This window comes from Microbacterium sp. SS28, assembly GCF_022761035.1.
Taxonomy (GTDB): Bacteria; Actinomycetota; Actinomycetes; order Actinomycetales; family Microbacteriaceae; genus Microbacterium.
On the sequence record NZ_JAKWJP010000006.1, the window covers coordinates 227153 to 342495 of the forward strand.

The 115343-nt window shown below is 69.4% G+C and carries 96 protein-coding genes (2 of these 96 running past the window's edge); 35 read left to right on the plus strand and 61 right to left on the minus strand.

Annotation, left to right across the window (positions count from 1 at the left end; all coding sequences use genetic code 11):
* A protein-coding gene (locus MJ607_RS17595; protein ID WP_243076911.1) for a hemolysin family protein crosses the window boundary here: on the minus strand, positions 1-657 show its 5' end (the start). Its footprint begins 669 nt before the window's first position; the window shows 657 of its 1326 coding nt (coding positions 1-657); it begins with the start codon at positions 655-657; the stop codon falls past the left edge of the window.
* A 231-nt stretch (positions 658-888) separates the two neighbouring features.
* Here MJ607_RS17595 and MJ607_RS17600 point away from each other — a divergent pair, with 231 nt between their 5' ends.
* On the plus strand, positions 889-2946 hold the full coding sequence (locus tag MJ607_RS17600; protein WP_243076912.1) for a M1 family metallopeptidase: 2058 nt from the start codon (positions 889-891) through the stop codon (positions 2944-2946).
* A 108-nt stretch (positions 2947-3054) separates the two neighbouring features.
* Here the strand turns inward: MJ607_RS17600 and MJ607_RS17605 are convergent, their stop codons facing one another.
* Positions 3055-4518, minus strand: coding sequence for a GuaB1 family IMP dehydrogenase-related protein (locus MJ607_RS17605; protein ID WP_243076913.1), 1464 nt, complete (start codon positions 4516-4518; stop codon positions 3055-3057).
* Between the two features lie 176 nt (positions 4519-4694).
* Between MJ607_RS17605 and MJ607_RS17610 the strand changes: the two genes are divergently transcribed.
* Entirely contained in the window at positions 4695-8411 is a 3717-nt protein-coding gene (locus MJ607_RS17610) for a multifunctional oxoglutarate decarboxylase/oxoglutarate dehydrogenase thiamine pyrophosphate-binding subunit/dihydrolipoyllysine-residue succinyltransferase subunit (protein WP_243076914.1), read from the plus strand.
* Here MJ607_RS17610 and MJ607_RS17615 read toward each other — a convergent pair.
* The 3 genes from MJ607_RS17615 to MJ607_RS17625 all read right to left on the minus strand — a co-directional run bounded on the left by MJ607_RS17615 (position 8386) and on the right by MJ607_RS17625 (position 11992).
* Positions 8386-9741 carry an APC family permease gene (locus MJ607_RS17615; RefSeq protein ID WP_243076915.1) on the minus strand — a complete coding sequence of 452 codons (1356 nt, stop codon included), beginning with the start codon at positions 9739-9741 and terminating at the stop codon, positions 8386-8388. The genes MJ607_RS17610 and MJ607_RS17615 overlap by 26 nt on opposite strands.
* 98 nt (positions 9742-9839) lie before the next feature.
* On the minus strand, positions 9840-11396 hold the full coding sequence (locus MJ607_RS17620) for a glycerol-3-phosphate dehydrogenase/oxidase (RefSeq protein ID WP_243076916.1): 1557 nt from the start codon (positions 11394-11396) through the stop codon (positions 9840-9842).
* Entirely contained in the window at positions 11393-11992 is a 600-nt protein-coding gene (locus tag MJ607_RS17625; RefSeq protein WP_243076917.1) for a TetR/AcrR family transcriptional regulator, read from the minus strand. The genes MJ607_RS17620 and MJ607_RS17625 overlap by 4 nt, the downstream gene beginning before the upstream one ends.
* A gap of 35 nt (positions 11993-12027) precedes the next feature.
* On the opposite strand from MJ607_RS17625, the gene MJ607_RS17630 reads away from it, so the two are divergent.
* Together MJ607_RS17630 and MJ607_RS17635 are read left to right on the plus strand one after the other, a co-directional pair.
* Positions 12028-13662 (plus strand): FAD-binding oxidoreductase, encoded by a 1635-nt coding sequence (locus MJ607_RS17630; RefSeq protein ID WP_243076918.1) that lies wholly within the window; start codon positions 12028-12030, stop codon positions 13660-13662.
* A complete protein-coding gene (locus MJ607_RS17635; protein ID WP_243076919.1) occupies positions 13659-14564 on the plus strand; it encodes a diacylglycerol kinase in 906 nt (301 codons plus the stop codon). Before MJ607_RS17630 ends, MJ607_RS17635 begins: the two co-directional genes overlap by 4 nt.
* 56 nt (positions 14565-14620) lie before the next feature.
* Here MJ607_RS17635 and MJ607_RS17640 read toward each other — a convergent pair whose 3' ends face one another.
* Together MJ607_RS17640 and MJ607_RS17645 are read right to left on the minus strand one after the other, a co-directional pair.
* A complete protein-coding gene (locus MJ607_RS17640) occupies positions 14621-14863 on the minus strand; it encodes an alpha-ketoglutarate decarboxylase (protein WP_243076920.1) in 243 nt (80 codons plus the stop codon).
* Positions 14860-15567 carry a sigma-70 family RNA polymerase sigma factor gene (locus tag MJ607_RS17645; RefSeq protein WP_279234815.1) on the minus strand — a complete coding sequence of 236 codons (708 nt, stop codon included), beginning with the start codon at positions 15565-15567 and terminating at the stop codon, positions 14860-14862. The genes MJ607_RS17640 and MJ607_RS17645 overlap by 4 nt, the downstream gene beginning before the upstream one ends.
* Positions 15568-15616: 49 nt before the next feature.
* On the opposite strand from MJ607_RS17645, the gene aroA reads away from it, so the two are divergent.
* The 3 genes from aroA to bcp all read left to right on the plus strand — a co-directional run bounded on the left by aroA (position 15617) and on the right by bcp (position 18684).
* Positions 15617-16993, plus strand: coding sequence for a 3-phosphoshikimate 1-carboxyvinyltransferase (aroA, locus tag MJ607_RS17650; protein WP_243076922.1), 1377 nt, complete (start codon positions 15617-15619; stop codon positions 16991-16993).
* Positions 16990-18033, plus strand: a complete 1044-nt coding sequence (gene rsgA / locus MJ607_RS17655) for a ribosome small subunit-dependent GTPase A (protein ID WP_243076923.1) — start codon at positions 16990-16992, stop codon at positions 18031-18033. The genes aroA and rsgA overlap by 4 nt, the downstream gene beginning before the upstream one ends.
* Before the next feature lie 177 nt (positions 18034-18210).
* The gene (gene bcp, locus MJ607_RS17660; RefSeq protein WP_243076924.1) at positions 18211-18684 is read left to right on the plus strand and encodes a thioredoxin-dependent thiol peroxidase; all 474 of its coding nucleotides are present in this window, start codon (positions 18211-18213) and stop codon (positions 18682-18684) included.
* Between the two features lie 138 nt (positions 18685-18822).
* Here bcp and MJ607_RS17665 read toward each other — a convergent pair whose 3' ends face one another.
* Positions 18823-21213, minus strand: coding sequence for a chromosome segregation ATPase (locus MJ607_RS17665; RefSeq protein ID WP_243076925.1), 2391 nt, complete (start codon positions 21211-21213; stop codon positions 18823-18825).
* A gap of 433 nt (positions 21214-21646) precedes the next feature.
* Positions 21647-22048, minus strand: a complete 402-nt coding sequence (locus tag MJ607_RS17670) for a histidine kinase (RefSeq protein WP_243076926.1) — start codon at positions 22046-22048, stop codon at positions 21647-21649.
* 254 nt (positions 22049-22302) lie between these two features.
* Between MJ607_RS17670 and MJ607_RS17675 the strand changes: the two genes are divergently transcribed.
* Positions 22303-22551 carry a WhiB family transcriptional regulator gene (locus MJ607_RS17675; protein ID WP_243076927.1) on the plus strand — a complete coding sequence of 83 codons (249 nt, stop codon included), beginning with the start codon at positions 22303-22305 and terminating at the stop codon, positions 22549-22551.
* 123 nt (positions 22552-22674) lie between these two features.
* On the opposite strand, the gene MJ607_RS17680 is transcribed toward MJ607_RS17675, so the two are convergent.
* The 3 genes from MJ607_RS17680 to MJ607_RS17690 form a co-directional block, all read right to left on the minus strand.
* Positions 22675-24159 (minus strand): sensor histidine kinase, encoded by a 1485-nt coding sequence (locus MJ607_RS17680; protein ID WP_243076928.1) that lies wholly within the window; start codon positions 24157-24159, stop codon positions 22675-22677.
* Positions 24160-24238: 79 nt separating this feature from the next.
* Positions 24239-25507 (minus strand): hypothetical protein, encoded by a 1269-nt coding sequence (locus MJ607_RS17685; RefSeq protein WP_243076929.1) that lies wholly within the window; start codon positions 25505-25507, stop codon positions 24239-24241.
* Positions 25504-26133 carry an SAF domain-containing protein gene (locus MJ607_RS17690; RefSeq protein ID WP_243076930.1) on the minus strand — a complete coding sequence of 210 codons (630 nt, stop codon included), beginning with the start codon at positions 26131-26133 and terminating at the stop codon, positions 25504-25506. The genes MJ607_RS17685 and MJ607_RS17690 overlap by 4 nt, the downstream gene beginning before the upstream one ends.
* Before the next feature lie 99 nt (positions 26134-26232).
* Between MJ607_RS17690 and MJ607_RS17695 the strand changes: the two genes are divergently transcribed.
* On the plus strand, positions 26233-26514 hold the full coding sequence (locus MJ607_RS17695) for a helix-turn-helix domain-containing protein (protein WP_243076931.1): 282 nt from the start codon (positions 26233-26235) through the stop codon (positions 26512-26514).
* Positions 26515-26575: 61 nt separating this feature from the next.
* Here the strand turns inward: MJ607_RS17695 and MJ607_RS17700 are convergent, their stop codons facing one another.
* Positions 26576-27178, minus strand: coding sequence for a hypothetical protein (locus MJ607_RS17700; protein ID WP_243076932.1), 603 nt, complete (start codon positions 27176-27178; stop codon positions 26576-26578).
* Between the two features lie 127 nt (positions 27179-27305).
* Between MJ607_RS17700 and MJ607_RS17705 the strand changes: the two genes are divergently transcribed.
* Positions 27306-27734, plus strand: a complete 429-nt coding sequence (locus tag MJ607_RS17705) for an Rv3235 family protein (RefSeq protein ID WP_243076933.1) — start codon at positions 27306-27308, stop codon at positions 27732-27734.
* Between the two features lie 44 nt (positions 27735-27778).
* Here MJ607_RS17705 and MJ607_RS17710 read toward each other — a convergent pair whose 3' ends face one another.
* From MJ607_RS17710 to secA, 3 genes are all read right to left on the minus strand, one after another.
* Entirely contained in the window at positions 27779-28129 is a 351-nt protein-coding gene (locus MJ607_RS17710; RefSeq protein ID WP_243076934.1) for a hypothetical protein, read from the minus strand.
* A gap of 100 nt (positions 28130-28229) precedes the next feature.
* Entirely contained in the window at positions 28230-29465 is a 1236-nt protein-coding gene (locus tag MJ607_RS17715) for a pyridoxal phosphate-dependent aminotransferase (RefSeq protein WP_243076935.1), read from the minus strand.
* A gap of 292 nt (positions 29466-29757) precedes the next feature.
* Positions 29758-32565 carry a preprotein translocase subunit SecA gene (gene secA, locus MJ607_RS17720; RefSeq protein WP_243076936.1) on the minus strand — a complete coding sequence of 936 codons (2808 nt, stop codon included), beginning with the start codon at positions 32563-32565 and terminating at the stop codon, positions 29758-29760.
* Between the two features lie 276 nt (positions 32566-32841).
* On the opposite strand from secA, the gene MJ607_RS17725 reads away from it, so the two are divergent.
* The 4 genes from MJ607_RS17725 to MJ607_RS17740 all read left to right on the plus strand — a co-directional run bounded on the left by MJ607_RS17725 (position 32842) and on the right by MJ607_RS17740 (position 36436).
* On the plus strand, positions 32842-33771 hold the full coding sequence (locus MJ607_RS17725) for an efflux RND transporter periplasmic adaptor subunit (RefSeq protein ID WP_243076937.1): 930 nt from the start codon (positions 32842-32844) through the stop codon (positions 33769-33771).
* A complete protein-coding gene (locus MJ607_RS17730) occupies positions 33768-34535 on the plus strand; it encodes an ABC transporter ATP-binding protein (RefSeq protein ID WP_243076938.1) in 768 nt (255 codons plus the stop codon). The genes MJ607_RS17725 and MJ607_RS17730 overlap by 4 nt, the downstream gene beginning before the upstream one ends.
* On the plus strand, positions 34532-35737 hold the full coding sequence (locus MJ607_RS17735) for an ABC transporter permease (RefSeq protein WP_243076939.1): 1206 nt from the start codon (positions 34532-34534) through the stop codon (positions 35735-35737). The genes MJ607_RS17730 and MJ607_RS17735 overlap by 4 nt, the downstream gene beginning before the upstream one ends.
* Positions 35738-35839: 102 nt before the next feature.
* Positions 35840-36436 (plus strand): PadR family transcriptional regulator, encoded by a 597-nt coding sequence (locus tag MJ607_RS17740; RefSeq protein WP_243076940.1) that lies wholly within the window; start codon positions 35840-35842, stop codon positions 36434-36436.
* Between the two features lie 29 nt (positions 36437-36465).
* On the opposite strand, the gene MJ607_RS17745 is transcribed toward MJ607_RS17740, so the two are convergent.
* Positions 36466-38151: a SulP family inorganic anion transporter gene (locus MJ607_RS17745; RefSeq protein ID WP_243076941.1), complete on the minus strand. Its 1686-nt coding sequence runs from the start codon at positions 38149-38151 to the stop codon at positions 36466-36468.
* 223 nt (positions 38152-38374) lie between these two features.
* On the opposite strand from MJ607_RS17745, the gene MJ607_RS17750 reads away from it, so the two are divergent.
* On the plus strand, positions 38375-39748 hold the full coding sequence (locus tag MJ607_RS17750; protein ID WP_243076942.1) for a hypothetical protein: 1374 nt from the start codon (positions 38375-38377) through the stop codon (positions 39746-39748).
* A gap of 78 nt (positions 39749-39826) precedes the next feature.
* Here the strand turns inward: MJ607_RS17750 and hpf are convergent, their stop codons facing one another.
* The 5 genes from hpf to mtrA all read right to left on the minus strand — a co-directional run bounded on the left by hpf (position 39827) and on the right by mtrA (position 45442).
* Positions 39827-40486, minus strand: coding sequence for a ribosome hibernation-promoting factor, HPF/YfiA family (gene hpf, locus MJ607_RS17755; protein ID WP_243076943.1), 660 nt, complete (start codon positions 40484-40486; stop codon positions 39827-39829).
* A gap of 107 nt (positions 40487-40593) precedes the next feature.
* Positions 40594-41250, minus strand: coding sequence for a ComF family protein (locus MJ607_RS17760; protein ID WP_243076944.1), 657 nt, complete (start codon positions 41248-41250; stop codon positions 40594-40596).
* Positions 41251-41392: 142 nt separating this feature from the next.
* Entirely contained in the window at positions 41393-43066 is a 1674-nt protein-coding gene (locus MJ607_RS20275) for a GerMN domain-containing protein (protein ID WP_243076945.1), read from the minus strand.
* A complete protein-coding gene (mtrB, locus tag MJ607_RS17770) occupies positions 43063-44754 on the minus strand; it encodes an MtrAB system histidine kinase MtrB (RefSeq protein ID WP_243076946.1) in 1692 nt (563 codons plus the stop codon). The genes MJ607_RS20275 and mtrB overlap by 4 nt, the downstream gene beginning before the upstream one ends.
* A gap of 7 nt (positions 44755-44761) precedes the next feature.
* A complete protein-coding gene (gene mtrA / locus MJ607_RS17775) occupies positions 44762-45442 on the minus strand; it encodes an MtrAB system response regulator MtrA (RefSeq protein ID WP_243076947.1) in 681 nt (226 codons plus the stop codon).
* 213 nt (positions 45443-45655) lie between these two features.
* On the opposite strand from mtrA, the gene MJ607_RS17780 reads away from it, so the two are divergent.
* From MJ607_RS17780 to aqpZ, 6 genes are all read left to right on the plus strand, one after another.
* A complete protein-coding gene (locus MJ607_RS17780; RefSeq protein ID WP_243076948.1) occupies positions 45656-47176 on the plus strand; it encodes a glycerophosphoryl diester phosphodiesterase membrane domain-containing protein in 1521 nt (506 codons plus the stop codon).
* Entirely contained in the window at positions 47167-47844 is a 678-nt protein-coding gene (locus MJ607_RS17785) for a DUF4129 domain-containing protein (RefSeq protein WP_243076949.1), read from the plus strand. Before MJ607_RS17780 ends, MJ607_RS17785 begins: the two co-directional genes overlap by 10 nt.
* Positions 47841-49034: a DUF4350 domain-containing protein gene (locus tag MJ607_RS17790; protein ID WP_243076950.1), complete on the plus strand. Its 1194-nt coding sequence runs from the start codon at positions 47841-47843 to the stop codon at positions 49032-49034. Before MJ607_RS17785 ends, MJ607_RS17790 begins: the two co-directional genes overlap by 4 nt.
* Entirely contained in the window at positions 49031-50062 is a 1032-nt protein-coding gene (locus tag MJ607_RS17795) for an AAA family ATPase (protein WP_374238074.1), read from the plus strand. Before MJ607_RS17790 ends, MJ607_RS17795 begins: the two co-directional genes overlap by 4 nt.
* 117 nt (positions 50063-50179) lie before the next feature.
* Positions 50180-51541, plus strand: coding sequence for a DUF58 domain-containing protein (locus MJ607_RS17800; protein ID WP_243076951.1), 1362 nt, complete (start codon positions 50180-50182; stop codon positions 51539-51541).
* Positions 51542-51680: 139 nt separating this feature from the next.
* A complete protein-coding gene (gene aqpZ, locus MJ607_RS17805; protein WP_243076952.1) occupies positions 51681-52478 on the plus strand; it encodes an aquaporin Z in 798 nt (265 codons plus the stop codon).
* A 196-nt stretch (positions 52479-52674) separates the two neighbouring features.
* On the opposite strand, the gene MJ607_RS17810 is transcribed toward aqpZ, so the two are convergent.
* Complete coding sequence (locus MJ607_RS17810) at positions 52675-53670, minus strand: stage II sporulation protein M (protein ID WP_243076953.1); 996 nt, start codon at positions 53668-53670, stop codon at positions 52675-52677.
* A gap of 16 nt (positions 53671-53686) precedes the next feature.
* Between MJ607_RS17810 and MJ607_RS17815 the strand changes: the two genes are divergently transcribed.
* Positions 53687-54535: an RDD family protein gene (locus MJ607_RS17815; RefSeq protein WP_243076954.1), complete on the plus strand. Its 849-nt coding sequence runs from the start codon at positions 53687-53689 to the stop codon at positions 54533-54535.
* A gap of 182 nt (positions 54536-54717) precedes the next feature.
* Here MJ607_RS17815 and ahcY read toward each other — a convergent pair whose 3' ends face one another.
* Positions 54718-56208, minus strand: a complete 1491-nt coding sequence (gene ahcY, locus MJ607_RS17820) for an adenosylhomocysteinase (protein WP_243076955.1) — start codon at positions 56206-56208, stop codon at positions 54718-54720.
* Between the two features lie 38 nt (positions 56209-56246).
* Entirely contained in the window at positions 56247-56453 is a 207-nt protein-coding gene (locus MJ607_RS17825; protein ID WP_243076956.1) for a DUF3499 family protein, read from the minus strand.
* 276 nt (positions 56454-56729) lie between these two features.
* Here MJ607_RS17825 and MJ607_RS17830 point away from each other — a divergent pair, with 276 nt between their 5' ends.
* Positions 56730-57170, plus strand: coding sequence for a metallopeptidase family protein (locus tag MJ607_RS17830; protein WP_243076957.1), 441 nt, complete (start codon positions 56730-56732; stop codon positions 57168-57170).
* A gap of 108 nt (positions 57171-57278) precedes the next feature.
* Here MJ607_RS17830 and MJ607_RS17835 read toward each other — a convergent pair whose 3' ends face one another.
* The 4 genes from MJ607_RS17835 to manA all read right to left on the minus strand — a co-directional run bounded on the left by MJ607_RS17835 (position 57279) and on the right by manA (position 63314).
* Complete coding sequence (locus MJ607_RS17835; RefSeq protein WP_243076958.1) at positions 57279-58682, minus strand: DUF5719 family protein; 1404 nt, start codon at positions 58680-58682, stop codon at positions 57279-57281.
* Entirely contained in the window at positions 58679-61522 is a 2844-nt protein-coding gene (locus MJ607_RS17840) for a glycosyltransferase (protein WP_243076959.1), read from the minus strand. The genes MJ607_RS17835 and MJ607_RS17840 overlap by 4 nt, the downstream gene beginning before the upstream one ends.
* Positions 61523-61602: 80 nt before the next feature.
* On the minus strand, positions 61603-61929 hold the full coding sequence (locus tag MJ607_RS20095; RefSeq protein WP_279234817.1) for a WhiB family transcriptional regulator: 327 nt from the start codon (positions 61927-61929) through the stop codon (positions 61603-61605).
* Between the two features lie 224 nt (positions 61930-62153).
* A complete protein-coding gene (manA, locus tag MJ607_RS17850; protein ID WP_243076960.1) occupies positions 62154-63314 on the minus strand; it encodes a mannose-6-phosphate isomerase, class I in 1161 nt (386 codons plus the stop codon).
* Positions 63315-63388: 74 nt separating this feature from the next.
* Between manA and MJ607_RS17855 the strand changes: the two genes are divergently transcribed.
* The 3 genes from MJ607_RS17855 to MJ607_RS17865 all read left to right on the plus strand — a co-directional run bounded on the left by MJ607_RS17855 (position 63389) and on the right by MJ607_RS17865 (position 67132).
* A complete protein-coding gene (locus MJ607_RS17855) occupies positions 63389-64792 on the plus strand; it encodes an O-antigen ligase (RefSeq protein ID WP_243076961.1) in 1404 nt (467 codons plus the stop codon).
* The gene (locus tag MJ607_RS17860; RefSeq protein ID WP_243076962.1) at positions 64789-66102 is read left to right on the plus strand and encodes an O-antigen ligase; all 1314 of its coding nucleotides are present in this window, start codon (positions 64789-64791) and stop codon (positions 66100-66102) included. The genes MJ607_RS17855 and MJ607_RS17860 overlap by 4 nt, the downstream gene beginning before the upstream one ends.
* Before the next feature lie 70 nt (positions 66103-66172).
* Positions 66173-67132 (plus strand): glycosyltransferase, encoded by a 960-nt coding sequence (locus tag MJ607_RS17865; protein WP_243076963.1) that lies wholly within the window; start codon positions 66173-66175, stop codon positions 67130-67132.
* Positions 67133-67178: 46 nt separating this feature from the next.
* On the opposite strand, the gene MJ607_RS17870 is transcribed toward MJ607_RS17865, so the two are convergent.
* Both MJ607_RS17870 and MJ607_RS17875 read right to left on the minus strand, forming a co-directional pair.
* Positions 67179-67928 (minus strand): ABC transporter ATP-binding protein, encoded by a 750-nt coding sequence (locus MJ607_RS17870; RefSeq protein WP_243076964.1) that lies wholly within the window; start codon positions 67926-67928, stop codon positions 67179-67181.
* Positions 67928-68719 (minus strand): ABC transporter permease, encoded by a 792-nt coding sequence (locus MJ607_RS17875; RefSeq protein WP_243076965.1) that lies wholly within the window; start codon positions 68717-68719, stop codon positions 67928-67930. The genes MJ607_RS17870 and MJ607_RS17875 overlap by 1 nt, the downstream gene beginning before the upstream one ends.
* A 355-nt stretch (positions 68720-69074) precedes the next feature.
* Here MJ607_RS17875 and MJ607_RS17880 point away from each other — a divergent pair, with 355 nt between their 5' ends.
* Positions 69075-69839: a hypothetical protein gene (locus MJ607_RS17880; RefSeq protein ID WP_243076966.1), complete on the plus strand. Its 765-nt coding sequence runs from the start codon at positions 69075-69077 to the stop codon at positions 69837-69839.
* Here the strand turns inward: MJ607_RS17880 and MJ607_RS17885 are convergent.
* From MJ607_RS17885 to MJ607_RS17940, 12 genes are all read right to left on the minus strand, one after another.
* A complete protein-coding gene (locus MJ607_RS17885; RefSeq protein ID WP_243076967.1) occupies positions 69836-70804 on the minus strand; it encodes a glycosyltransferase domain-containing protein in 969 nt (322 codons plus the stop codon). The two genes, MJ607_RS17880 and MJ607_RS17885, sit on opposite strands and share 4 nt — an antisense overlap.
* Complete coding sequence (locus tag MJ607_RS17890) at positions 70801-72042, minus strand: ABC transporter ATP-binding protein (RefSeq protein WP_243076968.1); 1242 nt, start codon at positions 72040-72042, stop codon at positions 70801-70803. The genes MJ607_RS17885 and MJ607_RS17890 overlap by 4 nt, the downstream gene beginning before the upstream one ends.
* Position 72043: 1 nt before the next feature.
* Positions 72044-72958: an ABC transporter permease gene (locus tag MJ607_RS17895; protein ID WP_243076969.1), complete on the minus strand. Its 915-nt coding sequence runs from the start codon at positions 72956-72958 to the stop codon at positions 72044-72046.
* A 106-nt stretch (positions 72959-73064) separates the two neighbouring features.
* Complete coding sequence (gene glf, locus MJ607_RS17900) at positions 73065-74201, minus strand: UDP-galactopyranose mutase (RefSeq protein WP_243076970.1); 1137 nt, start codon at positions 74199-74201, stop codon at positions 73065-73067.
* Between the two features lie 14 nt (positions 74202-74215).
* Positions 74216-75235 (minus strand): GDP-mannose 4,6-dehydratase, encoded by a 1020-nt coding sequence (locus MJ607_RS17905; protein ID WP_308193857.1) that lies wholly within the window; start codon positions 75233-75235, stop codon positions 74216-74218.
* The gene (locus MJ607_RS17910) at positions 75184-76230 is read right to left on the minus strand and encodes a glycosyltransferase family 1 protein (protein WP_243076971.1); all 1047 of its coding nucleotides are present in this window, start codon (positions 76228-76230) and stop codon (positions 75184-75186) included. Before MJ607_RS17910 ends, MJ607_RS17905 begins: the two co-directional genes overlap by 52 nt.
* Positions 76231-76261: 31 nt before the next feature.
* Complete coding sequence (gene gmd / locus MJ607_RS17915) at positions 76262-77290, minus strand: GDP-mannose 4,6-dehydratase (protein WP_243076972.1); 1029 nt, start codon at positions 77288-77290, stop codon at positions 76262-76264.
* A gap of 112 nt (positions 77291-77402) precedes the next feature.
* On the minus strand, positions 77403-78260 hold the full coding sequence (locus MJ607_RS17920; protein ID WP_308193858.1) for a glycosyltransferase: 858 nt from the start codon (positions 78258-78260) through the stop codon (positions 77403-77405).
* The gene (locus MJ607_RS17925) at positions 78241-79215 is read right to left on the minus strand and encodes a GDP-L-fucose synthase (protein ID WP_243076974.1); all 975 of its coding nucleotides are present in this window, start codon (positions 79213-79215) and stop codon (positions 78241-78243) included. Before MJ607_RS17925 ends, MJ607_RS17920 begins: the two co-directional genes overlap by 20 nt.
* 78 nt (positions 79216-79293) lie before the next feature.
* Positions 79294-80535, minus strand: a complete 1242-nt coding sequence (locus MJ607_RS17930) for a hypothetical protein (protein WP_243076975.1) — start codon at positions 80533-80535, stop codon at positions 79294-79296.
* The gene (locus MJ607_RS17935) at positions 80519-80956 is read right to left on the minus strand and encodes a DUF2304 domain-containing protein (protein ID WP_243076976.1); all 438 of its coding nucleotides are present in this window, start codon (positions 80954-80956) and stop codon (positions 80519-80521) included. The genes MJ607_RS17930 and MJ607_RS17935 overlap by 17 nt, the downstream gene beginning before the upstream one ends.
* The gene (locus MJ607_RS17940; RefSeq protein WP_243076977.1) at positions 80953-81681 is read right to left on the minus strand and encodes a glycosyltransferase family 2 protein; all 729 of its coding nucleotides are present in this window, start codon (positions 81679-81681) and stop codon (positions 80953-80955) included. The genes MJ607_RS17935 and MJ607_RS17940 overlap by 4 nt, the downstream gene beginning before the upstream one ends.
* Positions 81682-81782: 101 nt before the next feature.
* Between MJ607_RS17940 and MJ607_RS17945 the strand changes: the two genes are divergently transcribed.
* Positions 81783-83831, plus strand: a complete 2049-nt coding sequence (locus MJ607_RS17945; protein WP_243076978.1) for a hypothetical protein — start codon at positions 81783-81785, stop codon at positions 83829-83831.
* Between the two features lie 36 nt (positions 83832-83867).
* Here the strand turns inward: MJ607_RS17945 and MJ607_RS17950 are convergent, their stop codons facing one another.
* The 4 genes from MJ607_RS17950 to MJ607_RS17965 are packed head-to-tail and all read right to left on the minus strand — an operon-like array spanning position 83868 to position 89217.
* Positions 83868-84719 carry a glycosyltransferase family 2 protein gene (locus MJ607_RS17950; protein WP_243076979.1) on the minus strand — a complete coding sequence of 284 codons (852 nt, stop codon included), beginning with the start codon at positions 84717-84719 and terminating at the stop codon, positions 83868-83870.
* Between the two features lie 4 nt (positions 84720-84723).
* The gene (locus MJ607_RS17955; RefSeq protein WP_243076980.1) at positions 84724-86652 is read right to left on the minus strand and encodes a rhamnan synthesis F family protein; all 1929 of its coding nucleotides are present in this window, start codon (positions 86650-86652) and stop codon (positions 84724-84726) included.
* 3 nt (positions 86653-86655) lie between these two features.
* Positions 86656-87528 carry a glucose-1-phosphate thymidylyltransferase RfbA gene (rfbA, locus tag MJ607_RS17960; protein WP_243076981.1) on the minus strand — a complete coding sequence of 291 codons (873 nt, stop codon included), beginning with the start codon at positions 87526-87528 and terminating at the stop codon, positions 86656-86658.
* A 51-nt stretch (positions 87529-87579) separates the two neighbouring features.
* Positions 87580-89217: a glycosyltransferase family 2 protein gene (locus tag MJ607_RS17965; RefSeq protein WP_243076982.1), complete on the minus strand. Its 1638-nt coding sequence runs from the start codon at positions 89215-89217 to the stop codon at positions 87580-87582.
* A gap of 279 nt (positions 89218-89496) precedes the next feature.
* On the opposite strand from MJ607_RS17965, the gene MJ607_RS17970 reads away from it, so the two are divergent.
* Positions 89497-90795 carry a glycosyltransferase gene (locus tag MJ607_RS17970; RefSeq protein WP_243076983.1) on the plus strand — a complete coding sequence of 433 codons (1299 nt, stop codon included), beginning with the start codon at positions 89497-89499 and terminating at the stop codon, positions 90793-90795.
* Here the strand turns inward: MJ607_RS17970 and MJ607_RS17975 are convergent.
* A complete protein-coding gene (locus MJ607_RS17975; protein ID WP_243076984.1) occupies positions 90745-92775 on the minus strand; it encodes a glycosyltransferase in 2031 nt (676 codons plus the stop codon). The two genes, MJ607_RS17970 and MJ607_RS17975, sit on opposite strands and share 51 nt — an antisense overlap.
* 79 nt (positions 92776-92854) lie before the next feature.
* Between MJ607_RS17975 and rfbB the strand changes: the two genes are divergently transcribed.
* Together rfbB and MJ607_RS17985 are read left to right on the plus strand one after the other, a co-directional pair.
* On the plus strand, positions 92855-93853 hold the full coding sequence (rfbB, locus tag MJ607_RS17980) for a dTDP-glucose 4,6-dehydratase (protein WP_243076985.1): 999 nt from the start codon (positions 92855-92857) through the stop codon (positions 93851-93853).
* Positions 93854-93868: 15 nt separating this feature from the next.
* Entirely contained in the window at positions 93869-95278 is a 1410-nt protein-coding gene (locus tag MJ607_RS17985) for a bifunctional dTDP-4-dehydrorhamnose 3,5-epimerase family protein/NAD(P)-dependent oxidoreductase (protein ID WP_243076986.1), read from the plus strand.
* 92 nt (positions 95279-95370) lie between these two features.
* Here the strand turns inward: MJ607_RS17985 and MJ607_RS17990 are convergent, their stop codons facing one another.
* From MJ607_RS17990 to MJ607_RS18025, 8 genes are all read right to left on the minus strand, one after another.
* Positions 95371-97338: a cell wall-binding repeat-containing protein gene (locus MJ607_RS17990; protein ID WP_243076987.1), complete on the minus strand. Its 1968-nt coding sequence runs from the start codon at positions 97336-97338 to the stop codon at positions 95371-95373.
* A gap of 102 nt (positions 97339-97440) precedes the next feature.
* Complete coding sequence (locus tag MJ607_RS17995) at positions 97441-98565, minus strand: glycosyltransferase (protein WP_243076988.1); 1125 nt, start codon at positions 98563-98565, stop codon at positions 97441-97443.
* 3 nt (positions 98566-98568) lie between these two features.
* Positions 98569-100011 carry an LCP family protein gene (locus MJ607_RS18000; protein WP_243076989.1) on the minus strand — a complete coding sequence of 481 codons (1443 nt, stop codon included), beginning with the start codon at positions 100009-100011 and terminating at the stop codon, positions 98569-98571.
* A complete protein-coding gene (gene purE, locus MJ607_RS18005; protein WP_243077072.1) occupies positions 100008-100475 on the minus strand; it encodes a 5-(carboxyamino)imidazole ribonucleotide mutase in 468 nt (155 codons plus the stop codon). Before purE ends, MJ607_RS18000 begins: the two co-directional genes overlap by 4 nt.
* Before the next feature lie 133 nt (positions 100476-100608).
* Complete coding sequence (locus tag MJ607_RS18010; RefSeq protein ID WP_243076990.1) at positions 100609-101745, minus strand: 5-(carboxyamino)imidazole ribonucleotide synthase; 1137 nt, start codon at positions 101743-101745, stop codon at positions 100609-100611.
* A gap of 56 nt (positions 101746-101801) precedes the next feature.
* A complete protein-coding gene (locus MJ607_RS18015; RefSeq protein ID WP_243076991.1) occupies positions 101802-102389 on the minus strand; it encodes a PH domain-containing protein in 588 nt (195 codons plus the stop codon).
* A gap of 75 nt (positions 102390-102464) precedes the next feature.
* Positions 102465-103259: a biotin--[acetyl-CoA-carboxylase] ligase gene (locus MJ607_RS18020; protein WP_243076992.1), complete on the minus strand. Its 795-nt coding sequence runs from the start codon at positions 103257-103259 to the stop codon at positions 102465-102467.
* A gap of 62 nt (positions 103260-103321) precedes the next feature.
* Positions 103322-105574, minus strand: coding sequence for a cell wall-binding repeat-containing protein (locus MJ607_RS18025; protein WP_243076993.1), 2253 nt, complete (start codon positions 105572-105574; stop codon positions 103322-103324).
* A 57-nt stretch (positions 105575-105631) separates the two neighbouring features.
* Between MJ607_RS18025 and MJ607_RS18030 the strand changes: the two genes are divergently transcribed.
* Positions 105632-107221 (plus strand): acyl-CoA carboxylase subunit beta, encoded by a 1590-nt coding sequence (locus MJ607_RS18030; protein ID WP_374238075.1) that lies wholly within the window; start codon positions 105632-105634, stop codon positions 107219-107221.
* Entirely contained in the window at positions 107218-107451 is a 234-nt protein-coding gene (locus MJ607_RS18035) for an acyl-CoA carboxylase subunit epsilon (RefSeq protein ID WP_243076995.1), read from the plus strand. The genes MJ607_RS18030 and MJ607_RS18035 overlap by 4 nt, the downstream gene beginning before the upstream one ends.
* A gap of 367 nt (positions 107452-107818) precedes the next feature.
* Here the strand turns inward: MJ607_RS18035 and MJ607_RS18040 are convergent, their stop codons facing one another.
* The 4 genes from MJ607_RS18040 to MJ607_RS18055 are packed head-to-tail and all read right to left on the minus strand — an operon-like array spanning position 107819 to position 112129.
* On the minus strand, positions 107819-108865 hold the full coding sequence (locus MJ607_RS18040) for a hypothetical protein (protein ID WP_243076996.1): 1047 nt from the start codon (positions 108863-108865) through the stop codon (positions 107819-107821).
* Complete coding sequence (locus MJ607_RS18045; protein ID WP_243076997.1) at positions 108862-110115, minus strand: sensor histidine kinase; 1254 nt, start codon at positions 110113-110115, stop codon at positions 108862-108864. Before MJ607_RS18045 ends, MJ607_RS18040 begins: the two co-directional genes overlap by 4 nt.
* Positions 110105-110773 (minus strand): response regulator transcription factor, encoded by a 669-nt coding sequence (locus tag MJ607_RS18050; RefSeq protein WP_243076998.1) that lies wholly within the window; start codon positions 110771-110773, stop codon positions 110105-110107. Before MJ607_RS18050 ends, MJ607_RS18045 begins: the two co-directional genes overlap by 11 nt.
* A gap of 9 nt (positions 110774-110782) precedes the next feature.
* Entirely contained in the window at positions 110783-112129 is a 1347-nt protein-coding gene (locus MJ607_RS18055) for a class I SAM-dependent RNA methyltransferase (protein ID WP_243076999.1), read from the minus strand.
* Positions 112130-112160: 31 nt separating this feature from the next.
* Between MJ607_RS18055 and MJ607_RS18060 the strand changes: the two genes are divergently transcribed.
* Together MJ607_RS18060 and MJ607_RS18065 are read left to right on the plus strand one after the other, a co-directional pair.
* Positions 112161-112808 carry a nucleoside triphosphate pyrophosphatase gene (locus MJ607_RS18060; protein ID WP_243077000.1) on the plus strand — a complete coding sequence of 216 codons (648 nt, stop codon included), beginning with the start codon at positions 112161-112163 and terminating at the stop codon, positions 112806-112808.
* Positions 112809-112885: 77 nt separating this feature from the next.
* Positions 112886-114652: a biotin carboxylase N-terminal domain-containing protein gene (locus MJ607_RS18065; protein ID WP_243077001.1), complete on the plus strand. Its 1767-nt coding sequence runs from the start codon at positions 112886-112888 to the stop codon at positions 114650-114652.
* Between the two features lie 174 nt (positions 114653-114826).
* Here MJ607_RS18065 and MJ607_RS18070 read toward each other — a convergent pair whose 3' ends face one another.
* Positions 114827-115343: the end of an NAD(P)H-quinone dehydrogenase gene (locus tag MJ607_RS18070; RefSeq protein WP_243077002.1), read on the minus strand. Its footprint extends 932 nt past the window's final position; the window shows 517 of its 1449 coding nt (coding positions 933-1449); its start codon lies beyond the right edge, outside the window; it ends in the stop codon at positions 114827-114829.

Sequence of the window (115343 nt, forward strand, 5' to 3'; positions counted from 1 at the left end):
GACGTCGTCGGCTGTGAGCCGGGCGAAGGTGAGGCTGCGGTCGAGGAGCGACGCGGTGTCCTCCTCGAGGACGCCGGCGCTCGCACTGCGCCGCACGAGGCTCGAGAGCTCCTCAGCCGTGCGGGCGCCCGACAGCTCTTCCTTCGGCTCGATGCCGATCGAGCGCAGCACGCCGTTCGCGCTCCCGTTGAGCACGACGATCGCGGGTCGGAAGACGGCCGTGAAGCCGACCTGGAAGGGCATGACGATCTTCGCCGTCTGCCGCGGCAGCGCGAGGGCGAAGTTCTTGGGCACGAGCTCGCCGAGGATCATCGAGAGGATCGTGGCGATCGAGACGCCCACGAAGACGGCGATCGGCGAGACGAGCCCGGAAGGCACGCCCCACGCCGTGAGCACCGGTGCGAGCAGGCTCGAGATCGCCGGCTCCATCGTGTAGCCCGTGAGCAGGGTCGTGAGCGTGATGCCCAGCTGCGCGCTCGAGAGATGCGTCGAGGTGATCTTGAGCGCGCTGATCGTGAGTGACAAGCGGGATTCGCCGCGGTCCCGGCGCGCTTCGAGGTCGGCGCGATCGAGGTTGACCAGCGCGAACTCGCTGGCGACGAAGAGGCCGGTTCCGATTGTGAGCAGAAGCCCCACGCCCAGCATGACGTATTCCATCAGGCATCACCCCCCATCGTGGTGGGTGCGGGTCGGTGGGGCGAGCGTCTATGACTAGGAGGGTCGTCCATCGTGCCGATCATTCTACGGCAGGCGGCGAAGACGCCGCAGATCCGGGATGCCGCTGCCCCGGTGCGGCGGAGGTCCCTTGACGCGTCGCACGCCGCACGGGACGATGAGCGCGATCGGGTGTGCAATGGCGCACGCCCCGCGTGGAAATTGGGGTCCACCATGGTCCGTCGACTCGCATCGTCCGGAATCGGAACGGCAATCGCGTGCGGGGTCGTCCTCGCGCTCGCGGTTGCGGGTGGAGCGGCGGGCGCCCCACCCTCCAAGGACGGGATCGGCGATCCGTACTTCCCGACCGACGGAAACCCCGGCTACGACGTGAGTCACTACGACCTCGACGTCTCGTACGACCCGTCGACGGACCTCCTCTCGGGCACTGCCATCGTGACGGCCACGGCGGCCAAGAACCTGTCGAACTTCACCCTCGACCTCGACGGGCTCGTCGTCTCGTCGGTGAAGGTCGGTGGAGCATCCGCCGCCTCCTCCCGCTCCGACGGCGAGTTCACGGTCACGCCCGCGGCGAAGATCAAGAAGGGCGCGACCTTCGTCACGACCGTGGCGTACTCGGGCGTCCCCGTCTCGCTCGAGGGCGCGGGCTTCCTGCACACCGACGACGGCGCACTCGTGGCCGGACAGCCCCACGTCGCGTCATCCTGGTTCCCCGTCAACGACCACCCGGCCGACAAGGCGACCTACTCGATCAGGGTCACCGTTCCCGCCGGGCTCCAAGCCGTCTCGAACGGCCGGCTCGTGTTGCAGACCGACCAGGGCGGCTCTTCGGTGTGGCAGTGGGAGGTCGACGCGCCGATGGCGAGCTATCTCGCGACGATCGACATCGGCGAGTTCGACATCCACTCCTATGAGGCGGGGGGCGTCCGGTATCTGGATGCCGTCGATCCCGACCTCACGACCCCGTACGCCGCCCACTCCGGGGACGCCTTCGCGTACTCAGGGGCGTTCGACAACGCGTACGAGCGGCTCGCGCGCACCATCACGGTAGATCCCGGGTCACCCGAACTGTCGTTCTGGACGAACCGGGGGGTCGAGCGCGGCTACGACTTCGTCATCGTCGAACTCGCGCCGACGGGCACGGACGACTGGACGACGCTCCCCGATCTGGGCGGGGTCCTCGGGCAGGATGCCGGCTTCGCGGCGTGCTCCGACCTCCTCGGCCAGCATCCCTTCCTCGAGCACTACCTCACCCCGGCTGATGACGGCTCGTGCGCTCCCACCGGCACGACGGGCGAGTGGTGGGCGGCCACGGGAGCCTCGGACGGATGGGAGCAGTGGGTCTTCGACCTGTCCGCCTACGCCGGCGACGAGGTGGACGTCGCCGTGACGTACGTGAGCGACTACGCCGTCCCTGCCGACGGCGTCTCCGTCGACGACGTCGTGACGCCGGGAGGAGTCGGATCGACCTCGTTCGAGAACGACGGCGACGTCTACGACGGGTGGACGCAGGACTGGGCGACGGCGACCGCCGGGCCAGCGCCGATCGGGGACAAGATCGAGGCATCCCTCGCGCGGCAGCCCGAGATCATCGCGGCCCTCTCCGGCTGGTTCGGCCACTACCCCTTCGCAGACGCGGGAGCGATCGTCGACGACTACTCGGGGCTCGGATTCGCCCTCGAGACGCAGACCCGGCCCGTGTACGCGAAGGAGTTCTGGTCGGACGGCCAGAACGACGGCGTCGTGGTGCACGAGCTCGCGCACCAGTGGTTCGGCGACAGCGTCGCCGTCGACCGATGGGCCGACATCTGGCTCAACGAAGGCTTCGCGACGTACGCCGAATGGCTGTGGCTCGAGCACGACGGCATCGCGACGACGCAGGAGGCCTTCGACTTCTACTACAACGCGATCTGGCCCGAGGACGACCCGTTCTGGACCGTCGTGATCGGCGATCCGGGCCCAGACGCGATCTTCGACAACGCCGTGTACTACCGCGGTGCGATGACCCTCCACGAGCTGCGCCGGGCGATCGGCGACGACGCGTTCTTCTCACTCCTGCAGCAGTGGGTCGACACGCACCGAGACGGGAACGCGTCGATCGATGAGTTCATCGACCTCGCCGAGGAGGTGTCGGGCCAGAAGCTCGGCAAGCTCTTCACGGCATGGCTCTACACGCCGAGCAGGCCGGACGTCGCCGAACCGGGCCTGCGGCTCTTCAGCGTCGAGCGCGCGCCGAAGCTCACGGTGCCGCAGGACGCGCCGCGCCATTGAGGCGCTGACACAGGGGGGATCCGGGAGGCGCCCCATGCGTTCTCCACGCATCGCTTCGCGCCGCGCGGAGCCTCGTGCGCGTGGGGCCGGCAGGCGGCATCCCGGATCTCACCAGCTGACCGGCAGAGCCTTGCCCTCTTCGTAGCCCGCGGCGGACTGCAGGCCGACGCGCGCCCGCTCGTGGAAGTCGGGCACCGTCGCGGCGCCCGCGTACGTGAACGACGAGCGCACGCCCGACGTGATCATGTCGAGCAGGTCCTCGAGGCCGGGGCGCAGCGGGTCGAGGTAGATCTTCGACGACGAGATGCCCTCGGCGAAAAGCTCCTTGCGCGCGAGCTCGTACGGGTCGAGGCGGCCGAACCGCTCGTGCACGGCCTTGGTCGACGCCATGCCCCACGACTCCTTGTAGGCGCGCCCCTGGCCGTCGAGCTGCAGCTCACCGGGCGCCTCGATCGTTCCCGCGAACCAGGATCCGATCATGACGGATGCCGCTCCCGCGGCGAGCGCCAGGGCCACGTCGCGCGGATAGCGCACTCCCCCGTCGGCCCAGACGTGGGCGCCCATGAGGCGGGCGGCCTCGGCCGTCTCGAGGACCGCCGAGAACTGCGGGCGGCCGACGGCCGTCATCATGCGCGTCGTGCACATGGCGCCGGGGCCCACGCCGACCTTGAGGATGTCGGCGCCCGCGGCGACGAGATCGTGCACGCCCTCGGCCGTCACGATGTTGCCCGCCGCGATCGGGATGCCGAGGTCGAGCGCGGCGACGGTGCGCAGCGCCGCGAGCATGCCCTCCTGGTGGCCGTGCGCCGTGTCGACGACGAGGACGTCGACGCCCGCGGCGGCGAGCGCCTGCGCCTTGCTCGCGACGTCGCCGTTGATGCCGACGGCGGCCGCGACGCTCAAGCGGCCGTCGAGGTCGACGGCGGGGCGGTAGATGTTGGAGCGCAGGGCGCTGCGGCGCGACAGCGTGCCGACGAGGAAGCCGTGGTGCAGGACGCACACCGTCTCGGCCTCGGCGCCGACGATGAGGTCGAACGCGTGACGCGGGCTCGTGACGTCGTCGGCGTCGATCGATGTGATGCCGCCGCGCGCGAGGTCGCCCAGGCGCGCGTCCGGCAGCGCCGTGCCGAGGCGGGTCGCGGGGACGATGCCGAGGATCTCGTCGATGCGCAGGCCCTCGGGGCTCGCGGGCGACGGTGCCACGACGATGCCGTGGCCGTCCGTCGCAGGCAGCAGCCGCGCGGCCTCGGCGACGGTGGACTCGGGCGGGAGCACGACGGGCGTGTCCCACACGACGGGCTGGTCCTTGACCCAGCGGATCGCGGCATCCAGCCCTTGAAGCGGCATGTCCTGCGGGAGGACGCCGAGTCCGCCGCGCCGGGCGAGGGTCGCGGCGAGCCGCGCCCCCGTCACCGAGTTCATGTTCGCCGACACGATCGGCAGCGTCGCGGGGGTGCCGTCACCCGGGGCGAGGTCGACGTCGAGTCGACTCGTCACCCCTGACCTGCGCGGCACGAGGAAGACGTCCGAGTAGGTCAGATCGACGTCGGGCCGCTCACCGTAGAACTCCACGCATCAAGGTTAGTGATTCTTACCTGTGCGAATAATGATGCCGTTTCATGCGCCGTGCGGCCTTCTGCACCAGGAAAGGTCACGGAAGACTGGGTTAGGCTTAACAGTCGTGCATGCGGGTGCCCTCCTGCCTCGCGTGTCCAGCACACTTCACCGATGAAAGCAGGCGATCCAGCGTGTCGAGCCAGGTGACGGGTCTCGGGGTTTCGAACGAAGGCGAGTTCGGAGCCAACGAATGGCTTGTCGAGGAACTGTACGAGCAGTTCACAATCGACCGGAACTCCGTCGACAAGGCGTGGTGGCCCATCCTCGAGGCCTACCACCCCGCGAACGGGACGCCGGCACCGGCCGCCCCCGCCGCACCAGCGACGCCCGTCTCGGAGGCCGCCTCCCCCGGCGCGACCACCGTCTCGGAGCCGCGGCCTGTCACGGCTCCGATCCCCGTGATCGGCGCGCAGCCCGTCGCGCGGACGACGGCCAAGCCCGCGGCGACCCAGCCGATCCCGGCGCAGGCGCCCGCGGTCGTGCCGTCCACGGGTGAGGCGTCGAGCGAAGAGGACCAGGTCACCGTCCTGCGCGGCATGACCAAGACGCTCGCCGCCAACATGGACGAGTCGCTCACGGTCCCCACCGCGACGAGCGTGCGCACGGTCCCCGCGAAGCTCATGATCGACAACCGGATCGTGATCAACAACCACATGGCCCGCACCCGCGGCGGCAAGGTGAGCTTCACGCACCTCATCGGGTGGGCGATCATCCGGGCGCTCAAGGAGTTCCCGAGCCAGAACGTGTTCTACGCCGAGGTCGACGGCAAGCCGTCGGTCGTCGCGCCCGCGCACATCAACCTCGGCATCGCGATCGACCTCCCCAAGCCCGACGGCACGCGCGCCCTCATGGTGCCGAGCATCAAGCGCGCCGACACCCTCACGTTCGGCGAGTTCCTCGCCTCGTATGAGGACCTCATCACGCGCGCCCGCGGCGGCAAGCTGACCGGTGCGGACTTCCAGGGGACGACGATCTCGCTCACCAACCCGGGCGGCATCGGCACGGTGCACTCCGTCCCCCGCCTCATGAAGGGTCAGGGATGCATCGTCGGCGCCGGCGCGCTGGAGTATCCCGCCGAGTTCCAGGGGTCGAGCGAGAAGACCCTCGTCGAGCTCGGCATCGGCAAGACGATCACGCTCACGAGCACCTACGACCACCGCGTCATCCAGGGTGCAGGCTCGGGCGAGTTCCTCAAGAAGGTGCACGAGCTGCTCATCGGCCAGCGCCGCTTCTACGAGGACATCTTCGCGGCGCTGCGCATCCCGTACGCGCCGATCCACTGGGCGAGCGACATCAACGTCGACCTCGCCGAGCGCGTCGACAAGACGGCCCGTGTGCAGGAGCTCATCAACTCGTTCCGCGTGCGCGGCCACCTCATGGCCGACATCGACCCGCTCGAGTACGTGCAGCGGACGCACCCCGACCTCGAGATCGAGCAGCACGGCCTGACCTTCTGGGACCTCGACCGCGAATTCGTCACGGGCGGCTTCGGCGGCAAGCGCATCATGAAGCTGCGCGACATCCTCGGCGTCCTCCGCGACTCGTACTGCCGCACAGCGGGCATCGAGTACATGCACATCCAGGACCCCGGGCAGCGCGCGTGGTTCCAGGAGCACGTCGAGGTCAAGTACCAGAAGCCCGGCCACGACGAGCAGCTCCGCATCCTGTCGAAGCTCAACCAGGCCGAGGCGTTCGAGACCTTCCTGCAGACGAAGTACGTCGGCCAGAAGCGCTTCAGCCTCGAGGGCGGAGAGTCCCTCATCCCGCTGCTCGACGAGATCCTCCAGGGCGCGGCGCAGGCGGGCCTCGACGGCGCCGCGATCGGGATGGCGCACCGCGGCCGGCTCAACGTGCTGACGAACATCGCGGGCAAGACGTACGGCCAGGTGTTCCGCGAGTTCGAGGGCGCCGTCGCCGTCGGCAGCAAGAGCGGGTCGGGCGACGTCAAGTACCACCTCGGCACCGAGGGCACCTTCGTCGATGACCGCGGCGAAGAGCTCCCCGTCCTGCTCGCGGCGAACCCGTCGCACCTCGAGACCGTCGACGGCGTGCTCGAGGGCATCGTCCGCGCCAAGCAGGACCGCAAGCCGATCGGCACGTTCACCTGGCTGCCCATCCTCGTCCACGGCGACGCGGCCTTCGCGGGCCAGGGCGTCGTCGTCGAGACGCTTCAGATGTCGCAGCTGCGCGGCTACCGCACGGGCGGCACGATCCACGTCGTCGTCAACAACCAGGTCGGCTTCACGACGATCCCCGTCGACAGCCGCACGTCGATCTACGCGACCGACGTCGCCAAGACGATCCAGGCGCCGATCTTCCACGTGAACGGCGACGACCCCGAAGCCGTCGTCCGCGTCGCGCAGCTGGCCTTCGCGTACCGCGAGGAGTTCCACCGCGACGTCGTGATCGACGTCGTCTGCTACCGCCGCCGCGGGCACAACGAGGGCGACGACCCCTCGATGACGCAGCCGCTCATGACGAACCTCATCGAGGCCAAGCGCTCCGTGCGCCGCCTGTACGTCGAAGCCCTCGTCGGCCGCGGCGACATCACGGAAGAGGAGTACGAGAAGGCGAAGCTCGACTTCCAGAACGGACTCGAGATCGCGTTCGCCGAGACGCACGCGGCCGAGACCGGCACGAACCCCGTCATCTCCGCCGCGCAGGCCGACGAGCCCGTGCACGGAACGCCCGAGACCACCGGCGTGCCCGCCGAGGTCGTCCGCCTCATCGGCGACGCGTTCGTCAACAAGCCCGACGGCTTCACGGTGCACGCGAAGCTGCAGCAGCTGCTCGACAAGCGCCTCGACATGAGCCGCAACGGCGGGATCGACTGGGCGTTCGGCGAGCTGCTCGCATTCGGGTCGCTGCTCCTCGAGGGCACGAACGTGCGACTCGCGGGCCAGGACTCGCGACGCGGCACTTTCGTGCAGCGTCACTCGGTGCTGCACGACCGCGCGAACGGTCAGGAGTGGATCCCGCTCTCGAACCTCGCCGAGAGCCAGGCGCGATTCTGGGTCTACGACTCGCTGCTCAGCGAGTACGCCGCGATGGCGTTCGAGTACGGCTACTCGGTCGAGCGGCCCGACTCGCTCGTGCTGTGGGAGGCGCAGTTCGGCGACTTCGCGAACGGCGCGCAGTCGGTCATCGACGAGTACATCTCGGCCGCCGATCAGAAGTGGGGCCAGCAGTCGAGCGTCGTGCTGCTGCTCCCCCACGGCTACGAGGGCCAGGGCCCCGACCACTCGTCGGCGCGCATCGAGCGCTATCTGCAGATGTGCGCACAGGACAACATGACGGTCGCCCGGCCTTCGACGCCCGCGTCGTACTTCCACCTCCTCCGCCGCCAGGCCTACGCGCGTCCGCGCCGCCCGCTCGTCGTCTTCACGCCGAAGGCGATGCTCCGGCTGCGCGGCGCGACGAGCAAGGTCGAGGACTTCGTGAACGGCACCTTCCAGCCCGTGCTGGACGACGACCGCGCCCTCGACAAGTCGGCCGTCAAGCGCGTGCTGCTGCACGCGGGCAAGATCCACTGGGATCTGCGCGCCGAGCTCGAGAAGAACCCGAACCCCGAGATCGCGCTGGTCCGCCTCGAGCAGTACTACCCGGCGCCCATCGCCGAGCTCAACGCGGTCATCGACAGCTACCCGAACGCCCAGCTCTACTGGGTGCAGGACGAGCCCGAGAACCAGGGTGCGTGGCCGTTCATCGCGCTTGAGGTCGTCAAGCACCTGCACGGCCGGACGATCCGCCGCATCTCGCGCAGCGCCGCGGCATCGCCCGCGACCGGCTCGCCCAAGGTGCACGCCGTCGAGCACGCGAAGCTCATGCAGAAGGCGCTGACTCTGTAGTCCGCTCCTGCGTCGTCGCGGGCCGCGTCCGGTTCTTCGGGCGCGGCCCGCGGCGTTGTGCCGCGCGTCCTCGAGCGCGGCGCACGAGGGTCACGACGACGGCGGCCGCGGCGAGCAGTGCCGCGGGCAGCAGCGAGCCGATCGCGAGGACGAGCATGCCCGCGCACAGCACCGCCGCGACGACGGCGAGCCACCAGCCGAGTGTCCCGCGCTCGAGCAGGCGCACGGCGGCGATCATGCCGAGGGTGTAGATCGCGACCATGCTGCTCGTGTGCACGAGGATGAACGGCGTCAGGTCGAGCCCCGACGCGACCATGAGCGCGAAGTAGCCGAGCGCGACGACGCCTGTCAGGGCGAGGGCGCGCCGGGCGACGCCGCCCGCCTCGACGCCCTTCGCGAACCACCGCGGCAGGTCGCGATTGGCGGCGAGGGATGCCCCGAGCTTGGCGAACGCAGCGAGATACGCGTTCATCACCCCGAGCGCGACGATCGCGGCGATGATCCCGACGGCGGGAGCGCCGAGGTCGGGCGAGCCGAGGCGCGCGAGCTCGAGGAGCGGAACCTGCCCCTCGCCCGCCGCGGATCCGAGCGCGCCGACCGTCACGATCTGCAGGACGAGGTAGCACGCACCCGTCACGACGAGCGCGATGGCGGTCGCGAGCGGGATCGCGCGCCGCGGGTCGCGGAACTCGCCCGAGATGTGAGTGCCGACCTCCCACCCCGCGAAGGCCCACACGAAGAGGCTGATCGCCGTGCCGACGCCCGCCCAGCCGTGGGGCAGGAAGGGCGTGAAGCTCGGGGCCTCGACGGCGGGCGCGGCGAGCGCGACGACCGCCACGACGACGGCGAGCAGGAGCGCCGTGAGGACGAATTGGATGCCGCCCGCGACCCGCACCCCGAAGGCGTTGACGAGGAACGGGGGCACGAAGATCGCGGCCGCGATGACGGGGACCATCGCGTGATCGATGCCCGCGACGGCCGCGACGTACTCGGCCCCGAGCACCGCCACGACGGGGGCGCCCGCGCACACGCCGAACATGAACCAGTACCCGGCCATCCGCGCCGCCGTGTCGCCGAGTGCGCGTCGCACGTAGCTCGCGACACCACCGGGATCGGGATATCGCGCCGCGAGCACCGCGAATGTGCCGGCGAGCGGCACCGAGAGGACGAGCACCGCGAGGACCGCGACGATGCTCGCGGGCCCCGCGACCTCGGCGGCGAGCCCCGGGAGCACGAGCAGGCCCGTCCCGAGCACCGACGCGATATACAGGGCCGTGCCCTGGACGAGTCCGAGCCTGCCGTGGCTCGTGACAGGCGAGGAGGATGTCACCGGTCCATTCTGATGTGGGCCTCCGACGCCCACGAGCTGGCGGTCAGCCGCCGCACCGCGGAATCCTGCCAACGTCGCCGCGCCTGCGCGCGCGAGGGTCAGGCGGGCTCGACGCCCGCCCGCGCGAAGGCGGCGGCCGCGGCATCCGTCGACTGCTCCCGATCGGAGGCGACGAGGCCGAGCCGCGTGCGGCGGTCGAGCAGGTCGTCCACCGTGAGGGCGCCCTCGACGGCGACGCCCCAGTGCAGCTCCTGCGCCGTGACGCCGCGCGCCGCGGGCGGACCGTCGGGCAGCGCGGCCGTGAAGGGCGCCTCTGCACCGAAGCGCCGGACGAGCCGTCCGGGCGCCGCGATCTCGTGCAGCCGGTGCCGCGGCCACGCCCCCACGAGGGGGAGGCTCCGCGTGACGGAGGGCCGGGCGGTCGGCAGGGCGCGGCGGCGCACGGCTTCGTCGATACCGTCCTGCGCCATGCGCCGGTAGGTCGTGAGCTTGCCTCCGACGACGCTCAGCACGCCGTCGGGCGACTCGAGGATCGCGTGCCGGCGCGACAGGTCGCTCGTCTCGTCGGCATCGTCGGCGGAGGTGAGCAGGGGCCGCAGCCCCGCGTAGGCGCCGAGCACGTCGTCGCGCGTGAGCGGCGCCGTCAGCACCGACCCCACGACCTCGAGGAGCATGTCGATCTCGGCCTCGGTCGGCTGCGGCACGTCGGGGATGGGCCCGTCGGCAGGGACGTCGGTGAGCCCGATGTAGGTGCGTCCATGCTGCGCCGGCAGGGTGAAGACGAAGCGGCTGCGCGAGCCGGGAACCGGCACCGTGAGCGAGACGTCCGATCCGCCCAGCCGTGCCGTGTCGACGACGAGGTGCGTGCCGCGGCTCGGACGCAGCCGCACGTCGGGGGCGAGCGCGCCCGCCCACACGCCCGTCGCGCTTACGACGGCCCGCGCCTGCACCGTGATCTCGTCACCCGTGAGCGTGTCGCGCAGGACCGCCGACTCGCCCGTCGCCTGCAACGCCTCGACGCGGGTGAGGACGGATGCCCCGTACCCCGCCGCCGTCCGGGCGACGGCGACAACGAGCCGGGCGTCGTCGATGAGCTGACCGTCCCAGCCGCGCATCGCACCGCGCAGATCGTCGTGGCGGACGGCTGGAGCGAGCCGGAGGGTCGCGGCCGGGCCGATCGGGCCGGGCGAGCGGAGGACGGCGTCGGGCGTGCCCACGAAGCGGCGCAGCGCGTCGCCCATCCCGTAGCCCGCGCCGATGAGGGCGCCGTGCGACACATGGCCCGGCGCGTAGAGGGGCAGCACCTGGGCGACAGCCCGCGTCAGGTGCGGTGCGAGCCGGGTCATGAGCAGGTGCCGCTCCGCCGCGCTCTCGTGCGCGATGCCGATCTGGCCCGACGCGAGGTAGCGCAGCCCGCCGTGCACGAGTTTCGAGCTCCAGCGGCTCGTGCCGTGCGCGAGATCGTGCCGCTCGACGAGCACCGTGCGCAGGCCGCGGCTCGCGGCATCCAGTGCGAGTCCCGCCCCCGTGATGCCGCCGCCGATGACGAGCACGTCGACGACGGGATCGTCGGCGAGACTCTCGAGCTCGCGCGTGCGCCGCGCGGCGCTGAGCGCCGACGACGACGGGGTCCGTCCCACGATGCGCGAGGTCATCTCGACTCCCCCAGATACCCGGCGAGCGCTGCGCGCAGTTCGCCGCTCCACGCGTCGCCGGCGAGCCACTCCGCGACGAGGGGCGCCGACTGGACGGCGGACTGCATGATGAGCAGCACCATCGCCGCGAGTGCCGCGGGCGCGCCCGCCCGCACGAAGCCGCGCTCCTGTCCGCGCGCGATCCGCGTCTCGAGCTCGGCATGCATCGCGCGCTGGCTCGTCCCCACCCGCGTCAGGATGTAGCGGCCGAAGAGCTCGGGGTCGGTCGTGCGCAGGCGATCGAGCAGGGGCATGCGCCGCATCCCGTCCGCCGTAGCGACGAGCAGCCCGACGAGCCCCTCGAGATCGTCCGGATCGTCGGTCCGCGGCGGCAGCGCCCCGACCAGCTCGCGCGTGATGAGGGCCGCGAAGACGGCGTGCGCGTCGGGCCAGTACCGGTACAGCGTCTGCCGCGAGACGCCCGCGCGGCGCGCGATGTCGGATGCCGTCGTCCGGCGGATGCCGTGGGCGAGCAGTTCCGCGAGCGCGGCGTCGAGCAGCACCGCCTCGGTCTCGGGAGTCCGCGAGGGTCGGGTGTCGATCGGCTTCACCGCCATGTGACAACCATACATAATGTGTCATACTGTCGCCCATGTCATCGCCGACTCCGACGCCGATCGCGATCGCCCTCCCGCCGCCTGCCGGCCGGTCCGATTGGGACGCCTGGGGCGACGAGCCTGCACGCCTCCCCGCCGGGGCACGGGCGATCGTCTCGACGCTCCTGCCGGGCAAGCCGCATCCCGTCCCACGCCGTAAGCGCCCCACGCTCACGGCCTCGCGCATCGCCGCCGACGACCTCTCCGCCCTCACGGACGCCGCAGGGCGCGCGACCGCCGACGACGACGTGCGGGTGCTGCACCTCGGCGGCAAGAGCACGCCCGACCTGCTCGCCCGCCGCACGGGCGAGCAGCAGGCCGCGCCCGACGCCGTCGTGTCGCCCGGCTCGCACGACGAGGTGCTCGCGGTGCTGCGGCTGTGCGCGGAGCGCGGCATCGCCGTCGTCCCCTTCGGCGGCGGCACGAGCGTCGTCGGCGGAGTCGACCCCGTGCGCGGGTCCCACGCGGCCATCATCGCGCTCGACCTGTCGCGCACGGCGGCGCTCATCACGCTCGACGAGGTCTCGCTGCTCGCGACCCTCGGCGCGGGGACGACGGGCCCGCAGGCCGAGGAGCTGCTCGGCGAGCGCGGTTTCACCCTCGGACACTTCCCGCAGAGCTTCCGGTACGCCTCGATCGGCGGATTCGCCGCGACCCGCTCGAGCGGGCAGGCCTCGCGCGGCTACGGCCGCTTCGACGACCTCGTGCACGCGCTGCGCGTCGCGACGCCCGCGGGCGAGCTGCGGCTCGGGCGCGCTCCCGCGAGCGCCGCAGGACCCGACCTCCGGCAGCTCTTCCTCGGCTCGGAGGGCGCCTTCGGGGTGCTCACCGAGGTCACGGTGCGCATCCGCCCCGTCCCCGCCGCGACGGCGTACGGCGCGTGGACCTTCCCTGACTTCACGTCGGGCGCCGCGGCCCTCCGGTCGGCGACGCAGCGCGGCATCCGTCCCACTGTCCTGCGGCTCAGTGACGAGACGGAGACGCGCGTCAACGCCGCCCTCGGCGGCCACCTCACACGCATGCGCGGAGTCCTGGCCGTCGCGACCTTCGAGGGCGAGTCGACCGCCGCGGCGGCTGAGACGCGCGCGACGCTGCACGACGTGTTCCGCAGCCACGGCGCCCGCTCGCGCGGCGAGGAGCCGGCCCGATCCTGGGAGCGCGGACGCTTCGCCTCGCCGGCACTGCGCGACACGCTGCTCGACATCGGGGTCCTCGCCGAGACGCTCGAGACCGCCACGACATGGGCGCAGCTGCCCGAGCTCAAGCGGTCGGTCACGGCGGCCCTCACCGACCGCCTCACGGCCGAGGGCACCAAGCCGCTCGTCCTGTGTCACATCTCGCACGTCTACCCCGCGGGCGCCTCGCTGTACTTCACCGTCGTGGCCGCGCTCACCGCCGATCCCGCGGCGCAATGGCAGGGGGCGAAGGACGCCGCGTCCCGCGCCATCGGCGAAGCGGGCGGCACGATCACCCACCATCACGCCGTCGGCCGCGACCACCTCCCGTACCTCGAGGACGAGATCGGACCGCTCGGGATCGCGGTGCTCCGCGCCGTCAAGGACACCCTCGACCCGACCGGGATCATGAACCCCGGCGTGCTCGTCGAGGCGCCCGGCCCGGTGGCCGGGTGAGTGTCACCCTGCTCCTCAACCCCGCGGCGCGCACGGGCGCGCACACGGGCGCCGCGACGCGCGCCGCCGAGCGGCTGCGCGAGCACGGCCTCCGGACGACGATCGTGAGCGGGGGAAGCGCCGCCGAGTCCGCCGCGCTCCTGCGCACTGCGATAGAGCTCGGCACGGACGCCGTCGTCGTCGCGGGCGGCGACGGCACGGTCGGCCTCGCGGTGCAGGAGCTCGCGGGGACCGGCGTCCCGCTCGGCATCGTGCCCTCGGGGACGGGCAACGACTTCGCGGGGGCGCTCGGCCTGCGCGAGCTCGACGCCGACGCGGCCGCCGACCTCGTGATCGGCGGTGAGACGCGCACCGTCGACCTCGCCCGAATCACGCGAGAGGACGGCTCGACCCGCCACTTCGCGTCGGTGCTCGCGAGCGGCTTCGACTCGAAGGTCAACGACCGTGCGAACGCCATGACGTGGCCTCGGGGCGGCTCGCGCTACACGATCGCGATCCTCCTGGAGTTCCTGCGGCTGCGCGGCATCCCGTTCCAGCTCGAGCTGACGCTCGCGGACGGCACGCTCGAGCGCATCGACGGCGACCTCGTGATGGCGACCGTCGGCAATACGAGCATGTACGGCGGCGGCATCCCGATCTGCCCCGACGCCGACCCCTCGGACGGCCTGCTCGATGTGACGCTCGTGCGCCCCGCGGGGCGCCTGCGGCTCGCCCGTCTGCTCCCCCGCGCCTACCGCGGGACGCACACGGTCCTCGACGAGGTGGTGACGCGGCGCGTCACGCGCATCAGGATCGCCTCGCCCGGCGTGACGGCGTACGCGGACGGCGATCCCGTCGGTGCGCTGCCGCTCACGATCGACGTCGTGCCGGGCGCGCTCTCGGTCTTCGCGAAGAAGGTCTGAGAGGGCGACCGCTCAGCGCCAGGTGGATCGGCGCTCGAGACGGACCGCCGTCCGCGTCAGTGCGACGCCTGCACCTCGCGGATGCGGGCGAGCACGACGTCACGCAGCTCCTCGGGAGCTGCTTCCTTGCAGGCCCGCGCGACGACATCCGTCAGCGTCCGTGCGACGAGGGCCTCGTCGCTGCACTCCGCGCAGTTCTCCAGGTGCTCGGCGATGTCGGAGTGCTGCGTCTTGCACACTTCGTGCCGCAGGTACTCCTCGAGGTCGCGCCGCGCCTTCTCGCAGCCGCAATCGGTCATCTCGTGCTCCTCGGTGCGGCCTTCGCGCCGCGCTCTTTTGCGGACGCGGTGTCGATGCCGCGCTCCTTCGCGTAGTCGGCGAGCAGTTCACGAAGCATCCGTCTGCCGCGATGCAGACGGCTCATGACCGTGCCGATGGGGGTCTTCATGATGTCGGCGATCTCCTGGTAGGCGAAGCCCTCGACGTCCGCGAGGTACACCGCCAGCCGGAAGTCCTCCGGGATGGCCTGCAGGGCGTCTTTCACGACGGATGCCGGCATCCGATCGATCGCCTCGGCCTCCGCGGATCGGCTGCTCGTGGCCGTGGTCGACTCGGCGCCGCCGAGCTGCCAGTCCTCGAGCTCGTCGATCGTGCCCTGATAGGGCTCGCGCTGCTTCTTGCGGTACGTGTTGATGTACGCATTCGTGAGGATGCGGTACAGCCACGCCTTGAGGTTCGTGCCCTGCGTGAAGGTCTTCCACGAGGCGAACGCCTTGACGAAGGTCTCCTGCACGAGGTCTGCCGCGTCGGCGGGATTGCGCGTCATGCGCATCGCCGCGGCGTAGAGCTGGTCCATGTAGGGCAGCGCCTGCTCCTCGAACTGCGTACGAGGATCCGTCTCGGCCTGGGCCTGGGCCTGATCGTTCATCACGCGCCAGTCTATGCCGGGGGCGTCCCAGGCCTCTGGCGCACCGATATCGACGCGATCGAGTGTGGCGATCATGGGCTCCTCTGAGGGGGTTTGCGCGAGGCGTTCAGTAGGGTAGAAACCGATGACCGGCGACGTGTATTCCCCCGTTCCTCCGCGCGGTGTGCGCGGCCACTGGCACGCGCCTGTCGCGAGCGGCCCGCTGAGCGCCTCCGTGACGGTGCCAGGCTCGAAATCGCTCACCAATCGGGAGCTCATCCTCGCGTCGCTCGCCGACGGTCCGAGCCGTCTCTGCTCGCCCCTGCACTCCGAGGATTCGCAGCGCATGATCGAGGCGCTGCAGTCGCTCGGCGTCACGATCACGCCCGAGGAGGGCGCCGGTCCGTTCGGTCCCGACCTCCTCGTGACCCCGCGCTGGCCCCTGCGCGGCGGCGGCGTCGTGGACTGCGGCCAGGCCGGCACCGTCATGCGGTTCGTCGCGGGTCTCGCGGGCTTCGCCGACGGCGAGGTCACGATCACGGCGCACGAGACTGCGCTGCACCGCCCCATGGGCGCCATGATCAAGGCGCTCCGCGACGTCGGCGTCGACATCGACGACGGCGGCCACTGGGCCCTCCCCTTCTCGGTGCGCGGCCACGGACATGTCCGCGGCGGCGAGGTCGTGATCGACGCGAGCGCCTCGAGCCAGTTCGTGTCGGGACTGCTGCTCGCGGCTCCGCGCTTCGACGTCGGGCTGCACCTCATCCACCGCGGCGAGCGGCTGCCGAGCATGCCGCACATCGACATGACGGTCGAGGCGCTGTCGCACCGCGGCGTGCACGTCGAGCGGCCGACGGCGGGCGAATGGGTCGTCCCGGCGGGTCCCCTGCGCGGCAAGGACATCGCGATCGAGCCCGACCTGTCCAACGCCGCACCGTTCCTCGCGGCGGCGATGGTCGTCGGCGGCTCCGTCTCGGTGCCGGGCTGGCCCGCGCACTCGACGCAGCCGGGTGCGATGCTCGGCGACATCCTCTCCCTCATGGGCGCCCGCGTCGCCAGGCGCGGCGGCGCGCTCACGGTGACGGGCGGCGCGAACGGCATCCAGGGCGTCGACCTCGACCTCTCGGCCGCCGGCGAGCTCACTCCGACGATCGTGGGCCTCGCGGCCTTCGCCGACAGCCCGACGACGCTCTACGGCATCGGGCACATCCGCGGCCACGAGACCGACCGCATCGCGGCTCTCGTGAGCGAGCTGCGCGCCCTCGGCGGCCACGCGGAAGAGCTGCCCGACGGCATCCGCATCTTCCCCCGCCCGCTCCAGGGCGGCCGCTGGCGCGCACACCACGACCACCGCCTCGCGACGACGGGCGCCCTCGTGGGCCTCGCCGTCCCGGGCGTCGAGATCGACGACATCGGCACGACCGCCAAGACGATGCCCGAGTTCCCGCAGCTGTGGCAGCGCATGCTCGAGGGCGGATCCGACGGCGCGACCCCGCGCCCGGAGGCCCTGCAGGCATCGTGAGCTGGCTGGACGACTCCGACGACGACGACGACGAGTTCGACGAAGCCGACGTCCGGGTCCGTCCCAACCCCAAGGCCAACCGCCCCCGCACCAAGAGGCGTCCGGCCCACTCCGACGCCGAGATCGCGCGCGTCCTGGGCGTCGACCGAGGCCGCTACGCGGTCCTCGTCGCGGAGGACACGGATGCCGAGCACGAGGCCGTCGCGATGCGCGCGCGCGAGCTGCGCAAGCAGCCCATCGTGACGGGAGATCTCGCACGGGTCGTGGGCGACTCCTCGGGCGACGAGGGCACGCTCGGACGCATCGTCGGGATCGAGCCGCGGTCCTCTCTCCTGCGCCGCAGCGCGGACGACACCGACCAGGTGGAGCGCGTCGTGGTCGCCAACGCCGACCAGATGCTCGTCGTCGTCGCGGCGGCCGACCCCGAGCCGCGGCCGCGGCTCGTGGACCGGTACCTCGTCGCGGCGCTCGATGCCGGCATCCGTCCCCTCCTGGTCGTGACCAAGACCGACCTCACCGACCCCGCCTCCTTCCTCGCGCACTTCGACGGCCTCGATCTCGAGGTCTTCACGAGCGCACGCGAGGAGATGCCGATCGAGCGCATCGGCGCGGCCCTCGTCGGGCACTCGACGGTGTTCGTGGGGCATTCGGGCGTCGGCAAGTCGACGCTCGTGAACGCCCTCGTCCCGACGGCGCAGCGCGCGACAGGACACGTCAATGTCGTGACGGGGCGCGGGCGGCACACCTCGAGCTCGACGGTCTCGCTGCGCTACCGCGGCGAAGGCGGCGGCGGGTGGGTCATCGACACGCCGGGCGTCCGGTCATTCGGCCTCGGCCACGTCGACCCGGCCAACATCCTGCGCGCCTTCACCGAGCTCGCCGAGATCGCCGAGGAGTGCCCGCGCGGCTGCACGCATCTGCCCGACGCCCCCGACTGCGCCATCATCGAGGCCCGCGACGAGGGCCGCCTCGGCCCGCGCGGCGCAGCCCGGCTGGACTCGCTGCAGCGGCTGCTGCTGACCTTCGCCGACAAGGCGTGACCTGATCGCCCTCGCGCCCGACTTACGCCCCACCCGCTCCCCCGCTCCCCCGCTCCCGCTCTCCAGCCCCGCCCTATTCGGATCGTTCTACGGGATTCGGATGCTTCGACCCACGGCATCCGAATCTCGTAGAACCGTCCGATCTCGGTACTGTCGCGGCGACCCTAGGCTGGAGGGATGACCTCCGCGCGCCTCGAACCCGGCCGCCTGGCCCCGGCCTTCACGCTCCTCGACCAGGACGAGCAGCCCGTGACGCTCCGAGACCTGCGCGGCGGGCCCGTGATCCTCTTCTTCTATCCCGAGGCCATGACGCCCGGGTGCACGAAGGAGGCGTGCGACTTCCGCGACAGCCTCGCGCCGCTGCAGGCCGCCGGCTACACGATCCTGGGCATCTCACGCGACGCGCCCGAGAAGCTCGCGCGCTTCCGCGAACGCGACGGCCTGACCTACGACCTCCTGAGCGACCCCGATCACAAGGTGCACGCGAAGTACGGCACGTGGGGCGACAAGATGAACTACGGCAAGGTCATCAAGGGCGTCATCCGCTCGACGTTCGTCTTGAACGAGAAGGGCCGCATCGAGCACGCCCTGTACAACGTGCGCGCAACCGGGCATGTCGCCCGGCTGCGCGCACTGTTGAAGGTCGGCTAGCAGCTGATCACTTGCTTCGTGGCGCGTCGGTGTCGAAAGCCACCCTCGGAATGCGAGGAGGCCCCAGGCTCTTGAGCCTGGGGCCTCCTCCGCGCGGATGGCGTTGTGTGGTCGGTCGTGATGGACCGATCCGAAGAGTCAGACCACGCAACCGCCCAGAGCGATCGTGCCGTCGATCGCCTTGATCTGGGTCTGGATGCTGCCGAGCTTGTCCTGCAGGACCTTCACGGTCGCCGCCTGGGCTGCGATCGCGTCCTTATTCGTCTTCTTCTGCGCCTGAAGGTCGCGGAGCACCCCCTGGGCGGCGGTGACCTGACTGTCGAGCGACGTCAGCTGGCCCTGCAATGCGGCCAGCTGAGCCTCACTCTCGGAGACCTCGGCGTTGAGCTTGTTCAGCTGTGCCAGCAGCGGAGCGACCCGGTTCTGCAGGTCGAGGACGGCAGCCTCGGCGGCCGTGATCTTGGTGTTGAGGTCGGTGAGCTGGGCGACCAGCGTGTTGATCTGGCCGTCGAGCTTGGCGATCTCGACCTCCTTGGCGCTCACGGCCGTGTTGGCGGCGTCCACCGCCGCCTGCAGGGCGGGCAGCTGGCCCCGAAGGGAGGTGATCTCCTCCTCCTGGGCGTGGACGGCCTGGGTGGCCGTGGCGAGCGCGTTCTGTGCCTTCACCAGGTCCGCCTTGCGGTCCGCGAGCACCGCCTGCTGGTCGGCGATCGCCTGCTTCGCGGCCTCGACACCCTCGGACAGTCCGGGGAGCGCGGCCTCGAGGTCGGCGACGACCTTCTCCTGATCGGTGACCTTGCTGTCCGCGAGGCTGACCGCGTCCTGCAGTGCCGGGAGCTGACCACTCAGCGCGTCGATCTCGCCCTGCTTGGTAGTGACCGCCCGGTTCGCGGTGGTCACCGCCGCCTGGAGGGCGGGGAGCTGGCCCTGCAGGGTCGCGATGCCATCCTGCTTCGCACCGACCGCGGCCTTGGCAGCGTCGAGAGTCGCCTGGAGCGGGGCGGCTTGCTTCTGCAAGTCGCTGCTCTGGGTCTGCTTGGCAAGCAGCTGGGCGTTCAGGTCGTTGACCTTGTTCTGCAGAGTCGCCAGGTCACCGGAGAGCCCTGCGATCAGCGTGGTCTGGTCGGTGATCTGGGCATCCACCGTCGCCAGCTGGGCTTGCTTGGCGGTGCGCTGCGCAATCAGCTCGCGTTTCTTGGACGAGTTTGACGTCTCGGGGAATTCCGCGATCTGAGCGGTGAGCGACGCGATGTCCGTCTCGAGACCCGTCTTCGTGGTCTGCAGGGCAGCCAGTTGGCCCTGCGCCTGGGTGAGCGCGGCCTGCTTGGTGGCGATCTGCGAGTCGACCTCAGCGATCTGGCCCTGCAGGCCAGCGATCTCGGTGTCGAGCTTGGCGATGGCGGCCTGGTTCGCGGCGAGCGCAGTGGAGGCGGTCTTCTCGGCCGTCTGCAGCGTGGCGAGCTCGCCCTGCGCCTGGGTGATCTCCGTGTTCTTGGCGGCCACCGCGGCGTCAGCGCCCTTCGCGGCGTCCTGCAGCGTGACCAGCTCGCCCTGCGCCTGGGTGATAGCCGCCTGCTTGGTGGTCACGGCGGCGGCTGCAACCTTGGCTGCCGCCTGCAGGGATGCGAGGGTGTCCTGGGCGTCCGACACCTTTTCCAGCTGGGCATCCAGCTCGGCCTGAGCCGCGGCACCGCTGTTCTTCAGCTCCTCCAGCTTCGACTCCGCGTCGGTGACCGCGGTCGTGGCGGTGTCGACAGCGGTGGATGCGTTCTCGGCATTCGCCTTAAGGCTGACCAGCTCGCCCTGCGCTGCGGTGATCTCGGCGTTCTTGGTTGCGAAGGCCGCGTCAGCTGACGCGGCGGCCCCCTTCAGCGTGGTCAACTGGCCGTTCGCCATGGCGATGTCGGCGTTCTTCGCGTCGATCTGGCCCCTCAGGGCGTCTGCCTGCTTGCCCAGGTCCGCGGACTCGGCGCGCGCGCCGGCGAGCTGTTCCTGGAGCTCGCCGATCTGGGACTGAACGCCGCCCCGCTGCGACTTGAGGTCGGCGAGCGCCTTCTCGGTGTTGGAGATCTTGACGGCGACGACGGCCTGTTCGTCCGTAACGGAGGCCAGTTCGTCCTGGGTGGTCTTGAGGTCCGCGTCGAGCTTGGCGCTTTCCGCCTCGAGGACTGCGAGCTGCTGGTTGATCTGGTCGATCTGCAACTTGAGGTCGGCGCTCTGTGCCTGCAGGGCGGTGCGCTGCGCCGTCAGGGACGCGATCACGTCCGCGTTCTTCTTCGCCGCGGCCTTGAGCAGGTTCTCCTGCACCGCGCCGCGGTGGGCGAGCTGGTTCACGACTCCGTTGCAGATGCCTTTGGTGTCCGCGGGGTTGGTTCCCGCGAAGGCCGGGCTGCCGGCGAAGAGCATGCCGGCGAGGGTCGCCGGGAGCAGGATCGCCGCGGCGGCGCGACGACCGGGTGACGTCCACGGGGTGGCGGCTGCGGGGGCGACTGCGGCGTCCTTGCACGCAGTCTTGTTGATGCGGCGCATCGGGTGGTTCCTATCTTCTCTGTCGGGGTGGTTCGATGCCCGGCTGACCGTCGCATCGAATGCGGGGACTCTAACACTCTTCTAATTAAAAGTTAACGGCCTTTTCCCGAGCTGTTTTGGAGGCGCTATCAAGTAGCTAATGAGTGGATAAGGCCAAATAGAGTGGCCGCAAAAGTCCACGCGCACAGCCGCTTGGCCCTCACCGGACTGGGTGACTGGCGGACGCCGACGGTTACACGGCTTAGCAGCGAGCCCGCCCGGGCGATGACGGCACCGCTGTGAGCCCAGCAAGCAGGCGCGACGAACGCGCTTTCCCCATGGAATGCATTCCACTCCCCAGTGCATGCGCCGGTGGGGACGGCATTGTCCGCGACAGCCGGCACGCGATCCTAACTGGGGAATGACTCAGATGAGAAACCTCTCATCGAGCTGGCTACGGGTTCTCCGAATCGGCGTCCGCGGCATCCTTCCGCGCGTCCCGCGCAGCGAGCACGAGCAGCACGAGCACGAGGATCGCCGGGCCCGCGAGGGCGAGTGCCGTCAGGGGATGCGCGTACTCCCCCGTCGCCGCGCCGAGCGCGACGGCGACGATGAGCAGCTGGGCGACGATCCCGCCCGAACGGCCCCAGGACCGTCCCCGCCGCACGGCGACCCCGAACGCCACGAGGGCCGCAGCGCCCACGAACGTCAGCACGAGCAGCGCGATCGCACTCTCGACCGACCCCGTGTCGCCCGCCGTGAGCGCGGCGATCTGCCACGCCGCGATCCCCACGAGTGCGACGCCCTCGAGGATGAGAAGGACGGCGGCCGCGCGGGCCGGGGTTCTTGTTCGCATACTTCGACGGTTCCTCGGTCGTGGGACGGACGGCTTGTGCGGTTCCTCCATGCCGTGGAGGGAATGCCCAGCCAGTTCAACAGAATCGGGGGGCCTCAGGCCTTGATCGGGCACGGCTCGTCATGGGATCATAGGTGAAGCCGTGTGCTCCCACAGCGACGTGGGGCGAGCATCGCTCGCATCTCCCACAGGGTATCGGACCCGAATCCGGGCTCTGGAACACCCGACACTCTTCTGTCACAAGGAGCACAACCATGGATTGGCGCGACAAAGCCGCCTGCCTCACCGTCGACCCCGAACTGTTCTTCCCCGTGGGGAACACAGGGCCTGCCGTCGACCAGATCGAGAAGGCCAAGAGCGTCTGTGCCCGGTGCACGGTCACGGAGATCTGCTTGCAGTACGCGCTCGAGGCCGGTCAGGACTCCGGCGTGTGGGGCGGCCTCTCCGAGGACGAGCGCCGCGCCCTCAAGCGCCGCGCCGCGCGCGCCCGCCGCGCCAGCTGATCCACGCGATACGGGTCGGCGCCGTTCGACGGCGTCGACCCGAAGCATGTCAGAACACCTGCGCCGCGCACATCGACACGACCTGGTGGTTCCGGGATGCTTCGCCGAAGCATCCCGGATCCCTCACTTGACGCGCTCGATGTAGCGGAGCGGGATCTCGATCGTGACCTCGGTCCCGCTGCCCATGATCGTGTGCCAGTCGATCGTGCCGCCGAGCTCGCCCTGGATGAGGGTGCGCACGATCTGCGTACCCAGACCCCGGCCGACCTGACCCTCGGGCAGGCCTGAGCCGGTGTCGCGCACGCGCACCTCGAGGCTGTCGTCGGTGCGCTCGGCGATCACTTCGACATCGCCCTCCTGCCCCGCGAGTCCGTGCTCGACGGCGTTCGTGACGAGTTCGGTCAGCGCGAGTGCGAGCGGCGTCGCGTACTCGCTCGGAAGGATGCCGAAGCGGCCCGTCGTGCGCGTCCGCGCGCGCGTGTTCGGCGCTGCCGCGACCTCGGCGACGAGTTTGACGGCCCGGGTGAAGACGTCGTCGAAGTCGACGTTCTGAGCGAGGCCCTCCGAGAGCGTGTCGTGCACGACCGCGATCGCCGAGACGCGGCGCATCGCCTGCGTCAGCGCCTCGCGCGCCTCGTCGGTGTGCGAGCGCCGCGCCTGGATGCGCAGGAGGGACGCGACGGTCTGCAGGTTGTTCTTGACGCGGTGGTGGATCTCGCGGATCGTCGCGTCCTTGGTGATGAGCTCCTGCTCCTGGTGACGGATCTCGGTCACGTCGCGGCACAGCACGACGGCGCCGGTGCGGTTGCCGTGGTCGCGCAGCGGGATCGTCCGCAGGCTCACCGTCACGCCGCGGGACTCAAGGTCGGCACGCCAGGGTGCGCGCCCTGTCAGGACGACGGGAAGCGACTCGTCGAACTGGCGCTTCGCGGGCAGGATGCTCGTGACGACCTCCACGAGCGACTCGCCCTCGAGTTCGTCGTCGAAGCCCAGGCGGTTGAACGCCGAGAGCGCGTTGGGGCTCGCGAAGGTCGTGATGCCGTCGACATCGAGCCGGATGAGGCCGTCCGAGGCGCGTGGCGCACCGCGTCGCGGAGAGGTCGGAGCCGTGAGATCGGGGAATTCGCCCGAGGCGATCATGCCGAACAGCTCGTCGGCGCAGTCGTTGAACGTGATCTGCTGGCGCGACGGCGTGCGGGCCTCGCCGAGGTTCGTGTGGCGCGTCAGGACGCCGACCGCGTGCGGCTCCTCGCCCCTCCCGGTGCGCACGATGGGCACGGCGCGCACGCGCGTGGGAGTCTCTTCGAACCAGTCCGGCGACGCGGAGTCGATGATGCGCCCCGTCTGGAAGGCGTCCCGCACCTGCGTCCGCCACTGCGGCCGCACGCGATCCGAGACGATGTCGCGGTAGAAGAGCGTCGCCGCGCCGCTCGGGCGGGTGTGCGCGACGGCGATGAAGGAGTCGTCAGCCGTCGGCACCCAGATCACGATGTCGGCGAAGGCGAGGTCGGCGAGCAGCTGGCCGTCGCCGGCCAGCCGGTGCAGCCACTCCACGTCCGCTTCGCTGGATCGGCCTTGGGCATACACGAGATCGCTGAGGGTCGACACCTGTTCACTCTAGAGCCGCGGGGCTGTGCGTCCCCGCTGTGCGACGGCCACGCCGTGCGTGTGCTGCGGCGGGATCTGCTCAGGCCGCTGCGCGTGACGGACGGCGGATGCCGCGCCGCGGCGTCCGTGCCGCGAGGCCCGGCGCCTGGGCGATCGCCTCGCCGACGAAGCGGCGCACGGCGAGCGTGAGCGGCGACTTCGGCGCGACCTCGGCGATCGGACGGGACGCGAGGATCGCGGCATCCGTCGACCGGGCGTCCGTCGGCAGGAACCAGACGTCGCGGATCCCGCCGAACCGCTCGAGCGTGCGGCGGACCTGGCCGCGCGCGTCGACGCCGAGCGTGCCGGGGCGCAGCCGGTTCGCGACCACCGCGACGGGGGTCGCGCCCACGAGGGCCCGCAGCTCGGCGTGCGCGCGGAGGAACCGGGAGATGCCGACGGGGTCGGCGGCCGCGACCGCGACGATGAGGTCAGCGCTCTCGAGGGCGGCGATGGTCGCGGCGTTGCGCCGCGGCCCGTCGAGGTCGCTCACGATCTCCTCGTCGCGCTCGAGCGGCGCCGCGACGTCGACGACCGTGTAGTCGCACCACTCGCGGCACGTCTCGAGCGCGCCCGCGACACGGGAGGCCGACAGCTCGGGCCAGCGCGACGGCCGGTTGAGGCCCGTCAGCACATCCACGCCCGTGCGGCCGAGCGGCGAAGCGATCCGGGCGAGCTCGCGCGCGTCGAGTCCGCCGAGCTGCGCGGCGCGGCAGGCCGCCGCGAACCCCGGTCCCTCGTCGGCGAGCCCCAGCTGCAGGGCGATCGACGGAGCGTGCGTGTCGGCGTCGACGAGCGCGGCCCTGCGTCCGCCGCGTGCGAGCTCGACGGCGAGCTCGATCGCGACGGTCGTGCGTCCCGGAGCCCCTGCGGGACCCCACACGGCGACGACCCGCGGACGCCGGGGCGAGTCGGGCTCGGTCGCCGCGACGGGAGCGGGCGGGGCTGCGAGCACGTCGGCGAGCCGCCACGGCTCGATGTCGAGCGGCCACGGCCCCGTGAGTCCGAAGGCCGAGACGAGCGCGCCGTCGCCGTCGCCCGCGACGAGGGGCACGATGCGCACGCCGGCGCGGTCGCACATGCTGACCGCGCCCGCCGTGAGGCTCGTGCGGTCCGCCTGCAGCACGACGGTCTCGGCGGCGGCGAGCGCGTGCAGCGTCCGCTCCGCCTCGATTCCGCGCGCTTCGTCGGCCGCGACGGCGGCGAGCGCCGAGGCCGCGATCGTCGTGACGACCGCGATCCCCTCGCGCTCGAGTCCCGCCTCGAGGACGCGCGCGTGCGGCTCGTCGACGGCGAGGACGATCGTCATCGCGCGAAGCCCGCCGCCGGGACGATCGACAGTGCCGACTCGTCGGAGGTCGCGGCCAGCACCGCGGCGACGTCGGCGCGCGGGATGACGAGCTCGAGCGAGGCCGCGCCGCCGCCGATGACGGACTCGTCGCGGGTCACCGAGACGACAGTCGCGTCGGGCACGAGGATCCTCGGCGCGTCGTAGCTCCCACGTTCGATGAGCGGGGCCTCCCACACCTCGACGACCGTGCCGGCCTTCACCGAGGCGGGCACCTCCACGGCACTGCGCAGCACGACGGTCGTCGTGGCGGCGGCCGAGGCGGCTCCGACGGCGCTCTGCGGGACGAGCTCGCCCTCCGTCACGGTGCGCGTCGCCACGAGGCCCTCTTCGAGCGCATCCGCCGTGAGATAGGAGTCTTCGAGACGCCCGAGCGCGACATCCACGAGGCGGACGTCGTCGGCGGCGACCGCTTCGCCCGGGACGATCGTGCGCGTCGCCGCAAAGACTGGCACGGTCTGCCGCGAGGCCGAGACGACGAGCCACACGCCGGCGACGGATGCCGCCACGAGCAGGATGCCGAGGAAGAACCGTGCGTCGCCCCAGAAGGCGCGCGGACGTGGGCGTGCGGGCTCGAGTGCCGTCATGCCGTCCATCGTCGCCCAGACGCCGGAATGCCCTACAGGATTATCCACAGGCGTGTCAGCCCCTGCCGCCGCACCCGGTCCCGCCGCCATAATTGGGGCATGCCCGACAGCCCGGCTTCCGCCATGCGCCAGCTTGCTCCGGCCGAAGCGGCCGAGCTGCTCGGCGTGTCGGTCGACGAGGTCATGGAGCTCGTCCACACGGCTCAGTTGCGCGGCATCCGGGTCGGGTCCCCCGCGCGCTGGCGCATCGACGCCGACTCGCTCACGCACTACCTAGACGATCGCGCCGAAGAGGCGCGTCGCATGGCGCTGTGGCGCCAGTCGAACGAGGCGAGCTTCCCCGAGCTGTGGAGCTCGGGCCGCATCCGCCACGGCGACTAGAAGCCCTGCTCCCGCTTCGCCGAAGCGAGCGGAGCAGCCGCGCGACCGCGAACGGAACGACTCAGAGCGGCCGCGCGCCCGCCTCGAGCCGGATCCACAGCACGGCGTCGAAGGGCACCATGCGGTGCCCGCTGACGTCTCCCGTCCGGCGGGGCGTGCCGGGCTCGTGCAGCGCGAGATCGAGGTGGTCGGCGCCCGCGCGGTCGATGGTCCCGGCGAGCGCGCGGCCGCCGACGAGGTGCAGCGTCACGCCGACGCGCCGGCGGACGAGGTCGCGCAGCGCGAACCCCAGCGTCATGCGGTCGCGCACGGCGGAGGGGGCGACGGCCCGCGCGCTGCGCAGCAGCTCGGCGTGCGGCATCCCGATGCTTGCGATCGCCGATATGGGGACGAGTGCGGCACCCGCGCGTCCCTCCGCCGGCTCGAGCGCGACCCAATCCGCCCCCGCGCCTCCCACTCGGGCGACGAGGACGGTGCCGTCGCGCAGCTCGAAGGAGCTCGGCGGCGACGCGGCCTCCTGCTCGGCGAGCACCGTCAGTCGGTCGCGCAGCGGCACCCGTGAGAGGCGCAGCCGCTCGGCCTCGCTGTCGAGCGCGGCACGCTCCGCCTCCCACTCGGAGGCGAGCTGCTCCTCGAGGTCGTCGAAGAACCGGTCCCAGCGCACCCAGTGAGGCTAGGGCACCGGTCCGACACGGCCGGCGAGTTATCCACAACCCCTTTCCTGACTTTTTGCTGTGAGTCACGGATGTGATGTAATCGCCAGATCGTTCCCCCGACGAGATAGGCCCCTGATGGCGATGATGCCTGCGGTCCACCCACGCCGCTTTGCCGACGATGCGTACGAGGATTACTTCGCTCCGCAGCGCACTCCCTCTGCCGACCTGCCCGATCCGGAGCCGTTCCTGCGCAACCTCACGATCGGCGTCTTCGAGACGCTGTCGGGCGTTCGCGAGGTCGAGCAGCTCGCGCGCTGGGTCACCGAAGAGGCCTTCCGGGCCCTCGTGGTGCGCTCCAACCTCACTGCCCGCGCACGGAGTGCCCGCGGCGTGCCGGCGAGGCGTCCCGTCCACTCGATCCTGTCGATCCGCCACTCCGCCCCCGCAGACGGCGTCGTCGAAGCCGTCGTGATCGTCGCGAGCCCCGCGCGCACGCGCGCCGTCGCGATGCGCCTCGAGGGCATGGACGGGCGCTGGCGCGCGACATCCCTCGCCGTGCTCTGACACCCCTGCGACGCCCGCGGGTGCGCGGTTTCGCGGTCCGCGGGTCAGGAGTCGGCGTCGATGAGCTCGAGAAGCGCCTTGAGCGCGTCCCTGATCTCCACATGGTCGTACTGACCTGCCCGGCTCTCCCCCGCGATGACCCCGCCGCGATGCACGCGACGGAAATCGCCGAACGGGAACGAGTAGGCGCCCTTCGTCTCGCGGTCCGCGCTCTTGTCGATGCCGAGATGCCAGTGGGAGTACTCGGTCCAGCCGTCGCGCTCGATGAAGGAGTTCTCCTCGTCGGCGGTGGGCGCCGCCTCGGACCAGTCGTCCCGCTCGTCGCGCACGACCTTGCCCTCGCGCACGAGCGAGCGCGCGTGGCGCAGCGCCGGTTGGTTCAGTTCGATGGACATGCGCGCCACGGTAGGCGTGCGCCGCACGCTCCGGCGAGGGGGTTGACGGATGCCGCGCATCGGCCCGGCGGCACTGCGCCCGCTCCGGCCGGGGCCGGACCTACTGCCGGTACGACGAGAGGAAGTTGCCGAGCCGCTCGATCGCCTCGGTCAGGACGCGCGCCTCGGGCAGCGTCACGATGCGCAGATGATCCGGCGTCGGCCAGTTGAAGCCCGTCCCCGGCACGAGCAGCACGTGCTCGGCCATGAGGAAGTCGAGTACGAGCTTCTGGTCGTCCCGGATCTCGTAGACGTTCGGATCGAGGCGGGGGAAGGCATAGAGCGCACCCTGCGGCTTCGCGCACGAGACACCGGGGATCGCCTCGAGGCCCTGCCACGCGGCATCCCGCTGCTCGTGCAGTCGTCCCGTCGGCGCGATGAGCGCGTCGATCGACTGGACGCCCGACAGCGCGGCCTGCACGGCGTGCTGCGCCGGGACGTTGGGGCACAGCCGCGTCGAGGCGAGGAGCATGATGCCTTCGAGCAGTCCCGCGGCGTGCTTCTTGGGGCCCGTGATGGCGAGCCAGCCCGAGCGGTAGCCCGCGACGCGATACGTCTTGGAGAGCCCGTTGAACGTGAAGCATAGGAGGTCGGGCGCGATGGCCGCGGTGGGGATGTGCTCGGAGTCGTCGAAGAGGATGCGGTCGTAGATCTCGTCCGACAGCAGCAGGAGCGAGTGCTCCCGTGCGATGTCGGCGATGCCCTCGAGCACCTCGCGCGTGTAGACGGCGCCCGTCGGGTTGTTCGGGTTGATGACGACGATCGCCTTCGTCCGGGGCGTGACCTTCGCGCGGATGTCGTCGAGGTCGGGCTGCCAGCCGTTCTCGCTGTCGCACACGTAGTGCACGGGCGTGCCGCCGCCGAGGCTCGTCATCGCCGTCCACAGCGGATAGTCGGGCGCCGGGATGAGGACTTCGTCGCCCTCGTCGAGGAGGGCCTGCATCGTCATCGTGATGAGCTCGGAGACCCCGTTGCCGAGGAACACGTCATCGGGGTCGACCTTGGGGAAGCCGGGGACCTCTTCGTAGCGGTAGACGACGGCACGGCGCGCCGACGCGATGCCGCGGCTGTCGCTGTAGCCGTGCGCGTACGGCATCGCCTCGATCATGTCGCGCACGATCTGGAACGGCGCCTCGAAGCCGAACGTCGCGGGGTTGCCCGTGTTGAGCTTGAGGACCGTGTGGCCCTCGGCCTCGAGCCGATCGGCCTCGACGAGGGCCTGCCCCCGGATCTCGTAGAGGACGTTCTTCAGCTTGCTCGACTGATCGAGCGTTCGGAGGTTGGCGGTCGGGCTCATCGGATCAGAATAGCCGTGGGCGCATCGGGCCAACGCACGACGGGTGGCCCGGACCCGCCGCATGCGGGCACGGCGGCACTCCGGCCCTCCACGGGCTCGGGATGCTCAGCGGGTCGACGCCGCGGGCGCGGCGTCGACCCGCGCAAGGTTTCGATACGCGCCGCTTCGCGGGGCTACTCAACCTGACCCGACCCGCGTCAACGCGTGCTTCGCTCGACGAGCCCCCGGCGCGAGGGGCCCCGCGCGTCGCGAAGCGACGTGTGGGGTAGCGCCGGGGATGACCCCGGTCGCGTCATTTCTTCTCGGCGGCCCGGCGCTGGGCGCGGTTCTGCGGCGCGGCGGCGGGGGCCGCGGCATCCGTCTTCTGCCCGAACGCCCCACGCGGAGCCTCCGCCTGCTGCGCAGGCGCGGCGGGAGCGGCGGATGCTGCGGCGGCGGCCTGTCGCAGGCGGTTGGTCGCCGACTGCTGCACCTGGCCGCGCTCGTTGCGAACCTCGACCTCGCCGGCGTCGTTCGCCGCGGAGTACTGCAGACGCTGGCCCTCGATCGGCGTCGCGCCGAGCCCCTTGGCGTCGACCTCTGCGGCCTCGCCGTCGGCACGACGCACCTCGACCTCGAGGTTGTAGAGGTAGCCGACCGACTCCTCCTTGATCTGCCCCATCATGGCCTGGAACATCTGGTAGCCCTCGCGCTGATACTCGATCAGCGGGTCGCGCTGGGCCATGGCACGCAGGCCGATGCCGTCCTTGAGGTAGTCCATCTCATAGAGGTGGTCGCGCCAGCGGCGGTCGAGCACCTGCAGGACGACGCGGCGCTCGAGCTCGCGCGTCGCGGCGCCGCCCAGGCCCTCCTCACGCGCGCTGTAGGCGATGCGCGCGTCCGAGATGAGCTCGCGCTTGAGCACCTCGGGCGTGATGCGGCCCTTGTTGCCGGCCTCGGCGACGACCTCGTCGATCGTCACCGAGACGGGGTAGAGCGTCTTGAGCTCGGTCCAGAGGGCGTCGAAGTCCCAACTCTCGGTGTGACCCGTCGAGGTGTGGTCCTCGACGACGGCCTCGATGGCGTCCTCGATGAAGTGCTGCACGCGGTCGGCGATGTCGTCGCCCTGCAGCATGTGCCGGCGGTCGGAGTAGATCGCCTCGCGCTGGCGGTTGAGGACGTCGTCGTACTTGAGGACGTTCTTGCGGATCTCGGCGTTGCGCGCCTCGACCTGCGACTGCGCGCTCTTGATGGCCCGCGAGACCATCGACGACTCGATCGCGACGTCGTCGGGGAAGTTCGTGCGCGCGAGGATCGCCTCGGCCGCACCGGACTGGAACAGGCGCATGAGGTCGTCGGTCAGCGACAGGTAGAAGCGGCTCTCGCCGGGGTCTCCCTGACGGCCCGAGCGACCGCGCAGCTGGTTGTCGATGCGGCGCGATTCGTGGCGCTCCGTGCCGAGCACGTAGAGACCGCCGGCCTTCACGACGTCGTCGGCCTCGCCGGCCACCGCGTCGCGCATGCCCTCGTAGACGGCATCCCATTCGGCCTCGTACTCGTCGGGCGTCTCGACGGGGTCGAGGCCCTTGGCCTTCATCTCCTGCACGGCGAGGAACTCGGCGTTGCCGCCGAGCATGATATCCGTGCCTCGGCCGGCCATGTTCGTGGCGACGGTGACGGCGCCGAGGCGGCCCGCGCGCGCGACGATCTCGGCCTCTCGCGCGTGGTTCTTCGCGTTGAGGACCTCGTGCTTGATGCCCTTCTTCGCGAGGAGCCGCGAGAGGTACTCGCTCTTCTCGACGCTCACGGTGCCGACGAGGACGGGCTGGCCCGTCGCGTGGCGCTCCGCGATGTCTTCCACGACCTGCGCGAACTTGGCCTGCTCGTTCTTGTAGACGAGGTCGGGCTGGTCCTTGCGGACCATGGGCCGGTTCGTCGGGATCGGCACGACGCCGAGCTGGTAGGTCGACATGAACTCGGCGGCCTCGGTCTCGGCCGTGCCCGTCATGCCCGAGAGCTTTTCGTAGAGGCGGAAGTAGTTCTGCAGCGTGACGGTCGCGAGCGTCTGGTTCTCGGCCTTGACCGGCACAGCCTCCTTCGCCTCGATCGCCTGGTGGATGCCCTCGTTGTAGCGACGGCCGACGAGGATGCGGCCGGTGTGCTCGTCGACGATCATGACCTCGTCGTTCATGACGACGTAGTCGGTGTCGCGCTTGAACAGGGCGAGCGCCTTGATCGAGTTGTTGAGGAACGAGATGAGCGGCGTGTTCGCCGACTCGTAGAGGTTGTCGATGCCGAGGTAGTCCTCGACCTTCTCGATGCCGGGCTCGAGGACGCCGATCGTGCGCTTCTTCTCGTCGACCTCGTAGTCGACGCCGACCTCGAGGGTCTTGGCGATCTTGGCGAACTCGACGAACCAGCGGTTCGCCTCGCCCGACGAGGGGCCCGAGATGATGAGCGGCGTGCGCGCCTCGTCGATGAGGATCGAGTCCACCTCGTCGACGATCGAGAAGAAGTGACCGCGCTGGACGAGGTCCTCCTTGCGCCAGGCCATGTTGTCGCGCAGGTAGTCGAAGCCGAACTCGTTGTTCGTTCCATACGTGATGTCGGCGTTGTACTGCTCGCGGCGGACGGCGGGCGTCTGCCCCGCGACGATCGTGCCCGTCGTCATGCCGAGCGTGCGGTAGATGCGGCCCATGAGGTCGGCCTGGTACGACGCGAGGAAGTCGTTGACCGTGATGACGTGGACGCCCTTGCCCGCGATCGCGTTGAGGTAGGCGGGGAGCGTCGCGACGAGCGTCTTGCCCTCACCGGTCTTCATCTCGGCGATGTTGCCCAGGTGCAGGGCTGCGCCGCCCATGATCTGGACGTCGTAGTGGCGCTGGCCGAGCGTGCGCTTGGCGGCTTCGCGGACGGCCGCGAAGGCCTCCGGCATGAGCTGGTCGAGCGTCGCGCCCGCCTCGTGCCGCGCGCGCAGCTCGGCGGTCTCGCCGCGCAACTCGTCGTCGGTGAGCTGCGCGTAGTCGTCCTCGAGCGCGTTGACGGCCTTCACGACCTGCTGCAGGCGCCGGAGGATACGGCCCTCGCCGGCACGAAGCAGTTTCTCGAAAGCGTTGGCCACGAAGTGTCTCCATCTGTCGGGTCCGGCGCGGGAAGGCGCCGGTGCCGCCCGCGCGCCCCAGCGCCCAGGCATATCTGCCCATGTTACCCGCCCGTGACCTTGGAACGGGCTGTGGAGAAGTGCGCAGACGCGAGACGATCGGGGCATCCCTGACACAACCCTGATATGACCCTGAACGGGCGATCGACGGGCGTGTCCGCGAGGCTCGGTGGGTAGGTTCGAAAGGACGGCGCGCCATGCGCCGGAGAGCCTGGCGCGTGCGCCGGAGAGGATGTCATGGTCGTCTGGCGTCGGTGGATCTTCCCGATCCTCATGGTCCTGATCTTCGGCGCGATCGCCGCGGCACTCGTGAAGGTCGCCTTCTTCCCGGACGAGGCGGAGGCGGTCGTCGAACCGTCGGCGCAGATCTCCGACACCGTCGTCACGGTCGATCGCAGCGACGTCGTCAACGCGCTGACACTCCCGGGGACGATCGCTCGGGATGCCGCGTACCCCCTCAAGTCCGAGATCGACGGTGCCGTGACCGTCGTGCACGTCGGGGAGGGGCAGACCGTGGCCGCGGGCCAGGTCCTCGTGACGATCAAGCAGACCTACCCCGTCAAGAACATCGACGTCCTCGCCCCGGAAGCCGGCGAGGTGAGCGAGATCTCAGTTGTGAAGGGCCAGCCGGTCTCGGTCGGCGCAGAGCTCATGACGCTCACACCCGCGCGCTATCACGTCCTCAGCACCGTCGAGCCCGTGCAGCTGTACCGGCTCCTGGGCGCGCCGACGGAGGGCTCCGTCACGATCCAGGGCGGTCCCGCCCCCTTCACGTGCACGGGCCTCAAAGTGCAGGTCGCGGAAGACGGCACGACGAGCGTCGTCTGCGCCGTGCCCGCCGACCAGGTCGTGTTCGCAGGCCTCCAGGCGCAGCTCGGCATCGACATCGGCACCGTGACGGGCGCGCTCGTCGTGCCTACGACGGCGGTGCGGGGCGGCGCCGGGACCGGCGTCGTCTGGGTCGACGCGGGCGACGGGTCGGAGCTCGAAGAGCGCACGATCGCCCTCGGCGTGACCGACGGCGCGATCGTCGAAGTGACCGAGGGACTCGCCGAGGGCGAGCAGATCCGGCAGTTCGTCCCCGGGCTTGCGGCGCAGACCGAGCCGGTCTGCTACGACGACGGCATGGGCGGGCAGATGTGCGAAGAGCCGGGGTGGAGCTGGTGACGCTCGTCCTCCTCGAGGCCGTCACCAAACACGTCCTGCTTCCCGATGACACGCGGCTCGACATCCTCCGCGGCGTCGATCTCGACGTCGCAGCGGGCGACCACGTCTCGATCGTGGGGCGCAGCGGGTCGGGAAAGTCGACGCTGCTGAACATCCTCGGGATGCTGGACGCCCCGTCGTCGGGATCCGTCGCGTTCCGCGGCGAGCCGGTCGGCCGCATGGGTCCCGCGAAGCTCGACCGGCTGCGCGGGCGCAACGTCGGCTTCGTCTTCCAGCAGTTCAACCTGCTCGCGGGGCGATCGGCTCTCGAGAACGTCGCGATGCCCCTCAGCTACGCGTCGGGCCGCGCGTACTGGACGCGCAATCGCGTCGCGGCCGAGATGCTCGACCGCGTCGGCCTCTCGCACCGCCTCGACTCGCCGCCGGAGCAGCTGTCGGGAGGCGAGCAGCAGCGTGTCGCGATCGCGCGCGCCCTCGTCCGGCGCCCCGCCCTCATCCTCGCCGACGAGCCCACCGGCGCCCTCGACGTCGAAACCGGGACGAACGTCATGACGCTGCTCGACGACGTCGCATCCGAGGCGGATGCCGCACTCGTCACGATCACGCACGACGTGCACGTCGCCGCGCGGGCTCGACGGCACTATCGGCTGGAGGACGGCATCCTCTCCCCCGTCCAGCTCGAAGCGGCGTTCCGCGAGACGGCGCTCGGATCGGTGTCGGCCTTGTCTGCCGAGGCGATCGCAGGCGCGGAGGACGGCGCGTGAGCGGCTTCTTGGGCGCGCTCACCGACGCATGGTCCGAGCTTCGCCACCACAAGCTCCGCGTGCTGCTGAGCCTCATCGGCATCGCGGTGTCGGTCGGTGCCATCGCGGCCGTCGTCGCGCTCGGCGAGTATCAGCGCCAGGTGCAGGCCGAGCAGTCCGATCGCTACGGCGGGCGTCTCGCGACGGTCTCTGTGTCGGCCTTCGCGAACGACGGCATGCCCATGGACTGGCTCGCCTTCGACGAGCGGGTCGATCGCGTCAGCGAGCGCTTCGCGTTCTCGCACCGCACGCGCGTCGTCGACGGACTCTCGGCAGAGGTCCAGACCCCGCAGCAGGTGCAGCCCGTGACCCTGCGACTCGTGGACCCCGCGCACCCCCTGATCCACCGCTCCGCGCTCCTCGAGGGACGATGGTTCCGCGCGGGCGACGAAGAGCTGCTCGCGCCGCCCGTCGTCATCACGGAAGCCATGTGGGACACCTTCGGCCGGCCCGCGCTCGGCACCTTCGCGATCACTCTGCAGGGCGGGCTCGCGGGGGCGTACTCCGTCGTGGGGGTCACGCCGCGCCAGTACGTCGGCGACGAGGAGAAGCTCGTCACGATGATGTTCGACAGCTATGCGAGCGAGGTCGACAGCTTCCCCCAGGAGGCCTTCGTCCTGTGGGAGATGTGGGTGCCCGAGGACCGGGTCGCCGACATCGGCCCGGTGCTCGCGATGGATCTGCGCGCCGGACTCGAGGGTGTAGACGTGTCGGTCTCGCGCACCGACTGGGGCTCGCGGCCCGACATGGAGAGCGCGGCGCTCATGTTCGAGCTCATCACGGGCGCCATCGCGGGTCTCGTGCTGCTGCTCGGCGGGCTCGGCCTGGTCAACATCCAACTCGTCGCGATGCAGCAGCGCATCCGCGAGATCGGGGTGCGCCGGAGCTTCGGCGCGACGGGTGGACGCATCTTCACCGCCGTGCTCCTCGAATCCGTCGTCGCGACCGCCGTCGCGGGGATCGTCGGCATCGCGATCGCCGTCGCGATCATGCGCGCTCCCTTCGTCCTGCAGATGTTCGGAAACCTTCAGGACGTCCCGCCGTTCCCGCTGCGCGCTGCTGTCGTCGGGCTCGTCGCCGCCGTGGCCATCGGCGCCCTGGCGGGATTCATCCCCGCGCTCGTCGCGGTGCGGTCGAAGGTCATCGACGCGCTGAGGTTCTGACCCCCCGAGCGCGTGCGGGCGCCGCCCGGCGAGGCATCCGCCCGCCGTCGTCGGCGTTCTCTAGGCTCGCAAGTGCATACCGGGTATGCAGAAGGAGATGACATGTCGGTGCGCCAGAGCCTGCTCGCGATCCTCGACCAGGGGCCGTGCTACGGCTACCAGCTGCGGGCCGAGTTCGAGCGGCGGACGGGCGGCACCTGGCCCCTCAACGTCGGTCAGATCTACAACACGCTCGATCGGCTCGAGCGCGACGGGCTCGCCGCGAAGGGCGACACCGACGAGCAGGGTCATGTCTACTGGCAGATCACGGATGCCGGCAGAGCCGACGTGCAGCGGTGGCTGGGCGCCCCCGTCGAGCGCCCGAGTGCGACGCGCGACGAGCTGGCCGTCAAGCTCGCGGTCGCCGCGACGCTTCCCGGCGTGGACGCCCGCGCGCTCGTCCGCGCGCAGCGGACCGTGTCGGCCGCGCGCCTCGCGGCCCTCACACGCACGGCGCGCACCGAGCAGGGCGGCCCGGAAGGGCTTGCCGGCGCACTCGTCGTGGACGCGCTCGTGTTCGCGGCCGAGGCCGAGCTGCGCTGGCTCGACCACGCCGAGCAGCGCCTCGCGGATCAGCCCGCGAACGCATTCGCTCTCGAGCTCTCGGACGAGCGGCCCAAGCGGGGGCGGCCCGTCCGGGCCGAGGCATCCGCCGCCTGAGGCCCGTCGTCAAGGCCCTCGCCTGAGGGCTAGTTCGCGGCCGCCGGGAAGGCGGCGATGGCCTTGTCGAGGTCGTCGAAGATGTGCTGGGGGCTGATCCGCTCCATGAGGTCGTAGCGCTCGAACGTCTCGAGCAGCTGCTTCTCGGGACGCGCGAGGATCACGTGGATGTCGCGCTTGTGCAGATAGTCCGTGACGTCGGCGAGGCTCTGACCCGCGGAGTAGTCGACGTCCGGGATGCTCGTGCAGTCCAGGATGAACCACCGCACGGGGTCGGGCGCCGACGAGACGAGCGCCTCGACCCTGTCGGTGAATCCGCTCGCGTTCGCGAAGAACAGGTCTGCGTCGAAGCGGAAGACGATGAGGCCCGGCGCGCTCTGGGTCCCCGGTGCCGCGTCCTCATAGGTGTAGCCCCCGCCGGGGTTCGGCTCGACGACGAGGGCGCGTGCCTTGTACTGACGCTCGATGACGTCGAGCAGCGACAGCACGAGGGCCAGCACGATGCCCGCTCCGACGCCCACGACGACGACGGTGAACGCCGTGATGATCGCAATGACGAGTTCGCGCGGGCGACGCCGCGACACGCGCACGAGGCCCTTGACGTCGATGAGCTCGAGACCGATCACGAAGACGACACCGCCCAGGACCGCCTTGGGAAGATCGGTCAGCAGATCCGTGAGGAACAGCAGCACGATGAGGGTCACGAGCACGACGACGAGGTTCGCGACCTGCGTGCGTCCCTTCACGCCGTCGAGGATCTGCGTCTTCGTCGGCGACCCGTTCACGACGAACGTTCCGCTGAGCCCCGCAGCGATGTTCGCGGCGGAGAGGCCGATGATGTCGCGGTTCACGTCGGCGCGGTCGCCGTGCTTGAGCGCGAAGCTCCGAGACGTCGCGGCGCTCTGCGCGATCACGATGAAGAAGCACGAGAACGCGGTCGGCAGGAGCGCCGCGATGTCGGAGAGCTCGATCCCCTGCGGCAGCCCGATGGGCGGCAGGCCGCCCTGGATGGCGCCGACGACCTCGACGCCGTAGGACGAGGCATCCGTCAGCGTCGCGAGCGTCAGCAGACCCACGACCGCGACGATCGCGCCGGGGATCTTGGGAAGGAACGCCTTGAATGCGAAGATGATGCCGATCGTCGCGGCCCCGTACGCGAGCGTCGGCCACGAGACGGCGCCGAGGTCGCTCATCCAGGCCCACTGCTGCTGGAACCAGTTGCCGCTGCCCTTGGGCACGCCCAGGATGTCGGGGATCTGGCCCGTCGCGACCTGGACGCCGACACCCGTCAGGAAGCCGATCAGGACGGATGCCGAGAGGAAGTCACCGAGGAATCCGAGCCGCAGCAGCCGGGCGATCAGGAGGATGACCCCCGTGATGAGCGCCGTGAGCCCGCACAGCGCGACCCACTGCGGGGACTCGGGCTGGAGTCCCGCGATGCCCGCCCCCGCAAGCCCCGCCGCGAGGATCGCGGCCGTCGCGGAGTCGCCTCCCACCACCAGGAGCTTCGACGAGCCGAGCAGCGCGAAGGCTGCGAGCGGAAGCAGGATCGTGTACAGGCCCGTCACGATGGGAGTCTGCGAGATCGAGGTGTATCCCATGACCTCGGGGATCGCGACGGCTGCGAGCGTCACGCCCGCGAGGATGTCGGGGCCGAACCACGCTGCCTTGTAACCGCGCAGCGAGACGGGGATGAGCGCTTTCGGGAAGGGCATGGCGGCCTCCGATTCGGCGAGGGCGCTCCAAGCTGGGCGCCGGGTTGGCTCAGAGAGCCAGGATGAGGGTCCGGTTCGGCCGGCGGGTGCCGATCGCGACGGAGTAGCCGAAATTGTGGTGCTACGCGGGTGCGCGCCGCCAGTGGCCCGCGCGTTCCGCTCACCCGTTCCGGGTGTTCGCTCGCGGAGCCGAGTGCCGAGCGCCGCGAAATAGGATCGAGTCATGGCCGGATTCTGGGGAAAGCGCAAGCGCGACCGCGATGAAGTCGAAGCTCAGGACGCCGACCTCGCGCGGCGGGCCCGCGCCGCGCTCGTGGCGGCGGACGAGCGGATCCGCGTGACGAACGACGAACTCGTCTTCGCAGACGCCGAGCTGGGCCCGGACGCGACCAAGGACCTCCGCGATGCCCTCGAGGCCGTGCGGCAGCACCTCGGCGAGGCGTTCCACCTGCACCAGCTCAACCACGACGAGATCCCCGACACCCCCGAAGAGCTCCGGACGCGCAATGCGCGGATCGTGCAGCTGTGCGAGTGGGCCGAAGAGCTCCTCGACGACCGCACCGAGGCGCTCGCCGCCCGCATCGCGCGCGCGCGCCGGGCCCCCGAGATCATCGCGGGAGTGCGGACGGATGCCGCGCGCCTGCGCGCGCTCGTCCCCCAGGCGCGCGACACGCTCGGCCGCCTGAGCTCCCGCTACTCGACCGACGCGCTGCGGCAGATCGAGGCGAACCCGGCCGAGGCCGAGCAGCTGCTGAGCTTCGCCGAGCACAGCGCCGGCGTCTCGGAGCGCCGGCGCGACGCCGAGCAGCGCGAGCAGGCGAACCTCGCGCTCGAAGCGGCGACTGAGGCGGTGCGCCGCGCGGGGACGCTGCTCGAGGCCGTCGAGACGTTCGAGGTCGAGGCGCTGCGCGCCGAGTCGACCCTGGCGGCGATCGTCGAGGACTCCCGCGGCGATCTCGTTGCAGCGCGGCAGGCGCCGCAGGTCCCCGCCGTGCTCGAGGCCGTCCGCGAGCTCGAGAGCGCACTCGCGGCCCTGCCCGCCGCCGGCGTCAACACCGACCCGTTCGCGCAGCTCACGCGTCTGCGCGAGGCCAACGCGGGGCTGGATGCCGCGATCGATGCCGCCCGCGAGCGCGCCGCGCGCGTCATCCCGGACTTCGCCCACGTGCGTCACGCGATCGACGACGCCGACCGGCAGCTCGCGGTCGCGCGCGACGTCATCGCGGGGCATCGCGGCTGGATCGGCGCGGACGCCCGCACCCGCCTCGCCGAGGCGGAGCGCATCCGCGTCGACCTCGACCGCTTCCTCGGCACGTCCGCGGCAGCCGCGATCTCGATCCCCGAGGACTCGCGCGAGCAGGCCATGGCCGTCGCGCGCCGTGCCGCGTTCCTCGCGAGCGAGGCGCTGCAGCTCGCGCAGCGGGACATCGACCAGTACCGACCGCAGGGCTGGGGCGACCCGGCCGGCGGCTCGTGGGGCCAGGGTCAGAGCGGCTGGGGCGGGCGCGGCGGACGCGGCGGCGGCGGGGGCGACATCATGACGGGCGTCCTCGGCGGCCTCGTGATCGGCGGCCTCCTGGACGGCATGTTCGACTGACGCCCCCTCCCCCTCCCCCCACACGAGAAAAGGGACGGGATGTCGCGGCCGCGGCATCCCGTCCCTTCTTCGTGTCTGCTACGAAGCCAGCTCCGCAGGGGCGGCCTGCGTCGACAGCGCGATGACGCCGTAGTCCCAGCCCTTGCGCCGGTACACGACGCTCGGGTGGTCACTGCGGGCGTCGATGAACAGGAAGAAGTCGTGGCCGACGAGCTCCATGCGGTCGACGGCCTCCTCGACCGTCATCCATTCGGGGTCGAAGCTCTTCTGCCGGATGACGACGGGCGTGTAGTCGTCCTCGGCGGCGTCCGTCGCGATGACGGGGATCGCCCCGGTCGCGACCGCATGGAGGACCTCGACGGACGCCGGCTGGATGTCGATGCCCTGCAGGGCGCCGCTCTCCTTCTCGAACTTCGCGCCCCGCGGGTGGTTGCGGGAATCGACGCGCTTGTCCTTCGCGCGGCGCAGCTGCTCGCACAGCTTGTCGACCGCGAGGTCGAGCGCTGCGAACTTGTCGCCGTCCGTCGCCTCAGCGCGGACGATGGGCCCCTTTCCGGTGAGCGTGAGCTCGACCGTGTCGTCTTCGACGCGCCCGTTGTGATAGGCGCGATGCGTGACCTTGACGTCCACGCGCTGAGCGCGGGGCGCGAGGTGATCTATGCGGAGGGCCTTCTCTTCGACGACCGTCCGGAAGCGATCCGTGATCCCCACTCCCACGCCGACGATGCTGGTTTCCATCCTTGACCTCCTTGTACCGGTCCGCCCGGGTCAAGGGCGGACCTTCAGTCGCCTTGGACCTCCCACGCTATCCCGGCACCCCCTCCCTGTCACCTGTGAGTTTCCGTTCATTCACCTCTTCTTCCACGAAGAGGGGTCGCGGCGACGACGGCGCAGCCGACGACCTCGAGTCCCCCGTCGCGAAGCGTGCGCGCCGCCTCTGCGAGGGTCGCTCCGGTCGTCAGGACGTCGTCGACGACGAGGATCCGGATGCCGGGGGCAGGCGCGCCACGGACGCGGAACGCGCCCGCCACGTTGCGGCGGCGCGCGTCGCGGCCGAGGCCGCGCTGATCGGCCGTCGTACGCGCGGGAGCGAGCAGCGGCACGACCTCGAGCCCCGCGCGGCGCGCGATGAGATCCGGCACGCGATAGCCGCGACGTCGGAAGGCCGCGCGCGAGGTGGGCACGGGGACGACGACGACCGGCGCGCCCGCGGACGACGCGCGGACCGCCGCGGCGAGCGCAGGGGCGAGATCGCGTGCGAGGCCCGTGCGCCCGTCCTGCTTGAGGGCGCGGATGATGCGGGCGGTCACGCCCTCGAACGCGAGGCCGCTCCACACCGCGTCGCCTCCGACCGTGCGGCGGTGGGGCGCGGGCTGCAGGAGCCGACGGCACGGATCGCACAGGACGGTGTCGGGCTCGTCGCAGCCCGCGCAGTCGACGGGGATGACGAGGGCGAGGGCGTCGGCGAGGGCTTCGCCGACCGAGCGGGGCAGCACGGGCATGCCCGAGGATCCCCCGGCCCTCTGACGAGCGCGCGGAGTGCGCGGGAACCGTGGACGGAATGGGCCGGCGCCGCCGCTGGGGAGACGACGACGGACGGGATGCGGCATCCCGCCCGTCGTCCTCAGTCGCGGCGGTGCCGGGTCACTGCGGCGATCCCTGCTGCGTCGCGAGCACGAGGATCCCCGCGGAGGTCTGCGGCCACGTCGCACCCCGCTTCGAGAAGAGCCCGCCGTCGGCGTCCTTGACGCGCCACGTACCCTGAGAGCCCGCCAGCTGCGCCGACGACGCCGGGGCGTCCGTCGTGATGGCGGGGCCGCCCACGAGGAGTTCGACGAGCTCGGACTCGTCCCCCACGCCGGTGAGCACGCCCACCGTGACATCGTCGACCCACGCGACCGACGTCGCCTGCGCGGGCAGGGTCGCGAGCACGAGCGAGGGCTCGCCGAGGGCCGAGGGCACGCCGTTCCCATCGCGGATGACGCCCGAGATCTGCACGGACGCGCGACCCCCCGACACGACGATGGCGGCCAGGCGCGTCCCGTCGCGCGAAAGCGACATCGCGGCGACCTGCGTCGCCTCGGGCCAGGCGCCCGCGATCGCGATCTGCTCGCTCCCCGCCGCGAAGGCGGCGAGCTGGCCCGGCGCGTCGCGCGGGACGCTCCAGCTGTATCCCGACGGATCGACGGTCGGGTCGATGAGCCCCGCGCGCTGATCGAACTCGAGCACATCGCCGTCGGTCTCGACGCGGACGACGGCGCCGCCCGTCGTGCGCACGGCGGCGAAGTCGCGGTCGGGCGAGACCTGGATCGCGGCGGCGTCGACCTGCATGATCGCGGGCGTCAGCTCGATCGTGTCGACCTGGTCGCCGCTGAGGAACCCGAAGCTGTCGTCGGTGCGGACGAGCGGCAGCGAGTTGACGCGCGTCGACCGGGTCGCGGCGGGCTCGACGTCGAGGGGAGTCGTGCCCGCCCACATCTCGACAGTCGAGACGTTCCCCGCCGTCCGAAGGCTCGCCGTCAGCTGCGCCTGCATGCGCGAGAGGATGTCGGGACTCACTTCGAGCGCCGCCGCGTCGAGGACGACCTCGGCGACCCCCTCCTCGACGGGGACCGAAGGGCGCAGCGTCACCGCTTCTGGGAAGGCCGTCCGCACGGAGGCCGCGAGCCACGGAGCGGGGGGCTTGTCGACGAGCGCGTCGGCGATGTAGGTCGCCGCGTTGATCGCGGGGAACCAGCGGATGTCGGGCACCAGGAAGGTCCACGTCGAGTCGAAGTACATGAGCGATGCGCGCCGGAAGACCGTCGAGAACTGCGACGTGTCCAGGACGAGCCCGTCGGGCGCCTCGGTGATGCGCCACTCGCCGTCGCTCTGCAGGGCGAGCTGGAAAGGCAGGTCGGCCGAGAGCTCCTCGGCGGGCGAATACGCGCCGATGTCGTCGATGTTCGCGACGGGCGCGAGGGTCAGCACGACCTCACCCTCGGCGGGCTCGGAGAAGATGCGATCGCCCGGCCGGTCGACCGTCACCCCGGCGTTGGGATCCCACGGAGTGTCCGGCGCGAGGTACTCCCGCGCGACCTCCCAGCGGCCGTCGCTGCCGGGTCCCGTGCCCGCGCGGATGAAGCCGTCCACGATCTCCTCGGGCGTCGCCCCGGGCTGGGGGCTGTCGGGCTTGAAGGCGAAGTCGGGCTCGCCCGCCTCGGCGTCGGCGGGCATCCCGGGGGTGACGGGACCCGTCGTAGGCAGGCCCGCGCAGCCCGCGAGGACGAGGGCTGCGGCGACGAGGACGGCGGCGACCCTGCCGCGCCGCCGGATCACGACACACCTCGCCCGGAGGCGGTCTCGCTCGGCAGCACGATCGGCTGCGTGCGCCCCAGTTCGTCGGGCGCGTCAGTGTCGGGCTCGAGGCGGATCGGCGACGGAGCCGTGAGCCGGCCGCCGCCGCGCGGCAGCGTCAGCACGAAGTGCGAGCCCCGGCCGGGCTCGGACCACACGGCGAGCTCGCCGCCGTGCAGCCGCGCGTCGCCCAGAGCGATCGACAGCCCGAGTCCCGTGCCGCCGATCGTGCGCGTGCGCGAGGGGTCGGCGCGCCAGAAGCGGTCGAAGACGTGCTCGACCTCCTCGGGCCGCATGCCGAGCCCGAAGTCGCGGACACTGAGCGCGACGGCCTGCTGATTGCTGTCGACCGTCACAACGAGCGGCCTGCGCTCGCCGTGCTCGATCGCGTTGCCGAGAAGATTGCGCACGATCCGGCGGATGCGGCGCGGGTCCATGTCGACGGGGGTGTAGCCGCCGGGTGCCACGAGGCGGACATCGGTGCCGTGCTGCTCAGCGAGGGTGTGCATCGAGGCGATGACGTCCTCCGCGAGGGAGGCGAGGCTCGTGGGCTCGAGCTCGAGCTGCACCGAGCCCGCGTCGTAGCGGCTGATCTCGAGCAGATCAGTGAGGAGGGTCTCGAATCTCTGCACCTGCGCGTTGAGCAGCTCGGCGGCACGCGCCGTCGCGGGATCGAACTCGTCGCGCTGGTCGTTGATCATGTCGGCCGCGAGGCGGATCGTCGTGAGCGGCGTGCGCAGCTCGTGCGAGACATCCGACACGAATCTCTGCTGCACGAGGGACAGGTCGGCGAGCTCCTTGATCTGCGACTCGATGCTGTCGGCCATCGCGTTGAACGATCGGCCGAGGGTCGCGAGCTCGTCCTCGCCGTGCACGGGGAGGCGCACCGTGAGCTCGCCCGCCGCGAGCCGCTCGCTCGTCTCGGCCGCCTCGCTGATAGGAGTCGTGACCGAGCGCAGCACGAACCACGCGATCCCGCCGATCAGCACGATCAAGCCGATCCCGACGACCCACAGGATGCCCTGGATGAAGGCGAGCGTCTGGGCCGCACTGCCGAGGTCGTACGCGAAGTACAGCTCGTACGCGCCGACGTCGGGGAGGACGAGCTGCTGGCCGACGAGGATGCCCGGCATCGTCCCGCCGCTCTCGAGCGGCAGCCCGACCGACTGCCACCACTGCGGCACGGCGTTGGAGCGCACCGCGACGCGCATGCCCTCCGTGATGAGCGCCTCGTCGAAGCCGCCGACCGTGAAGTCCTGTGGCGCCTGAGGCGCCGTGCGGTCGATGCGCGCCGCCGCGATCATGTCGGTCGAGGACTGCTGCACGAGGATCGCCAGGACGCTGTTCATGAGGCTCTGCAGCTGCACGCTGTCGCCCGTCTGCACCGCCGCGTTGTCGAGCGTCTGCTGCGCCGCCGTCGTCGCGCGGCGCGCGTCGGCGAGCACCTGCTCCCGCCGCGAGACGAAGAGGTCGTTCTGGATGACGAGCGCCATCCACACGCACGCGATGAGCACCGCGACCGCGGTGAGTCCGATCGTCACGAGGACGATCCGGAACCGCAGCGACCGGCGCCACAGCTGCGTGAGGTCGTCGGGCCACCCGCGCCATTCGCGCCAGCCGCCGAAGGCCCGGCCGGAGGTCGTGGCCGTCGTCGCGCGCGCCGACGTCACGATGGCCTCACACGACCGCGCCGGCCCGGTAGCCCACTCCGCGGACCGTCGTGACGATCTTGGGGTTGTCGGGGTCGAGCTCGACCTTCGCGCGCAGGCGCTGCACGTGCACGTTCACGAGCCGCGTGTCGGCCTTGTAGTGGTAGCCCCAGACCTGCTCGAGCAGCATCTCGCGCGAGAAGACCTGCTGCGGCTTGGAGGCGAGCGCGACGAGCAGCTCGAACTCGAGCGGCGTGAGCGCGATCGGATCGTCGCCGCGCCGGACCTCGTGCGCCGCGACGTCGACGGTCAGGTCGCCGATCCGCAGCGTGTCGTTCGCCGGCTGGGATGCGGGGCGCAGCCGCGTGCGGATCCGGGCGACGAGCTCCTTCGGGTTGAAGGGCTTGACGATGTAGTCGTCGGCTCCGGATTCCAGCCCCTTCACGACATCCGCCGTGTCGGTGCGCGCCGTCAGCATGATGATCGGGATGCCGCTCTCCTGGCGGATCCGCGTGCACACCTCGATCCCGTCGATGCCGGGGAGCATGAGGTCGAGCAGCACGAGATCGGGGCGCTCGTCGCGCCACGCGTCGACGGCCTTCGCTCCGTCGGCGCAGAAGGCCGTCTCGAATCCCTCCGTGCGCAGCACGATGCCGATCATCTCGGCAAGGGCGGTGTCGTCGTCGACCACCAGGATCCGTGAAGTCATCGCGTGCGTTCGTCCTATCGTCCAGCCCCGAGTGACCGCGGCTCGCGGCCGCTTCCTTCCCCAAGGCGCACTCTTCCACAGACTAGTCGACGCTTCCTGATACCAGCCGCCGCCCCGCCTGTGGAGCCGCCGAACGTCCCGAGCGGGTGTGACACGATAGGGACCTGCCGACACACCTGCCGTGGGGCGCGGGTCGAGGCACGAGGAGGACCTGTGACCGCGTATCCGGCTTGGACGCCGGCATCCCGCCCCGGGATCATCCCGCTGCACCCGCTTTCATTCGGCACGATCCTCGGCCGGGCTTTTTCGGCCCTCCGCCAGAATCCGCGTGTGCTGCTCGGGTTCGCGCTCGTCGTGCAGTCGCTCGCCTACGTCGTCGTGCTCGTCGCGATCGGCGGTGTCGCGTGGGCGTCGTTCTCGCGACTCGCGACCCTCCCGCCGGGCTCGGAGGACTACGAGTCGATCCTCGCGGGCTCGATCGCGATCACGGCCGCGGCCGGGATCGTCCTGGGGCTCGCCGCCACGGCGCTCGGGGTCATCGTCCAGGCCGTCGTGGTGACCGAGGTCGCCCACGCCGTCGTCGCCGAGAAGCTGAGCCTCGGCGCCCTGTGGAAGCAGGTCAAGCCCGTCGCGTGGCGACTCATCGGCTATTCGCTGCTGCTCATCGCAGCCATGATCGCCGCGATCGCCGTCGTCGGCGTCGCGCTGTTCGGGATCGGCACGGCGGCGCCTCCCGCCGCGATCGCGCTCGCGGTGGTCGTGGCGCTCGGAGCGATCCCGCTCACCCTGTGGCTCTCGGTCAAGCTCATTCTCGTGCCGTCCGCCATCATCCTCGAGCGGGCGACGATCGGCGGCGCCATCGCGCGATCGTGGCGGCTGACGCGCCGCCGGTTCTGGCCCATCCTCGGCATCGTCGTCCTGCTGAACCTCATCTTCAGCGGCATCGCGCAGGTCGTCAGCCTTCCCTTCTCCTTCGTCTCGGCGGGACTCTCGACCGTCATCGCCCCGACCGGCGACGGCGGCGTGTCGAGCATCATCGCGCTCATCGTCTCGGGCCTCCTGACGCAAGCCGTCGTGCTGCTCATCCAGTCCGTCGCGATCGTCGTGCAGTCCACGGCCGCCGCGCTCATCTACATCGACTGCCGCATGCGTCACGAGGGGCTCGACCTCGATCTGCTCGCGTATGTCGAGCGGCGGGATGCCGGCGCCACGGCCCTCGCAGACCCCTACCTCGAGCACATCGGACGCGAGATCGCGCCTCGCGCGACACTGCCCGGGTACGCACCGCCGTACCCCGGCGCAGGCGGATACCCGCAGCCGTACCCGGGCGCGCCCGGCTACGCGTACGCGCAGCCTTCCGCGTACGGGCAGCCGCCTGCGTACGGGCAGCCGCCTGCGTACGGGCAGCCACCGGTGTACGGGCAGCCGCCCGCGTACGGGCAGCCCCCTGCGTACGGCCAGGCCCCGGCGTACGCGCAGCCACCGGTTCAGGGTGCGCAGCCGCAGGGCGCGCCGTCCGCCGCGTATCCACCGGCCGCTGCATCGAGCGCGCAGCCCGCGACTCCGGCCGCTGCCCCGCAGGCGGACACGGCTCGACGTGCCGACGCGGCCCCCGTCGCCGACGGCGCGCCATCCGGCGAGACGAAGGCCGATGGCGAGTCCCCGCCGCCGACCGCGTGGACGGCGCCGGGAGGACCGGCGGACGGCACGGACCGCGAGTCGCCGTGGGCCTGACGGCGACGATCGGCGCCGTGCTCGCGGAAGCCGTGCCGCCCCTCACGCCGGACGGCGACGAGGCTCGCGAGTGGGCGGAGCGGGAACTGTCCAAGCCCGCCTACGCGCAGGCCGAGCCGACGCTCTTCGACCGAATCGCCCAGGCGATCGGCGACTTCTTCGCGAGCCTGTTCTCGACGGAGCTCTCCGGCCCGTGGGGCGGAGCGTTCGCCCTCATCGCCGCGATCGTCGTGGTCGTCCTGATCGTCGCCGCCTTCCTCGTGTGGGGCATGCCGCGCGCGACGCGGCGATCGCGCATCGCGGTCGGCGAGCTCTTCGGCGAGTCCGACGCACGGTCGGCGGCCGACCTGCGCTCCGCCGCCGAGGTGCACGCGCAGCGCGGCGAATGGGACGCCGCGATCGTTCATCGCTTCCGCGCCCTCGCGCGCGGTCTCGCGGAGCGCTCGATCCTCGAGACGCCGCCCGGAGCCACGGTGCACGGGTTCGCGCGGCGAGCCGCCCGCGCCTTCCCCGCGCAGGCCGCGGCCCTCGAGGACGCCGCGCGCGCCTTCGACGACGTCCGGTACCTGCGCCGACCGGGAACCGCGGAGCTCTACCGACGCGTCGCCGCGGTCGACGACGCCGTCGCGACGGGGCGGCCGCGCGTACTCGAGGAGATCTCGCGATGACGGCGGCGATGACGCGGGATGCGGCATCCGGAACCGCCTCGTCACCACGACCGACGCGCCGGCGGCGGATCGGCGGGTGGATCGCGATCGGCATCGCCCTCGTGGTCGTCGGGGGCGTCGGCGCGGCTCTGACAGGACTCGCCCAGCTCGCCGAGCGCGACGCCCTCGACCCCGAATCCCCCGCTCCGGGCGGAGCGCGCGCAGTCGCCGCGATCCTGCAGGAGCAGGGCGTCGAGGTCCTCGTGCTGCGCGACCGGGGCGCGGCGCGCGAGGCGCTCGGGCCGGGTGCGACACTCGTCCTGCCCGACGCGCCCGCGCTCTCCGACGCGGCGCTCGAGACGCTCGTCGCCGACGCGGCGGACGTCGTCCTCATCGAGCCGCGGGCGCGGACGCTGCGCCTGCTGCTCGATGGATCGAATCCGGCGGGGTACGCCGACGACGCGCCCGTCGAGCCGCGCTGCGATCTGCCCGAGGCGCAGCGATCCGGCCCTGTCGCACCCGGTGCCGTCTACGAGGCCGGCTCCGGCGTCGACGCGTGCTACGCCGCGGACGACGCGAGCGGACTGCTCATCTCCGACGACACCGGTCGCCGCGTGAGCGCGGTCGACGGGCGAGCGATCTTCGCGAACGACGTGCTCGCCGAGAACGGCAATGCGGCGCTCGCGCTCAACCTCATGGGGCGGCATCCGCTCGTCGTCTGGTACGTCCCCGGTGTCGGCGAGACCGACCTCGAGGGCACACCGACGCTCGGCGAGCTCACGCCGCCGTGGGTGAGCCCGACGATCGTCCTGCTGCTGATCGCGGGGATCGCCGCCGGCGTCTGGCGCGGCCGCCGCTTCGGCCCGCTCGTGCCCGAACGCCTGCCGGTCACGGTGCGCGCCTCCGAGACGACCGAGGGGCGCGCGCGCCTCTACGCCCGCTCGCGCGACACCGTCCACGCCGCCGACCAGCTGCGCATCGACGCGCTCGGCCGGCTCGCACGACTGCTGGGACTCGGCCCCGCAGCCTCCGCACCCGAGATCGCGGATGCCGCGGCCGGCCGTCTCGGGTGGGACCGCCGCGCCGTCCGCGGCATCCTGATCGACGAACTCCCGCACGGCGACGCGCAGCTCGTCTCGCTGCGCGACCGGCTCCGCCATCTCGAGGAGGCGGTCAGGCAGACCGTCCGCCCGGAAAGGAACGCTCCATGACCGACGCCACCCCCACTGCTCCCCCGCCGGCCGAGGCGCCATCGGCGACGCCCGCCGTCGCGCCCGCCGTCGCGAGCTCCGAGCAGCTGCGCGAGGCGATGAACCGCGTCCGCCTCGAGGTCGGCAAGGCCGTCGTCGGCCAGGACGGTACCGTCACGGGACTGCTCATCGCGCTGCTCTCCCGCGGCCACGTGCTGCTCGAGGGCGTACCCGGCGTCGCCAAGACGCTCCTCGTCCGCTCCTTCAGCGCGGCGCTCGGCCTCGACACGAAGCGCATCCAGTTCACGCCCGACCTCATGCCGGGCGACGTCTCGGGATCGCTCGTGTACGACGCGAAGGCCGGCGAGTTCGAGTTCCGCGAGGGACCCGTCTTCACGAACATCGTCCTCGCCGACGAGATCAACCGGACGCCGCCCAAGACGCAGTCCGCCCTGCTCGAGGCGATGGAGGAGCGCCAGGTGTCCACAGACGGCGTCACGCGCCGCCTCCCGGAGCCGTTCCTCGTGGCGGCGACCCAGAACCCCATCGAGCACGAGGGAACCTACACGCTGCCCGAGGCGCAGCTCGACCGGTTCCTGCTCAAGCTCATCGTCGAGATCCCCGCGCGCGAGGCCGAGCTCGCGGTGCTCCGGCGCCACGCGAGCGGCTTCGACCCCCGCGATCTCGCGGGCGCGGGGCTCACGCAGGTCGTGACGGCCGACGAGATCCGCGCGGCGCAGCGGGCAGCGGCATCCGTCACCGTCGCGGACGACGTCCTCGGCTACGTCGTCGACCTCGCGCAGGCCACCCGGCGCAGCCCCTCCGTGCAGCTCGGGGTGAGCCCGCGCGCCGCGACGGCGCTCCTGGCCGCGTCGAAGGCGTGGGCGTGGCTCGGCGGATACCCCGCGATCACGCCCGACCACGTGCAGACGATGCTCGTGCCGACCTGGCGCCACCGCATCCGGCTGCGCACCGACGCCGAGCTCGAGGGCGTCTCGGTGGACGCGGTCCTCGGCTCTGTGCTGCAGCAGACCCGGGTCCCCATTTGACGCGTGCCGGATCAATGCGAGCGAAGCCCGCGTTGATGCGGCTCGGGTCAAGGTTGAGTAGCGCCGCGAAGCGCCGCGTATCGAAACCCCTCTGACAAAGGAGCAAGTCCAGGCCCCATGTACGTCACCGGCCGCCTCCCCCTGCTCGTCGCCCTCGGCGCCGTGCCCGTCGTGCTGCTCTCGCTCGCGGGCGTCGACGCGTGGGCGTCGGCGGGAGCGTGGGTCGTGCTGTGCATTCTGCTCGCGGGAGCGGATGCCGCGGCCGCGCCGTCGCCGCGCACGCTGCGCGTCGACCGCCGCATCCCTCGACGGGCTCTCCTCGGCCAGCAGGTCGAGGCCGAGCTGTGGCTGCAGAATACGGGCGACCGTCGTCTGCGCGGCCGCGCGCGGGACGCGTGGCAGCCCACGGCGGGGGCGCCGCCCGAGCGGCTGGCGGTCGACATCCCCGCGGGCGAGCGGCGCCGGTTCGCGGTGCCGCTGCTCCCCCGCCGGCGCGGCGAGCTGCGCTCGGAGTTCGTCGTGGTGCGCTCGGACGGACCGCTGCGCCTCGCGGGCAGGCAGGTGCGCCTCGACGCGCCGGGCGCGCTTCGCGTGCTCCCGCCGTTCACAGCGCGCAGGCACCTGCCCTCGCGTCTCGCGCGGCTGCGTGAGCTCGACGGCTCGACGAGCGTCCAGGTGCGCGGGCAGGGAACGGAGTTCGACAGCCTCCGCGAATACGTGCGGGGCGACGACGTGCGCTCGATCGACTGGCGCGCGACGGCCCGCGCGGGCACGACGATGCTCCGCACGTGGCGCCCCGAACGCGACCGCCACGTCGTGATCGTGATCGACACGGGCCGCACCGCCGCAGCCCGCGTCGGAGACGGCGTCCGCCTCGACGCCGCGATGGAGGCCGCGCTGCTGCTCGCGGCGCTCGCGTCGCGGGCGGGCGACCACACGCACCTCCTCCTCTTCGACCGGGTCACGCGCGGCCGCGTGACGCGCGTGGACGGACCCGCGCTGCTCCCGGCGCTCGTGGACGCGATGGCGCCGGTCGAGCCGCAGCTCATAGACACGGATTGGGATGCCGCGTTCGCCCAGGTGCGCGCCCTCACGTCGCGCCCCTCGCTCGTCGTGCTGCTGACGGCGCAGGACGCCCCCGACGCCGCACGCGGCTTCCTCGGCTCGCTGCCTGCCCTCGCCCACCGCGCACACGTCCTGGTCGGCACGGTCACGGTCCCCACGCCCTCTCCACCCGATGCTGGTGCGCCGGGCGGAGCATCCGGGCGCGTGGGCCCGGCGGCATCCGCTCCCGAACCGCGTCCCGACGCGGCGGAGGTCTATCGCGAAGCCGCCGCCGCCCGCACGGCGCGCGATGCGGCCGCCGTCGCCGACGCGATCGGCCGCGCGGGAGCCGAGGCGATCGCCGACACCCCCGAGGCTCTGCCGCCCCGGATCGCCGACCGGTACCTCGCGCTCAAGGCGGCCGGGCGTCTCTGACGCCCCGCGTCGCCGTATGACCCCGCGTGGCGGGATACCGGCTTGCGCGGCGGGGATTCCTGAGAGTCAGCTGAGCATGCCCTAGGCTCGCGATCGGACGGCAAGTCGGCCGTCTCCCCTTGCGAAGGAGTCTCATGCCATGAGCGATCCGCGACCTGAGAAGCCGATCGAGCCCACGCCCCTCGATCACACGCCCACCGCCCCGTCGACCGCTGCGACCCTCGCCGCGGAAGGCTTCGGCACCTTCCTGCTCGTGCTGGGCGTCATCGGCACGGCGCTCTTCGCCGCCAACTTCGGCGCGAGCTCCAACGGCACGTCCCTCGGCGTCGGATTCCTCGGCGTCTCACTCGCCGTCGGTCTCACGGTGGTCGCCGGCGCCTACGCCTTCGGACCGATCTCGGGCGGCCACTTCAACCCCGCCGTCACGCTCGGCCTCGCCGCGGCGGGTCGGTTCCCGTGGCGCGACACACTCAGCTACATCGTCGTCCAGGTCATCGGCGGCCTCGTCGCGACGACCGTCATCGTCCTGATCGGCCTCTCCAAGCCGGACTGGCTGAGCGCTGCACAGGACGGCGGCTTCGCGAGCAACGGCTGGGGCGAACTGTCGCCCGGAGGCTTCGGCATCCTGGGCGCGATCGTCGTCGAGACGCTGTTCACGGCGCTCTTCGTCATCGTCATCCTCGGCGTGACGCACCGGACCCGCGGCAACGCCGCCTTCGCGGGCCTCGTGATCGGTCTCACGCTGACCCTCATCCACCTCGCGACGATCCCCGTCGACAACACGTCGGTCAACCCGGCCCGCTCGATCGCGACGGCGATCTACGGCGGCGGCGAGGCGCTGGCCCAGCTGTGGGTCTTCATCGTGTTCCCGATCCTCGGCGCCATCATCGCGGGCTTCGCGTACCGCGCGCTGTTCGACGGCACGAAGAAGTCCTGACGTAAGTCGCGAAGGCCCCGGTCGCTGCGGCGCCTGGGGCCTTTCGCTGCCCGGCCCGCGGCATCCAATCCCGCCCGGGATTCCTTGCATCTCGCGGGCGCACCACACCGCCTCGAAACCTCACCTCTGTCATGCCGCGGCCGCGAACGCGAGACACACGGGAAGTCTCGCGACGATCTCGACCGACGCGAGCGCCTCAGCCCGCGACGAGCGTCGGCGTCCCCGCCTCGAACTCCGTCAGATCGCCCGCCTCGCCGAGGCGGTGGGCGCGACGGCCGACGACGAGCATGTACACGAGGAAGGCGCCGAGGGCTGCCGCCCCGATGCCGATCTTGAGCGGCCACGGCCAGGGCTGAGCCGTCACGAAGCCCTCGATCGCCCCGGAAAGCGCGAGGGCGAGCACGAGGCCGATCGCGATCGTCGCGAGCGAGCGGCCCGCCGCCGCGAGCGCCTCGCCGCGCGACCGGCGACCGGGCGCGACCCACGCCCAGAAGATGTGCAGCCCCGCCGCGCCCGCGACGAAGATGCTCGTGAGCTCGAGCAGCCCGTGCGGGAGGATGAACAGCAGGAAGACGTCACCCTGGCCGAAGGCGTTCATGACGGCCGCCGCGACGCCGACGCCGACGGCGTTCTGCACGAGCACCATGAGCGGCCAGATGCCCGTGATGCCGAACAGGACGCACTGCGCCGCGATCCACGCGTTGTTCGTCCACACCGTGCCCGCGAACACCGCCGCGGGGTTCTCGCTGTAGTAGTTCGTGAACTCGTTCTCGGCGTAGTACGACAGCTCGGCGTCCGATCCGAGCGTGGCGAGCAGCACGGGATCGTTCGAGATCCACAGCGCGACGACCGTCACGACCGCGATGAACGACACCGCGATCACGAGCGTCGTCCAGCGCACGCGGTACAGCGCGGCAGGCAGCTGCAGCACGAAGAAGCGCGGGATCTGCCGCAGGACGTTCTCGGGGCCGCCCGTCAACCGGAGCCGCGCCCGGGCGAGCATCGTCGAGACGTGGTCGCCGTGGGCCGTGCGTCCGGCGGAGGTCTTGATGTCCGCGAGATCGGCGGATGCCGCGCGATACCGCGTCACGAGCTCGTCGACCTCCGCGCCCGTGAGCGAGCGGCGCCGGCTCAGCTCGTCGAGCCGCGCCCACTCCGCGTGGCGCGCGGTCGTGAGGGCATCGAGGTCCATTTGGTTTACTTTACGCATGACACAGGCGCCGACCCCGATCGTCGTCGATGTGCGCCAGGACGAGATCCTCACGGGTGAGGCCGTCGCCCTCGACGTCCAGCCGATCGGCTTCTTCCTGCGCGCGCTCGGCTGTCTCATCGACGTGACCCTCGGGATCGGGATGCTGGTCCTCTTCGGACTCGTCGCCTCCTGGCTGCTCGGCTCGAACATCGTCGACTCGGCGGTCTTCCCGATCATGCTCGTCGTCGGGCTCGTGCTCGTCACCGTCGTGCTGCCGACTGTCGTCGAGACGGCGACGCGCGGGCGCAGCCTCGGCAAGCTCGCCGTCGGCGGCCGCATCGTCCGCAGCGACGGCGGAGCCTCGGGATTCCGGCAGGCCTTCATCCGGGCCCTCGTCGGCGTCTTCGAGATCTGGTTCACGGCGGGCGCCGTCGCGGCGATCGTGGGCGCCTTCACTCCGCGGTCGCAGCGGCTCGGCGATCTGCTCGCGGGAACCTACTCCGAGCGCACCCGCACCCCCGCGCTGCCCAACGCCCCGCACGGCGTACCGCCCGCACTCGTCCCCTGGTCAGGCGTCGCCGACGTCGCGCGACTGCCCGATCGCCTCGCGCGGCGCACGGCGCAGTTCGTCTCGCACGCCGAGAGCATGGAGCCATCCGCGCGCACGCGGGTCGCGACATCCCTCGCCCTCGAAGTCCGGGTGTTCGTCTCACCCGTCCCCGCCGTCGACCCCGAGACGTTCCTGCGCGGCGTCGTCGCGGTGCGCCGCTCCCGCGAGGTGCGCGCGCTGGGCCTCGAGGCGCAGCGCGTCGCGGCGCTCACCGCCGGCGCGACGGGCGCGCCGCGGGGTTTCCCGCAGCGCTGACCTGCGCGACGTCGACCCGGCGCAACGCAGGCCCCGTCAGGGCCCGTTTCTCCGGCGGTCGTTCGGATCGGCGGGAGTCTCACAGACCGCGAGTCGTGGTCTCGATACGGCGCTGGCGCGCCTACTCGACCTTGACCCGCGACGCGTCAACGCGGGCTTCGCTCGCGATGACCCGTCGCGCATCAATACCGGTAGTGGTCGAGCTTGTAGGGGCCGTCGACCGGGATGCCGAGGTAAGCCGACTGCTCGGGCGTGAGCTCGGTCAGCTCGACGCCGAGCGCCGCGAGGTGAAGGCGGGCGACCTTCTCGTCGAGCGACTTCGGCAGCGTGTAGACGCCGACGGGGTACGCCTCGCGGCGCGTGTAGAGCTCGAGCTGGGCGAGGACCTGGTTCGAGAACGAGGCGCTCATGACGAACGACGGATGCCCCGTGGCATTGCCGAGGTTCATGAGGCGTCCCTCGGAGAGGACCAGGACGCTGCGGCCGTTCGGCAGGCGCCACTCGTGCACCTGGGGCTTGATCTCGACCTTCACGACGCCCGGGATCGCTTCGAGCCCCGCCATGTCGATCTCGTCGTCGAAGTGGCCCACGTTGCCGACGATCGCGAGGTGCTTGAGGCCGAGCAGGTGCTCGGGCGTCACGACGCGCGTGTTCCCGGTGCCCGTGATGATGATGTCGACCTGGTCGATGACCGACTCGAGCTTCGCGACCTGGAAGCCGTCCATCGCCGCCTGCAGCGCGCAGATGGGGTCGATCTCGCCGACGATGACGCGCGCACCCTGCCCGCGCAGCGCCTCGGCCGATCCCTTGCCGACGTCGCCGTAGCCCGCGACGAAGGCGACCTTGCCGCCGATGAGCACGTCCGTCGCGCGGTTGAGACCGTCGGGCAGCGAGTGGCGGATGCCGTAGGTGTTGTCGAACTTCGACTTCGTGACCGAGTCGTTGACGTTGATCGCGGGGAAGAGCAGCTCGGAGGACGCCGCGAGCTCGTAGAGCCGGTGCACGCCGGTCGTGGTCTCCTCGGTCACGCCGATGAGCTCGGCCGCGATGCGCGTGAAGCGCTGCGGGTCCTCTGCGAGGCTCGCGCGGAGCGTCTCGAGGATGATGCGGTACTCGCCCGACGCGCCCTCCGCGGCGGCCGGGACGGCGCCCGCCTTCTCGAACTCGACGCCCTTGTGCACGAGCAGCGTCGCGTCTCCGCCGTCGTCGAGGATCAGGTTGGGGCCGTCGAAGCCCTCGGCCGACCAGTCGAAGATGCGGTCGGTGCAGCGCCAGTACTCCTCGAGGGTCTCGCCCTTCCACGCGAAGACCGGCACACCGGCAGGCGCGTCGACGGTGCCCGTCGGGCCCACCGCGATCGCGGCGGCGGCTTCATCCTGCGTCGAGAAGATGTTGCAGCTCGCCCAGCGCACCTGCGCGCCGAGAGCCGTGAGGGTCTCGATGAGGACGGCCGTCTGCACCGTCATGTGCAGCGAGCCGGCGATGCGCGCACCTGCGAGCGGCTGGGCCGCACCGAACTCGGCGCGCAGGGCCATGAGGCCCGGCATCTCGTTCTCGGCGAGGCGGATCTGGTGCCGGCCGGCCTCGGCGAGTGAGAGGTCGGCGACCTCGAACTCGAGCGGACGCCCTTCGGCGGACTGGGCGGGAGCGGCGACGGGCGCGGAAGTCGACATCCGGCCATTCTCCCATGCCCCGCTGGGGACTGCCTGGCTCAGACCCGAAGCGTCTCGTGCCGGACCACGACCCAGCCCTTGGGCACCGAGAGCCGATCGGTGTGGATCGCACACAGATCGTGCGCGTGCGGGTCGCCGTCGCGGCCCAGCGGGCCGATCACGGCCATCTGATCGCCGTAGTCGTAGGTCAGGGTCGAGACCGCCTCGCGGGCGCATCCCACTTTTGAGCAGAGTCTCTCGCGCATCGCCCCGACCCTAGCCGCACGGGCGCACATCGACCCGGATGCCGCGCCGCCGCACGCTCGGCCGGCAAGGACCGCCCACCCCGGCGAGGACGCGCGCACCGGTGTGGGGTGATCCGCGGTCGCCTCACGGCCCGCGACCCGGCCACAACTCACCCCGCCGGCCCTGCCCGCGCCGATCCGGGGTGAACCGCTGCCGCGACATGTCGCACGACGCGGCATCCACTCACCCCTTCCCGCCCCTCGGCCGGGGACCACCCGCCCGCCTAAGATGGCTCCATGGCATGGCGGAGGACTCGGGATGCTGCGCGCAAGGCGCGGCGACCTTCGCGTCACGGCCGCCACGGCCGCGAGGGGCGCAGCTCGGTCGTGAAGCCCCCTCTGCCCCCGCTCGACACCCGCGCCGAGCGATTCGACCTCGCGGTCGGGACGGCGGCGGAGTTCCTGCGATCGTCGTGGGAGGAGCTTCGCGACGTCAGCTTCGAGATCGCCGACATGCCGGCCGCGACCGACGAGGACGGCATCCCGCGCTGGCACGTCCTCTCGCAGGAGAAGCGGATCGTCCTGTACCGCCTCCCCATCGAGCGGCTGAGCCATCTCCACCGCAACGACGACCTGCATCGCCGCATGATGATCGAGGGATGCGTCTTCCGCGCCGCCGCGGAGTACCTGGACCGCGATCCGTGGGACCTCGGCCCGGAGCGCTTCCGGTACTTTTGACGCGCCGCGGATCAATGCGAGCGAAGCCCGCGTTGATGCGCGGCGGGTCAAGGTTGAGTAGCCCGCCCGCAGGGCGCGCGTATCGAAACCCGGCCCGGATCCGCCTGGCTACGGGTAGACCACGATCGGCTCGGCCGCCGTGTCGGCCGACCAGACGGGGAATCCGGCGAGGGCGCCCTCGCCCGTGAGTGACACGCCTGCGCGCACGGGCGCGCCATCGGCATCCAGCTCGTAGACGGTCTCGGGCCGCAGGCTGAAGCGCTCGGATCGTCCCGCGGGGACCGTGACGGTCGTCGAGCTCGTGCCGTCGACCGCGTCGACGGCGACCTCGACCGCGGCATCCGTCGGATTCATGACCGTGAGCGCGGGCGACGGTCCCGCGGGGGTCGCGAAGAGGCTCGGAACGGAGATGTCGGGCGCGGGCACGAACCACGCGAAGTCGGCGCCCTCGGCGAATCCGGTCGTCTGCCACAGGGCGCCCACGAGCGGCGCATCGGCCTCGATCTGCACGGTGTACTCCCGCGGGTCGAGCCCGCTCAGGTCGACGTCGACGGGCAGTCCGGCGCTCAGAGGGACGACGATCGGCTCGGCGCCTGCCGCCGCGGTACCCGTGGGGAGCGCCGTGACGGAGGCTGTCGCGTCGGAGGAGGGCGAGAGGAGCCGCAGGACCGTCGGCGCTCCGATCGCGGGTCCGTCCGCCTCTACGACGGACACGCCGGGGATCACGAGACGCCGCTGGGGCGTCGCGATCGCGCCGACGACGTCGACGCCTCCCGCGATCAGGGTGCGGGTGATGCTCGCCTGCAGCGCAGCCGTCACGGGCGCTCCCGTCGCCGTGACGCGGATGACGGGGCTCGCCTCGCCGAGCGCGAGACCCGCGATCGCGACGGCCTGCTGCGTGCCGGCCGGCACGACCAGCTTGCCCCCCGGGGGCACGACGGGTCCGTCGGTGCCGTACACCGTCAGTTCCACCGTCGCGGGCACTTCTCCGGGGTTGCCGAGCAGGAGGATGTCGGCCGACCCTGTCGTCGTGGCGCCGCCGACGATCCACGACTCCATGAGCGGCGGGCGGCACGCCGACGCGGCGTATCCCGAAAGGTCGGGGTCGCCGATCTGCGACGAGCCGGAGGCCGCGACATCCGTCCGCGTCCGTCCGTCGGGCTCAGCCGTGTAGACCGGCACGAACGAACCGGGCGTCGCCGAGAGGAGGTCCGACTCGACGAGCGGCGGCGATCCTTCGCGCACGCCTGCCGTGACCTCCTGCGTCGCGGAGACCGAGATCGCCTGCGCTGCCGCGGCATCGCGCCCGAGCGCGAGGAGCGATCCCGAGCAGCCCAGGATGCTCGCCTCGGGTGCCGGCGTCGCGACGATCTCGACGGGCTCGCGCGTGAGCGTCGGCCACGGTACGACGATCCCCGTCACGACGGCGACGACGAATCCCGCCGCCACGAGGGTGCCCGCGAGCATGCGCGCGCCCGTCGTGGCCCAGCGGAAGGGTCTCCGGTCGCTCATCGTCCCTCGCTCCAGTACGGCCCGACGACGCGGGGCGTGCGCTGCGCGGCGCGACGCGCGGCCGCCGTCGGCAGCGCGAGCAGCAGGGCGACGACAAAGGCCGCAAGCTGTCCGAGCGCGATGCTCCGCGTGAGACCCGGATCGGAGGCCTCAGCGCGCGGCGCGAGCGGAACGATGACGCGCCACAGGGTGCCCTTGGGCGTGTCGCCGACGGCGTCGAGCCCGTCCCGCTGGTCGAGCGCCGTCTGCGCAGAGAGCCCGAAGGCGCGGGCGGCATCGGATTCGGGCGCGGCGGCCGGCGCGAGCAGGACGAAGCCGATGCCCTCCGCGGCGACGCCGGCGACGGCATCCCCCGCGGATCCCGTGATGAGATCCGCCGACAGGTTGGCGACGGTGCGGTCGGCGGCGGTCGCCTCGGTCTGCGTCGAGACGATCGTCGCCTGCCCCCCGAGCGTCTCGCTGCCGCCCCACACAACCTCGGCAGCGACGCCGCCGCCGTTCTGCGGCGTGAGGACGAGCGTCCCGACATCGGGGTCGTCACGGCCTTCGGCGGCGACGTAGGCGGGCAGGGTGCTGTCGGGGCCGTTGGTCAGGAACGTCTCGCCGCGCGACGACGCCGTGAGCCCCGGCACCGCCAGCAGGCCCACAGCCGCGACGACGCCGAGCGCAACGAGGGTCCGCACGACAGCGAGCCGCGGGGCGAGGCCTGAGTCGAGTGCGACGAGCGCGCCTCCGAGCGCGCCGAGCCACGCAAGGCTCACGCCCGCGCCGGGCCAGATCGATACGGTCGCCGATTCCGCGAAGGCGACCGCGATGCCCGCCGCCGCGAACGCCGTCGCGATGCCGGTCGCCGCGACGATGAGCAGCACGACGCCCGCGGCCCAGCGCTGCGTCACGGCGGCGACGAGCGCGAGCACCGCGATCGGCGCGCACAGGAGCGGCACCCACCACGTCGGCGCCTCGGGTCCGAGCAGCGACTGCCATCCGCCCGGGTCGGTCGTGGGGAATCCCGCCGCGAGGAGCGCGCGACCCGCGACGTCGGGAGCGACCTGGGGCCCCGCCCATACGACGCCGGGGTCCGAGGCGAGCGCCCACAGATCGCCGCCGACCACTTGATGCCAGACGAGCGGCGCGGCGAGCGCCGCCGCCGGCACGAGCACCCACACGAGCTGCGCGATGCCGCGGCCCGCGCGCCGGGCGACAGTGATCGCGAGGGCGACGACCCACAGCACGATGAGGGCGGGGGCGAGGGAGGGAGCGCACGCGACGACCGCCGCGAAGAGGACGGATGCCGCTCCCGCCGCGACCCACGAGCGGTGCGCCGCCGCTCCCGCGTAGAAGAGCCACGGCAGCAGGAGGTGCGCGAGGACCGCCGTCGGCCGCCCCAGCACGAGCGCCGCGAGGAACGTCGGCGCGAGCGCCCACACCGCCCCGCCCGCGATGCGCAGCATCGATCGCTCTGTGACGCGCGTCGCCGCGAACCACCCGCCGAGTGCCGCGAGCGGAAGCGCGAGGACCCACACGAGGACGAGCGCGCGCGAGGGCTCGGCGGGCCACAGCGAGCCGACGACCGCGACGACGGCCGCGAACGGGTCGGCGGGACCCGTCTCATCGAGACCGAGGGCGCGCTGCCCGTAGAGGGTGTCGGCCCACAGCTGGCCGACGACCTCGCGCAGCGGCTGCAGGGCGCCGCCGCCGAGCACGTTCCATGCGAGGAGCGCGGGGAACGCCGCGACCGACGCCACGAGGGCCGCGAGCACGAGCCAAGCGCCGCCGCCGGAGAAGAACCGCAGCTCGGTGCGCCGCGCGTCGCCCAGATGCTCGTGGTCGTCGTCGAGGCGCTCGCGCAGCGCGGCGCGCGTCACGCGCAGCGGCGCGAGCTGCGTCCACGAGACGCTCCGCGTGCGGCGGATGCGCCCGCGCGATCGGGCGATCGCGCCGAGACGGACCGCCGCGAGCGCCGCGGCCGCCCACTCCGGCGCGATGAGGCCCGGCTGCTTGCCGACCAGGAGCACGATCGTGCGCCAGACGGCGAGCGGCAGGAGCGCGAGCCACAGGAAGGGCACGGCGATCGGGTGCGCGTAGGCGAGGCGGCGATGCAGCTGGGCCGTGCGCTCGGCGACGGCGCGCTGCATGCGGCGAGCGCGCGTGACGGGGGCGGTGGGCCCGGCGACCCCGTCACCCGACACCGCGACGAGCGCCGTCGGCACGAGGGCGATGCGCGATCCCGCGAGTCGTGCGCGCACGCCGAGGTCGAGGCCTTCGTCGGCTCCGCGCATCCCGCGGTCGAGGCCCTCGAGTCTGCGCCACTCGTCGGTGCGGATCAGGATGCCGCGCACGTCCGTGCCGAGGACGTCCTCCCGCACGTCGTGCTGGCCTTGGTCGAGCTCGCCATCCGCGAGTCCGACGGTCCGGCCGAGGCGTGTCATGCTCACGCCGAGCGAGACGATCGCGGAGCGGTCGTCGGCCCGCACGAGCTTCGGCGCGACGAAGGCGACGGAGGGTGCGAGCTCGAGCGCGCCCGCGAGCTTCGCAAGGGCGTCCGCCTCGGGGGTCGTGTCCTGCGCGAGCAGCCACACGGAGTCCCCCGCGAGGCGCCGCGTCGCGATCGCCGTCGCCTCGGCGAAGCGAGTGCGCGCCGGCGCCGTGATGACCGATTCAGCGGGGGCGGATGCCGCGACCTCGGCGACGATCTCGTCCTCGCCGCATACGACGATCGTCAGGTCGTCGATGGGACGTGTCTGGGCGGCGAGCGCCGCGAGAGTCCTGCGAAGGTGGAACGCGGCTGGCGTGCGCCCATCGGGGCGCACGACGAGGATCGCATGAACTCGGCCGGGCATGACGTCGTCAGCCTAGGCGGGCGGCATCCGTCGACCCGGGCGCACGCGCCGCGTGCGCCCGATCGCGGACGTCGCGCGACTCAGCTCGCGCGCCGCTTGAGCTTGCGCCGCTCGCGCTCGCTCAGGCCGCCCCAGATCCCGAAGCGCTCGTCGTTCTGCAGCGCGTACTCGAGGCACTCGTCGCGCACGTCGCACGTCGTGCAGACGCGCTTCGCGTCACGCGTCGAGCCGCCCTTCTCCGGAAAGAAGGCCTCGGGATCGGTCTGCGCGCACAGCGCATCCGTCTGCCATCCGAGCGGATTCTCGACATCTGTCTCGACTGGCCGACGAACCCCCGGAACGCCCAGATGGACCGGATCGACGAACCAATTGTCGGGAACGCCGGAACGGTACTGTGAGCCCGCCATCTCGTTCTCCCACCTGTGAACCCCCCACGCTGGTTCGCGTGTACGAGCAATTACACCCGTGTAATTCGCCCCGGTCAAGTCGCGAACCATAAAGCCTCAGGCGGCCCTTGAGGGTTCACGACGCGCCGACGGCGTGTCACGCGCGGATAACGCCTGGCCGGCACACGGACCGCGCCGAGCGTGCACGCAGGCGCGGCACAGCCGTACGGGGCGTGCGGGGCGCCTCAGCGCCCCGGCGTCGCGACGAAGAGGTCGCCCGTCCCGCGGGCTCGGAGCGTCCCCTCGTCGGGCGTCACGAGCACCGCGCGGCCCGGGATGAGGATCTCGCGGGCACCCGTCGCGGCTCCCTCGATCTCGACCTCGCCCGCCGTCACGAGGGCGATCGCGACGCCGTCGAGTGCGACATCCGTCCCCGTACCCGGCGTCGAGGCGTGCAGGAGCGCGAAGTCCGCGATGCCCTCCGCCGCGAACCGCTCGATGCCGCCCGCGAGGACGGCGGGACGCAGCACGGGCGCGGGGCCGGGCGTCGAGTCGAGCACCGAGAGAAGCTCGGGGACGTCGATGTGCTTGGGCGTGAGACCCCCGCGCAGGACGTTGTCGCTCGCCGCCATGAGCTCGACGCCCAGCCCCGCGACGTACGCGTGCAGCACACCTGCCGGCACGAAGACGGCCTCGCCCCGGCGCAGCTCGACGAGGTTCATGAGCAGCGCCACGACGACGCCGGGGTCGCCCGGATACGCGTCGTCGAGGTGACGCGACAGGGCGAGCTCCGCGGCGAACTCCTCGCTCTCGGCGGATGCCGCCGCCCCGATGAGGGCCGCCACCTCGGCCTGCGCGGTGCCCGAGAGCAGCCACGCGATCGTGTCGCGCAGCGAGGCTGCGGCATCCGTCCCCGCCAGTCGTGCGGTGAGCGGCTCACCCGCCGCGCCGAGCGTCGCGACGAGTCGTCGCGTCGCTTCGAGGTCGCGCAGCCCCGCGAGCGCCGTGAAGGTCTCGCTGACGGCGACGATGAGCTCGGGCTTGTGGTTGTCGTCGCGGTACGTGCGCTCGGCGGCGTCGCGCGGGATGCCGGCGGCCTCCTCGCGTGCGAACCCCTCCTCCGCCTGGGCCTTCGACGGGTGCGCCTGGATCGAGAGGGGGGATGCCGCCGCCAGCACCTTGAGCAGATACGGGAGGCGCGCCGGCGCGCCCGTGCCGGCGCCCTCGTCGGCGAGCCACTCGCCGAGCCCGCGCCCGTCGGGGACGACGGCGGGATCGGCGGGGTGGTCGCCGTACCAGACCTCCGCTTCGGGACGCCCGTTCGGTGTGCGCCCTTCCAGCTCGGCGATGAGGGTCGTGGACCCCCAGGCGTAGTCGCGCGGCTCGTTGATGAGAGGTACCAGCATGGCTCCAGCCTATTCACGCGCACGAGGGTGGCTCTCACGGCCGCGGAGGTGCCTCGCGGTACCCTGATGACACGATGGCGGTCCACTCGAAGCACCCCGCGTCGGCACCGCCGGCAGCGCCCGTCCGAGAGACGACGGGGCACCTCATGCTGCGCGCATGGTGCGTCTTCGTGCTGTTCCAGGCACTCGCGGGAACCGCCCTCGTGCACGCGTTCGACGAAAGCGGCGCCGCCGCCATCGCGATCGGCAGCGCGGGGTTCTCGCTGCTGCTGTGGTTCATCGTCCGCCCGCAGGTGCAGTGGCGGCGCCTCCCCGAGTTCGCGCTCGCCTACGTGCTGTGGGCGGGCCTCTCGATCTTCTGGTCGGCGTGGCCGCAGACGACCGCGCTGACGCTCCTGCTGCTCGGCATCACGACGGTGCAGGCACTGTTCGTCGGGAGCGTCCTCACGTGGCGCGAGCTCGTGCGCGCGATCGCGTCGGGCCTCAAGTGGGTCATCGCCCTCTCGGTCGTGTTCGAGCTGTTCGTCTCGATCTTCATCCAGCACGCTGTCATGCCGGGCTTCGCGCCCGTCCCCGAGGGCGATGTCGACCCCATCGTGTACTGGTCGCGCAACAACCTCTTCGACGGTGGGCGCATCCAGGGCATCGTCGGCAACGCCAACCTGCTGGGACCGCTGTGCCTCCTCGCGATCATCGTCTTCGCGATCCGCATCGCCGCCGGCGCACCCCGTCGCGTGCTTCTCTACATCTGGATCGGTGTCGCGACCTACCTGCTCATCCGCGCGGGCTCCGTGACGACCTACCTCGCGGCCGCCGGCGTCGCCGTCGTGCTCGCCACGATCCTCCTCATGCGCCGGGCCAAGCGGCCGGGGCAGCGCACGCCGTACTACATCGGCTACGCCGTGATCGGGCTCGGCGGCGCCGCCGCGCTGTGGCTCCTGCACGATCGGATCTTCGAAGCCCTCGGCCGCGGATCCGACCTCACGGGACGCACCGATATCTGGGCGACCGTCCTCGAGAAGGCGAACGAGCGGCCCTGGACCGGATGGGGCTTCGCGACGCCTTGGAACCCGAGCGACCCCGCCTTCGACGGCTGGATCATCGATCACGGCCAGACGGTCATGCAGGCCCACAACATGTGGATCGACGTCTATCTGCAGCTCGGCATCATCGGCATCGTCCTCATCGCGCTCACGTATCTCGCGTTCGTCTGGCGGGCCTGGTTCTTCGCCGTCGATCGTCCGCAGTGGGACCTCCGCGCCGACCGCCCCTACTCGTCGATGACGCTGCTTCCCTCGCTCGTGGGCGCGATCCTCCTCGTGCAGGGCTTCTCGGAGTCGGGCCCGCTGCTGCTGTGGGGCTGGATGTTCGTCGTCATGTTCAGCTTCAAGATCAAGCAGTCACCGCACATCGGCGAAGGCCCCGCCGAGCAGACCCTCGCGATCGAGCGCGGGGAGCTCACCCGAGAGGCGACGTGACCGATCAGGCGGCGGGGCGCGGCCCCGTCGCACTGCTGGCCTCTGCCGCGCTCGCGCGCGCCTTCAGCCTCGCCGTCTTCGGCGCGGTGTTCGGCGCCGTCGCCATCGAGCGGCTCGCGGGCCGGGTCACGTACGCCACGATCGTCACAGGGCTGTGCGTCATCGCGATCGGGATGCTCGTGGCCCGCCGCCGCGAGATCTCGCTGCTTCGCCTCGTGCCCACGACGCTCGTGCTGTTCGTCGGGTGGGTCGCCGCGAGCATCTTCTGGAGCTCGGATCAGACCCGGAGCTTCTGGAGCTGGCTCTCGCTCGCGGGGCTCACGATCCTCGCCGTCACGATCGGGCACGTCCGCGACACGCTGCAGACGGTCCGCTCGCTCGCCGACGTCATGCGCGTGCTGCTGTCGGTCTCGCTCGCGCTCGAGGTGCTGTCCGGCATCCTGCTCGACACACCCCTCAAGTTCCTCGGGATCCAGGGCAACATCGCTGCCCTCGGACCCATCCAGGGCATCTTCGGCACCCGCAACCTGCTGGGGTTCGCAGCGGTCCTGGCCCTCGTCACGTTCCTCGTCGAGTACCGCACGCAGTCCGTGCGTCCCGGCGTCTCGCTGTACTCGGTCGTCCTCGGCGGAGTCCTGGCCGTCCTGTCGGACTCCCCCACGGTCGTCGTGCTCGCCGCGGCGGTGGCCGTCGCCGCGGGCGCCCTCGCGCTCGTCCGGCGCGCCACGCCGCACCGGCGCTCCGCTCTGCAGTGGACCCTCGCCGGCGCGCTCGTCGTGGGCCTCGTCGCGGCGTACATCGCGCGGCATCCGATCATCGCGTGGCTCGGCGCGGGCAGCGACTTCTCCACGCGAGCGGGCCTGTGGGCGACGATTCTCAACTACGTCCGAAGGGACCCCGTTCAGGGCTGGGGCTGGTTCGGGCCCTGGGCGCCGAGCGAGATCCCGTTCATCGCGATCAACTTCCAGTCCGGCACCTCGCACGCCTCGGCCCTCAACGCCTACTTCGACGTCCTGCTCCAGCTCGGATGGGTCGGCCTCGTGCTCTTCCTCGCACTCGCCGGCTTCGCCTTCGTGCGGTCGTGGCTCGTCGCGAGCGAGCGCCGGTCGATCATCTACGCCTGGACGCCGCTCATCCTCGTCGCGCTCCTCGTGGACTCGATGTTCGAGAGCTTCACGCTGTGGGGCTTCGGCTGGCTCCTGCTCGTCCTGTGCGCCGTGCGCGCGGGTCAGTCACGGTCGTGGCGCGAGCGGATGGACCTCGGCGAGGGCGGCTCGGGGCTCCCGCACATCCCCGAAGAGCGCACATAGGGAACGTCCATGCGGGTCACGGTAGGATTCTCGGGCCATGCCTCTTGCCGCTGACAGCCCTGTGAAATCTATGACGACTGACTTCGACCCCGCGTCCGCGACGATCGCCGTCGTCACCTACAACCGCTCGGGACTGCTCACGCGCCTCCTCGAGAGCTTCGTGACGATGGACCCCAAGCCCGGCCATTTCGTCATCGTCGACAACGCCTCCGTGGACGACACGGCCGAGGTCGTGGAGTCGTTCCGCGAGCGTCTCGGCGACGGGCTCGTCTACCACCGCCTCGACACGAACACGGGCGGCTCCGGCGGCTTCAGCGAGGGCATGCGCGTCGCGTACGAGCTCGGCTCGACCTGGATGTGGCTCATGGACGACGACGTCGAGGTCATCCCCGACGGCCTCGCCAAGATGGGCAAGTGGGCGCCGCGCTTCAAGAGCATCCAGGGCCGCCGTTACGACTACGACGGCAGCGAGTTCTACTGGCAGTACCGCGTCGCCGAATCCCTCGGCATCCCGATTCCCTTCGCTCCTTCCGGATTCGACGAGTCCGGCTTCAAGGAGATGAATTCGGGATGCTTCGAGGGCATGTTCATCCACCGCGACATCGTGACGCAGATCGGCCTTCCCGACCCGCGCTTCTTCATCTATTGGGACGACCAACTGTACGGCTGGCTCGCCTCCCGCAAGACGACCTCGGTCATCGTGAACGAGTTCGTCCTGCGCCGCACGCGCGAGATCAAGCAGTGGGACATGGGCATCCGCCACATGAACGCCTCGAGCGACGCGTACCGGTACTACATCATGCGCAACCGCGCGCTGATCAAGCAGTACTACCGCGCACTGGGCGTCTACCACCGCATCCCGTTCGCGCTCGGGACCTCGCTCACCTTCGGCAAGGAGCTCATCCGGCTCCTGTTCGTCGAGCGCAAGGTCCGCGGCACGTCGAACCTGTTCCGGGGCCTGCGCGACGGCGGGAAGATCGCCCGCGACCGCTCGTGGCGGCCGATGCCGGCGCTCACGCCCGGGGGCTGACCCCTCAGGATGTGGACGCGCTTCGCCGCCCGGCGAAGCGCGTTCGTCAGTTGACGGGGTAGTCGGCGTTGTAGCGGTCGATCACTTCGGCGATCGGCGCGTCCATGACGAGCTTGCCCTTGTCGAGGTAGAGCCCGCGCGTGCAGAACCGCCGCAGATCCCGTTCGCTGTGGCTCACGAAGAACAGCGTCCGGCCGTCCGCGAGCAGCTCGTCGATCCGCTTGTAGCACTTCTCGCGGAATGCCTTGTCGCCGACCGCGAGCACTTCGTCGACGAGCAGCACCGGCTCGTCGAGCTGCGAGACGACCGAGAAGGCCAGACGCACCTTCATGCCGTTGGACAGGTGCTTGTAGGGCGTGTCGACGAAGTCGGCGATCTCGGCGAATTCGATGATCCCGTCGAACCGGCGGTTCACCTCGGCGCGCGACATCCCGTGCAGTCCCGCCGTCAGGCGGACGTTCTCGCGTACCGTGAGGTCCCCCACGAAGCCACCCGTGATCTCGATGAGCGGCGCGACTCCCCCATTGACCGTGACCGAGCCCTCATCCTGCAGCAGGACACTCGCGACGAGCTTGAGGAGCGTCGACTTGCCCTGGCCGTTCCGGCCGACGACGCCGATGGACTCCCCCGGCGCGACGGTGAACGACACATCGCGCAGAGCCCAGAACTCGCCGGGGCGCGAGCGGCGCTTCGAGCCCGCGAAGAGGTCCTTGAAGCTCCGGCGTCCGCGCCGGTTGCGACGGAAGCGCACGCCGAGCCCCTCGACCTCGATCGCGTGGACGGATGCCGCTGCCATCACAGCTCCTTCAGGACGGGTCGCTCGAGCCGGCTGAAGACCCACAGGCCGAGGGCGAGGAATCCGAAGCTCATGAGGGCTCCGACGACGACGACGAACGTGTCCCACGTCTCGGGGAAGAACGCCGCGCGGTACATCGTGAAGATGCCCGAGAGCGGGTTGAACGCCGCGAGCTGCTCGAAAACGCCGGGGAGGTCCGAGACGCCGTAGATGACGGGCGACGCGTAGAAGAGCGCGCGCAGGATGAGCCGCGTCGTGCGCTCGAGGTCCGTGTAGAGCACGCAGAGCGGTGCGACGAGCAGTCCCAGACCGACCAGCAGCACGGTCTGCAGGAAGACCGCGAGCGGGAACCACAGGATGCCCCAGCCGACCGGCGCCCCCGTCACGATCGCGAACAACGCGAGCACGGGCAGCGAGCACAGGAACTCGATGCCCTTGCTCAGCACGATGCGGTTGACCCAGATGGACCGCGGGATGGCCGTGGATCGGACGAGTCGGGCGTCCTTGCTGAAGGCCTTCGTGAAGTCCGAGACGGACGAGTTGAACCACACCCACGGCAGGAGCGCCGTGATGAGGAAGACGATGTACGGCTCATGGCCGACGGTGCGCTGGAAGACCTGCGTGAAGACGAACCAGTAGATCGCGCTCATGACGAGCGGATCGAGCACCGACCACAGGTACCCGAGAGCGCTTGTCGCGTAGCGGACGCGCAGGTCGCGAGCCGAGAGCAGCCACAGCGAATGGAGGTAGCGCCGGGGCGATCCGGGGGCGCCGACGGCGGCTGTGGTCACGCTGTCGATCCTATGCTGTGCCTCGGGACGACCCGTTCCGGCGCCCTCACCCGCGCATGCCCCGACCCGCTTCGACCCGACCCGTCTCGGGGCTCGGCGATGTCCGCAGTTGTCGCCCAGAGAGTCTCGATATCCTTTCAGGATGAACTACGCCAGAAATCTCTTCACATGGATGGTGCGTAGTTCTCGATCCGCGTTGCGATCCGTCGCCGTACATCTTGGCGGGCTCCCCCACTCGGTCGGGACTGTCGACAGCCCGCCGCCAGATGTCGCGCATGACATCACACGGCTGTGGCTGCGCAATCTGCGTTCTGCGGAATCGGCTGTCGACTCCCGCGCGGCCGAGGTCGTCACGATGACGACCCACGGCGCGAGGATCCGCGACGTCTGGCTCGCGATCGAATCGATCGCACGAGGCACCGTACGCCCGGGCCGGATCATCCTGTGGCTCAACGAGCCCGCGCACCGAGTGCCGTGGCGATTGCGCCGCCTCCAGCGTCGCGGTCTCGAGGTCATCTTCACGCCCTCGGGGCTGGCTGTGCATACCAAGTACTGGCCTTACGTCTCGAGCCAACAACTCGATCGACCGCTCGTCCTGAGCGATGACGACATCGTCTATCCGCCCAGGTGGCTGGAGGGGCTCCGGGAGCAGTTCATCGCGACGGGCGGCCGTCATGTCGTCGCGTATCGCGCGCACGTCGTCGGCATGACCTCGCCGGACGAATTCACCCCCTACGCAACGTGGACGCCGTGCCGCTCTGATGAACCGCGGTACACCCACCTGGCAACCTCGGTCTCCGGCCAGATTCTCCCACCGTCCCTGCAGACCGCTCTTCTCGCGGCAGGCACCGAGTTCCTCATGCTCGCACCGACCAATGACGACATATGGCTTCATCGCTGCGGCGTTCTCGCAGGCATCCCGACGCAACAGGTGACCGAACATCAGCAGCACTGGTACTTCACCCCGGGATCGCAGACCTCCGGTCTCAACCTCGTGAACGTCGCCGGAGGAGCCAACGACGTCCAGATGGCGACAGCACACAACTCGCAGACACGTGAGCGGATCTGGCAGGCCAGCATCGCTTCTACGACGAGCTCGACGGAGGACGCCGCGAACTAGGGCATCAGCCTCGTAGCGAGCGCCGTTCTCAGAGCTCGCAACGCGGCCCGAACCCCCGTTTGCGACTGGACCAGGGCTTCGGTGCGAGCGAGGCTACTGGTCAGTCGATCGATCTCCGCATCGAGAACCTCTCGCTGCTTTTCGAGCTCCCTGGTCACCGCGACGGCTGCTTCGAGCTCCTCGTTGCGACGCGCGAGTCCCTCGACGCGAAGCAGCGCACGACGAAGGTCTGCGACGAGGGGCCCTGCCGGCAGAGGAGCGGCCTTACCGCGCGATATGCGGCGGTCCGGTATGACGGGCCATTGATGCGACGGGGCGTCGAAGTTGTCGAGAGAGGTGACCCGATACGAGACGCCCCCCTCGCAGAGAGCGACAAGGATGGACAGCTGATCTCGTCGCGAATAGCGGAGGACATGATCCGCCCAGATGCGCATTGCCGTGGAGACAGCGGGAGTCCGACGCCGCGCCAGAATACCGGTCCAAAGCGGCTTGGCGACGAGGGCATCCGGATGGCCCATGGCGTAGTCCGTCAGCTGTTCGTAGACGCGTGCGCGGTCATCGTAGTTGAGCTTGATGATCTCATCGAACTCGTCGACGAGCTGATCCCGATAGCTATGCGCTGCCAGAGCCATGTCCACACCTTCCACCAGCCACTCAGCAAGGATCTCCTCGGGAGGCTGCCGGAGGACGACGGACGCGTCAATGTAGAGGGTGGCGTCGAATTCACGGAGGCGCTCGTGTCCGAGAATCTTGATCAGCCGTGCACTCCGGATGGAGTCCTGCGCAAGGGAAGGCTCCACGACCTGGATCTCCCAGGTTTCGCTTGTCAGCGCTGGATCGTCAGTAAAGCAGATGAAATCAAGATTGCTCTGCGTCGAAACGGGCTGCTCAAGCAGGCCGTCGTAGCTGCCGAAGAGCGCGGTATATACGCACGCTTTCATCGAACCCACCTCGTCCGCCTTCATTGCACGGTTATGTCAGCGAAGACCGTGCCCGTCTGACGCTGCTCGGCCGGGACGAAGAAAGAAGCAGCCTGCCACTCCACGTCGACGGAACCCCCATCCTCGTCTTGCACCGTTGCATTCACGAAATACTGCCCTCCCCCTAGATGCAGATCATGAAGCACGTATACGACCTCGGACTCACCCGGCTGAGCCGGACCGTGCGTCGTATCAAGCCTCCGGCTGCCTGTGCCCAGAACCTGTTGCCCGGAGGACGTGTCGATACTGATTCCGGTATTCCAGACCGAGACGGGGGTAGGGTGCTCGACGCGAATCCTGATGCGGACATCTTTACGGGGCAGGATCTCGCTGAGCTGATTGCCGTCCGCATCCTCGACGGTGACGGCAAGGATCTCTGCGGTGCGGCGGGGCGATTCGTGCGCGCCGTGACGCTGCGACTCCAGCTCCTCAGCCATCGCGACGGCCACTTTCCGCTTGCCTTCAAGTATCTCGCGGTGCACCCTCGTGGCCTCGGCCGCAGAGCCAATGAAGGCGACTTCGCCGTTTCTCAGAACGACACCCTCGTCACAGACCTCCATGACCTGCGCTGCCGAGTGCGAGACGAGCACGATGGTGCGACCCTCGTTCTGGAACTGGCGGATCTTGTCCATGCACTTCCGCTGGAATGCTTCGTCGCCGACCGCGAGCACTTCATCGACGAGCAGCAGATCCGGATCGGTGTGCACTGCCACAGCGAACGCCAGCCGCACATACATCCCGGACGAGTAGAACTTGACCTGGGTGTCTATGAAGTCTCCGATCTCGGAGAACGCGAGGATGTTCTCGAACTCGGCATCGGTCTCTTCCTTCGAGAGCCCCAGGATCGCAGCATTGAGGTATACGTTGTCGCGACCCGTCAGATCCGGGTGGAATCCGGCTCCGAGTTCGAGGAGCGCTGCAAGGCGCCCTCGGCGATGTATCGTCCCCGATGTGGGGTCGATGATGCCGCCGATGAGCTTGAGCAGCGTGCTCTTGCCGGAACCGTTGGTTCCGATGAGTCCGATCGATGACCCCGCGCGGATGGTCAGCGAGACGTCCTGAAGAGCCTGGAATTCCTCCTGAAAGGTGCGGCCTCGGCGGCCGAGCGTGACTACCCGCTCCTTGAGAGAGTTGTCCTTGCGGAGGGTGAATGTCTTCGACACCCGATCGATCTTGACTATGTCGGGGGTGTGTTCCGGCAGCATCCGGTCGACTTGGCTCATGTCACAGCTCCTGCGCAAAATTACCCTGCAGACGAGCGAACGCACGTTGGCAGAACCAAAGAATGACGAATCCGATCGCCAGGGCGATCAGCATCCGCACGCCGAGGAAGGCGGGGTAGTCCTCGGGACCGCCAGCGGTCCAGAATGCACGGTGAAAGCCGAGCACAGCGAGCGTCAGCGGGTTGTTGGTGTACAGCTCCAGCACCCACGAGGGCAGACCGGCATTGTGGATCAGATCCCTCACCATCGTCCAGGTGTACACAATGGGCGACGCCCATAGGGCCAGCATCAGAATGATCTGGGTGAGGTATTGGACATCGCGAAGGTACACATTGAGTGCAGAGAGGAGGATCCCGAACGCTCCGGCATAGAGCACGACGAGGAGCACGGATGGAAAGAAGAAGAGGACATCCAGGTGCAAGGGAGGCGAACCGAGGACAAAGCACGCGGCGACGAGCACGAGCATCTGCACACCAGAGGTGAAGAGGGCGGAGCCGACGCTCGAGAGCGGGAACACCTCGCGGGGGACGTACACCTTCTTCACAAGCCCTGAGTTGGCGACGATCGATCCGGTGGATGACGACAAGGTGTCGGAGAAGAGCCCGAAGATGGTCAGCCCGGAGAACACATAGATCGCGAAGTCCTCAACTCCCCGAGCGGCACCCAGAATCTGGCCCATCACGAGGTAGTAGACCGCGAGCTGGACGATCGGGTTGATCAAAGTCCAAAGGAGCCCCAGCGCGCTGTCCTTGTAGCGCGCCTTTACGTCGCGCCGAACGAGCAGACCAAGCAGTTCACGGTGGGCTAGAACGGCTCGCATCGCTCCCCACGTACCGCGCAGGCCGGCGGGACCAGATGTCGCAAGGAGCGGCTCGATCTCGAGGCGGGCGAACCGCGCTTGGGCAGTGTCACTCAATGTGGGTCTCTATCTTCTTGCGCATGGTCGAACATCGCCGAACTTGCTTGGGGCGCGCGCGCCTGCCGAGACGCGAGGGAAGGCCGGCGAATTACTGCCCTAGGCATCACAGCAGCTGATTTTTCCACATGGACAGCGCCGATCCGATCGCCATGTGCATGTCGAGGTACTGGTAGGTGCCGAGTCGGCCACCGAAAGCCACATCCTTCTCCTCCTTCGCCAGCACGCGATATGCCTCGAGCTTTTCGCGATCGGCAGCAGTGTTCACCGGGTAGTAGGGCTCGTCATGGGGATCCGCGAACCGTGAGAATTCGCGCATGATCACCGTCTTATCGTGGGGGTATCGGTCTGCGCGCTCAGGGTGGAAGTGGCGGAACTCGTGTATGCGGGTGTATGGAACCCCGGCATCCGCGTAGTTCATGACTGAAGTGCCCTGGAAGTCGCCGATCGGCAGTACCTCACGATCAAAGTCGAGCGTGCGCCATGACAACGGACCCTCGACGTAATCGAAGTAGCGGTCGACAGGGCCGGTATAGACGATGGGAAGCTGGCCGACAGTTGCCCGTTTACTGAGCGGCTGAGACTCGTCGAAAAAATCCGTGTCCAATTTCACCTCGATGTTCGGATGGTCTGCCATCCGTTCGATCCAGGCAGTGTAGCCGTCTGTCGGGAGGCCTTCCCAGCGATCGTTGAAGTAGCGATTGTCGTAGGTGTATCGCACGGGGAGCCGGCTAATGACTTCGGCTGGGAGGTCTTTCGGATCTGTCTGCCACTGCTTCGCCGTGTAGTCGCGGATGAACGCCTCGTACAGCGGCCGACCGATCAGGGCGATGCCCTTCTCCTCCAGATTCGTCGCCGCCCTCACGTCGAACTCACCTGCCATCTCCTGCACGAGGGCTCTTGCCTGATCGGGCGTGTAAGCGGCTCGGAAGAACTGGTTTATCGTGCCGAGGTTGATGGGCAGCGGAAAGACGACGCCCATGTGGTTCGTATAGACGCGATGCGTGTAGTCGGTGAAGGTCGTGAAGCGGTTGACGTAGTCCCACACCGCAGGGTTGGACGTGTGGAACAGATGCGCGCCGTACTTGTGCACCTCGATGCCCGTCTCGGGATCGTCCTCGCTGTACGCATTGCCGCCAATGTGCGCCCGTCGATCGATGACGGTGACGACACGGCCCGCTGAGGCCGCGCGTTCTGCGATCGTGAGCCCGAAGAAGCCCGATCCAACGACGAGAAGATCCATAGAAATGCCTGAGGTCAGTGCTTCGCGCGAAGTGCTGCCATCTCGGCATCCACCATGATGTGCACAAGAGCCTCGAAACCGACGCTGGGAGTCCATCCGATCTGCCTGAGGCGGGCCGGATCTCCGACCAATTGCTGCGGGTCGGCAGGGCGATAGAACGCCGGATCGATCCGCACGAACTTCTCCCAGTCGTCGATGCCGACGTAGCCGAATGCCGTCGCTACGAACTCCCGCACCGAGTGCGCCACACCGGTTGCAACGACGTAGTCACCTCCGGTCGGCTGCTCGATGATGCGAATCATGGCATCGACGTAGTCAGGCGCGTAACCCCAGTCCCTGAAGACGTCGATGTTCCCGAGAGCAAGTTCGTCCTGAAGGCCCAGCGAGATCCGTGCCGCGCCCATCACGATTTTGCGGGCCACGAAGGACGCCGGCCGGCGTGGAGATTCATGGTTGTAGAGGATCGCGGCGCTCACGTGCATTCCGCGCTCACGGTAGATAGCCGCCATGTCATGAGCGAACGACTTTGCCGCACCATAGGGCGTAACCGCGCGCCGCGGAGTGGACTCGTTCTGGGGGACCTGCACGGCGTCCCCGAAGATCTCGGCGCTCGAGGCTTGGACCACGCGTACGGGACGCCCCGCGGAGGTCTGCCTCCACGCCGCATCGAACAGCCTCACGGGTCCCAATCCGAGTACGTCTGCCGTCTCCGCGGGGAACTCCCATGACCTCGCTACCGACGTGTTGCCTGCGAGGTTGTAGATGTGCGTGGGCTCCACGTCAGCGACGAGTCGGCCGATCGCCGTGGAGTCGGCGAGATCCGCGACGTGACCGACGACGACGGGATGTTCGACGGACAGGCGGTCGACTCCGTCGCGGTTGTGGCACATCGCGTGCACTTCATGACCGGCTTCGAGCAGGCGTTCGACCAGATAGCCGCCGTCCTGGCCGTTCGCACCCGTGACCAAATGTCGCTGGCTACTCATGCGACAGCTCGGTATACATCGACGTGGACATCGCGACAACGCTCCCATGTGAACATTCGAACCTGCTCGAGGCCTTTGCGAGTGAGCTCCCCGGATCGCTCCAGAGCGGTGAGAATGCCTGCAGCGATCGCCGCGGGTTCCCCCGCGTCGAACAGGACAGCCGCATCTCCGCACACCTCGGGCACCGAACCCGCGTCCGTCGCGGCGACCGGGCATCCTGAGGCCATGGCCTCCAGAGGAGGCAGCCCGAACCCCTCGTAGAGGCTGGGGAAAGCGAGAACTGCCGCAGAGCGGTATAGCGCACGAAGCTCTGCGCTCGACACCAGGCCGCGTACCTCGACCCAGTCGGGCAGCTCGCCCAACGAATCCAGACCCCCGCCCGTGAGGACGAGACGCATCTCTGGACGATCGGCGCGAACTGCGCGCATGGCCTCGACGAGCCGGGCGTGATTCTTGTGCTTCCAGCCGCGGGCCGGATAGAGCACGAAGTCCTCACGATCGGCCGTGTTGGGGATGAAGCTGTCCACGTCGACACCGAGGTGAGCGACGTGCACTCGGTCGGCAGGAATGCGCAGCTGCTCGATCATCCGTGTTCGCGCGAACTCGCTGATCGTGATCACGGCGTCGGCACGCCGTGCCGCACCCTCATAGAAGTGGCGCCGGAACGCTAGCTCCGCACGCCCGAATAGCTGGGGCAGATCCAGATGCTGGACGTCCAGCAGCGTCTGGACGAACGCCTGCGACCGAGCTGGCCTCGGCGATGGAATCGTGAAAGGAAAGTGCACGACATCCGCGGAACGCAGCGACGTAGCCAGGCTGCGCCGCCGAACGTTCGCAGCAGCGATCGCGCCGAGCCGCCCGACCGCGGTCGACCCTGTTCGAACCTGCGTAACCACGACCTCAGGGATACCCTCGCTGAAGCCCGCGGCGTTCGACGGCACGAAGGCTGTCGCACGTACACGATCGGTCGTCTTGAGTTGACGTGTCAACTCACGCGAATAGGTCTCGCTGCCGCCCATGGCACCGGGTACAAGCGTGAGCATGGAGACGGCTACCGTGGGCGGCATCCCCATCTCAGACGCGCTGGACCGCATCGACGTAGGTGGATCCCTGAAGCTCGAGCGCCGCGACATCAGCATCGACCATGATCTGCGCGAGTCGGGGGGTGAGGATAGTCGGCGTCCAGCCGAGAAGTTCCTGAGCCTTGGCAGGGTCGCCGATGAGCGAGTCGACTTCGGTCGGCCGCAGGTAGCGCTCATCGAACTTGACGTAGCGCTCCCAATCCAGCCCTGCGTGCTCGAAGGAGAACTGCAGGAAGTCTTTCACGGTGTACGCCGTGTTCGTCGCCACCACGAAGTCGGTGGGCTCGTCGTGCTGGAGCATGCGCCACATGGCCTCGACGTATTCAGGTGCGTATCCCCAGTCACGGACGGCATCCAGATTGCCCATGTAGAGCTCCGACTGCTCCCCCGCCTTGATGCGAGCGACAGCACGCGTGATCTTACGCGTCACGAACGTCTCACCGCGACGCGGAGACTCGTGGTTGAAGAGGATGCCGTTGGTGGCGAAGATTCCATACGCCTCGCGGTAATTGCGGGTGATCCAGTAGGAGTACAGCTTTGCGACTCCATACGGAGAGCGGGGGTAGAAGGGCGTCTCTTCGGTCTGCGGCGGGGGCGTTGCACCGAACATCTCGGAACTGCTCGCCTGATAGAACCGGGTCTCGAGTCCGACTGCGCGAATCGCCTCGAGGAGACGGATGGTGCCAAGGCCAGTCGCGTCACCGGTGTACTCCGGCTCATCGAAGCTGACGCGCACATGCGACTGCGCAGCCAGGTTGTAGACCTCGTCGGGATTGATTTCGCTCAAGAGCGTAACGAGCCGCGATCCATCGGTGAGGTCTGCGTAGTGCAAGAACAGGTTGGGCTGGTCCGAGTGCGAGTCCTGATAGATGTGATCGATACGGTGAGTGTTGAACGACGATGACCGGCGGATCAGACCGTGAACTTCGTAGCCCTTCTCCAGGAGCAGCTCAGCGAGATAACTCCCATCCTGACCGGTGATTCCTGTGATCAGGGCGCGCTTGACTGGGGGGGTGCTCATGGTGTGAAGACTCCGACGTTTCGGTGGGGGGCGGCCAGACGGGCCCGTGCCCCGCTGGGGACAGCCAGACGGGTGGTCCCAGCCTAACTCATCCTTCTGGGCCACGAGAAAGTCAGGACTGGGCCAGCGCCCGTGCCCGTGCGGTCACGCGTCCGGCTGCGTAGCGCGATGCCCACCGGACGGGGAGGTCCCACACGAAGGAGAAGGGCCGGAGCGGCGCGGGAAGATGCCTACGCTTGACGGCCTCGGATTCGCGGCTGGAAGCGCGCCTGTTCGCCACGGTGAGCGAATCGGGATGCCATCGGAACGCTGCCACCGACTCGCGGGTCGAGAGGAATCTCCCGTGGCGTCGAAGGGATAGGAAGGCATCGAGATCCATGGCGTAGCGAAGCCTCTCATCGAAGCCGCCGATGGCCTCGAGCGCATCGAATCTGATGAGCGCGGCCGGATTGGGGATCAGGTCCGGACCCCAGGGAAGCAGGATCGTCGCGAGTTTGCCGGCAGCACTCACCCATGCCACGGCGCCGTTTGGGTCGACGTAGTCGCATCCCCCGAAAGCGACGACCGCGCGACTGTCGGACTCGAGCATGGACTTGAGGCGCGCGAGGCCTCCGGGCCGGAACAGATCGTCATCACCGATCCATGCGTAGAAGCTCTCCGTGGTGCGAGCCTTCAATCCGCAGTTGATCGCAGCGCTGATCCCCTGCTTGGGGTCATCGACGAGAAGGGCGCCGTAGTGCTGCGCCAGAGCGCGCGCCTCGGTCGCGGCCGGAGGAGAAACCACCACGAGGGTGAGATTCACCGTCTCGCTCTGCAGGGCCACGGAGTCCAGCGTCTGTCGAAGGAACTCGAGCCGGTCGCCGAGGGTAGGCAGAACGACGAGTATTTGGGAGTTGGAAGAGTTCAAAGGAACCTCAGGAGTGGGTGCGGTGATCGACGTGCGGGGTAACTCAGCCGCGCAGATCCGCACGGTGCTCGCGATACCACGCGATCGTCGACTCCAGGCCCTCCTTCAAACCGATGGAGGCCGTCCAACCGGCTTCTGTCAGTTTGGTCACGTCCAGCAGCTTCTGTGGCGTGCCATCCGGCTTGGATGTGTCCCAATCGGTCCCGCCTTCATACCCGGTGGCTGACGCAACGAGTTCGGCGATCTCACGGATCGTGGTGTCGCGGCCGGTCCCGACGTTGACCTGTTCAGGACCATCGAAATGATCGAGCAGGTACAGGCATGCGGATGCCATGTCGTCGACATGGAGGAACTCGCGGCGAGGGGAACCCGTCCCCCAGTTGGTCACCGAATCGGCTCCGGCCGCCAGGGCTTCGTCGTAACGCCGGATCAGGGCGGGTAGCACGTGGGATCCGATCGGTGAGAAGTTATCGCCTGGTCCATAGAGATTGGTGGGCATCGCCGAGATCCACGCCAGTCCGTACTGGCGGCGAACGCTCTGAACCTGCATGATGCCGGCGATCTTCGCGATCGCATACGCGTCGTTCGTGGGCTCGAGGTGACCGGTGAGAAGACTGTCCTCCCGAATCGGCTGCTCCGCATCGCGCGGGTAGATGCAGCTCGAGCCCAGAAAGAGGAGCCGCTCGACGTTCTGCTCCAGCGCGGCATCCATCACATTCACCTGGACGAGGAGGTTGTCGCTCAGGAAGTCCACGGGGTAGGTGCTGTTCGCGAGTATGCCGCCCACCTTGGCCGCTGCGAGCACGACGTAGCGGGGTTTGTTCTCACGGAAGAACGCAAAAGTCGCATCCCGGTCCCGCAGATCGAGTTCTTTCGAGCTTCGCCCGATGAGGTTGGAGAAACCCGCCTGCTCCAACCCCCGCCAGATCGCGGAGCCTACGAGCCCATTGTGTCCGGCCACGTAGACCAGCGCATCCCGGTCGATCGGGGTGCGCTCATAGGTCAGCTCGCTCGACATGGTGGCAGGTGCTCCGTTCCATTGATTGCTCCGAAATTATACGTGGAGGGTAGGTACGGCCGGCGCCGAGGCCTTTCCTCATGGCTTCGCCGGGTCGCGTGACACTCGCGGACGGATTCCGCAGAGATGGACGAAAACGCCGGAAAGCGGTCCGGTCACCAGAACGGTGAGTGTTCTGGCAACTGGATCGAGAGGCAGGAGGAAGGCAAGCACCGTCACCGCAGCCGCGACGACCCAGCCTGCGACGTAGAGGGCATGCCTGTTGACACTGAGGAGGGCCGGTCCCGTCAGGCACAGCAGCGCCACGAGACCTGCACTCGCAACCACGCAGGCGATGACGGATCCTTCGACGAAGTAGCGGCCGTCGGAGATCAAGAGGATCAGCCACGGCCCGACGAAGTATGCCACGACGCTCGCCAGGACGGCCGCCCCTCCAACCCACGCCATAAGTCGCAGAAGTCTGGAAACGATGGACGGCTGTTCGCTGCGGAACACGACGATCAGGTAGCTCTGCAGCGCCATTAGCGGAACGATCAGCGGCGCACGTGTGATTGTGATGACGACGATGAGTGAGGCCGTAAGCGTTGCCGAGACGTGCGGCATCATGAGTCGGATCAGCAGAGGCATACCCGTGACGAGCACGCCCGTCGCGGCAGCCGCCGCCACGGTCCCGACGGCGTTGGCGGACAGGCGCTTGACCCCAACGTCCAAGTCGAAGCGTCCGGCGACCCTGCCGCGAACAACGAGCCAGACCAGCCCGAACGCGGCGATGAATGGCACCGAAATGAAGGCAGCTAGCGTCTGGGGCGCAACACCCAGAAGAAGACCCGTGGACACCAAACCGCCGCGGATCAAAGCGTCTATGATCGTCAACCCGGCGATCGGCGACCACAGCGCCAGACCATACATCGCTCCGGAGAGCACAGCGCACCCGAGGTATCCGAGCAAGCCCACGCCGAACCAAAGGGTAAGTCCGACAGGGTCGATGGAGAGTGCAGTCGGCGCAAGCAGGAGTCCCACCACGATGCTCACCGCGATCAGGACCACTCCGGCCGAGATGGTGAACACCCGCAAGCCCGATCGCGTCGCGCCGGTGGTCGCGGGTGTGACCGCGCGGGTGACTTCCTGCTGGACGCCACCGATCGCACCGACGAAGAGGTACAGCGTCGACCAGAACACACTGAAGGTGACGTAGGCCTCGGCATCCTTGAGAACGGCCGCTGCAAGGATGAGGATCGCATACCCGCACAGTCCGGCGACTCCGGTGGCGATGAGTATGTAGAGAAGGCCCCGGCCGCGCCCGTCAGGAGGGTTCGACATCGTCCGCCGCTTGGGAGCGACGATTCGCCTCGGCCGATTCCGGTTGCGACCCGACCCCTGCATCGGGGATCTCCGATCCCCGGTCGGTCCGCAACTCCTCGACATCGACGCGAAGGATCGCGATCTCTTCAGCGACGCGGCGGATCTCTTCCTCAGCTGCGGACAGCTCCCACGAAAGGTGGAGGGCGACACCGCTCAGCAGCGCGATGGCGAGCGCGAAGAAGAGATTCGATGGAACCTCGACGCCCAGCACACCTGCCAGTCCGCCGAGGAGGCCCGGGAATAGAGCGAGCACAAGAATGGCCACGCCTATCACGAGCCATAGGAGCGCGTATTTCTCTCGCAGCTGCCTGCGAGTCAGCAGGATGACGATTATCGCCAGGACGAGGAGGGCGAAGCCGACGCCGATCGGTGCGATCATGCGCGGGGTCTCTTACGTAGTGCGCCGCGGATCAGCGCCAGAGAGAGGGCGAATACCGATCGAACGAGGTAGACCGTGGATCCGAACGGGTTCTGACTGGGACGTCCGCTCATGCGCGCCCGCATAGCCACGGGCACTTGGGTCACGTTCAATCCTGCGTGCACCGCCTCCACCAGAGAGTCCAAGGTATCGCCGAGATACTCGGCGGGGTAGTAGCGCACATACTGATCTATCGCCCGACGGTTCGCGGCACGAAAGCCGCTCGTGACATCCGTGAGGCGAGCCCGCGCGACACGCGACACGACAGCGGCCAGAAACACCATCGCCCACTTGCGCGGGCCGCGGACGGAATAGTCGCCGACTTGATCGAATCGAGCCCCGATCGAAATGTCCGCAGCGACGAGGCCACCCAGCACCCGCACGATATCGCGCGGATCATGCTGCCCGTCGGCGTCCACCTGGATCGCACGCTCGTAGCCGTGCCGCTGGGCGTAGGTGAAACCCGTGCGCATTGCGCCGCCGACGCCCATGTTGAACGGAAGCCTGAGCACGCGAGCACCCGCCTCGGCGGCGACCTCGGCAGTGGCATCCGTGGACCCGTCATCGATGACGACGATGTCCATGCCCTCGATGCGCTTGCGGATCTCGCGCACGGTGTTTCCCACGTTGCCGGCCTCGTTCCACGCAGGCACGATGATGAGCGTGCGCTCCGGGTGATCAGGCATGATCCGCCCATTCTACGCAACACGCACCAGCTCATCGTTCGCCCTCCGCGCGGATGACTGCGCGCTCAGGAAGCGGGAAAGTGCAGCGTGTTATTCTTCCCGTGCCCGCAATCACCCCCTCGCAACATCAGGACGTCACTTTGTCAGCTTCATCCGCGGAGGGCACCATTGCGGCTTCTGCAGGTCCCACAGCGACCGCGAATCCGCAGCCAAATGGACGGGATGCGAGCCGGCTTCGACGCCGGCTTCCGATCGTCGTTCCCGTCATCGCCTATCTCATCCTCGTTCTCCTGGGCGTCACGACGTCCAACATCGGAATCGGCTCTCTCCGCGAGGATCCGGCGGACCCGGAGGGCCTCCAGTTCGGGTACAACCAGCCGATCAGATCCGACGAGTACGGAACGGGATCTCCGCTCTGGCTCGGCGAGATCGCACGCGGCGGAGCCGAACCGATCACACCGCTCAGCGCCCCCGAAGGACTACTGGCGCAGCTGCCCGAAGGGGTGATCTCGGGCATCGTGTTCTTCGACGGCAGCGCGCTCGCCCTCGGAGAGTTCATTCCCGCTCAGATGCTGTTCGCGATGAAATGGTGGCTGCCGACGCTACTGCTGTTCCTGGGGTTGCCCCTGTGGTTCCGGCAGATCACCGGCAGGCTGCGGTGGGGTTACCTCGCCGCCGTCCTCATCGCAGTCGCGCCGGGCAACGCATGGTGGTCGGGGCTCGCGATCAACACGATCGGATTCGTCGCAGCGGGCTGCGCGCTCACGATCTACTCTGCATCCTGGCTGTCACAGCGACGCCATGCCAGAGCCGTCGTCGGCTTCGTGTTGGCGGGGATCCTGTTTGCCCGGACACCGACCTACTACCAACCGTTCGCGATCATGCTGTCGATTCCGTTCGTCGTAGCGACAGCACTGTTCATCGTTCTCCAGACTTATCGACTCCGCGATCGGATAATCAGCGTCATCGCGATAACCACGTCGAGCCTCGTCTGGACAGCCGCACTCTTCTGGGAGAGCCGTGACGCGCTCGCGGCCGGACTCACCACCGTCTATCCCGGTACCCGGCTGAGCTCCGGAGAGCCCATCGGACCTGGCTTCGCCCTCGGGGCCACCAATCTCGGCGGGATCGTCGATGCGTCCACGGTTTCGATCACGAACCAGTCCGAGATCTCGACCTCGTTCACGCTACTCCTCCCCGTCACCCTCGTCCTCTGCGCTCTCGGTGGCCGATGGTGGGTCGCCGGAGGCAAGGCCTTCACCGCAGTATTCGTGACGATGGCCGCCGCCGCCGTGTTCTGGACCGCCTGGATCAGCTTCGAATGGGGAGCGTGGAGTGCGGCGATTCCCTTGGTCAATCGGGTGCCCGCGCACCGGGCGGCGTTGGGGGTCGGCTTCCTCGCCACGATCGCCTTCTGTCTCCTAATGTCTCATTTCGCGCCCCGTTGGGGAGCGAAATGGATCGTGCCCTCGACCGCTGCCGTCGTCGCGGGCGGACTGTCCTTCGCCGGTGGATTCCTGCTGCGGTCGGAGGGTTACCTTCCGGGTCTCCGACTCGCTTCGATGCTCCTCGCGTCAGTGGTCTGCGCCGCCGCGATCTTCGCACTGGTCCGATGGCCTGGACGCGTCTGGAGCATGATCGGCGCAGGTCTCGCGGCCCTCACGCTGACGGCCGCCGTCAGCCCGGTCATTTTCGGGGTCGGGGATTTTCGCGACAGCGCAACCGCCCAGAAGTTCCTCGACTGGGCGAAGGCGAGCCGAGCAGACGGCGCACTGTGGGCTTCCGACAGCGGGAGCGTCGATTCTCTGCTGATGGCGAGCGGGGCCCCATCGCTCAGTGGCCGCCAGATCATCGGTCCCGTTGTAAGCGAATGGTCGAAGCTCGACCCAGGTCGAGCCAACGAGAATGTCTGGAACAGGGGCGGCGCTCATATCGCATTCGAGTGGGCGGACGAAGGTCTGCGATTCGAACAGCCCTACCCTGACGTCATCAAAATCATCGCTTCGCCATGCGAGGTCCAATCCCGTCTGACGGACCTGCAGTACGTCGTCTCATCGCGCGAACTCGAGGCTTCTTGCCTGACCGAGATTGACGCCGTGCAATGGTCAGGGCAGCAGCACTTCGTCTACGAGGTCACCCCGTCGGAGTGATCGGGGCCGCATGTCCATGCGCGGCCGGATCACGGATCAGAGGTCGTACCGAAGGCCGGCCCAGATTCCCCGTGAGGCCGCGCGGATCTTCGACCATCGTTCGCTCTCGAGAAGAACCAGCTTTACCCAGGCCTTGCCGGTGAACCAGAGGTCCTCCCAGAACCAACGGCCGAACCCGTATCGACGCACCACGACGATGCGATTCCGCGCGGCGTAGAAGTGGCGCAGCGTGGAGTAATTCGCCAAGTAGACGGCGCGGCCGAACAACCTCACCGGCTCGGCATCTCCGAAGCGGTGGTCGAGGATCGCGTCGAACACCTTGAGATTTCGGAAACCGCTCTTCCTCGCTCGCAGGCAGATGTCATGGTCTACGTAGTCGATGAACAATGGCTCATCGTGCAGGCCGATCTGCTCCAGCATCGACCGGGAGAACAGGGACCCCGAACTGATGATGACATCGGTCTGAACCGCCCCGCGACCCGACTCCCGTGCGTACACGACGCCGGTGGCATGCGAACGAAGCGCCGGTCCGACGACTCCAGCACGATCGCCGAACTGCGCCCGGGCGGTGCGTAACCGTGCAAGCATGCCCTCCGTGACGGTGCTGTCTTGATCGAAGATCCATACGTCGTCGTAACCGTGGTCCAGCGCTGCGCGCATCCCCGCATTGAATCCGGCCGCGACACCGACGTTCTCGCCCTGGGGTAATAGCCGGACAGACGGGTCCAGAGCCAACTCGGCCAGTACCCCATTGGAGGCCTGCTCGGATGAGTTGTCGACGACGTAGACCCGGTCGACCTGCTGACTCAGAAGCTTGACGTTCACGAGGATCTCGGGTTCAGGGTTGTACGCAAGGACCACTCCGGCTGTTCCGGTTACGATGGCCACGGCTCTACCTCCGCCCCGCTGAACGCCCTCGGCGATCCCATCCCCGCCGCGATCGAGCCAGGACACGTCCCAACAACGGTCTTCTGCGCACGACGCGTCGAAGTGCAGCACCGACCCCTGGAAAGTGCAGCCGGACGTACATCCGCGCGAAGTCGATGAGCCGACCACGCCCCACATGCCCTACGCCGCGAAGGTAATGGATCGCTTCGACCGTGTCTCCGGGCAGGGCGGAGGAGATCTCATCGAGCTTGTAGTCCAGCATCGTGTGGCTGATCGCCATGTACTCGGCCGTTGCCACGGTGCGCGTGTGATAGCCGAGTTCACCGGCGGCGTACGAAGGGAGCCGTTCGAGAATGTGCGCAAGGCTCCCATCGTTGTAGGCATCCTCACTGCCGAACTGCTCGTACGTCCACGCATGCTCGACGAGCAACCGCAGCGCCTCGGGCCTCGCGACGAACATGGAACCGTAAGGGGCGAGAGGCGACGCGTGGTCGAGCGGCACCCTGATGCCGAGCTCCGCGCACATAGCTTCCACCCCGGGCTTGTTCGCCCACCACGCGTGACCCATTGTCGGATACCCGATGTGAATCATAGGGGGATAGACGAGACCGAGTCCCGGCTCGCGCAGGAACAGCGCGATGAGGTTCGCGGTATAGCCGTCGCCATCGAGCAGGTTCTGGAACTGCTGACCCTTGAAATGACGCCCGATGTTGAAGCCGTCCTGAGGCGTCTTCTTCGAGTGGAGCTTCACTACGAGGTCGTATCCGCCGTCGAGAAGGATATCGCGACATCCGATCAGAAAAGCACTCTGGTCTCGACCTGCATTCGAATCGACGACGCGGACCTCGACCGACCGGTCGATGCGCGGGCGGAGAGCGAGAATACCCCGGATCTCCTGTGCCCGCGCCGAGTCGGGAGTCGTCACCACGAGGTCATAGGGACCTGGCAGCGTGTCGACCCGATCGAGCATCTCATCCGTCATCTCCGGGTAAAAGACGTGCAGGATCGCCACGACTCGCAGGGTGCGCCCCACCCCCCCTGACGCGTCAGCCTGCGGCAGCACCTCGAGCATCCCTGCGTCCGCGTTCAGAACCTTCGGGGCGACGTTCCGAGCGAGGTTCTGCCACATCATCGCCACGGGATACCCGTACGCCTCGACCCCCCGCGCGATCTCGCGGCCGATCACGGCGTGCCTGTCGAGAAACGGCGGATAGTGGAAGAACGGTCTGCGTTTGAGCACGGGACAGCCATCGGCGAGCAAAAGATCCGGATTGAACAGCGCGGGATGGTCGGTGGGGTAGTTCTTCGACGGGAAGGCGACGTCTGGGCGGAAGCCGAGTGACGCGAAGTGGTGCGTGAACACGGCCTCATGCTTCAGCACCGCATCGAAATAATCAGGCATCTCCGGCAGATCGTGCCAGTATGCACGCCATGCCTCAGACAGGAACAGGCTCGGCCTCACGGCGATCCAGAACGACTGGAGGTGATAGTGCAGCACTCCCCTACCCGTGAAGGGATTCGGCTCCTGCGCGGAGTGGTCCGTCAGGCCCCAGAAGTCGACTTGCCGTGCGGCCATGCGAGCGAGTACCGGACCATACGGCCGAACGGGCCCGAACCATGTGTCGTTCGTGAGGATGATCTCGTCGAACTCGGAGATTCTGTCACCGAGGTGCGCAAGTGCGTGCTTGTGGGCCCAGATGTCATAGCCGGTGTTGTTCCTGACGAGAATCTCGTCGCACACCGGTTCGAGCTTCGCTCGACCTTCGTCGCTGAGCGTTCCATTCACTACCACCAGAATGTGGGCGGCATCCTCCCGCATCCCGTCCAGTGCGTAAGGAATGTAGTCGTCAATACCGCCGCGGCGATCCCACACGACGTAAACGAATAGCCGGCGTCCGCCTACGGGAAGCGCGACGGCGTCAGCATCGACCATCGGTCAGCGCAACCCCTGCTCGAGCGCCTTCAGCAGATAGCGACCGTACCCGCTCTTGATAAGAGGTTCCGCTCGCTCCCTGAGTTCGTCGTCAGTCAGAAAGCCCATTCGCCAGGCCACCTCTTCGGGACACCCGATCGAGAGCCCCTGCCGCTTCTCAACTGTGCGGATGAAGTCTGTCGCCTCAGCGAGGGAGTCGAATGTTCCTGTGTCGAGCCACGCTGTGCCTCTTGGAAGCAACTCGACGTGCAGCGCACCGCGCCGCAGGTACTCCAAGTTGACGTCCGTGATCTCCAACTCGCCACGAGGAGACGGCTTGAGATTTTTTGCGATCTCGATGACGCCGTTGTCATAGAAGTAAAGCCCCGGAACGGCGTAGTTGCTCCTGGGAGCGAGGGGCTTCTCCTCCAAGGAGACCACGCGGCCCTCGGAGTCGAATTCGACCACGCCGTAGGCCGTGGGATCATCCACCCAATAGCCGAACACGACGCCGCCCGACAGGTTCTCATACTGTCGCAGCCGCGTGCCCATGCCCTGCCCGTAGAAGATGTTGTCTCCGAGGACGAGAGCAACGGAGTCCCCACCGATGTGATCCTCGCCAAGGATGAATGCCTGCGCCAGCCCGTCGGGTGATGGCTGCGTCTTGTACGAGATAGAGATCCCGAATCGCGTCCCGTCCCCGAGTAGGCGCTGGAACTGTTCGGAGTCCTGCGGCGTGGTGATGATGAGAACATCACGGATTCCGGCGAGGAGCAGCGTGGCCAGCGGGTAGTAGACCATCGGCTTGTCATAGACAGGGACCAGCTGCTTGGAGACGCCCAGAGTGATCGGATGGAGGCGCGAGCCTGTGCCGCCGGCGAGAATGATGCCACGCATGGTTCCAGTCTCCCTGATCCGGGTGATGCCCTCCAAACCGGAGGGTCGTCGTCATACAGGCGCTTGCGAGAAGTCGAGCAACGCGTCAGCAACTCCCCGGACGGCGGCCGCCGCAGCACGTGATGCCGAGGCATGGCCGTTGGAGCGGAGTTCTGCCCACACGTCGTCATCTGCCAGCACGTCGCGAAGGGAGCGGCGCAACTGGTCAGAGTCTGCGCGCGAGAACAGCAGTGAGTTGTAGCCGTCCAACACCTCGTGCCCGAGGCGATTGTCAACGGGCGCGAGATACACCGCGCCGAGCGACATCAAGGCGAACGGCAGGAGGCTCGATTGCTGCTCGGCGAACAGGACGACCGCACGCGGGCGGTAATTGGCGACTTCCTCGACCTTCGGCGACGAATCGAGGTGGACGGACACACACCCTTCGGCGACGCACGCATCATCGACTGCCGCCCGACCGTTCGGATCGGCGCCGATCGTGACGACAGTGCGCTCTGCGGTGTCGGGGAGCGGCGGTGGTGCTGTCGCCGGCGCGACGCGTCGTCGGACTTCCCATGCCGCCTCGGCCTGCAGCTGTGCCGCTGTCCACCTGTTCGGCGCGATGTAGTCGAATTCCGGTCGATATCCAGCGATGATGCGGGACTGCAGAGCGGTATCGTCGGGGTGCCAGATACTCTCGACAGCCGGCAGCAAGTACACCGGAAGTCCGCCGCGAACGGTCGCGAGCCATACAGTCTCGGCGACCGTCCGATCACAAGCGACGACGACGCCCCCGCGAGCAGCAAGATCGGCCACGACCGATTCGTCCGTCGTTTCTGAGCGGATCTCGGTGATCCGCGCATCGCGGCCTTCCGCGCGCATGCCGTCGACGAGGTCGGAGATGTACGCCTGCCAGAGTCCGTCTGACCCATGCCCGACGACGAAGTCGACCGTGGCATCGTCGGGCAGTCGCCGTGCGAGGAATCGGTCATCCCACCGGCGCCAGAACCGTCGCATCGAAGCGAGTTCCTGTTTCCCTTGGCTGTACCCGCGCGATGCGGACTCATGATGGATCAGCATCGCGGATGGCTGGTAGTAGCACCGGATCCCGCGCTCCCAAGCCCGAAGGCCGTAGTCGACGTCCTCGAACCCGAGCCAGAACTCATCATCAAGCACGCCCACGCGCTCAATGGCCTCGCGCGTTATGTAGACGCAGGCGCCCGAGATCGACCGGTTATAGCCGGCTACATTGGCCGCGGGCTTTGTTGCAGGTGCACCGACGTGAAGATGCCCGAACCACTGCGGAGCGAGGATGCGCGCGTAGTAGGTGCCGCCGTATTGAATGCGCCCGTCGGGGTACACGAGCTTCGGGCTGACCATGCCGATCGAGGTGTCCAGCGCGTAGGCACTGAACTGCAGAGCCTCAAGCCAACCGGGCTGGGCCACGACGTCACTGTTCAGCAGCACGACATCGTGACGGGCTTCCTGGATGCCGATGTTGACGGTTCCCGCGAAGCCCAGCCGGCGGTCCTTGAGAATGACCCGAATTCGGTCGTTCTCGAGCTCCTTCAACCTCAGCGCAACACCGGAGTCGATGTAATCGTCGACGATCAGGACCTCGTAGTCGACGTCGGCGCATGTCCGCTCGATGCTCGCGAGCGCCTCAGTCAAAAGCGGAACATCGTTGTAGCTCGGAATGACCAGGCTCACGGGGCGCGCGTGCTGTGCGAACCATGCCTGCATGTCGGCGTTCGGTGATATCCCCAGGGTGTTGAGAGTATAGGAGCGTCTGCTCCGCGAGGACCGTATCCGATCCTGCATTCGCGGGGGCAGCTTCGCGCTTGCGGTGCGAGCGACGCGCCTGAAAAGGTCTGACACTGGTTACGAGCCCCTCGAAGAGATCCGGACGCCCCAATGGTATCGACTCCTCTCCCCGGATCCCGCCGACCGCGGATGGTCATTGTCGCCGCGGACGTCGTCGGCGCACACATGGCAGGTCCGGGCATCCGGTTCGTCAAGATCGCCGAGCAGATGGCCACTGTCGCGGAGGTGACGCTCGCGGTAGGGATCGAGGGCAGTGACACGGAGTACCTGCAGGATCGCGGATTCGCGATCGCGCCGTATCAGCACCGCGACGAACTCATCGAGATCGTCGGCGCGCACGACATCGCGTTCTGCCAACTCATTGATGAGGAGGTCGTGCGTCAGGGCGCCGCCCTCGGATGCAGGTTCGTCTTCGATCTCTACAACGCGCTTCCTGCCGAAGCGATCGGCGCGGAGCGGATTGGAGGATTCGACACCCAACCGGAGATGGACGACGTCTTCCGTGGCGTGCTCGGATTCTTCCGATTCTGCCTTCGCGCAGGCAGCTACTTCGTGACCTCGAACGAACGACAGCGGGATCTCTGGATCGGATATGCGCTCTCCGCGGAGGCGTTGCTTCCGGGGGAACTGCGAGGCCGTCGTCCTGAGGACGTCATCGGGCTCCTTCCCTTCGGCATGGAGGACGGCGAGCCATTCGCTGCGGATCATGGGATCCGCGGACGGATGGGAATCGGTGCCGACGACATCGTCCTGCTCTGGGCGGGCGGAATATGGGACTGGTTCGACGCCGAGACGCCGATCCGTGCTGTGGCGGACCTGCGGCGGACGCGATCCGACCTCCACCTCGTCTTCTATGGAACGACGCACCCGAACGCCGCGATCGGGAAGCCGAAGTCGGTAGAGCGCGCTGAGGCGCTCGCCGCGGAGCTCGGAGTATTGGGGACGGGTGTGCATTTCATCGACGGGTGGGTGCCGGCCGACCGTCGCGCCGACTATCTGCTCGACGCGGACATCGCCATCTCCGCCCACAAGGAGTCGTTCGAAACCCGGTACGCCTTCCGCACCCGGATCCTTGACCATTTCTGGGCGAAGCTGCCGAGTATCGTCACGCGCGGGGATTGGTTCGCCGAGTACATCGAGGAGCACGGCCTCGGAGAGGTCGTCGAGCCCGCGGATGTCGAGGCGACGAAGCGGGCGATCGCCGCGCTGTCGGAACCGGCACGTAGGGTCGCCGCGCGCGAACATGTGGTGAGAATCCGGGATGAGTGGCGATGGTCTCAGAACACAGCACCACTCAAACAGGTCGTCGCCAACTGGGACACCCAGCTGGTCATGCGAGAGATCCCGCCGTCGATCCACGCGTCGGAGCCGGCACCGGCGCGACGCAGCCGTCTGCGCGAAGCCGCTTCGCGATCATTCGTCGGAGGCGCCTACCGAGGCCTCCGCAAGGGGCGCGCCGGCTGATCCCGCGATAGCGAGGGAATCGTAGAACGCGGCGACGGAATCCAGCACGACGGGCCAAGCGTATTCTGCCGCGGTCGCCAGTCCGGCCACCGCGAGGCGGGCCCGTTCCGCCGGGTCTCCCAGCAGCCGAGCGATCACGGATGCGAGTGCCTCATCATCGTCCTGACCCACGATGACGCAGTTCTCGCCGTCGCGGCAGAAGCCTCGGTTGCCGTGCGAGTCGGTGGCCACCACGGGGCATCCCGCGGCCATTGCCTCGAGGATGGGAAGGCAGAATCCCTCATGACGCGAGGTCTGAACGAACACGGCCGCGGTGTTGTACAGCTCATTGACCTCAGCATCCCGGGGCCTCGTTATGTAGTTGGCGCGCTCGTCGTCGAGTATGTCCGGCTCCGTTCCGAACAGCTGAAGCGTAGGTCTGTCCTCCCCGAGGCGACGCCACGCGCGCTCCGTCATGGCGAAGTTCTTCTGGAAGAACGAGCGCCCCAGGGCGAGCACGGTGTCGTCATCGCGCTGCCAGTCGGGCAGAACCCGGAAGACAGAGCTGTCGTAGCCGTGCGGAATCAGTGTCGCGGTGACCCCGACATCGGCGAGCTCATGCTGTTGATAGTCCGCCTCAGTGATGCTCGCGAACTCATGACGGTAGCTTGCGACGACCGCCGACTGCGCTACCTCATCGTCAGGGTAGAACCATGTCTCGAATTCCTGGATGAGGTAAACCGGTATCCCGTGATTCACCGAAGCGAGCCACACGATCTCGGCGGTCTCCCACCATGTCGCCACCTTGATGGCATCCTCGTTGCGAAGCGAAAGGAGAAGATCCTCGTAGTTGCGATACGTGACCACAGGAACGCGCAGATCGAACCACGTCGGCTCGCCCTGGAGCGACCAGATGGCCACATCGAATCCCCGGTCCGCCAATCCGTTCGCGAGCTCGAACACGGCGCGGATGCCTCCGCTGATGGACGTGGCGTTGAGCACAAAGATGATCCGTCTGGCGCCGTCGGCGGTGGCCACCCCGCGCTCGAGGATCCATTGGCGCTGCTCCCCCGCGATTTCGAGACGTGGAAGCTCTTCTACCCGGAAGACCGTGCTGCTCAAGCAAAGAGTCCGGAAGTTTCCCGCCCACGCATGGCGGATGAGACGCCCGACCTGGGCATCCAGGTCGAGGTCCGCGAGGTGCCTCCCCGCGATATCGATGCGATCGACTGCGTCCGAGGTGAGGTAGAGGCCGTGCGCGGCGGCTGTCAGCACGTACCTCGGGATTCGATGTTCGGCATAGTCGCGACGACCGGGGACGGCGGGGACGACCGACCCTGTCCGCCGATCGATCTGATAACCAGCCGCCAGCCCCTCCGGAGAACCGTACGCGGGAGTGACCACGCCGATCTCCTGGTCGTGGTGGTACTCATGCGCCGCATGCTGAAGCTGAATGACGGCGTCGGGTCCAGGGAGAGGATGCCGAGTGTCGATGAGCACGAGGTCCCACCGCCTGCACTCACGGTGCATCCATTCGAGGATGCTCGCGAGATCTATGATCGGCGCACCGTCCTCCCCATCTGCGATCGTGCACGGCTGCCCGGCAACGCGTGACGCCTCGGACGCAAGTTCCGGGGCGAGCACCACCCGGGCACGAAGCACGGCGCTCACGCGCGCGATCCAATCGCCGAGTTCAGGTCGCGGCGCACCGTGCACCACGATCACCAGATGGTTCCAATGCACTCGGTGCCACGCGGCCGCCCGTTCGGGCGTGAGAGTCGTAGTGACGCCGTTGGCGTACGTCGCGCCTCGGCGAGTATGCGCGACATTCAGTGCCTTGCGGTGGCGCGAATAGCCGCGTGGTCCGAGGCGCAGGAAAGTCGCTGACTCCCCTAACCGCCTCGCGACCCCGTCCACGATCCTTGCAACGCCTCGCGCCCCGCGCTTGATCACTCTCTCCAGCATGAGTTCGCGCCCGCCCTTCTTGTGGTGGATCAGCACCTCCGAGTCTAGGTCGGGCCCGTAGATCATCGTTCTTGAGCCGTCACGTCGCATGCATCGCTGCGGTTATCCTGGAACGATGCGCAGACTCCTCGTCACGGGAGGGGCCGGCTTCATCGGCTCCAACTTCGTGCACCACGTCATCGAAAATACCGACGACCAGGTGACGGTGCTCGACAAGCTGACTTACGCGGGAAATCGTGCGTCGATCGCGGGCCTCCCCGACGATCGCGTGACGTTCGTCAAAGGCGACATCGCCGACGCGGACCTGGTCGACGATGTGTTCGGCGGCGTCGACGCAGTCGTGCACTACGCGGCAGAATCACACAACGACAACTCGCTGAACGACCCGCGGCCGTTCCTCGACACCAACATCATCGGCACCTACACGCTCCTCGAAGCAGCCCGTCGACACGGGACACGTTTCCACCACATCTCGACCGACGAGGTTTACGGCGACCTGGAGCTTGACGACCCCGAGCGGTTCACCGAGTCGACGCCGTACAACCCGTCCTCGCCCTATTCCTCGACGAAGGCCGGCAGCGACCTGCTTGTCCGTGCATGGGTCCGTTCGTTCGGCGTGCAGGCGACGATCTCGAACTGCTCGAACAATTACGGCCCGTACCAGCACGTTGAGAAGTTCATCCCCCGGCAGATCACCAACGTCCTCCGCGGCATCCGTCCAAAGCTCTACGGAGCGGGCGAGAACGTGCGCGACTGGATTCACGCCGACGACCACTCCTCTGCGGTGCTCAGCATTCTCGACCACGGGGTCGTCGGCCAGACTTACCTCATCGGGGCCGACGGTGAGATGAACAACAAGAATGTTGTCGAACTCATCCTCAGTCTCATGGGACGGAGAGCCGACGACTACGATCACGTGACGGACCGGACCGGCCATGATCTGCGCTATGCGATCGACTCGACCAAGCTGCGCACCGAGCTCGGCTGGCAACCCGCATACAGCGACTTCACGGCAGGTCTTGCCGCAACCATCGAGTGGTATCGCGCACATGAGGGCTGGTGGTCGCCCGCCAAGGACGCCACAGAGGCGTTCTACTCCAGTCTCGGCCAGTGAGTGCGGACGCCCTCGATGACTGAATACGGCAAGCGGCTGGCTGCTGTGGAGACCGGCATCCCGGGTCTTGTGCTGTGGGAACTGCCCCTCCACGGAGACAGCCGCGGCTGGTTCAAGGAGAACTGGCAGCACGCCAAGATGACCGCACTCGGGCTCGACGACTTCGGCCCCGTGCAGAACAACATATCCTTCAACGACGCGATCGGCACCACACGAGGCATCCACGCCGAACCGTGGGACAAGTGGGTGTCCGTCGCGACGGGCCGCATCTTCGGCGCCTGGGTCGATCTTCGCGAGGGGCCCACTTTCGGTCGGGTGTTCACCGCGGAGATCGATGCATCACGGGCGATCTTCGTGCCGCGTGGCGTGGGCAACGCTTATCAGACCCTCGAGCGGGACACCGCGTACACCTATCTCGTCAACGACCATTGGTCGCCGGATGCCGCCTACACGTTCCTGAATCTCTCCGACGAGACGGCCGCTATCAGCTGGCCGATCCCGCTCGCCGACGTCGAGATCTCGACCAAGGACCTCGCCCATCCCCGCTTGCGCGACGTGACGCCGATCCCACCACGGAAGACGCTTGTCGTAGGCGCGAACGGTCAACTTGGACGGGCGCTGCGCGTCGAACTCGGCAACTCTCCTCAGATCGAGTACGCAACGCGCGCGGACCTGGACCTCACCTCCCCTCAACTCGTGGAAGCACGCCGCTGGCGCGATTACGACACGATCATCAACGCCGCCGCGTACACGGCGGTCGACCACGCGGAAACGCCACAGGGACGGGCGGATGCGTGGGCGGCCAACGTCAACGGCACGGCGGCCCTCGCACGGGTGGCCGCGCAAAATGGTGTGACGCTCGTGCATGTCTCAAGCGACTACGTCTTCGACGGCGCGCTCGACCGAGCCTATCGGGAAGACGACGCTCTGTGTCCGCTCGGCGTCTACGGTCAGACAAAAGCCGCCGCGGACGCGGTCGTCAGCACTGCACCGAAGCACTACATCGTCCGCACCTCGTGGGTGATCGGCGACGGCAAGAACTTCGTACAGACGATGGCGTCGCTGGCGGACCGCGGCATCGACCCGAAAGTCGTCGATGACCAAGTCGGACGCCTCACCTTCACCGAGGACCTCGCCCGCGGCATCCTCCATCTGCTCCGATGTGGCTCACCCTTCGGCATCTATAACCTCACCGGCGGCGGCGAGCCCACCTCGTGGGCGGACATTGCCCGGAGCGTCTTCGAGGCCAGCGGACACGACCCGTCGAGGGTCACGGGCATTTCAACTGACGACTACTTCGCGTCCAACATCGGCCCGGTCGCACCGCGGCCTCGCAACAGCCTGCTCGACGTCGGAAAGATCGAGGCGACCGGATTCACGGTCCCAGACGCCCTCGGCACGTTGTCGACCTATCTGACTCGCTGAGAAACCGCCCCGAGCGCCTCACCGGAGGCTATTGCCAACCCGTGGGGGCACGCACGCCTGTAGTGATCTGAGTAAGGCGATCGGTGAACCCATCAACAACGAACGGACTTGGCAACCGCGTCGTTGAGGCTGGGGACACCTCCTAGGAGTGTCACGTTCGTCACTCCCGCGGCGAGCATCCAGTCTTTCGTTCCGCCGTCGAGGCACGTCGCCGGCGTCGTGAGCAGGGGGCTCAACGTCCGCGCCGACAGGACACCGCCCACGAGCGCGTCCGGGAAGTTCTCCCCCGTCGCCATCAGCACCTTGGGCGTCCCGTTGGGGTACGCAGCAGCAACGAGGAGCCGGGCTGTCTCGTACCGACTAGTGCCGGCGATCCGTTGCGCCGCGATCCCCGTAGCCGTGATATCGGCTACAACACCAGCGCTCACCCGATCGGCGCCCCCCACCACGATGACGCTCCCAAACCCCGCGGATCGGAGCGTCACCGTGGTGGACGGATCGAGCCGCGGAGCGGCACCATTGACGAGAATCACCGGGCGCCCTTGCGCCCCGCCGAGGGAAGCCGCGACGATCGCGTCGGGGAAAGCGTCCCCGGTGGCGACGTAGGCAGCGGTGGCACCGGGGAAGAACTCGGTCGCGATGAGCCGACTAGTCTCATATCGATCTCGCCCGGCGATTCTCTCCATCGCGGCGTCAGGTAGGAGCGCAGCGATCTGCGATGCGATATCGCTGGAGATTCTTGCCTCGCCACCGATCAGGACAACCCTGGCGGGAGCAAGTCTCGCGATCTCCGCAGCGGTCGTTCCAACGAGAGCGGTGGGCTCTGTGAGCAGCAACGACCCGCCGATACGCCCGGCCGCGGCGCTGGCCGCGAGAGCGTCCGGAAAGTCGATCCCAGAGGCCAAGAACACCGTGGATGCCCCGCTCGGATAGGTCCGCTTCGAGACCTCGACCGCGGTCTCGAACCGATCCGCGCCAGCGACCCGCGAGGTGGTGTACGGAACCGCCTGAGTCTGCGTGAGATAGGCACCGTACACCCAGAAGTGTTCTCCGCTAATCCGGATTCGCCACCAATCGCCGTACACGCCTACGCGCGTCACAATGGTGCCTGCCGCCAGCGAGCGTGCGACAGGTTCACAAGCGGTTGAGGGAGCAGTTCGAGCATTGAGCGCAGCGACAGCAACGAAGTACTCGCCGTCAGCTGGCATTACCGCAGAAGATGACGGTTGCGAGCATGCATTCGCGGGGACATGGGTCGAGCCGAACCAGTCGGTGAAGTACTGGTAGAAGTTCCTGTTCCCGTATGCCGAGCACCCGTCGCCCTCGCTATAGCCCGCGCGGAGCGCCGCGGCGTTGGGCTGGTAGGGCGTGTAGTAGTAGAGGTTCGCGGTCGCCTGATTCTGGATGAATACGGGCGACGACCCACAGGCGGCATTCGGGTTGTATCGCACGTTCCATGTCTTGCCGGGGGCGTACCACGTGAAGTACTGCGAGGTTCCGGGCGGGTTGGCGTAGCGCTTGAACTGCCAGGCCGCGCCATAGACCTGGTTGAAGAAGCCGTAGTACCTCGTGTCGCACGCGGCCGTGTCGGGGCATCCCTGGCCCATCGCGATCGTGTACCGCCACTCGGAGGGCCACGTGTGCAGGACGAGTCCCTGCTCCTTCTGGAGCGTCGCGAGCAGCACTTGCGGGTTGATCCCGCATGCCTGGGCGACCTTGAAGATGATCGCCGAAGCGCGTTCCCGGATGCCGCCGGAGTACGCGCCGCACATGGCGTCGGGCGTGGTCGTGCGCGACGTGTCGTACCAGTCCTTGAGGCACGTGTAGCCCGCCTGGCAATTCGGGACCTTCGCCTGAAGGAAACTCTGGATCTGTTCGGCCGACATCGTGTCACGGTCGAAGAACACGGCATCGCTGATGATGTTCCCGGCCTCGAACTTCGTCAGGTCAGCTGTCTTCACGACCATGTCTGCGGTGTGGGCTGCCGTACCGACGCTTGCGGTGGCGGGGACAGCGCTCAGCAATCCCAGCACGACGAGAATCGCTGTGAGGAGAGCCATTGGGGACGCCACGCGAGCGCGAGGGCGTCGGGCTTGCGCCGTCGCCATGTGAACAGTGTGACGGAAGTTGCAGAACTAAATCAACGTTACACAGCAAGGCCGTTACAGGTCGGCGTGCAGCTGCCACACCCGGTCGGCCGCAGCGCGCCACGAGAACACGCGCCCTCGGTCCCCCGAGAGCACCCCGAGGCGGTCCGCCGCGGCGGTCGAGCCGAGCGCCGATGCGAGCGCCTCACCGAGCGCTTCGGGCTCGGGAAGAACAAGCAGACCCCCGTCGACGATCGTCTCCCGGTGCACTGTCGACTCCGCCGCGATCACCGGCACACCGACCGCGAGCGCCTCGACGACCCGCCACGGGAACGCCGATCGCACCGAGGGCGCCAGCAGCGCCACGGCCGCTCCGAACACCGCGGCGCGGTCGGGCGCCGAAAGCGCGCCCCGCACGTGCACGTTCCGCTCGGGGATCCCAGCGGCGGAGGCGAGCTCTGCGACAGCAGGCTCCTCCCCCTCGCCCGCGTCGATCACGAGCACGGGGACGTCCAGCCCAGAGCGAGCGACCGCCGAGAAGCCGAGCGACAGAGCGTCCGACGGCGCTGAGCCACCAGACAGGAGGACGAAACCCTCCGGCACATCGAGCACGCGCCGCCGCCCGACCTCGTCCGACGGGACGGCGAAGCCGGCGGGTGCAGCCCCGGCGATGACCCGTACGCGCTCCCCGAGACCCGGCGCCAGGTCCGAGAGCGATTCGGCCATCGAATGCGTCGGAACGACGATCGCGTCGGCGTGCTTGACGGCGCGCTTGAGCATCGCCCGCTGCCAGCCGACGACGGTGCGCGAGAGCTCCGAGGGCGCCTCCCACGCGCGGAAGTCCCACAGCGTCACGACCGTCTGATCGTTGTCGTGCACACGATCGTGCTTGACGAGCGGGGCGAAGAGCGACGGAGAGTGCAGCATCCCGCCCCCGATTCCCGTCGCGACGCCGAGCTGGAGCGCGGCCGACAGCTCACGGCGCGCGAGGGCGACCTTGTGCAGTCGTGCGAGGCCCGGCAGCTCGAGCGCGATCTCGTCGACGCGCGCGGCGGCGACGCCGGGCAGGATCCCCTCGACCTCGCACCCCGCCGGCGCGGAGGCGATGAGCGCCCGCGTGAGCTCCCGCGATGCGGTCGCGAGGTCCTCGTCGAGGGGGGCGGCGACCTGATCGAGCATGAGGCGCAGAGTCGCGACCACCGCTCAGCCCTCCGGTGACGGCGACGGCGGATGCAGCGCCGTCTGGATGAGCTGCCGGATGTACGCGAAGTCGGGCTCGTATTCGTCGATGCCGCCCTCGGGCGTGAGCTCGATGGTCGAGACGAGCTGCTCCTTGGACTTGACGGCGAGGTCGGCGAAGTACGGGAGTATCGACTGCGGCAGGTCGGTCTCGACGATCGCTGTGCCCGCTGCCGCGATGTCGCTGAAGCGCGTCAGGACGGTCGTAGGCGTGAACTGCGCCAGCATCGCCTCCTGCAGCTGCCGTTGGCGCTTCATGCGGTCGAAGTCGCTCGTCGTGTAGCGCGAGCGGGCGTACCACTGCGCCGTGTCGCCGTCCATGTGCTGCGCTCCGGCTTCGATCCAGCCGGTCGCCCACTCGTCGGCGGGCTGACCCTCCCACGCGGGTCCGCCACCTTCGGGCAGGCGCTCGGCGACCGTGATGTCGACCCCGCCCAGGGCGTCGACGAGCGCTGCGAAGCCGTGCATGTCGATGAAGACGTAGTACGGGATCTCGATGCCGAGGATGCCTTCGGCCGCGTCCTTGGTGGCCTCGACGGCCGGCGTCGAGCCGTTGGCGACGGCATCCGGATACAGCGCGTTTCCATCGCGACACACCTCGACCTCGGTGCGCAACTGGTTGATGCCGCTGCTCCACCCGCAGGTCTGATCGGAATGGCCCTCGTGAACGTCGGGATAGAGGTCCTTCATGGGCCCCTCGGCGAACGGGAAATGCGGCATGTCGCGCGGGATGCCCGTGATCGTGACGGCGCCCGTGTCGGCATTGACCGAGACGACCGAGATGCTGTCGAACCGCATGGAGTCGCGGCCCTCTCCGCTGTCGGCGCCCAGGAGCAGGATGTTGTAGTACCCGTCGGAAGGGGGGACGGATGCCGCGCTCGCGCCGAAGATCGACCCCAGAGTGTCGCGCACCGTGCCGACGGCCTGCGACGCATAGACGGCGCCCCCGCCCGAGAGCACGAGGAGGGCGACCGAGACCAGCCCGATGCCGAACCGCGCCGCGCCGCCCGTCCGAACGAGCCGCACGAGCCGCAGCGTGTCGATCGTCAGGACGACCCACAGCACGGCGTACGCGATCAGCACGATCTGCGCGCCGAGCAGGAAGAACCAGTTGGTCGCGAGCGTCACGAGGGCTGAGCGCCACAGGACGGCCGAGAGGATGCCGAACACCACGAGCACCCACATCGTGAGCGTGGCCGCGATCCCGATGCGACCGAGACGACGGTTGCCTGCGACGACCTGCGCCGACCCGGGCATCAGGAAGTTGAGCCCCACGAGCCACCAGCCGCGCTGGGTCATGAACGGCCGCGACGAGGCGTCGGGATAGCGGAGCGGCTGCTCCTCGACGAGATGACGAGGAGCAGCGGATGACGCGCCGGCCGCCCGCGGCGGGCTCAGGACGCTCACAGAGACTCCTTGAGCCGCCGGTTCTTGGCCTCGACCTGCGACTCGAGGTCGCGCGCGTACTCCTCGACGCGATCGCCGAGTGCGGCATCCGTCGTCCCCAGGATCCGCGCCGCGAGCAGGCCCGCATTCTTCGCACCGCCGATCGAGACGGTCGCGACGGGGATGCCGGCGGGCATCTGCACGATGCTCAGGAGCGAGTCCATGCCGTCGAGGTAGGCGAGCGGCACGGGCACGCCGACGACCGGAAGAGCCGTGAGAGAGGCGAGCATGCCGGGAAGATGGGCGGCGCCGCCGGCGCCGGCGATGATGACGCGGATGCCGCGACCCCTGGCCTCACGGCCGTAGCTGACGAGCTTCTCAACGGTGCGGTGGGCCGAGACGACCTCGACCTCGTGCGGGATGCCGAAGTCCGTGAGCACCTGCGAGGCGTCGCTCATGACGCGCCAGTCCGAGTCGGACCCCATGACGACGCCGACGAGAGGGGCTTCGGAGGAGTGCAGGGGGCGAGTCACCCGTCAAGGGTAGGCCGCATGGCTGGAAGAAGCCCGCAACGGCGCGGCCACCCCCGCCTCCCGCACGGCAATCGGCCAGAGAGGGTCAGTCGAGGAAGTGGGATGCCGCGGCACGCGCGACGTAGGCGACATCGTCGAGATCGTTCCCCACGGAATTGACGTGCCCGACCTTGCGACCGGGGCGCGGCGCCTTGCCGTAGGTGTGCAGCTTCGCGGCGGGGTACTCCTCGAGCGCCGCGGGGAACCGCGCCTCGAGCGGCTCTTCGGCGGGCCCGCCCAGGATGTTGACCATGACCGACCATGCGGCCAGCGGCGACGGGTCGCCGAGGGGCAGGTCGAGCACGGCGCGCAGGTGCTGCTCGAACTGGCTCGTGACGGCGCCGTCCTGGCTCCAGTGACCGCTGTTGTGCGGGCGCATCGCGAGCTCGTTGACGAGCAGGCGCTCGTCGGTCGTCTCGAAGAGTTCGACCGCGAGCATGCCCGTGACGTCGAGGCCTTCGGCGATCGCGATGCCGATCTGCTCGGCGACCTCGTGGCAGCGGTCGCTCGCGTGCGGAGCGGGCGCGATGACCTCGGCGCACACGCCGTCGCGCTGGACTGTCTCGACGACGCGGTAGGCGCGCACGTGGCCCGATGGCCTGCGTGCGACCTGCTGCGCGAGTTCGCGCGTGAAGTCGACGAGCTCCTCGACCAGGAGGGCACCGCCGCGCGCATCCTCCGCGAGCGCCGCGAACCAGTCGTCGGCCTCGGTGGCGGCCGAGACGACACGGACTCCCTTGCCGTCGTAGCCTCCGCGCGGCGTCTTGACGACGGCGCGGCCGCCGTGGGCGTCGAGGAACTCCTGCAGCTGCGCGGCGTCCGAGACGGCCGCCCAGTCGGGCTGGGGCATCCCGAGCTCATCCAGGCGCGCGCGCATGAGCAGCTTGTCCTGCGCGAAGCGGAGGGCGCCGGGCCCCGGCCGGACGGCGACGCCCGCCTCGACGAGGGCGACGAGCACGTCCTGCGGCACGTGCTCGTGGTCGAAGGTGATGACGTCGACCTCGCGTGCGAAGGCGAGGACCGTCTCGACGTCGCGATAGTCGCCGACGGCGGATGCCGCGAGCGCGGCCGCCATCCCGTCGTCCTCTGCGAGCACGCGCAGTTCGACGCCGAGCTCGACAGCGGGTGCGATCATCATGCGGGCGAGCTGGCCGCCTCCGACGACTCCGACGCGCAAAGGCATGGGACTCCCTCTCTCGGTACACTCCATCATCCCGCACGACGCGGGGTGACGGGACCTCACGGTGCGGGAGGCGCCGGCGGCGCGGGCGGCGCCGTAGGGGCAGCGGGATACTGCGGGAGCGGCAGCTCGCGGTGGGCGAGGATCTGGTTCACCTCGACCTGGTCGACGAGGCATTCGTTGACGAGATCGACCGTCGGCACGTTCATGAGCCGCATCGGCTCGTCGACCCCGTTGGAGAGAATGAGCGTGCCGGCGCCCCACATCCGCTGGAGCGGCCCGCGCGTGAGCTGGATCGCGTATCCGCGCACGTGCGTCAGCTCGCGGCGGCGCGGCACGAGGACACCGGACCGCTCGATGACGCGCTTGGTCGTGATCGTCCACGTGCGCGACCACCACGCGAGGAACGGCCAGAGGGCGAGCAGGAGCAGCACGACGGCCGCGGCGGTCAGCAGCATCCAGTTGCGGAACGGGGCGGGCAGGTTGCCGTAGAAGAAGCCGACGGCACCCGCGACGGCGACGACCACGAGCGACGGCCATACCAGCCGCCGCGCATGGCTGCGGAAGCGCGCGACCCGCAGCTCGGGCGTGGGCACGCCGGGAGCCGGCGTGAGGGGGCGGCCCCCGAACGACACCGGCTGGGTCATGCTCCCATTGTGGACGGCACCGGCGACACTGTGCGCCGCCTCGCCGCAGGATCCGGGTCCCGCCCGGGCCCCGGCTCAGCGCACGTGGACGACATCGCCCGCCGAGACCGCCGTCTCGATCTCGCCCGACACGACGACGAAGCGCCCGTCCGGGTCGATCGCCTGCGCACGCCCCTCGAGCTTCGTCCCATCCGGGAGAGAGACCACGACGTCGCGCGCGAGAGTCGAGCACAGCCCTTCGACACCCGCGAGCACGCCGGCCGCGACGGCGTCTCCCCCGGCCGCCCCGAGCGCCGTGAGCTGCTCGTCGAGGGCCGTGAGGTAGTCCGCGAGCAGGCGGTCCTCGTCGCACACGAGGCCCGCGGCCTCGAACGAGGTCGCCGTGGGCACGGGAAGGTCGATCTGCGGCATCCGGGTGTTGACTCCCGCGCCGATGACGACGGCGTCGGGCATGCCGGGTACGACCTCCGCGAGGATGCCGCAGATCTTCGCACCGTCGAGCAGGACGTCGTTCGGCCACTTGAGGCGCGCGTCGTGCCCCGTGCCGAGCACCTGCGCGGCGATCGCGCGCGTCATCGCGGCCCCCGCGACGAGCGGGATCCATCCGCGCGCCTGCACGGGAAGCCCCGGAACGCGCACGACGACGGAGACGGCAAGGGCGGTCCCCGGCGGGGTCGTCCAGCTGCGGTCGAGCCGGCCGCGACCCGATCGCTGATCCGTCGTCAGCAGCAGCGCGAGGTGCGGCCAGTCCTCCGGGGCGCCGAGGAGGGCATCCACGACATCCGCGTTCGTCGAGCCCGTCGAATCGACGACCTGGACGCGGGGGCTGACAGCGGCGGCGAGCGGGAAGCCTTCGGCGGGGATCGACATGCCGACACCCTACGCGCGCAGGCTGACGGGAGGGACGGCTTGACAGTCGTGCGAAGGTGCCGTCAGCGGTTCCGCAGATCGTGAACGGTCGCCCAGAGCTCTCCGTTCCCCCATTGCACCTTGTACCAGGTTCGATTCGCATCATTCACCTGGATGGGCGTTCCTGCGGGCACCACCACCGTCATTGCGCCTCCCGGTGAGGTTCGCAACGCGGTCGCGCGGACTGTCGCCATCTGCTGCGCGGGATACACCATCGCAGCGCCGAAAGGTCCGTTGAAGTGCTCATAGACCGTCCGTGAGACGGCTCGCAGCGCGGCCTGCGGCGGCCCCGCATCACCGATCATGGAGATCATGTACGGACCTGCAGGGCTGTACACGATAGCTGTGTCCGCTTGAAGCAGCCCCGACGCAAGCCACAGTGCGCCTGGTTTGCTCACCTGGGCCACGCCCGGCGGAATTCCGGACGCGATGCGTGTGCGAAAGATCTGGATTCCCATGAGGGAGAGCAGATGGTCGGCGTACGGGCGAGAGAGGGCCGTCCCTGCGGTGAGCTTCTCGAGCATTCCGACGAGATCATTGGTCGTCGAGCGATTGCCGGCGTAGAGCACACTCGCACCGTTCGGCACCGTTCCGTAGGAGGTGTTGGGAAAACCGGCATCCGCGATCATGCGATTCAGCTGGCCGATGCCGATCCAGTGAACGATGTCGGAGTGGCAATAGTTGTCGGACGCGTGAATCATCACATGCAGGCAATTGTTGAGATCCACCCCGGATGGCAACATCGTGCTGAATCCGGCAGCCCCTGATTCGATCTTCTTCAGCGCGGCCCACGCAGCGAAGAGCTTCATCATGCTCGCCGGTTCACGCCGGATAGCCCCGCCGATGTCCGTCACGGCGTCGAGACCACCCCACTGCCGGACTGATACCGAAAACGAACCAGGGTACTGCGCCAGGGTGGCCCGGATCTCTGAGTTGAGGCTGGTCTGACTCGCCAGTCGCTCGGTCGTGCACGATCGGTTTGCGAGCACAGCTGCGCCGAGCCACTCTGGACCGCCGACAGCTGTAACGGCGAGGGCAGCCGCCTCGACAGTGGCCGAGACTACGTCTGGCATGCACGGCTTGAGCGCGTAGAAGAGTGCCTGACCAGATGCGGCGGCGAGCGCAGCCGCGACCGAAACGTCTGGGGCCGACATCGAATTGGCGACGATGGCGCGCTCCGCTGGCTCCGTGCGCTCCCGGCTCATGAGGACAGCCGTCTCATGGCGGTCGGCGCCGGCTCGGCGCGTCAGGGTGAACCCGGCGCTACGAAGCGACTGCTCATACGCCGCGCCGATATTGGTGAGGCCGCCTGCGAGCACGAGCGAGTTTGCCCCGACATCACGGAGCGCATCGAGTGTTGCGGCATCGACCGCTGGGGCGACACCGTCGACCAAGAGGGCTCCGTTACCAGTCGCAGCCGCGGCGACCGAGGCGAATGGTGCGTCCACGAGGTTCGCCCCATTGGACAGGTAGACCGTGGGAGCCGGGGTCGTCCGGTCGACCAGGGCCATACGGGAGGTCTCATAGCGGTTAACGCCCCCGAACCGGCGGACGTCGGGCGCCAAGGCACGCAGACTCTCGAAGACTGCTGACGAGACTGAGGGCTCGCCTCCGACAACGATTATCGACTCCGGTCCGAGGCGAGCGACCTCGGCGGCGACACCGTCGGGAACTGACGACTGGTTCACGTATAGGAGTGGCGCCCCCTGAGTCGCCGCGATGCCGGCGGCGATGATCCCATCAGCAGGTGAGTACCCCGACGCGATGAGGACAGTCGCGGCGCCGTCGGGAAAGGCTGCTCGCGCGGCGGCCGTGCTCGTGGCAAAACGATCTGCTCCTGCGAGCCGCGGCTCCATCGCACCCGTCGCTGTGGCGCGGTCCAACTGTGAGTTCACAAGCGCGTCTGAGTCCGGCTCACCGCGCTGCATCGACTCGACGGCCGGCGCCGAGGGCTCTGGATTCGGTGAGGGCTCCAGGACTTGGCCCAGATCCGGGGTCGGAGTCGCGTGCGGGGTGGCTGTAACACTGCCCGATTCTTGCGGGTACGGGCTCGGATGAGGTTCGCTCGTCGCCCCCTCGGCCGGCGCGTCGGCCAGACCGACGAGGAGCACGATCGCACCCAGCACCGCCGTCAACCTCGTCAGCGGCGCCCGATCGCCCATGCGTCTTCGCATCACCGGGACCGACCATACCCCCGCTGCGCCGATGCTGCGCGGGCGAATTTCGACGAGCGGCGATGAATGGGCTCGATCCGGGATCGAGACAGCGGATGCCACGTCCCCTTGTGCGAACCCTCCAACCTTCTCGGATCCGCCGCCGATAGTGTGGAATCCGTGACCGACAAGCCCGACCTCTCAACGACTGCCGGCAAGATCGCGGACCTGCGCGCTCGCTACCAGGAAGCCGTGCTCGATGCCGAAGAGGCCGCCCAGACCAAGCAGCACGCGAAGGGCAAGCAGACGGCCCGCGAGCGCATCGAGCAGCTCGTCGACAAGGGCTCGTTCGTCGAGTTCGACGAATACGTGCGCCACCGCACGACGGCATTCGGCATGGACAAGTCCCGCCCCTACGGCGATTCCGTCGTCACGGGCGTCGGCACGATCCACGGCCGCACCATCGCCGTCTACGCGCAGGACTTCTCGACCTTCGGCGGCTCGCTCGGCGAGGCGGCCGGCGAGAAGATCATCAAGATCATGGAGTTCGCGATGCGGGGCGGCATGCCATGCGTCGGGATGCTGGACTCCGGCGGCGCCCGCATCCAGGAGGGCGTCATCGCCCTCGGCAAGTACGGCGAGATCTTCCGCCTGAACACCGCGGCATCCGGCGTCATCCCCCAGATCTCGATCGTCATGGGTCCCGCCGCCGGCGGCGCGGTGTACTCCCCCGCCCTCACCGACTTCGTCGTCATGGTCGACAAGACCAGCCAGATGTTCGTGACCGGCCCCGACGTCATCAAGACCGTCACGGGCGAGGACGTCGGCATGGAGGAGCTCGGCGGCGCCTACACGCACAACACGCGCTCGGGCGTCGCCCACTACCTCGCCGAGGACGAGGACGACGCGCTCGACTACGTCCGCACGCTCCTGGGCTTCCTCCCCGACAACAACATGTCGGAGCTCCCGGTCTACGAGTCGGACTTCGAGTGGGAGACGACGGATGCCGACCGCACGCTGAATTCCGTCATCCCGGACTCGCCGAACCAGCCCTACGACATCCACGGCGTCATCCGCTCGATCGTCGACGCCGGCGACTTCCTCGAGGTCCAGCCGCTCTTCGCGCCCAACATCGTGATCGGCTTCGGCCGCGTCGAGGGGCGCACAGTCGGCATCATCGCGAATCAGCCGTCCCAGATGGCCGGCACGCTCAACATCGAGGCGGGCGAGAAGGCGAGCCGCTTCGTCCGCTTCTGCGACGCGTTCTCGATCCCGATCGTGACGCTCGTCGACGTCCCCGGGTACCTGCCCGGCACGGACCAGGAGTGGACGGGCGTCATCCGCCGCGGAGCGAAGCTCCTCTACGCGTATGCCGAGGCGACCGTCCCCCTCGTGACCGTCATCCTCCGGAAGGCGTACGGCGGCGCGTACATCGTCATGGGCTCCAAGCAGCTCGGCGCCGACGTCAATCTCGCATGGCCGACTGCCGAGATCGCCGTCATGGGCGGCCAGGGCGCCGTCAACATCCTGTACCGCGGCGAGATCAAGCGCGCCGAAGAGGCGGGCGAGGATGTCGCGGCCGTCCGGACGCGCCTCGCGAACGAGTACACGTACAACGTCGCGTCGCCGTTCCTCGCCGCCGAGCGCGGCGAACTCGACGGCATCATCGAGCCGGCCCAGACGCGCGTATCGATCGCGAAGGCGCTGCGCGCGCTGCGCGGCAAGCGCGCGAGCCTCCCGCCCAAGAAGCACGGGAACATCCCGCTGTGAGCGCGGCCGACGGCACGAGCCACCTCGACGGCATCACCGTCGAGGTGCTGGGCGGCGAGCCGACCGACCTCGAACTCGCGGCGCTCATCGCCGTCGTCAGCGAGGCCTACGTCGAAGAAGCGCAGGGCGCCGTCGCGGACGAGCCCCCGAATCGCTCGGCGTGGGCCCTCTCGCAGCGCTCGTTCCGCGAGCCCCTGCGGCGCGAGCTCGGGTGGGTGCGGGGCGGATGACGCCCCCGGGGGACGCCGCATCCGTCGTCGGGGAACCTGTCCCCCACGATTTCCGGATTTGTCCCCCGAAATACCTACAGACGGATTGCTTGCATCCCTGAATACTTGATCTTGCTGGAACGCATTTGCGTTCGGCTGGCCTGACTGTCCCAAGCAGCCCAGGTTCGGCCACGCGGACGGTTTTCGGGTAACTGTCCGCATGGCGGGGGGCTGGCGTATCGCCGCCCCCCGCCCCTTCAGATTCCGCTCCCCGCCTCGGTTCCCCTCCCCCACCGAGACGGGGAGCGAGTTCCTTAACGGCCTGCTGGGCTGCGATCCGCGTCACCGCGCCGCTGCGATCCGCGTCACCGCGCCGCTGCGATCCGCCTCAGCGCGGGTGCGCGATCTCGTGCCAGAGATCCACGACATCCTCGTCGGCGACGCCCGAGCCGGTCGCCGACCGGCCGACGATCGTGACGGCGACGCGTTCGTCCGGCGACGTGCGGATGTAGAGACGATCCGAGGCCGATGTGCGAAGGGTGTCGGCCAGCTGCGTGCGGATGAGGGCGAGGGATGGCTCGGCCAGATCATCGAGACCGCCCTCGTCGAGTACCGTCGCGGCGCCGCCCCGACGGCGCACGGCCTCGAGCTCCGCGCGGACGTCGTCGTCGAGCAGCCGGGGCGCGCGCATCTCGTCGCGGAGCGCACCTTCCGCGATGCGCGCCTCGAGCCGCTGTGCATCGTCGAGGGCCCCGCCCGTCGCGACAGTGCGGCTGAGGACCGGGCCCGCAACGGCGAGAGCCCGCTGCACCTGCACGCGGCGTTCGCGCTGACGGACCACTTGAGAGGCCTGCCAGGCGGATGCGGCGCGCTGAAGCTGCGCGAGATGCTCCGTGTCGCGTGCGGCGCGGTCGATCGAGTACAGCAGCAGCTGCGCGGCCCCGACCCACACGATCGAGCCGACGAGTCCCAGATTCAGCGCCTCGAGGGGGCCCATCCACGCCATGGCCGCGATGCTCAGCACGACGATGCCCGTCCACGCGACCCACGGCCGTCGCCGCACCATGACGATCGCCATGAGGGCGCCGATCCCACCCAGATACCACGTCGCGAACGGCTCGGTCTCGGAGCCGGGCCCGACGGCGAGCGCGACGCTCGTCGGCACGAGCGCGGCGCACGCCAGCGACATGACGCAGGCCCACAGCGGGAGCGCGGTCGGCCCCTGGATACCGATCGGAGGCGTCGGCGCCGGCCCGCGGTTGCGCCGCGGCGGATTCCAGAAGATGCACAGCCACGTCGTGACGAGGTAGAGGCTCAGGGCGAGTGCGAGGACGAACGGGTAGGCGATCTCGCCTGTCCAAGGCAGGCTCCGGGCAGGGAGGTACGCCGTGAAAGCGACCCCGAGCCACACCAGGACCCTTCGGACGCTGATCACGGCCCGCCCTCCCGCCATTCGATGCGGACCGTCGTGCCGCGCTCTCCCGAGGTGATCGAGGCGGTGCCGCCGACAGCCGCGACGCGCGCGAGGATGGACCCTCGGATGCCGAGCCGGTCGTCCGGCACTTCCTCCAGGTCGAATCCACCACCGCGGTCGCGCACCTCGATGCGGACCCGCACGGGGTCCGGCGCGGCGTTCACGCTCACGGCGAGCCCGTCGCCGTCCGCGTGCTCGATCGCGTTCGTGATGGCCTGCATCGCCGCGAGCGACAGCGCCCGCGCGATCCGGCCCGGGACCGAGGGATGGTCGCCGACGATCGAGCGCTCGGTCGTGATCGCGACGCCGAGCTCGAGAGCCGCCTTCTCGATGCCGTCGGCGATGGCAGCGGCATCCGTCGGCTCGTCACTGCCCTCTTCGGGATCCTGCTCGGCGTTCGCGAGCCGGGTCAGCGCCTCGCGGGCCATCGCCGCAGCGAGCGCGCGCTGACGGTCGGTGTGCGCACGCTCCGCCGCGATGAGTGCCGCGAGGACGCTGTCGTGCATGAGGGCGGCGACCTCGACGCGCTCCTTCTCGACCGCGTCGGCAGCCGCGGCGAGGGCATAGGACTCGACGGCCCGCAAACGTGTCTCGTCGACGTTGACCGCGACCGAGCGGAACAGCCACGCGAGCGTGAAGAGGATGCCGCCGAGGATCAGGGCGAAGGCGACGTCGCTCAGCACGGGGATCCAGTACTCCTGCGCGAAGTCGCCCTGCATGAGCCGGACGACGCCGAAGACGACCGGCAGGAGCACCGTCCACACGAGCTGCATGCGCAGGGAGAACGCGAGGATCGCCGCGAGGGTCCCGACGTTGACGAGGTACCAGATCCACGGCTCCACCGAGGGGTCGGATGTCACCCCCTGCGTTGCGAACGGCCACACGATCAGCGCCGCGAGGTACACGAAGGCGAAGAGGCCCGCGAAGAGCTTGACGCCGCGTCCGACGAAGCACACGAGCACCATGACCGCGAGCGGCGCGAAGGTCACCACGACGAGGAGATCGTGCCAGCCCGGCGCCTCTTCTCGTGAGGTGAGCGCCGCGAAGAAGGCCTGCAGCCCGAGGGCGAGGCATCCGAAGCCGATGACGATGTCGAGCGCGCGTTCGATCCGGCGGCGTGTGAACGATCCGAGCCCGGCCGTCGTCTCGCGCGTCTGCGGGATGTGGCCCCAGGCGTCGTCGAGGATCGTCCGCGCCGGATCAGTCGTCACCCGCGGCGCCCCCGGTCGACTGGGAGAGGATGCCGTCCTCCATGGCGCGGCGCAGCAGATCGACCTTCGTCGGCGCGGGACGGCCGACTTCGACGTATTTCACGCGCACGCGCGTGATGTTCTCCTTGGCCGTCGAATACGCGACCCCGAGCCGGTCGGCGACAGCTTTGAGCGGCAGGCCCGCCGCGTAGAGCCGGAGCACTTCACGCTCCCGTGCGGACAGCTGCGCGTCGGCGAAGGCGCGGTCTCCCTCGACGGCGCTGGCCCACTCGACGTTGTTGAGCGGCTCACCGTCGGCCACGGTGCGGATCGCGGCGATGACGTCGCCGATCGGCGAGGACTTGCTCACGACGCCGGCGGCTCCTGCGGCGAGCGCTTCGCGGACGGCGGAGGGCCGGTCGGCGACGCTGTGGATGATGACGCTCGATCCGTCGAACGTAAGGTTGCTGACGTTCTCGGTCACGGTCGTGCCGTCGCCGAGGGTCAGGTCGAGCACGACGACGTCGGCGGGCGCGGCGCGGCTGAAACGACGCCAATCGAGGTACGCGGTGACGTTGCTCCCGGAGAAGACGACAGTCTCGGTACCGCCCCTTTCGCACGCCGCCTCGAGCCCGAGCCGCACGGACTCATGGTCGTCGATGAGGGCAACTCGGGTCATGCGCTCAGATTAGCGTGGCGGCGTTCCCCTGGTCAGCGTCGCGATCGCCTCGACATGGTGGGAATTGGGGAACAGATCGACGGCGCGGACTGCGGATGCCTCATACCCGGCATCGCGGAAGGTCGCCAGATCGCGGGCGAGCGCCACGGGGTCGCACGCGACGTAGACGACCGTTGCGGGGCCGAGGGCTGCGACGGCCTCCACCACCTCGCGTCCCGCCCCCGCCCGGGGCGGGTCGAGGACGACGACCCCGCGCGAGAGACGCTCGCGCTGCGCGTCGGATGCCTCGTCTGCGAGCCAGGGAATCCACCGGTCGACGCGTGCCGTCTCGGCGCGCGCTCCGACCCACTCGGCGAGGTTCTCGCCGGCGTGCTCGGTCGCCCGCTGATCCGACTCGACGCTCGTGACGCGCGTGGCAGGACCGCCGAGGTCTCCGATGGTCGCGGCGAAGAGTCCGACGCCGCCGTACAGGTCGAGGTGCCACGCGTCGGGGTCGACACCCGCCTCGCCGAGGTCGGCCGCCACGAGCGTCGACAGGGTGTGCGCGGCGAGGCGATGAACCTGCCAGAACCCGCCCGCATCGACGCGGAAGTCCCGGCCGTTGACGCGCTCGATCACGACCTCGTCGGCAGGACCCGCCTTGAGTGCCGGCTGCGCCGGACGCGCGGGACGCCGCGAGCCCTTCCTCCCGGGCCGGCCGCGCGGAGCGGGCTCGGGACGCGGGATGACGCGCACACGGCCGTCCGCGGGCTGGACGAGATCGACGCGGCCCACGCGGCCCGGGCCCAGATGCAGGGCGGCGCGCGCGACGGCGGGCGTCGCGAGCGGGTGCTCGTCGACCGGGATGACGCGGTGGCTGCGCGCGGCGAACGGTCCCACGCGCCCCTCATCGTCGACGTGGAGGCTCACGCGCGTGCGCCAGCCCGTGCCGTCCTCCGTCTCGACCGTCTCGGCCGTCTCGCCGTCGGCCGTGGCGATCCCCCGCGCTCCCTCGATCGTCACGGGGAGATCGAGGCGGCCCATGCGCGTCAGCGCGTCCACGACGACGCGCCGCTTGAGCTCCCGCTGATGAGCGAGGTCGATGTGGCCGAAGTCGGCGCCCCCCGGTCGCTGCTCGGGCGGCACGTCCACGTCCGCCGCGCGCCACACGTGCGGGCGGCGATGGGGCGAGGCATCCAGGACCTCGATCGTCTCGCCGCGCCAGAACGAGGCCTTGCCGGTGTCGGTGAGCCGCACGCGCACGCGTTCGCCCGGAATCGCGTCGGGCACGAACACGACGCGCCCCTCGTGCCGCGCGACGAAGACTCCCCCGTGTGCGACGCCGGTGATGTCGAGCTCGAGGAGTTCGTCAGCCATGCGATCGACTCTCGCACACTAGCGTGGGCGCATGCGCGTGCTGCTCGCCTCGACCTCTCCCGCCCGGCTCATGCTGCTGCGACAGGCCGGGATCGAGCCCGAGACGGCCTCGCCCGACGTCGACGAAGAGGCCGTCGTCGCGGCCGTCGAGGCGGCCGAGGGCCGCACCCTGGCTCCCGACGAGCATGTCCTGCTGCTCGCGCGCAGGAAGGCGGCGGATGTCGCCGCCCGCGTCACCGCGGAAGACCCGGGCTTCGACGGCATCGTGATCGGCGGCGACTCGATGTTCGAGCTCGACGGCGAGATCCTCGGCAAGCCCCACACGCCCGAGGCCGCGACGGCCCGCTGGGTCGCGATGCGCGGCCGGACGGGCGTGCTGCACTCGGGGCACGCGGTGTACCGCCTGCGGCCGGGCGCTCCAGCCGAGGAGGCGGAGGCGGTGGCCGCGGCATCCGTCTCCTTCTCGGCCGACGTCACGGACGACGAGATCGCGGCCTACGTCGCGTCCGGCGAGCCGCTGCACGTCGCGGGCGCCTTCACGATCGACAGCCTCGGCGGCGCTTTCATCGAGCGCATCGAGGGCGACCCGTCGACGGTCGTCGGGATGTCGCTCCCGACGCTGCGCGGACTCGTCCGCGAGCTCGGCGTCGCATGGCCCGACCTCTGGTCGCGCTCGTAGACTCTCCACACGTTCTGGGATGTTTCTTGTGCAGGTCGCCCAAAAGGGCGGGGGTCGCGGTCGGTAGGCTGGCTCACATGCCCCAGATCGCAAAGGTGCTCGTCGCGAACCGCGGCGAGATCGCCGTCCGTGTCATCCGCGCGGCGCGCGACTCGGGGAAGGCGTCGGTCGCCGTCTACGCCGACCAGGACCGCGACGCGATGCACTCGCGGCTCGCCGACGAGGCGTACGCCCTCGAGGGCACGACGAGCGCCGACACGTACCTCTCCATCGAGAAGATCCTCTCGATCGCGCGCCGCTCCGGCGCCGACGCCGTGCACCCCGGCTACGGCTTCCTCGCCGAGAACGCCGACTTCGCGCGCGCCGTGATCGGAGCGGGCCTCGTCTGGATCGGCCCCTCCCCTGAAGCCATCGAGGCGCTCGGCGACAAGGTCACGGCCCGTCACGTCGCCGAGAAGGTCGGCGCGCCGCTCGCGCCCGGCACCCCCGGCCCCGTCGCAGGCGCCGAAGAGGTGCTCGCGTTCGTCGAGGAGCACGGCCTCCCCATCGCGATCAAGGCCGCCTACGGCGGCGGCGGACGCGGGCTCAAGGTCGCCCGCACGATCGACGAGGTTCCCGAGCAGTTCGACTCCGCGACGCGCGAGGCCATCACGGCGTTCGGCCGCGGCGAGTGCTTCGTCGAGAAGTACCTCGACAAGCCGCGCCACGTCGAGACGCAGTGCCTCGCGGATGCCGCGGGCAACGTCGTGGTCATCTCCACGCGTGACTGCTCGCTGCAGCGCCGCCACCAGAAGCTCGTCGAGGAGGCGCCCGCGCCGTTCCTCACCGCCGCTCAGAACGAGATCCTCTACTCCGCGTCGAAGGCGATCCTCAAAGAGGTCGGCTACGTCGGCGCCGGCACGTGCGAGTTCCTCATCGGAGCCGACGGCACGATCTCGTTCCTCGAGGTGAACACGCGCCTCCAGGTCGAGCACCCGGTCTCGGAAGAGGTCACGGGCATCGACCTCGTGCGCGAGCAGTTCCGCCTCGCCGAGGGCGAAGAGCTCGGCTACGACGACCCCGCCCCCGAGGGGCACTCGATCGAGTTCCGCATCAACGGCGAGGACCCGGGTCGCGGCTTCCTCCCCCAGCCCGGTCCGATCAAGGTCTTCAAGACGTTCGGCGGCCCCGGCATCCGTCTCGATTCCGGCGTCACCGCCGGCGACAGCGTGAGCGGCGCGTTCGACTCCCTGCTCGGCAAGATCATCGTGACCGGCCGCGACCGCGACGAGGCGCTCAGCCGCGCGCGCCGCGCACTCGACGAGTTCGAGGTCGGCGGGCTGCCCACCGTCCTCCCGTTCCATCGCAAGGTCGTCCGCGACCCCGCCTTCACGGCCGAGAACGGCGAGTTCGGCGTCTTCACGCGCTGGATCGAGACCGAGTTCGTCAACGACATCCCGCCGTGGGACGGCGAGCTCAGCGACATCGCGCCCGCCGAGACCCGGCACACGGTCGTCGTCGAGGTGGCCGGCAAGCGCATCGCCGTGAGCCTCCCCGATCGCATCGTCGCGGCGCCCGTCGCGGCGGGCCGCCCCGCCGCCGTGCCGCCGTCGCGCCGCTCACACGCACCGACCGCCATGGCCGGGGCATCCGGAGACGCCGTCAAGTCGCCCATGCAGGCGACCATCGTCAAGGTCGCCGTGCAGGACGGTCAGCAGGTCGTCAAGGGCGACCTCGTGGTCGTGCTCGAGGCGATGAAGATGGAGCAGCCCATCCAGGCCCACAAGGACGGTGTCGTCGGCTCGATCGACGCGAATCCCGGCACTACCGTGTCGTCGGGGCACCAGCTCCTGACGATCTCCTAGGCTCGGCGTTCTGGCGGAGCCTGGCGCCTCCTCCCGCCCAACCATCCCCCGTGGCGATTCTGGCGACTCGTCACAAGGCGCTGTCTCAAGCGACACATTCTGGCGACTCGCCACAATGCGCGAAGCGAACGAGGGGCGGGTACCGGGTCGGTCAGGCGCCCGGAACCGGGTCGGTCAGGCGCCGTAGATCGCGTGGTCGACGACGTGCATCGCGCGCGCGGCGTCGGTGATGCTGCCCGAGAGCGACGGGTAGACCGCGAAGACGCGCGAGACCTGGTCGACCGTGAGGCGCCGCTCGACGGCGATCGCGATCGGGTAGATGAGCTCGGACGCGCGGGGGCCGACGATGACGCCGCCGATGACGCTCCCGCTGCCCTGGCGCGCGATGAGCTTGACGAAGCCGTCCTTGATGCCCATCATCTTGGCGCGCGGGTTGGCCGCGAGCGGCAGCTTGTGCACGACGCCCTGGATGAGGCCCTCGGCGATGTCCTTCTCCTGCCAGCCGACCGTCGCGATCTCGGGGGCCGTGAAGATGTTCGACGTGATGCGGCGGCGCTCGAGCGGGATGACGACGTCGCCGAGCGCGTGGAAGACGGCGGTCCGGCCCTGCATCGCGGCGACCGACGCGAGCGGCACGAAGGTCGTGCAGTCCCCCGCGGCGTAGATATTCGGGACCGAGGTCCGCGCGACG

Coding starts and splice junctions, on each gene's coding strand:
- MJ607_RS17600 (WP_243076912.1), top strand. CDS start 889: ATGGTCCGTCGACTCGCATCGTCCGGAATCGGAACGGCAATCGCGTGC.
- MJ607_RS17620 (WP_243076916.1), bottom strand. CDS start 11,396: ATGACCTCGCGCATCGTGGGACGGACCCCGTCGTCGTCGGCGCTCAGC.
- MJ607_RS17625 (WP_243076917.1), bottom strand. CDS start 11,992: ATGGCGGTGAAGCCGATCGACACCCGACCCTCGCGGACTCCCGAGACC.
- MJ607_RS17630 (WP_243076918.1), top strand. CDS start 12,028: ATGTCATCGCCGACTCCGACGCCGATCGCGATCGCCCTCCCGCCGCCT.
- MJ607_RS17640 (WP_243076920.1), bottom strand. CDS start 14,863: ATGACCGATTGCGGCTGCGAGAAGGCGCGGCGCGACCTCGAGGAGTAC.
- MJ607_RS17645 (WP_279234815.1), bottom strand. CDS start 15,567: ATGATCGCCACACTCGATCGCGTCGATATCGGTGCGCCAGAGGCCTGG.
- aroA (WP_243076922.1), top strand. CDS start 15,617: ATGACCGGCGACGTGTATTCCCCCGTTCCTCCGCGCGGTGTGCGCGGC.
- bcp (WP_243076924.1), top strand. CDS start 18,211: ATGACCTCCGCGCGCCTCGAACCCGGCCGCCTGGCCCCGGCCTTCACG.
- MJ607_RS17665 (WP_243076925.1), bottom strand. CDS start 21,213: ATGCGCCGCATCAACAAGACTGCGTGCAAGGACGCCGCAGTCGCCCCC.
- MJ607_RS17670 (WP_243076926.1), bottom strand. CDS start 22,048: ATGCGAACAAGAACCCCGGCCCGCGCGGCCGCCGTCCTTCTCATCCTC.
- MJ607_RS17675 (WP_243076927.1), top strand. CDS start 22,303: ATGGATTGGCGCGACAAAGCCGCCTGCCTCACCGTCGACCCCGAACTG.
- MJ607_RS17685 (WP_243076929.1), bottom strand. CDS start 25,507: ATGACGATCGTCCTCGCCGTCGACGAGCCGCACGCGCGCGTCCTCGAG.
- MJ607_RS17690 (WP_243076930.1), bottom strand. CDS start 26,133: ATGACGGCACTCGAGCCCGCACGCCCACGTCCGCGCGCCTTCTGGGGC.
- MJ607_RS17695 (WP_243076931.1), top strand. CDS start 26,233: ATGCCCGACAGCCCGGCTTCCGCCATGCGCCAGCTTGCTCCGGCCGAA.
- MJ607_RS17705 (WP_243076933.1), top strand. CDS start 27,306: ATGGCGATGATGCCTGCGGTCCACCCACGCCGCTTTGCCGACGATGCG.
- MJ607_RS17710 (WP_243076934.1), bottom strand. CDS start 28,129: ATGTCCATCGAACTGAACCAACCGGCGCTGCGCCACGCGCGCTCGCTC.
- MJ607_RS17715 (WP_243076935.1), bottom strand. CDS start 29,465: ATGAGCCCGACCGCCAACCTCCGAACGCTCGATCAGTCGAGCAAGCTG.
- MJ607_RS17725 (WP_243076937.1), top strand. CDS start 32,842: ATGGTCGTCTGGCGTCGGTGGATCTTCCCGATCCTCATGGTCCTGATC.
- MJ607_RS17740 (WP_243076940.1), top strand. CDS start 35,840: ATGTCGGTGCGCCAGAGCCTGCTCGCGATCCTCGACCAGGGGCCGTGC.
- MJ607_RS17745 (WP_243076941.1), bottom strand. CDS start 38,151: ATGCCCTTCCCGAAAGCGCTCATCCCCGTCTCGCTGCGCGGTTACAAG.
- MJ607_RS17750 (WP_243076942.1), top strand. CDS start 38,375: ATGGCCGGATTCTGGGGAAAGCGCAAGCGCGACCGCGATGAAGTCGAA.
- hpf (WP_243076943.1), bottom strand. CDS start 40,486: ATGGAAACCAGCATCGTCGGCGTGGGAGTGGGGATCACGGATCGCTTC.
- MJ607_RS17760 (WP_243076944.1), bottom strand. CDS start 41,250: ATGCCCGTGCTGCCCCGCTCGGTCGGCGAAGCCCTCGCCGACGCCCTC.
- mtrA (WP_243076947.1), bottom strand. CDS start 45,442: ATGACTTCACGGATCCTGGTGGTCGACGACGACACCGCCCTTGCCGAG.
- MJ607_RS17790 (WP_243076950.1), top strand. CDS start 47,841: ATGACGGCGGCGATGACGCGGGATGCGGCATCCGGAACCGCCTCGTCA.
- MJ607_RS17795 (WP_374238074.1), top strand. CDS start 49,031: ATGACCGACGCCACCCCCACTGCTCCCCCGCCGGCCGAGGCGCCATCG.
- MJ607_RS17800 (WP_243076951.1), top strand. CDS start 50,180: ATGTACGTCACCGGCCGCCTCCCCCTGCTCGTCGCCCTCGGCGCCGTG.
- aqpZ (WP_243076952.1), top strand. CDS start 51,681: ATGAGCGATCCGCGACCTGAGAAGCCGATCGAGCCCACGCCCCTCGAT.
- MJ607_RS17810 (WP_243076953.1), bottom strand. CDS start 53,670: ATGGACCTCGATGCCCTCACGACCGCGCGCCACGCGGAGTGGGCGCGG.
- MJ607_RS17815 (WP_243076954.1), top strand. CDS start 53,687: ATGACACAGGCGCCGACCCCGATCGTCGTCGATGTGCGCCAGGACGAG.
- ahcY (WP_243076955.1), bottom strand. CDS start 56,208: ATGTCGACTTCCGCGCCCGTCGCCGCTCCCGCCCAGTCCGCCGAAGGG.
- MJ607_RS17825 (WP_243076956.1), bottom strand. CDS start 56,453: ATGCGCGAGAGACTCTGCTCAAAAGTGGGATGCGCCCGCGAGGCGGTC.
- MJ607_RS17830 (WP_243076957.1), top strand. CDS start 56,730: ATGGCATGGCGGAGGACTCGGGATGCTGCGCGCAAGGCGCGGCGACCT.
- MJ607_RS17835 (WP_243076958.1), bottom strand. CDS start 58,682: ATGAGCGACCGGAGACCCTTCCGCTGGGCCACGACGGGCGCGCGCATG.
- MJ607_RS17840 (WP_243076959.1), bottom strand. CDS start 61,522: ATGCCCGGCCGAGTTCATGCGATCCTCGTCGTGCGCCCCGATGGGCGC.
- MJ607_RS20095 (WP_279234817.1), bottom strand. CDS start 61,929: ATGGCGGGCTCACAGTACCGTTCCGGCGTTCCCGACAATTGGTTCGTC.
- manA (WP_243076960.1), bottom strand. CDS start 63,314: ATGCTGGTACCTCTCATCAACGAGCCGCGCGACTACGCCTGGGGGTCC.
- MJ607_RS17855 (WP_243076961.1), top strand. CDS start 63,389: ATGGCGGTCCACTCGAAGCACCCCGCGTCGGCACCGCCGGCAGCGCCC.
- MJ607_RS17865 (WP_243076963.1), top strand. CDS start 66,173: ATGACGACTGACTTCGACCCCGCGTCCGCGACGATCGCCGTCGTCACC.
- MJ607_RS17870 (WP_243076964.1), bottom strand. CDS start 67,928: ATGGCAGCGGCATCCGTCCACGCGATCGAGGTCGAGGGGCTCGGCGTG.
- MJ607_RS17880 (WP_243076966.1), top strand. CDS start 69,075: ATGACGACCCACGGCGCGAGGATCCGCGACGTCTGGCTCGCGATCGAA.
- MJ607_RS17885 (WP_243076967.1), bottom strand. CDS start 70,804: ATGAAGGCGGACGAGGTGGGTTCGATGAAAGCGTGCGTATATACCGCG.
- MJ607_RS17890 (WP_243076968.1), bottom strand. CDS start 72,042: ATGAGCCAAGTCGACCGGATGCTGCCGGAACACACCCCCGACATAGTC.
- glf (WP_243076970.1), bottom strand. CDS start 74,201: ATGGATCTTCTCGTCGTTGGATCGGGCTTCTTCGGGCTCACGATCGCA.
- MJ607_RS17905 (WP_308193857.1), bottom strand. CDS start 75,235: ATGGGAGCGTTGTCGCGATGTCCACGTCGATGTATACCGAGCTGTCGC.
- MJ607_RS17910 (WP_243076971.1), bottom strand. CDS start 76,230: ATGCTCACGCTTGTACCCGGTGCCATGGGCGGCAGCGAGACCTATTCG.
- gmd (WP_243076972.1), bottom strand. CDS start 77,290: ATGAGCACCCCCCCAGTCAAGCGCGCCCTGATCACAGGAATCACCGGT.
- MJ607_RS17925 (WP_243076974.1), bottom strand. CDS start 79,215: ATGTCGAGCGAGCTGACCTATGAGCGCACCCCGATCGACCGGGATGCG.
- MJ607_RS17930 (WP_243076975.1), bottom strand. CDS start 80,535: ATGTCGAACCCTCCTGACGGGCGCGGCCGGGGCCTTCTCTACATACTC.
- MJ607_RS17935 (WP_243076976.1), bottom strand. CDS start 80,956: ATGATCGCACCGATCGGCGTCGGCTTCGCCCTCCTCGTCCTGGCGATA.
- MJ607_RS17940 (WP_243076977.1), bottom strand. CDS start 81,681: ATGCCTGATCACCCGGAGCGCACGCTCATCATCGTGCCTGCGTGGAAC.
- MJ607_RS17955 (WP_243076980.1), bottom strand. CDS start 86,652: ATGGTCGATGCTGACGCCGTCGCGCTTCCCGTAGGCGGACGCCGGCTA.
- rfbA (WP_243076981.1), bottom strand. CDS start 87,528: ATGCGTGGCATCATTCTCGCCGGCGGCACAGGCTCGCGCCTCCATCCG.
- MJ607_RS17970 (WP_243076983.1), top strand. CDS start 89,497: ATGGCAGGTCCGGGCATCCGGTTCGTCAAGATCGCCGAGCAGATGGCC.
- rfbB (WP_243076985.1), top strand. CDS start 92,855: ATGCGCAGACTCCTCGTCACGGGAGGGGCCGGCTTCATCGGCTCCAAC.
- MJ607_RS17985 (WP_243076986.1), top strand. CDS start 93,869: ATGACTGAATACGGCAAGCGGCTGGCTGCTGTGGAGACCGGCATCCCG.
- MJ607_RS17990 (WP_243076987.1), bottom strand. CDS start 97,338: ATGGCTCTCCTCACAGCGATTCTCGTCGTGCTGGGATTGCTGAGCGCT.
- purE (WP_243077072.1), bottom strand. CDS start 100,475: ATGGGGTCCGACTCGGACTGGCGCGTCATGAGCGACGCCTCGCAGGTG.
- MJ607_RS18010 (WP_243076990.1), bottom strand. CDS start 101,745: ATGCCTTTGCGCGTCGGAGTCGTCGGAGGCGGCCAGCTCGCCCGCATG.
- MJ607_RS18015 (WP_243076991.1), bottom strand. CDS start 102,389: ATGACCCAGCCGGTGTCGTTCGGGGGCCGCCCCCTCACGCCGGCTCCC.
- MJ607_RS18020 (WP_243076992.1), bottom strand. CDS start 103,259: ATGTCGATCCCCGCCGAAGGCTTCCCGCTCGCCGCCGCTGTCAGCCCC.
- MJ607_RS18050 (WP_243076998.1), bottom strand. CDS start 110,773: ATGACCCGAGTTGCCCTCATCGACGACCATGAGTCCGTGCGGCTCGGG.
- MJ607_RS18055 (WP_243076999.1), bottom strand. CDS start 112,129: ATGGCTGACGAACTCCTCGAGCTCGACATCACCGGCGTCGCACACGGG.
- MJ607_RS18060 (WP_243077000.1), top strand. CDS start 112,161: ATGCGCGTGCTGCTCGCCTCGACCTCTCCCGCCCGGCTCATGCTGCTG.
- MJ607_RS18065 (WP_243077001.1), top strand. CDS start 112,886: ATGCCCCAGATCGCAAAGGTGCTCGTCGCGAACCGCGGCGAGATCGCC.